Raw genomic sequence first — 115,343 nt, 5'->3', positions numbered from 1 at the left:
CATTTCCTTTTCCGGCTTCCGTTCCGATATTGAGAAGGGCGACTCGAGGTGTTTTGATGCCTCGGACGTGTTCGGCATATAGTGAGCCCATGATGGCATAATCCACAAGATGTTCGGCTTTCGCATCCGGATTCGCTCCGACATCCAGTACGACGACTCCACTCCCTGTATATGTAGGGAACGTCGGAGATAGTGCCGGACGCTCAATTCCCGGGATTCGTCCGATGATGAAAAGTGATGCCGCCATCAGTGCGCCGGTATTCCCAGCAGACACGAGGGCATCCGCTTTTCCTTCTTTAACGAGTTGGGCTGCTTTGACGAGTGAACTGTCTTTCTTACGGCGTACCGCACGAACCGGTTCATCCTCACCCGTGATGATTTCACTGGCTGGAATGACCGTCACACGAGGATCGTCAAGACCATACGAGGCAATCTTCACCTCGTCACCGACTAAAAAGAGTTCCATCGATTCATTCGGAAATTGCTCGATGAATCGCTTGACCCCTTCTACAATCGCCTTCGGTGCGTGGTCGCCACCCATTGCATCAATTGCTAACTTCATGCTTGTTCCTCCTCACTACGTCGGTAAATCGTGAAGTCGCCGTCAAAGACGCACTCCTCGCCGACGTAACTTTCGACTGTGACGTCTGTTCTCCCGTCCCCACGTAGTTTCAGCACACGAGCCTTGGCAACGACTCGCTCTCCAAGATGGACCTGGCGACTGAAGCGAATATCCGCTTTAGTGGTCAACGCCAATTCATCGTTGATGAGCGCCACCGCTAACGAGTTGGCTTGCGCGAACAATACATGTCCACGGGCGATCTCATTGCGGCTAAAGACGTGTTCTTTTTCTATGTCGAGTACAGAGATGGCAGAGTCATCTAGTTTCAAGTCAATCATATCACCGATGACCTCGCTCATTGAAAGCGATTTGACTTCATCGAGATGTTCGGAAGCCACATGTTTGATTCGTTCCCGCACTTCTGGAATTTTTAATTCCATTCGGTCAAGTCGAATCGTTTGGATGCTGACGGAAAACTGTTTTGACAGCTCTTCGTCTTTGATGAACGGGTTGTGTTCAATCGTTTCCTGTAACAAGCGTTGCCGCTCTTTCTTAGGTACCCGCATTCAGTTCCCTCCTAAACTAAGTTACTAAAGAACTTAATACCTGGTACTAATAGCAGTATATATTCTTTAGTCGTCATTTTCAAGTATTATTCTAACCTTTCCCCGACGAGAAGGTCGAGTTGTTTCAAATAGTTTCGTAAAACGTCATACTGGGCATCATGCCAAAAAGCCTCACTCCCGAGAAGCGCTACAGCATCTTGTCTCGCCACTTCCATCACTTTTAAATCGAGAACCGGATCAGCGACCCGAAAACTCGGCAAACCACTTTGCGCGGTACCGAAGAAATCTCCAGCACCACGTAACTCTAAATCTTTCTCGGCTAAAACAAAGCCATCGTTCGTTTCCGTCATCGTCTTCAAACGGACTTTCCCGACATCCGATTTCGGGTCTCCGACAAGGATACAAAATGATTGATGGGCACCACGACCGACCCGCCCGCGCAACTGGTGTAATTGAGCAAGTCCGAAGCGTTCGGCATCATGAATGATGATGAGCGAAGCGTTCGGGACGTTCACCCCGACTTCGACGACTGTCGTCGAAACAAGGATTTGCGTCGTGTTATCCGCAAATGACTTCATCACGTCGTCCTTTTCTGCGCTCGACAACTTCCCGTGCATCAGACCAACGCTATAATTCGAGAAGCGTTCTTTCAACAGTTCATACAGCGCCGTCGCACTCTCCACTTCAAGCGTATCCGATTCCTCGATGAGCGGTGCGATGACATACGCTTGTCGACCAAGCGTTAGTTCGCGATCGACCATCGAATGGACACGGTCGATTTGGTCATGCTTAGCCCAATACGTCTCAATCGGTTTTCGACCTTTTGGCATCTCATCGATGGTCGAAACATCCATCTCACCGAAGGCACTGATGGCGAGCGTTCTCGGAATCGGGGTCGCCGTCATATATAGGACGTCGGCAAACTCCGCCTTGTCTCGTAGCTTCTTCCGCTGTTCAACACCAAAACGGTGCTGTTCGTCTGTAATCGCTAAATGGAGATTGGAAAACTCGACCGGTCCTTGGATGAGCGCGTGCGTCCCGACGATGATGTCGACGTCACCTGATTGAATCGCTGAGAGTAACGCCTCCCGCACCTTTCCTTTCACCGAGCTCGTCAAAAGGGCGATCTTGATGCCAAATGGTTCAAATAATTCTTGTAATGAGGTGGCATGTTGTTCTGCAAGAATCTCTGTCGGAACCATCAGTGCACCCTGATACCCGGCCATGACGGTCGCATACAAGGCAATCGCGGCAACGACGGTCTTCCCGCTCCCGACATCCCCTTGTAACAATCGGTTCATCCGCTCCGGTTTTTCAAGATCCGACACGATTTCACGGATGACCCGTGTCTGCGCTCCAGTCAACGGAAATGCGAGTCGTTTCACAAATTCATTCAACTGTTGTTTATCGAGTTGAAGGGCCCGACCGTTTCCTGACCGCTCCATTTTTCGAAACGCTTGTAGTTTCAATTGATACAGTAAACATTCTTCATAGACGTAACTTCGTCTTGCCTGCTTATACGTCTCTACCGTATCCGGTAAATGCATCCCACGAAGCATCGCCATTCGGTCAACTAACCGATATCGGTCGCGAATGGCCTGCGGCACCTGTTCAGGGAGATCATTCACTTGTTCAAACGCTAGTTTTACGATTCGACTAAAGTTCTTTTGTGTCAGTCCTGCTCGTAGAGAGTAGATTGGTTGGAGACCACCAGAGGGGGCACCGAATTCGAGGTCGGTTGCGCTAATCGTCATCCGGTTCATGTCCCACTTCCCTTTGACCGTCACTGTCTCACCGATAACTAACTTTTCTTTATAGAACGCCCGATTGAACATCGTCACTTGTACGGCATACCGTTCTTCTAATAATAAACGGAACTGTAGTCGATTTTTCCCTTTACTGTAATAACGAACGAGTGGTTCAGCTTGAACCGTCCCACTCCATTTAACTAGGTCACCATGAACGGCTGTCGTTACCGTCCCACTATTATAATTCTCATAACGAAACGGGACGTGCTCCAGCACGTCCTCGATTCGAACAAGTCCCATCACTTCTAATTTTTTGGCCATCTCTGGCCCGACCCCTTTCAGCGTCGTCAATCGGTCATTGTTTTGCATCTTCTTTCGCTCCAAATATATTTCGTTCGAGGCGACGAGCCGTCGGCGTATTCGCAAGACCACCTTTGGCCGTCTCTTTCAACGCGGTCGGCATCATCTGACCGACTTCGTGCATCGCTGAGATGACCTCGTCACAAGGAATACGTGAGGTAATCCCCGCGAGCGCCATGTCAGCTGCGACAATGGCATTGGCACCACCCATGGCGTTCCGCTTAACGCACGGCACTTCGACGAGCCCCGCCACAGGATCGCAGACGAGACCAAGCATATTTTTAAGGGCAATCGCAAAGGCTGTCGCCGATTGGTCCGGTGTCCCACCGGCCGCTTCAACGATGGCCGCGGCTGCCATTCCAGTCGCCGAACCGACCTCGGCTTGGCATCCGCCGGCCGCTCCTGAAATCGAGGCGTTGTTCGCTACGACGAATCCGAATGCTCCTGACGTGAACAAATAACGAATCATCGCGTCGCGGTCCATTTCCAGACGATCTTTCACCGCAAACAACGTTCCTGGTACGACCCCGGCGCTCCCCGCAGTCGGTGTCGCACAAATTCGTCCCATCGCCGCGTTCACTTCGTTCGTCCCGATCGCTTTCGACACGGCATCTAAAATGAGATCCCCTGCGAGCGACTTGCCCGAACGAATGTAATCTTGCATGAGTACGGCATCGTTCCCCGTCAATCCCGTCACCGATGTCACCCCTTGAAGTGCCCGTTCGACCGCCTCTTCCATGACCTCGAGGTTACGGTCCATCATCCCGATGATGTCCTCTCGACTCGAACGTCTGACATGCATCTCTTGCTCAATCATGACTTCAGAAATCGGGATGTTTCGTTCTGTTGCAATCGTCACTAACTCTTCTACTGATTTAAACATCTCACATTCTCCTTATTCCCCAAAAATAGCAATCCGTTCGATTTGCGGCAATCGTTCCAACTCAGCGAGCACTTCCGCAGGAATGGTTTCATCAATCTCAATCGCCATCAACGCCTGCATCCCTTTTTCGTGACGACTCACTTCCATATGACCAATGTTTAATTGGTGATTCGCCAACACACCCGTTACTGCCGCGATCGCCCCGAATCGGTCATGGTGTAAGACGACGAGCGCAGGTCCCCCACCTGTCAGTTTCAACGGGAATCCGTTCAATTCCGTGATTTCAATCGTTCCCCCACCGATCGAGATTCCGACAATTTCAAATGTGCCCAATTCATCTTTTAGTAACACGCGGGCCGTATTCGGATGATCCGTCAACAGGTCACTCGTCTCAAAGATGACCTCGATCCCTTTTTCACGGGCGATGTCTAACGCCTGCGGGATTCTCAAATCGAACGTATCGAATCCCATGATTCCACCGACGATGGCCACATCCGTCCCGTGACCCCGATACGTGTCAGCAAACGACCCGTAAAATGTGATGTGCGCCGTACGCGGCGTTCTTCCGAATAACTTCCCAGCCATCAAGCCGATGCGAGCAGCACCTGCTGTATGCGAACTCGACGGTCCGACCATGACCGGACCAATGATGTCAAACACACTCCGATATTTCATCAAATTTTCCCCCTTTCAAAAATCCCTACCTTCATTATACAGAAGGTAGGGATTCGAAACAGCTTATTCCACACTAAAAATATAAGAGTAAAGCGGTTGTTTGCCGTCGTGAACTTCAATTTCAATCTCATCATTTACTGATTCGATATAAGACGTCAACGCCTCGACGTCTGATTCAGAAGAACCTTCTCCTGTTAGGATCGTGACGATCTCGTCGTCTGCGTCGATGAGCGCATCAACTAATCGTTTAGCCGCTTCAAGACTAGACGGAGAGGAAGAAACGATTTTCTTCTCTGCGATCGCCATATGTTCATCTTTTTTGATTTCAACACCATCGATGCTCGTATCACGAACAGCGTATGTGACTTGTCCAGACTTCACAGCTGACGCAGCCGCATTCATCGCTTGTTCGTTCATCTCGACATCCGCTTCAGGGTTGAATGCGATAGCTGCCGCGAGTCCTTGTGGGACCGTCTTCGTCGGAATGACCGAAACGCCGCACGGTGCGACAGATGCCGCTTGTTCAGCCGCCATGATGATGTTGGAGTTGTTCGGGAAGATGAAGACGTGTTCCGCATGTGCCGACTCAATCGCCTTGACGATATCTTCTGTCGATGGGTTCATCGTCTGTCCACCTTCGATGACGTGTGCCGCCCCAAGTGAACGGAACAATTCGCTGACACCTTCACCCATTGCGACCGTCACGATGGCAAATGGTGCTTTTGGCTTCTCTGCTTGTTGAACACCGTGTTGGTTGGCACCTTGTTCTTCTTCGAGAATCGTTGAATGTTGTTGACGCATGTTCTCGATCTTGACTGCAACGAGCTCACCGAAACGTTGACCTTTCGTGATGACTTCACCAGGTGTCTCGACGTGAACGTGAACTTTTAAGAGTTCTTCATCCGCAACGACAAGGAGAGAATCCCCGAGTTCAGATAACTCATTGCGGAATGCGTCTTCGTTGAACGGTGCATCTTTCAACTTGTCCTCTTGGAAACGGACCATGATCTCTGTACAGTAACCGAATTCGATGTCCTCTGTTGACATGAATCCTTGCGCCGCATGCGCGTGGTGTTCTGCTTCGATCAAGGCGTCCATGACCGGTGTATGTGGTTTTTCGAGTTCTTTTCCTTCAAGACTTGCGAGGAATCCTTCATAAATGACGAGAAGCCCTTGACCACCCGAGTCGACGACGCCGACTTCTTTTAATACCGGCAATAAGTCCGGTGTACGGTCTAACGATGCTTTCGCTTCGACGATGACACGTTCCATAAATTCAGTGAAATCACTTGTCGACTCTGACGCAAGAAGCGCTTCGTCGGCCGCTTCACGAGCAACCGTCAAAATCGTTCCTTCAACCGGTTTCATAACCGCCTTGTATGCCGTGTCGACACCGCGCTTGAGCGCTTCTGCAAAATCAACTGTTGTCAGTTCTGCTTTTCCTTCAACAGCTTTCCCGAACCCGCGGAACAACTGGCTTAAAATAACGCCCGAGTTTCCACGTGCTCCCATCAGGAGTCCACGAGCAAACTTTGATGATACCTCCGCGATATCTGATGAGTTCATGGCCGCTACTTCTTTCGCACCCGACGTCATCGTCAAGTTCATGTTCGTCCCCGTATCTCCGTCTGGAACCGGGAAGACGTTAAGCGAATCCACATAATCTGCGTTTTGGCTCAAGTTGGCCGCTCCGTTCGCGATCATGTTTGAGAGCGCCAATCCATCTAATCGTTTTAAACCCACACCAAATCCTCCTCCGTTTTCGTCAGTCATTCGTCAGACGAACGCCTTGAACGAATATATTTACCGACGAAACGTTTAATCCTAAAGTTTCTCCGAGCGTATACTTCACTCGACTTTGCACGTTGTATGCGACTTCAGATACTTTCGTCCCGTAGCTTACGATAATGTGCATGTCGATATGTACGTCTTCTTCATCCTGACGTACGACGACACCTCGTGCGTAATTTTCACGTTTTAACAATTCAGCAATGCCGTCTTTCAGTTGTGCTTGTGAAGCCATGCCGACCACACCGAAGCATTCCATCGCCGCACCACCTGCGAGTGTCGCGATAACGTCACTTGTGATGTCAATATTGCCATATGTTGTCTTCATTTCAATTGCCATATGGAGTAGCCTCCTTTATTCGGAATGATTCCTAATGTACATTCTACAATAAGTACCTAGTTATTAAAAGAACCTGCTCCAGAATCTCGGTCAATTAACGCGATAACCTCATTCATTATTCAAATCCTTGAGAGTAATGTCAAGTTTTTTTCTTGTCATGGTATGATTTTCTAGTTGCATCGGGAAAAAAGCCGTGCTAATATAAACGAGTGTCTATTAGGACGAACCCACATAAAAAAGGAGGGGAAACGCATGGCACGTAAATGCTACGTAACAGGTAAATCACCTAAATCAGGTAACAACCGTTCGCACGCACTCAACAAGACAAAACGTACTTGGGGTGTAAACGTACAAAAAGTTCGTATTCTCGTTGACGGTAAACCGAAACGCGTTTGGGTTTCAGCTCGCGCACTTAAATCAGGTCTCGTTGAACGCGTATAATACTTATACACGAACGAATAAATCCCAGCGGCATTCGCCGATGGGATTTTTTTTGTTTATTTTTTGACAATCATGACAAGTACCATTCCCTCATGAACCGTCAACCGGGCAGATGCTTCGACCCACTCATTCGAAACGGTCAATGCTTCTCCGCTCTTGACCTCATGATGATCGAGTGGATATTTGACACCTTTAATCGAAATCGTGGCCGTCTTCCAAGGCATGAAGGACAGATAATGTCCCTCTTGTTTCGGAATCCCAGAATCACCCGGTCGAGCGAGAAAAATCATGTTTCCCTTCCCATGGAGAATCATCCCTGGATACGATTCGAGTAGACCAACGTTTGCGAACGTCATGTCAATCCGTCCCCCGAGCGCACCGTACACATCCATCCGTGTCGCCCCCCGATCGATCGCCAACTGAAGCGCAATCTCAAGATCCGTCACATCTTTCTCCGACGGAAAACGTAGCGCCTCCTCGGGCAGTAGTCCTTTGTACGAGTCAAAATCGCCCACTACGACGTCCGCATCGATTTTTTCATCTAACAGCTTTTGATACCCACCATCCACTCCAATGACTAAATCGGCATCACGCGGTAAGTCCGGAATAGGTTCCGGACTCGCCGCGACAATCAAGACGTTCATTGACGAATGTCCCGTGTCGCCACACGCGTGAAGCGTGGAGCTGTCGTGAAGAGTAATACTAATACGATGGCTGAGATGACAAACGACGGAACCATATACGTCGCGTTATAGCCGAGTGAATACGCCACGACCGGCCCTTCCGCATACTCAGCGAAAAAGACGATTCCTGAGATGACATGAGCCGCATATCGCAATGCCGACCCAATCAATGCGCCAAGCACTAAATAGGTTGCGAGCGTCTTCGTCGCCCCTTGAGTAGCAGCCTGTTTCACACGTCCGGCAAAGACGCCGGCCACACCGACAAGTCCATACGCGACCGTATAATCAAGTAGGAACTGTACGGGTGTGAAAATATAGGCGCCAAACAAGAGTTGAAGCGTCCCGACGAGCGCTCCTGTCGCAAGTCCACCTTTCAGTCCGTGACGGAATGCCATCACAAAGATCGGGAGCATCGCTAAACTGATTGACCCTCCTTGTGGCAAACGGTATGGGATGAGTAAATCAAAGATTAGTCCAAGCGCCGCGAACAATGAAATTTCGATAAGTGCTTGTAATTTGAAACGTGATTTCATCTTTCTTCCTCCTTTATTGTGTGAACGACAAAAAGCAGCATGACGTAAACGCCATGCTGCTTCGATTCGCAACGTGCATTTTCGCCACATCCCTACGTCCGTGTGAACGGAACAGGTTCAAAGGGTTAGCGTAATGCCTCTCAGCCACATCATGTGACACCCCTTGCGACTCTATCTTGTTGTTCTATCGTTGATTATACACGAGATGCGCCACGAATGCTATCAATGGCTGCTTTATAATCCGGTTGATTGTAAATCGCAGATCCAGCAACGAGTACGTCAGCACCCGCATCGATACAAAGCTTCGCCGTCTCTTCGTTGACCCCACCATCGATTTCAATTTCAAAATCGAGCTGACGGTCTTGACGAATCTGGTTGAGCGCTGAAATTTTCGGCACGACGGATTCAATGAACGCTTGTCCCCCGAACCCTGGGTTGACGGTCATGAGCAACACCATATCGACGTCTTCGAGGACATGTTCAATCGTAGACAACGGAGTATGCGGATTCAAGACGACGCCACACTTCGCTCCCGCGGCTTTAATTTGTTGCAAAACGCGATGTAAATGGTTCGTCGCTTCCACGTGCACCGTGACGATATCCGCACCCGCCTTGACGAAATCTTCGACATAGCGCTCCGGTTGATCAATCATCAAATGCACATCGAGAACCATGTCTGATTTTTTACGTAAGCTTGCGAGGACCGGTAGCCCAATCGAGATGTTCGGCACGAACTGACCGTCCATCACGTCAAAATGAATGTAGTCCGCTCCTGCTTCTTGAACAGCTTTCACTTCCGCCTCTAAATTGGCAAAGTCTGCCGCTAAAATTGATGGTGCGATTTTAATCATCTGTCAATACCTCCGTTTTCGATCGTTTAACTCTTCCATAAAGGTAACATAATTCTCATAGCGTGTTGAAGCAATTTCGCCATCTTCCACGGCTTGCTTGATAGCACACCCCGGTTCATTGATGTGGACACATCCTCGGAACTTACAATCGTCATGTCGTTCCACAAACTCCGGGAAACACCATCTGAGCTCATCTGACTCGAGTTCTTGCGGGAACTCGAGACTCGAAAATCCCGGTGTATCTGCAACAAGCCCGTCGGCTAATTGAATCAACGTCACATGACGTGTCGTATGTTTCCCTCGCCCGAGCGACTTGGAGATGGCCCCTGTCGCCAACTCGAGCTCTGGAGCAACCGCATTGAGTAACGAACTTTTCCCGACGCCTGTCTGCCCGGCAAAAACGCTTGTGTTTCCTTTAAAGAGCTTCCTGACTTCTTCGACCCCATGCGCCTGCTCCGTCGATGTCTCAATCACGTCATACCCGATGGTGCGATAACGGGCAATCGCTTCTTGAATTCCTTCTGCTTCGCTATCCGTCAATAAGTCCATCTTGGTTAACACGATGATCGGATGAATTTGTTTCGACTCGATTAACACGAGGAACCGGTCAAGCAAATGGTAAGAGAAGGCCGGTTCTTTCACGGAAAAGAGTAGAAACGCCTGATCGATGTTCGCAATCGGCGGACGGACAAGGTGGTTTTGACGCTCTTCTACTTCTAAAATATAGCCCGTTCCATCCTCTTGATCTTGAATCACCACGTCATCCCCGACGACAGGTGAGATGTTACGTTTACGGAAGTTTCCTCTTGCCCGACACCGAATCTCTTGACCCGACTCGGTCATCACATCATAAAATCCGCCTTGTAAACGAATGATTGTTCCTTTCACTCTGAGTTCCTCCCTTAAAAAAGAGGTGACGGCACCGTCACCTCTTTATTGTGCCTCTTTGGCTTGCGCATATGTGACGGAATCCGTTCGGACAACATCACCATCCACTTCAATCGTTGCTGTCCCGACTTCGTCTGGAGCAATGACGAGCGTGTAAGAATACGTTGTCGTTTCCGTGATTTTATCACGTAACACTTCGATTTCTCCTCGTGCATCGACCGTACGAATCACAACTTCGACCGCTTTCGGCTTCTTGTTTTTTTCCGGCTGTTCGACCTCGACACTCACTTCTCGTTCAATCGAGACATCGGTCGGTTCGACCCCTTCCGATACGATGACCGTCAGTTCAGTACCCGGGTCGACTGCTGTACCGGCAGTCGGAAGTTGACGAATGATTTGACCTTTAGGAACACTCGTCGAAAATTCGTCACGTCTCACAATCTTCAATTTATTTTGCTCGGCATAGATGGACGCTTCATCGAACGTATACCCTGCCAGATTTGATAGTTCTACCTTGTTGCTTCCTGTCGAGACGACAAGCGTGACCGTCACTTCAGAAGGAACGACTTCCTCGCCCGGGTCGAGCGATTGCGAAATCACATCTCCGCTGTCGACCGTTTCCGAAGCTTCTGTTTTGATTTCAAGGTCACTGAACGCTAAATCTTTTAGCATACGTTCAGCTGCTGATTGGGACAGTCCCTCCACATTCGGCATTTCGACGGTTTCTTTCCCGGCCGAAACAACGATGGTCACCGTCGTGCCTCGTTTCGGTTTACGCCCTTCTTGCGGGTTTTGTGAAATGACTTCACCTTCTTCTACGTCATCACTCGCCCGTTCTGTCACTTCGACGACAAATCCTGAGTCTTCGAGTTCTGATGTGGCATCGCCGATACTCATTCCGACGACATCGGGTACAACGGCACGCGACATTTCATCCGCGACTACGTAAGCCGTAATACTCCCTCCAATTAGCAACATAACGAGTAAAATCCAAATCCACCATTTTCGTTTCTTCTTGACCGGTGGTTTTTCTTTTTCCTGCTCGTTCGAAGCAGAAGTCTGAGAAGTTTGCACAGGTGCTTCCGTTTTTTCATCAGGAATGACCGGTGCCATGACGAGTGTATGATCAAACTCTTCTTGGCTCGCCGGAAGACGTTTCGGCTCATTTGCCCGTTCACGGCTAAGTGAGGTCATACAATCTTTTTTAAAGGCAGCGACAGATACGTGACGGGCACCAGGTGATTTCGCTAACGCTTGCATGACACAGTTTTCGAGCGCTTGTGGAATATTTGGGTTCAAGTCAATTGGTCGAATCGGATCGTCCTGCAGATGTTGCAGTGCCACTGCAACAGGCGTCTCTCCAACAAAAGGAACGCGACCTGTCAACAATTCGTACAAAACGGCACCGAGCGAGTAGATATCTGACTTTTCATCGGCGAATTTCCCACGTGCCTGCTCGGGTGAGAAGTAGTGCACAGAACCGAGCACCGACATCGTATGCGTCAACGTCGCATTCGACATCGCCACAGCGATTCCAAAATCGGTCACTTTCACGTTACCTTGTTGATCGATCATCATGTTTTGTGGTTTGATATCACGATGAATGATCCGGTTTGCGTGGGCATGATCAATTGCATCACAAATCTGTCCCACAATGCGTAATGCCTCGTCGACAGATATGTATTCCTCTTGCAAATATTGTTTTAACGTTACACCATCGACATACTCCATGACGATGTAGTACAAATCCTCTTCATCACCGACGTCATAGATGGCGACGATATTGGGATGGTTCAGACTTGTAGCCGCATGGGCTTCACGCTCGAACCGGCGTATAAATTGTTCGTTATGTGAGAATTCAGATCGCAACACCTTGATGGCGACGGTTCGGTTTAAGATCTCGTCATGAGCCCGGTAGACATTAGCCATGCCTCCGCTGCCGATTTGTTGTTCGATCCGATAACGATCGTTGATTCGTTCTCCGCTTCGCATCGGATTCATCCTCTCTTTCTATCTGTGAATTGAACGAGGGCGACTGTAATATTGTCGCTCCCTCCCAATTGATTGGCTTCCGCAATGAGCTGTTCCGCTTTTTGTTCTGCAGATACAGCTTGTTGTAACACATGTTGAATTGCCCCATCGGTCATATGTGTCGTCAATCCATCTGTACAAATTAAAATCACATCAAACTCTGGGTCAGCGAGCACTTGTATGTCTGGTTCGACTTGTTCACTTGAACCGATTGCCCGGGTAATGACATTTCGTTTTGGATGAATCCGCATCTCTTCTTCTGTGAGTTCACCGAGCTGTTTGAGCACGTTCACATAAGAATGGTCTTCTGTAAGACGCTTTAATTCATTGGATTGAAGTGCATACACGCGACTATCTCCAATATGAACGATGATGACTGTTTCACCGTGCCAACAAATAGCGGCCACAGTCGTTCCCATCATGACAAGGTTTGACTGTTTCGCAAATTGCAACACTTGATTGTTCGCCAAATCAATGTGATGGCGGAACCATCGCTCAATCTCGACAGGAGTCGACGGGAGAGACGGGAAGGCCCGCCGAAACTCTTCAATCACGATTTGACTCGCGACCTCTCCCGCTGCATGTCCACCCATGCCGTCTGCAACGAGTGCGATTCCTGATAAGGCATCGCCTAAGATTAAAACTGCATCTTCATTTTGTGTGCGTACTTGTCCACGATCTGTTCGAAATGCTAATTCCATCTTTCTGATTACCTCGTTTCTTGTTCGCGCTCCTTCGCCCGAAGCTGTCCACAAGCGGCATCGATATCCGATCCTTGTTCGCGACGAATCGTCACGTTCACGTTGCGGTCTTTGAGCACTTTTTCGAAGGCAAAGATTTGAGCACGCGGTGTCCGTACATAGTCACGTTCGAGTACATGGTTGACGGGAATCAAGTTGACGTGACATTTGATTCCTTTTAAAAGATCTGCCAACAGATGAGCATATTCTTCCGTATCGTTGACACCACCGAAGAGTCCATATTCAAACGTAATCCGGCGACCGCTCTTCTCCGTGTAATAACGGACTGCGTCCATCAATTTGTCCAAGTCAAAGGCACGGTTGATCGGCATGAGCTTGGTGCGCAATTCAGTCGTTGGTGCGTGAAGTGAAATGGCGAAGTTGATTCGCATCCCTTCATCAGCAAACTTGTAAATCTTCGGAACAATCCCACTCGTTGATACCGTGATATGTCGTGCTCCGATGTTGAGTCCGTTGTCATGGTTGACGGTGCGCAAGAAACGCATCAACTCATCATAGTTGTCGAACGGCTCACCAATCCCCATGACGACAATTGAGTCGACACGTTCGCCTGTGGCATCTAATGCGCGTTGTACGTCAAGAACTTGAGCCGTGATTTCTCCAGCCTCTAAGTTCCGTTTCAAGCCACCGAGTGTTGAGGCGCAGAACGTACATCCGATCCGACACCCAACCTGTGTTGTGACACAAATCGAGTTCCCGTATTCATGACGCATGAGAACCGTCTCAATCGAATAGCCATCTTGAAGTTCGAACAAGAATTTGATGGTACCGTCTTGTGACTCTTGCTTGACCAATTCTTTTAGCGTCGTCAATTGGAACGATGCTTCTAATTTGTCACGGAGGGCTTTCGGAACGTTCGTCATGTCGTCAAATGATGTAACCCGTTTGACGTACATCCAATCATATAATTGTTTCGCACGGAATGCCTTTTCTCCTGCTTCCATCACCCATGCTTCGAGTTCTGGGAACGTCAACGAATAAAGTGACGGTTTTGCGCCTAAGAGCGGATTTTTTTCTACTGCTTTTGGATTCATGTTTTATACCTCTTTCTTAAATGCGGCGATATAGAAGCCGTCGGTTCCGAATGTCGTCGGTAATAGTTTTAATTCAGCACGGTCCGGTGTCATGTTCGGACGAACAGATTGTGGGAGACGCCCCGTGAGCGTGTTGTCCCAGACCAGTCCTTTCGACAAAATGTAGTCAGCCTGGGTCTCATTTTCAGACGGGTCGATCGTACATGTCGAGTAAACTAGCGTACCACCTGGCTTGAGCAGTGGCAATACGGCATCGATGATTTGTCTTTGGATGTTTGGTAGGTTTTCAAGCTGGGTTTTATCCTTCGTCCACTTAATATCTGGTTTTCGGCGAATGACGCCAAGGCCAGAACAAGGGACATCTAAAAGGATTCGGTCAAAGCTTTCTTTTTCAAACCGTTCACCTGCTAAACGAGCATCAAGGGCAAGTGCGGTCACTCCATTGATGTGTAGACGTTTGGCTTGTTGGTCGATTAATTTTGCCTTGTGAGGATGTAAGTCAAGAGCGGTGAGCGATCCACCTTCCATCCGTTCAGCCGTATGCATCGCCTTGCCACCTGGCGCAGCACATGCATCCAAAATAACATCGTCTTTTGACACGCCAAGCGCATCCGCGACGATCATGGAACTCTCATCCTGAATGGATAGGAGACCTTCCTCGATGAACGGGGTCGAATGGATGTTCCCTGATTCCACGACGAGTCCATCTGCCGACAGTTCCGAACGTGACGTCAACACACCAGCATCAGCCAATCGGTTCATCATCTCGTCCACTGAAATGCGCTTCCGGTTGACTCGAATCGTGACAGGGGCAGGCTCATTGTTCAATTGACAAATCGCTTCTGCCGTTTCAACGCCATATAACTCAATCCAATCTGATACGATCCATTCCGGATGACTGTGCTCAATGGCGATTCGTTCTGCATCAGTCAAGCTACTAAAGTCCGGAAACCCTTCCCGAAGCACATTGCGTAACACGCCGTTTACGAATTTGCTCGTCCCGAGGTGATGCCCTCGTTTCTTCGCGATTTCGACGGCTTCATGTAAGACGGCCCGGTCAGGTACTTTATCTAAATAGAAGAGTTGGTAAACGCTCATCCGAAGAAGTGGAAGGACAAATTTGTCGAGCTTCTTCGGAGAACGGATTCGGTCTTTCAATATATAATCGAGCGTTCCTTTTCGGCTAAGCGTCCCATATACGAGTTCGGTATAGAGACCGACATCTTTTGGGGCAACTTTTTTTTGTTTCAATGTGTCATTGACGGCAATCGTCGAATACGCGCCGCCTTGTTCAATTTTCATCAGCGTATCAAGCGCTGCTTCACGTACGTTCATGAGTTCCTCCTAATCGGTCGCCACTGCGTAGCTTTTGTCCTGCGCCACGCATAAAGGTTGCACCATCCATCCGTTTCTTGCCTGCGGGCTGTAAATCGGTGACCTTGATGGCAACATCGTTTCCTGTCGCCACGACAAATCCGTCATCTTCAAGGCGAATGACTTCTCCCGGCTGTCCCGTACCTGTCGTCTTCTCACCCATAAACAATTTCACACGTTCGCCCTCAAGCGTTGAATAGGCCGTCGGGAACGGATTCATTCCTCGAATATGGTTGTAGATAGACTCGCCATCCATTGTCCAATCAATCTGTTCACGCTCACGGCTGATATTCGGAGCAAACGTCACATCACGCTCGTCTTGAGGCACTGCCTCAATCCACCCTTCTAAAAACGCGGGAAGCGTTCGAATGAGCAAATCACTTCCAGCTACAGCCAGCTTATCAAACAATGACCCGACCGTATCCGTTTCTTCAATCGGAACGATCGTATTGGCAATCATGTCACCTGCATCTAATTTGTCGACCATATACATGATGGTTACCCCTGTCTCCGATTCTCCATCGATGATGGCTTGATGGATCGGGGCACCTCCACGATATTTCGGAAGAAGGGAAGCATGGACATTGATGGCTCCGTGAGGCGGTGCCTCAAGTAAAGCAGGCGGTACGATTTGACCGTACGCTGCTGTCACAATCAAATCGGGCTTCAACTCTAAAATGTCTGCATAGTCTGTTCGAACTTTTTCAGGCTGCAACACGGGAATACCGTGACGAAGCGCACACTCTTTCACCGGTGTCGGCTTGAGTTCACGTTTACGCCCGACCGGTTTATCCGGTTGTGATACGACACCTACGACATTGTATCCTTCTTCAAGCAGTCGCTCAAGTACCGATACGGCAAATGTCGGTGTTCCCATGAAAACAATCCGCTTGTCTTTTCCAGGGTTTGGAACAGCGATCTTGTCTGTGAACAAGACGCCATCCAAATGATCCATTTCATGTTGAATCGCACGGGCGAAAAAACCGCTCGCTTGAATCGTATGGGTGCGTCCTTTCAAGTCTTGGTTTTTCACAACGATTGACTCATGACGTTCGACAAATCCAAATTCACCTGGAATGCTTAAGCATCCCTCTAGTCCAACTTCTCGACCTGATGCTTCAATGATTTCCGGGTTAATCAAGACGAGTGGTCCCGTCTCGTCGTCGGTATGGACGACTGCGAGTCGTTGATTCAAATTGACTTGCGGTGCCGCGACGCCGACTCCGTCATACTCATACATCGTATCAAACAAACGGTCGACCGTTTGACGTAATTTTTTATCAAATTTCGTCACCGGTTCGCATGTTACGCGTAAAATGTCATTTGGTACTTCTACTACTTTATACATTTCTCTCCACCTCACATGAATACGTATGGGTTCACATCGATACTCATTTGATATTCTTTCTTACTGATTGCTTTCGCTCTCGCTTGTTGTAATCGTGCTAGCTCTGCATAAAGCGATTCAGGTTGTTTCGTTTTAATGAACACTTGATAACGATAAGCGTTCTTTAATTTTGATAACGGTGCCGGCATCGGTCCGTTCAAACGGCTATTTTCCACTTGTGCGTGTAAAAAGTCAGATGCGAACAGTTCTGCCTCAGCCTTGGCGACGAGCGGGTTTTCCGCAGAGAACGTGACCAGCGTCAAAAACCAATACGGTGGATGGTTTCCGACTTGTCTGAGTCCCATCTCTTTGGCAAAGAACGTCTCATAATCATGTTCACTCGCCGTCTCGATCACATAATGGTCCGGGTTATACGTTTGAACGAACGCCTCACCCGGAAGTTTTCCGCGCCCTGCTCTTCCTGCTACCTGGGTGACGAGTTGGAAGGTCCGTTCTGTCGCCCGAAAATCAGGCATGCCGAGCGTCGCATCGGCTGCGAGCACCCCGACAAGTGTGACGTTCGGGAAATCGAGTCCTTTGGCGATCATCTGCGTACCAAGTAAGATGTCGGCCTCCCCTTCTTCGAAACGGCGCAACAACTGTTCATGCGACCCTTTCCGTGACGTCGTGTCCTGATCCATTCGAATGATGCGAGCCTCCGGAATTCGGTTCAACAGTTCCGTTTCGATTTTCTGGGTACCTGATCCGAACTGTTTGATTTTCTTGCTATTACAGGATGGACACGTCGACGGCATACCGACCTCGTAACCACAATAGTGGCACTTCAACCGATCTCCATACTGATGATATGTCAAATTGACGGCACAATGCGGACATGTCATGCCTTCACCGCAGTCCCGGCACATGACGAACGTCGTGAACCCACGACGGTTCAATAAAATGACGCATTGCTCTTTTTTCTTGATCCGGTCGAGAATGCCTTGGAACAATTCCTCTGAGAACATCGTCGTATTGCCTTTGGCCAATTCACGGCGCATATCAATGATATGAACGGGTGGCATCTCGCCACCGTATCGTTCTTTCAAATGCAGATAGCGATAGACGCCTTTCTGTGCCCGGGCATACGATTCGAGCGACGGAGTGGCACTGCCCAATACAACAGGACATCCATGATAGCGAGCCCGCCAAATAGCGACATCGCGCGCATGATAGCGCGGGTTCTCCTCTTGCTTATACGTCGTCTCATGCTCTTCATCTAAGATGATCAGACCGAGTCGGTCGAGCGGGGCAAAGATAGCAGAACGGGCACCGACGACAACGTCGACTTCATTCCGTTTAATCTTACGCCACTCATCGTACTTTTCACCTTTAGACAAGGCGCTATGCAACACGGCGACCCGATCGCCGAAACGACGCTTGAAGCGCTTGACCATCATCGGCGTCAAACTGATCTCAGGGACAAGTAAGATGGCTTGTTTCCCTTCATCGATGACTTGTCCGATTGATTCTAAATAGACCTCGGTCTTCCCGCTCCCCGTCACGCCATGAACGAGCAACGTCTCACCGGCATCTGCCTCGTGAATGGCCAAGACTGCACTTGCCTGACTGTCGTTCAATTGAACGGATTCCTCGACCTGTTCGATTGTCGCGTACGGGTCACGATTCAATTCCACTTTGGTCAGTCGCACCGCTCCGATGTCTTCAAGCTTTTGAAGTTGAGGGCGAGTGAGACCAATTTGACGGAGTGCCGACCAATACATGCGTGGCGTCTCTTCTAGCTGTTGAATCGCTTCGAGTTGTTTTTTGGCACGCTTCGAAACGACGGTTGCATCAAGCAGTTCAACAACGATATCTGTTTTAAATGTCTTCTTTTCTTTCAGGACAGGTGCGAGGGTCAGTTCCCCTTTTTTAGCGAGTTCAAGAATGACCGATTGGACGTCTTTCGGATATTCCGATAAATGCGTCCCTAAACGAACCCCGTCAGGGACATGCCCCTCTTTAATTTCTTTATCGTAACTGACCTTGAGCGCTGCTGGTAGCATCGCAAGCAGGGCGGATGAACGAAAGCATAACGTCGTCTCTTTCACATGAATGGACAAGTCAAGTAACTCATCCGTAAGAGAAGATTCTTCATCTAATAAGGCTTCGAGCGGCTTCAATCCATCCCTCGTCCCGTCCGACGTGCCGACGACGATTCCGAGCAGACGTCGTGAACCGAACGGGACAGAGACGCGCATTCCGGGTTCAATCAACGACTCGAACTGTTCCGGCACTTCGTAATCAAATGGACGATCAATCGTAATTACCGGTGCATCAACGTGTACATGTGCAATCATCGGACCGCTTCCTTAAATTGTGTGAGCAGTTCGAACGCCAACGCCTTCTTCGATTGCTTTGGTAGACTAAGTGTCGTCCCGTCCGCACGGAACAAGACGACCTCATTGTCGTCTGCTCCAAATCCGACGTCACTTGATGACACATCGTTCGCGACGAGAAAATCGACGTTCTTTCGTTTCAACTTCGCAGCTGCATGCTCCTCGAGTCTCTCCGTTTCAGCTGCAAAACCGACCAACACTTGATGGGTCTTCTTCTCACCGAGTGATTTTAAAATGTCTGTCGTTTCTTCAAGTTCGATTGTGAGTGGACCATGCACTTTCTTATGCTTCTCTGCATGAACTGTTTTCGGACGATAATCCGCGACTGCCGCCGACTTCACGACGAGGTCTGAAGCCTCAAAGCGGCTCGTCACTTCGCGCAGCATCTCTTCACTTGACTTGACAGGAACCGCTGTCACGCCATCTGGGACCGGAACTTGGAGCGGGCCATGGACAAGCGTGACACGGGCACCCATGTCACGTGCCACTTCTGCTAGTGCGACGCCCATTTTTCCAGAAGAGTCATTTGATAAGTAACGGACGGGGTCAATACGTTCCACCGTCGGTCCAGCCGTAATCAACACGTCTTTTCCAAGATACAGTTTCGGGACGAACTGGCTTTCAATGATGCGTACTAAGTCTTCCGGTTCTGGTAGACGTCCCCCACCAATCCATCCACAAGCCAAGTTGCCGACACCCGGTTCAATCAACTGATAACCGTATGACTTTAATGTCTCAATATTCCGCTGCGTGGCAGGATGTTCGAGCATGTTCACGTTCATGGCCGGTGAGACGATGACTGGGCACTTTGCAGCAAGTATGGCCGTCGTGATGAAGTCGTCTGCAATCCCGTTCGCTAATTTTGCGATCGTGTTCGCAGTTGCAGGAGCGACGACAATCAAGTCACTCGAGTCGACGACATCAATATGTGCGATTTTTGTCGGGTCATGCTCTTCAAACACGTCCGTGTAGACCGGGTTTCGACTGAGCGCCTGGAAGGTCGCCTGACCCACGAATTGTTCTGCCGACTTCGTCATCGCGACGCGAACATTCGCTCCGGCTTGAACCAATTTCGATGTGAGGGCACACGCCTTGTAGGCGGCAATTCCACCACTCACGCATAACAAAATAGTACGATCCTTCACCATTCCCAAACTCCCCCTTATAGACAATGAGACCCAAGTCGCAAACGACTTGGGTCACACTTCATCCGTTGTTTTTTTCGTTCACGATGATTGTCGTATCACCCGAAAATAGTTCTTCTAACGCTTGACCGACCGGCTTATATGATTTTGGCTCGGCGACTTTCGGTGCTTTTCCATCTTGAATCTGACGCGCCCGTTTCGCAGCGACCGTTACGATCGTGTATTTTGACGGGATAGTACGTTGTAAGGCATCAATCGAAGGGTATAACATTAAATGACCTCCATCATGGCTTTTTTATAGAGTGACGCAACACGTTCACGTTTACAATGCTCAGCTGTCACGATCGCTTTAATCCGATCGATGGCTTTGTCAACCTCGTCGTTCGTGACGACATAGTCGTAAGCGTCCATCAATTCGATTTCTTCACGCGCGACGAGAAGGCGTTGTTTAATAACTTCTTCTGACTCCGTGCCTCGTCCGATCAGACGATTGCGAAGTTCTTGAAGGCTTGGTGGTGCCAAGAATAAAAAGACGGCTTCTGGAAGAAGTTCTTTTACTTGGAACGCTCCTTGCACCTCGATTTCAAGAATGACATCTTGACCGCTTTCGAGCGTTTCACGCACCCACTCTACAGGCGTCCCGTAATAGTTACCGACAAACTCGGCATGTTCAAGCAGTTCTTTTTGTTCGATCATCCGTTCGAACTCTTCTCTTGATTTGAAGAAGTAATGCACTCCTTCAACTTCCCCTTCACGTGGCTTTCGCGTCGTCGCCGACACCGAATATTGAAGGTTATTGTCCTCTTCTTCGCGAAGAGCACGGCAAACGGTTCCTTTTCCGACACCGCTCGGTCCAGACAAAACGATTAATAATCCTCGTTCTTTAAAATTCACTGCAAGCCCTCCATCTTCTAACATCACATTTAATTATAATAGCAGTCAATCAATTGTCCCGGCAAGAAGAAGTTCGGATTTCCTACTCCATCGTACCATATTTTCTGTTTTTCTGATAACGTAGAGACAGAAAATGAACAAAGGTGATGAGATCATTGGCTTATGATGGATTAATGACATATCGTGTCGTACAAGAATTACAATCGCTCGTCGGAGGGCGAATCAACAAGGTACATCAACCGTATTCGCTCGATTTGATGATTCAAGTTCGTTCGAATCGTCAAAACGCGCAACTCTTGATATCAGCAAACGCGATGTATGCCCGTCTTCAGTTGACGGATACACCGATTAAAAACCCGCAAGAACCACCGATGTTTTGCATGATGCTCCGTAAACATGTGGAAGGTGGCTTCATCACGGCAATCGAACAAATTGGCCGGGACCGTGTCATCGTCATTTCCGTTCGTTCTCGGAACGAGCTCGGCGATGAAGAGTCGAAGAAAGTATACATCGAATTGATGGGACGCCACTCGAACGTCGTCTTGACGACGGAGGAAGGCAAGATTTTAGATGCAATCAAGCATCTCCCACCTTCACAAAACACGTATCGAACCATCATGCCGGGGAGTGACTATCTCCTTCCGCCGGAACAACATAAATTCGATCCGTTATCTGATTTGACGGAAGGGTTGAAACGCATCGACTGGAATGCCGGCAAGCTCGATAAACAGATTGTCTCCACGTTCGCCGGCGTCAGTCCACAAATCGCACAGGAAGTCGTACATCTTGCAAAGATGCCTAACCGCGATTCCGTTCAACAGGCGTTCGAAAACGTCCTTCGTCAACTCGAAGGTCCTTATGTATTCCAACAACTTGCGAATGGTAAAGAACGGTTCGCTCCGATTGCGTTGACAGCCGGGGACATCGAAACTGAAGAAATGTATAAGTCGAGTCAAGAAGTCCTCGACCGTTTCTACTATGAAAAAGCGAACCGAGACCGTGTCAGACAACAAGCACACGATGTCGAACGACTATTAAAATCAGAGCTTGAAAAAAATCTGCTGAAGCGACGCCGTCTTTTAGATGACTTGAAAGCGACGGAACGGGCGGATGAGTTACAAAAATACGGAGAGTTGTTGACGACATATTTGTTCCAACTCGAAAAAGGGATGCGGGTCGCCGAAGTCGTCGATTATTATGACGAGAACGGTGCGACCATCTCCATTCCACTCGACCCGCTCAAAACACCGAATGAGAACGCTCAGCAATACTATAAAAAATACAACAAACTGAAAGTCGCGAAAGTCGAAGTAAAGAAACAGCTTGAACTGAACGATGCGGAGATTGCGTACCTAGAAACACTCATCGCGCAACTCGACGTCGCATCACCGTCGGATCTGCTCGAGATTCGGGAAGAACTCGCAGAAGAAGGATACATCCGTCAAAAGCGTCAAAAGAAAAAAGCGAACCCGAAGATTTCACTCGAAGCATACACCTCTTCAACGGGCACAGAATTCTTTGTCGGGAAGAATAATACACAAAACGACCACCTCACATTCAAATTTGCGCGTCGTGACGAGATTTGGTTACACGTCAAAGACATCCCAGGTTCTCACGTCATCATTCGTTCGACGGAACCGGATGAGACGACACTAGTCGAAGCCGCATCAGTCGCAGCCTACTACTCGAAAGCACGTGCGTCGAGTGGCGTCCCTGTTGATTACACGCGTGCTCGCTTCGTGAAAAAACCGAGCGGTGCGAAACCAGGGTTCGTCATCTATACGGATCAACAGACCGTCTACGTGACTCCAGATGAGCAATTGATGAAGTCTTTGAAACAGTGATAAATGAAAACCCGCCATGGTTCATGGCGGGTTTTCATGTTTATGATGTGGGATCATGTTTAAACGCTTCGAGCTGTTCATGATAGTCGAGCAAATGCCCGTGTAAAATTTCTGAAACGGATAAATCTTCGTGCGGTAGTTTGAAAAGTGAATAGGGTTTGTCACATGTATACAGAATATCGTGATGGTGCGCTAATAAATACAGAAACTCAGATTCGAACGCTTGACGCTCTTCCTCGCTCATCAATAGGAACGCTTCTTTATGTTCAGCCAAACTCTCTAACAAAAGGACAAGCTTGTCTTCTAAATGAATCAATAAGCGATACTGCTTGATTGTCATATACTTCAATTTGACGTTCGTCACTTTCATATCCTCTTGGAGCATCATATGAAGCTCTTGATGGCCGAGAATGCGAGCTCGCGTATCTAACAGTTCTGCCGGAGAACCGACGAGTTCTCGCCAATGATGAAACAGATAAGAAGAAGTCTTTCGTACCTCGTTCAACAACCGGTCCTCATAACGAGGAGGCATGAACGCGTAATTGACACCGAGTGAGACGAACACACCGACCGCCGTCAATAACGAACGGGTCCACGCATAATGGAAGAAATCCGAAGTGGGACTTTCGAGCATCATAACGATGGCAAACGCCGCATACGTCGACATGTGGGTCTTATCGAACGTCGTGTTAAGTGTAAGCGAGACGATGACGGCCAACCCAATCGAGAGCGGATTGACACCGAACAAATAGACGATGAAAAGTCCACACATGAGACCGACGACCGTTCCGAATATACGACTGAAGACGATTTTTGAAGAACGCTTAACAGTCGGTTGCATCGCCACGACAGCTGCAATAGCGCCCATTCCCGAGTAAATCCCAAAAATGTACCATGAAATCGCGACGGTAATCGTGACGGCAATCCCTGTTTTTAACGTACGTAACCCGACTTTCGGGATGTATCGTTTTTCATTCATTTCAGTTCGACCTTTCCTGTTTCAGAAATCAGTTCAACAATCGGTCGATTCGATGTCGACAACTGATACACCCCTGGTTCAACTTCTTCGTAGCGATCACTACTCGAAACTTTACCTGCGGTGGTCACGTTCACTTGACCGGTCGCATGTTTCGGCGTGTAGCTAAGCGTTCCGGCTTCTGTTTGAATTGTCATCGCTTGATTGACGACGACATCACTCACCGTCGCATGACGATAAGAACGAATATCCCCGGTCACGAGTCTCGCAGATTCAATCGTCGTGTCACTTTTTGACTCGATTCGCAGGCGGTCACTATCGATTTGCTTCAAGTTGACGGCATTGACGTTCATGACAATGGTCTTCGCGTTTAATCCTTGCCCGGTCACTTGTTCTGCATCGAGATGAATCGATGTCATCGAGCTAGGCAACGAGACACGGATTTTGTATCGCGATGGTTCGTCGCTTGCTCGGCTACCGAAATAGCTGAACCATCCATAACGCTCGACGATATAGATGGTATCTCCGACCGATTTGACTTTGATTCGACGTTCTTTCGAGTTCGTCTGCATCACTTCAATTTGAACTTTTTCATTTGGACTTCGCACAAATTCAACGTTCCCATGATGGGTTTCGAGTCGTAACTTTTTCATTTGATATCGGTCTTCATACTGGTCTCCTAGCGCTAACAAATGACTGAATACAAATAAATTCACGAAAAAGAGCGCTGGGATGATGGTCAAGACGAGACCGAAGGCGATTTTACGATGTTTGGGAATGGAACGGAATCGTGCCCCCCATGTTTTTTCTTTGCTTCTTGAATACGCCATATGCCTCTCCTTTTTAAATCACTTTCATTATTTTACCACGAAGTATGACATAAGCCGAATTGAAAAAGAATCCGCCCGAGGGTGGATTCTTAAGAGGTGACGAGATTGCTCCAAGCGCGAGGGTCTTGTTGCCACTCACGGAGTGACTCCAGTTCTGAACGTGTGAGAACGCCTGTCGTTTCTGCCACTTCAATTAATTCCGAGAACGTCGTCAACGATGTCGCCGTCAGGTCTGCATCGGCTAGATTCTTCTGGAGAACCGGCAATCCGTACGAGAAGATGGCTTGAATACCAGTGACTTCACCACCTGCCGCACGAATCGCTTGGGCTGCATCGATACTCGACATACCCGTCGATAACAAATCTTCGATCACGAGCACACGTGCCCCGTTGTCGAGTTTCCCTTCGATTTGATTTCCTTTCCCGTGCCCTTTCGCACTCGAACGGACATAAATGAACGGGAGACCGAGTCGGTCGGCGAGCAATGCCCCGTGAGGAATCCCTGCCGTTGCTGTCCCTGCGATCACATCGACTTCGGTCGGATTGACTGACTTCACCAATCCATCGACGATGACTTGACGTACTTCTGGATAACTGAGTGTGAGCCGATTATCGCAGTAGATGGGACTCTTCAAGCCGCTCGACCATGTATACGGCTCAGTCGGTGAAAGTGTGACGGCCTCAATCTGTAAAAGTGCCTCAGCGATTTGTTTCATATAGTTGTCCCCATTCCTTCATGAATTGGTTGTACATAGCCATCGGTTCAGCTGCACGTGTAATCGGTCGGCCGACGACGATCGAGTGAACGCCCGCCAGTTTCGCGTCTCGTGGCGTCGCGATGCGAACTTGATCATCATCTGTTTCACCGAGTCGGATACCTGGCGTGACTGTCATGAACGTATCCCCGAGTTTCTGATGAATCGCTTTCGCTTCTTGAACGGATGCGACCACTCCGTCAAGTCCCGCCTGCTTCGCAAGTGTCGCTTGTCTGAGAACAGCTTGATCGAGTCGTCCGGCAATACCGAGCTCTGTCTGCATCATTCGTTCATCTGTCGACGTCAACTGTGTGACCCCAATCAATTGAGTGGTATCAGTCGCTTGACGTAACCCGTCTAACGCATAGCGCATCATCTTTTCTCCACCTAACGTGTGGACATTCGTCACAGCCACACCGAGCTTTCCGATTTGTCGCATCGTTCGACGAGCCGTCTCCGGGATATCGTGTACTTTTACATCTAGAAAGACCGGGTAACCCTCGTCGACCAATTCTTCGACAAAGCGCGCACCTTCTCGATAAAAGAGTTCCATCCCGACTTTAACAGCCGGTCGGTTTGAAAAATGTTTTAACAATTGAAACGCTTCGTCCCGCGTTTCCACGTCAAGGGCGAGATACAAGTTGCGCATATGCCTTCCCCCTCACATCCAAAATATGTTCGATTCCGAGTGAATCGAGTCGTGCCGGTAATGCTTCGATGATTTCCTGACAGACGTATGGATTTTCAAAGTTTGCCGTCCCAACGGCAACGGCAGACGCTCCAGCATAAATAAACTCAAGCACATCGTCGACCGTTCGCACCCCGCCCATGGCGATAATCGGGATATCGACCGCTTGCGCGACTTCATACACCATTCGAATGGCCACCGGTTTGATGGCCGGACCGGATAACCCACCGATTCGGTTCGCCAAGATTGGTTGCCCGGTCTGAATATCGATCCGCATCCCGACGAGTGTGTTGATCATCGTCAATCCGTCCGCGCCGGCCGCTTCGACGGCTCGCGCCATGTCGGTGATCGACGTGACGTTCGGAGAAAGTTTGACATAGACCGGCTTACTCGAAGCCGCTTTGACGAGTCTCGTCAGTTCTGCCGCCATCACCGGATCCGTCCCGAACTGCATGCCCCCACATTTCACGTTCGGACATGAGATGTTCAATTCGATGGCTTTAATCGTCGGGTCGGCGCTGATTCGACGAGCGACTTCCACGTATTCATCTGGCGTCGAACCGGCAACATTAGCAATGATTTCCGTGTCGAACGTCGAGAGGAATGGTAATTTTTCTTCGATGATTGCATCGACGCCTGGATTTTGAAGCCCGATCGCGTTCAGCATGCCCTGTGCCGTTTCGGCGACACGTGGGGTCGGATTACCGAATCTCGACTCCTCCGTCGCCGCCTTGATCATGATACCTCCTAAAATGGAGAGGTCATATAGTTTCGCAAATTCCTCTCCAAATCCGAAACATCCGGAAGCCGGAATAATCGGATTTTTTAAATGAAGACCTGGTAAATCGACATTCAATCTCATAACAGCACCTCTTCCGCATTGAATACCGGTCCATCGCTACATACTTTCACATAGCCCTCCGGTGCTTGACAGACACAGGCAAAACAAGCGCCAATGCCACAACCCATCCGATTTTCAATTGAGATGTAACGCTCCGGAATCGGTGAAGCGGCGACCGCCTTCAACATCACTTCCGGACCGCAGCTGAATAAGACGTCCGCCTCGATGCGTGCGAGTGGACCCGTGACGAAGCCAGACTCCCCGTGACTGCCGTCTACTGTCGTGATGATGGTCTCACCAAGTTCACGAAAGGCTTCTTCATAAAAGACACTTTCTTTTGAATCAAACCCAAGAATCGCAATCGTTTCAATCCCCATCTCATGGAGTTTGCGTCTGACATAGTATAGAGGTGGGACCCCAATTCCTCCTCCGACCAGGACGACCCGCTTTCCTTGTTGGGCAAGTGGGAAACCGTTCCCGAGCGGACCAAGGACGTCTAGCGTGTCCCCAATACGTTTCCCCGCCAGCTCAGTTGTCCCTTCCCCAATCACTTTGTATAAGAAGGTAACTTCGTCCCCCTCGACGTTCGCCACCGATAACGGTCGACGTAACAGACCGGACGTCTTGATGTGAAAGAACGTCCCAGGGGCGATCTCCACCCCAGGGCAACGTACTTTCATCTCCATCGTCGCTTTTGCGATTTGCCGGTTACTGACAATCGTCACGTCATGTCTCATACCATCACCCCGAACGTTGTGAATGCCGGGATGCTGACCGTTTGGAACGATAAGCTTTCAATGACTTGTAGTAGCGCTTCGACCGTGTCGAGCGATGTGAGGCAGAGCGTACCTTGTTCGGCGGCTGTACGGCGAATCAAGAAGCCATCTTTCGTGACGAGTGCGTCGCGACTCGTCGTATTGATGATCAAGTCGACGTCTCCTCGCTCGATCACGCTGAGCATCGTCTCACCGTCTTCTTGAATCTTCCCGACTCGACGGACGCGCATCTGTTCCGCTTCGAGACGTTCAGCCGTCCCACTCGTTGCCATGAGTCGGAAACCGAGGCGGTCGAATCGTTTGGCTAAGGCAATCGCCTCATCCTTGTCGTGATCCGCAATCGTCATGAGCACGTTTCCTTTTAAGGCGATGTTCATCCCTGCTGCGACAAGACCTTTATAGAGCGCTTTTTCAAGTGTCCGATCTGTTGCCATGACTTCCCCTGTCGACTTCATCTCAGGTCCGAGCGATGGATCGACTTCTTTCAATTTCGCGAACGAGAAGACCGGGACTTTAACCGAAATGCTGTCCGACTCAGGATGGATGCCCGTCCCAAGACCGAGTTCTTTCAAGCTTGTTCCGAGAATCGTTTGTGTCGCAATCCGCGCGACCGGTAACCCTGTCACTTTCGAGATGAATGGAACCGTCCGGCTCGCACGCGGGTTCACCTCGATGACGTACAAATCATCTGCATAGACGAACTGGATATTGAGAAGCCCTTTAATGCGGAACGCCTTCGCCAACTTGATCGTATAATCGACGACTTTTTGCTTCAATTCATCACTGAGTCGTTGTGGCGGATATACGGCAATCGAATCACCTGAGTGTACGCCGGCCCGTTCGATATGCTCCATGATGCCTGGGATATAGACGTCTGTCCCGTCACAGATGGCATCGACTTCGATCTCAATCCCCGTTAAATAGCGATCGATTAGGACCGGGCGATCTTTCGAGGCGATGACGGCGTTTCGCATGTAACGCTCGAGCTCCGACTGTTCATACACGATCTCCATCGCCCGTCCGCCGAGCACGTATGATGGTCGGACGAGTACCGGATAGCCGAGTTCGTTCGCACATTCGACGGCCTCTTCCACGTTCGTCGCCGTCTTTCCTGGTGGTTGCGCCAATCGTTCAGCGGACAAGGTAGCCTCGAACGCCTTCCGGTCTTCGGCACGGTCGATATCTTCTAATGACGTTCCGAGAATTTTTACGCCGTTCGCTTCGAGCGATGCCGCTAAGTTGATGGCGGTCTGTCCACCGAATTGGACGATGACGCCGAGCGGGTTCTCGTTATCGATGACTTCTAACACATCTTCCGTCGTCAACGGCTCGAAGTATAAGCGATCGGAGATGGAGAAGTCCGTCGAGACCGTCTCTGGGTTATTGTTGATGATGATGGCTTCATATCCCGCATCTCGAATGGTTTGAATCGAGTGCACGGTCGCATAATCAAATTCGACACCTTGTCCGATTCGAATCGGACCCGACCCGAGGACGAGGATGGATTCACGGTCTGTCTTCACCGCTTCGTTCTCCACTTCATACGTCCCGTAGAAATACGGTGTCTCCGATGCGAATTCCGCCGCACACGTATCGACCATTTTATATACAGGTCGAATGTTCCATCCATGACGTTGCGAACGAATTGTCTCAACGTCTGTCTCTAGGATTCGGGCGATGGCGACGTCACTGAAACCAAGTCGCTTCACGTCGAGCAAACGTTCTGACGTCAATGGCTCCGATGCTAGTTGTTGCTCGGCTTTCCAGATCCGGTTTAATTTCTGTAAGTAGAATCGATCGATTTTTGTCAGTTGATGTAGCGTTTTTACCGTGTACCCGCGACGTAGTGCCTCATAGATGATGAACATACGCTCGTCTGTCGGATGAATGAGTCCATGCTCGAGCTGTTCTGTGTCCAGCGCTTGAAGTTGTGGGACATAAAGTTCTTCCATACCCAGTTCGAGCGAACGAACGGCTTTTAACAGAGCCTCTTCTAAATTCCGACCAATGGCCATGACCTCACCCGTCGCCTTCATTTGTGTGCCTAAGCGGCGATCCGCGGACTCAAACTTGTCGAAAGCGAAACGTGGGATTTTGGCGACGACGTAATCGAGCGCCGGTTCGAACGAGGCGTAGCTCGTCTCGGTGACCGGGTTTTTTAGTTCTGACAACTTGTAGCCGACAGCGACTTTCGCAGCAAGCTTGGCAATCGGATAGCCAGTCGCTTTTGATGCGAGCGCCGAACTTCGTGACACACGTGGATTCACTTCGATGACGTAATATGTGAAACTGTCCGGGTCGAGTGCGAATTGGATGTTACATCCTCCTTCAATCCCAAGTGCCCGAATGATATCGAGCGATACGCTCCGTAACATTTGATAATCCCGATCCGACAACGTCTGCGTCGGTGCGAATACGATCGAGTCACCAGTGTGGACTCCGACCGGGTCAAAGTTTTCCATCGCACAGACGATGATGGCTTGGTCACTCGAGTCACGCATGACCTCAAACTCGACTTCTTTCATCCCGGCAATCGATTTCTCGAGCAAGACTTGCGTCACAGGACTTGCCTTCAATCCGGATTCAACGATTTGCTCGAACGATTCCCGGTCATGGGCAATCCCTCCCCCGGTTCCCCCGAGCGTGTACGCAGGCCGGATGATAATCGGATACCCGATCTGTTCCGCAAATCCCCAAGCAGACTCGAGTGTATGAACAATCTCACTTTCAGGTACGCCGTGACCAAGTTCGAACATCAAGTTACGGAACTGTTCCCGGTCCTCTGCCTGAACGATCGCAGACAGTTTCGTCCCGAGTAGTTCCACGCCGCAATCTCGCAAGACGCCCCGTTTGTCGAGTTCAAATGCCAAGTTCAATCCCGTCTGACCGCCGAGCGTGGCAAGGAGGGCATCAGGACGTTCCTGACGAATGATTCGTTCGACGAATTCTGGTTCGAGCGGTTCGATATAGACACGATCCGCTGTCGTCGGATCCGTCATGATAGTGGCCGGATTCGAGTTGACGAGGATGACTTCGTAGCCTTCTTCTTTCAAGGCAAGACATGCCTGTGTACCAGCATAATCAAACTCCGCTGCTTGTCCGATTACAATCGGTCCTGATCCGATTACGAGGATTTTCTGAATATCTGGTCGTTTTGGCATGTCAAATTCCTACTTTCTGTTTGTTTTCTTGTACGAGTTGCATGAAACGGTCAAATAAGTCGTTGGCATCGAACGGTCCCGGTGCTGCCTCGGGATGATACTGTACCGAGAAGGTCGGATGATGGAGATGTCTTACCCCTTCAATCGTTCCGTCATTGACCGCACGATGTGTCACGATGAGCGGTGTATCGAGCAGTGACGTTTCCTCTACCGCATATCCATGGTTTTGAGAAGTGATGGTCACGGCACCTGTCTCAAGCTCGAGCACCGGATGATTCGCGCCACGATGTCCGAACGGAAGCTTGAATGTATTCGCACCGTTTGCGAGGGCAATCAGCTGATGACCGAGACAAATCCCGAACATTGGTGTCGTCGGCATGAGTTGCTCGATGAGCGGCAATGCAGTCGGAACGTCTTTAGGGTCTCCTGGTCCATTTGATAACATAATGCCGTCTGGCTCGTACCGTAATACCTCTTCTGCCGTCACATCATGCGGGAAGACGATGACTTCACAGTCGCGTTTCATCAACTCGCGCATGATTCCGAGTTTCGCGCCAAAGTCGATCAAGGCGATACGTGGTCCCGTTCCCGTACTCACATACGTCCGTTTCGTCGAAACACGTGCGACTTGGTCGTTCGGAGACAGTTCGTTAAAGCGAGACTGTACCTCGTCCCATGTCAATTCACCATCGACGAGGACACCTCGCATGACACCTTGCGCCCGTAAGTGACGTGTCAACATTCGTGTATCGATATCCGAGAGTCCTGGAATGCCGAAGCGAGTGAGTGTTGCATCGAGTGTCGTCGTTGAACGGAAGTTCGATGGCGTATCGCATACTTCTTTTACGATTAACCCTTTCGCCACCGGAACTGTCGTTTCAAAATCCTCGCGATTGACACCATAGTTTCCGATCAACGGGTTCGTCAGGACAATCATTTGGTCGCAGTACGACGGATCCGATAAGATTTCTTGATATCCTGTCATCCCTGTCTGAAAGACGACTTCACCCATCGTATCAGCGGGTGCCCCGAACCCTTTCCCGACAAATTTCATTCCATCCTCAAGCCATAATGTTCGTTTCATCAAATCGCCCCTTATATACAATTTCGCCACCGACCATCGTCATGACCGGCCATCCGACAAGTTGTTTCCCCGTAAAAGGTGTGTTCTTCCCTTTCGAATAGAACGTCGACGGATCCACCACCCGCGTCGTTTCTGTATCAATCAGTACCAAATCGGCATCCGCCCCAACTTTCAGTTCCCCTCTTGATAATCCGAACACGTCGCTCGGGCGTTTCGTCATCCAATCAATCAACTGATGTTCTTCCATGACGCCGGTTTCCACAAACGTCGTGTAGAGAAGCGGGAATGCCGTCTCGAAGCCGGTAATCCCGAATGGTGCACGTTCCATCCCCTGTGCCTTCTCTTCTGCTGTATGAGGAGCATGGTCCGTTGCAATCATGTCGATCGTTCCATCGAACAATCCTTCGAGAAGCGCCTGTCGATCGTCCTCGCTTCGGAGCGGCGGGTTCATCTTGAAGTTTGCATCGAGTCCTGGGATATCATCTTCACTCAAGACGAGGTGATGTGGCGTCACTTCAGCAGTCACACGAATGCCGGCACGCTTCGCATCCCGAATGACACGAACCGATTGGCGGGTTGAGACGTGACAGACGTGATAATGACAACCTGTCTCTTCGGCGATCAACACGTCGCGAGCGATATGAATGCTCTCCGCAAGACTCGGAATTCCTTGAATGCCATGCGCCTCACTGAATTTGCCCTCGTGGACCGATCCCGCCTTCAACGTATTGTCTTCACAGTGGGCGACGACCGCTTTGTTCAATCGTTTCGCTTCTCTCATCGCTTGTCGCATCATCGCCGCCGATTGGACACCGACCCCGTCATCTGTGAAGGCAAAGGCATCTGCGAGCGATTCCATGTCGACCTGTTCCTCACCGAGCTGTCGTTTCGTGATGGCCGCGTAAGGAAGGACTCGGACGACTGCATCTTGATCGATTTTTTGGAGGAGGACGTCCATCGTCTCGCGATTGTCCGGTACCGGTCTCGTGTTTGGCATCGAGCAGATGGTCGTGAATCCGCCTGCCGCAGCAGCCATCGTTCCCGTCTGAATCGTCTCTTTCACCTCGCCTCCCGGTTCACGCAAGTGGACATGGACATCGACGAGTCCTGGTGTGAGCAGATAGCCTGATGCATCGATGATTTCTTGCCCCGCGCCCTCCCCCATATAGTCGAGTGATTCGATCTTTCCGTCCTTCACTAGAATAGATGTCGTGCGTTTCGTTCCCTCGTCATACCATGTCGCGTTTTGAAGTATCATTGTTGTCCTCCTAATGCTCGATTTAAAATGCTCATGCGTGCATAGACGCCGTTCTTCATTTGCGGGAAGATGCGTGACCGCTCATGTTCAATCAGACTTCCGGCAATCTCTACATCCCGATTGACCGGAGCCGGGTGCATGATAATGGCGCCTTCTTTCATTCGCTCGACGCGTTCGACCGTCAAACCGAACTGTGTGTGATACTCCTCTTTTGAGAAGACGTCTCCCATGATGTGACGCTCATGCTGTACACGAAGTAACATGATGACGTCACATTCACCTAAAATGTCATCGAGTTCTTTTCGCTCTAGTCCCATTGAATCGTCCCACCAAGAGATGGGGCTACAACCGACCACGTTTGCCCCAAGTCGTTTCAAGACGCTCGCATTCGAGCGGGCGACCCGACTATGGACGAGGTCGCCACAGATGGCGACGTTCAACCCTTGAAACGTTCCGAACTCTTCAAAGATGGTAACGAGATCGAGCAACGATTGGGATGGATGTTCCCCGCTCCCGTCCCCTCCGTTCAACACCGGGATATTTAGTTTCTCGACGAGTTCGTGATAATAGCCTGCTTCCGGATGTCGAATGACGAGCGCGTCCACACCGATGGCTTCGAGCGTTTTGCACGTATCGTAGAGCGTTTCGCCTTTTGTGACCGATGACGTCGTCACATCGAATGGAATCTCTTGCATGTTCAAATGGCGCTCGGCCATTTGAAACGAGTTTTTCGTGCGCGTCGAATTTTCAAAGAACAGGTTCGCTACCGTCTTCCCGTCAAATAATGGAGGCAGATCTCCTTGTTTGTAGCGCAACGACTCTTCAATCATGCCCATGATCTCCTCAAGGGAAAGTGTGTCCAAACTGACGAAGTGTTTGACCGGTTTTACGTTTGTCTGCATCGTATTCATGTTCGTCTCCTCCTTTAGTTAGAGGCAAAGAGAAAAGGCGTCTCTTCACCGATGTGAAGGGACGCCTTTATCTGGGCAGGGTACACCCAAATAAACGAGCCTTCACTTTGCCGACCTCACGGGATCGAATTAAAAGTTACTTGCTTGTTTCGTTTCTTCAGTTGTGTTGATGTCGACCGCTGTTTCCTCTTCTTCTTTCGGCAAGATCGCGTTCAATAAAATACCGACGACTGTCGCGAGCGCCATCCCTTGTACCGGGAAGCTACCGATTTGAACCATCGCACCACCGAGCCCGATGACGAGGATGACCGACGAGATGATCAAGTTGCGTTTCTCTGCCAAGTCGACTTTGCTCTCTACCATCGTCCGTAACCCGTTTGACGCGATGACACCGAACAAGAGGATTGAGATTCCACCTTTGACCGGGTTCGGGATGGTCGAGATGAATGCTTCGATATGACCGAGGAATCCGAAGCTGATGGCCATGAGCGCCGCTCCAGCGATGACGTAGACACTATAAACTCGCGTGATGGCCATGACGCCGTTGTTCTCACCGTAAGTCGTACACGGTGGTCCACCGAGTGCGGAGGCGACCGCTTTTCCTACCCCGTCACCGAGTAGCGTGCGATGGAGACCCGGATCTTTCATCGTCTCTCGTCCGATGATTTTCGACGTGACCATCTGATCACCGATGTGCTCCGTCATTGTGACGAGGGCGACCGGTACGATTGCAAGGAGTGCACCGACTTGCCACATCGGCATGTAGTCGACGAACACCATCGTGAAGTCAGGGAGTTGGAACAAGCTCGCTTGTTGAATCGGTGAGTAATCGATGATTCCAAATGCTGCGGCAATCCCGTAGCCCCCGACGATTCCAAAAAGGATCGGAACCGCTCCCCAGACACCTTTTAGCTTTGTCATGGCGAGCATTGTGATTCCAAGCGTCAATAGAGCGATGACCATGAATGTTCCGTTGTACGCACCATTTTGATTCATCGACATGTCGATGGCGACCGGAGCGAGCGAGAGGCCGATGACCATGATGACCGGTCCAACGACGACTGGTGGAAGCAATCGGAGCAACCAATTGACGCCCGTCTTATAGATGATCAAGGAGACGACGCCGTATACCGAACCGGCGGCGATACCGCCAAAGAGCGCGGCTTCGACACCCCATTGCTGGCTGACCGCTATGATTGGGGCGATGTAGGCAAAACTTGAACCTAAGTATGTCGGGACTTTGAAGCGAGTAATCGCTAAGAATGAGAGCGTGGCCACTCCGGAAGCGACGAGGGCGACCGATGTATTTAATCCAGTCAAAATCGGGACTAAAATCGTCGCTCCGAACATGGCGAAGACGTGTTGAAGACTGAATAACAGCCATTGTGGAAAGTGAGCTGGACGCTCGTGGATGTGTAGAACAGGTTGTTTCATATTGAATTCTCCTTCCTGGCCTCTCAGGACCACCTTAAAGGTATGGGTTTAGTGCTGATGGATACTGACTTCATCCGCCGTATCGACTTCACTGAGTCGGACGACGACTTGCTCGGACTTGGACGTCGGAACGTTCTTTCCTATAAAATCTGGTCGAATCGGGAGTTCTCGATGGCCTCGATCAATCAAGACAGCGAGTTGGATATAGTCCGGACGACCATGGTCGACAAGCGCGTCCATTGCGGCACGAACCGTGCGACCTGTATACAGAACGTCGTCAACGAGGACGACCGTCTTTCCGTTGATGTCATGCGGTAATTCCGTCGCTTTCACTTCTGGGTCAAGCGACTTCTTCGATAAGTCATCTCGGTAAAGCGTGATATCGAGATTACCGAGTGCGACCGGCTTGCCTTCAATCTCTTCGATTCGGCGTGCGAGTCGGTCAGCGAGCGTTTCGCCTCTCGTTTTGATCCCGACGAGTACGACATCATCGATTCCTTTGTTTCGTTCAATGATTTCATGAGCGATTCGTGTCAAGGCTCGACGGATGGCTGACTCATCTAAAATGACTGATTGTTTCACGTGATTCCTCCTTCCAAACTTCATAAAAAAGAAGACTCCCTGATCCGACTGGAAAGGGAGTCTTCATCAAAAACGGCATACGAATGCCGGGGTTGAATTGACGTAAATGTGACCGCGGTCACAATCCTTTCACAGCCTCTCTGGACTGGGTTTAAAGGTGTTATGCTTCCTAGACTATAAATCGGAACGTGACAGAAGTCAACGTGTTTTCTCGATTTTATCTAATTTTGCGAGTTCCGCTTTGAAGTCTTCTGGGAGTGGCGCTTCGAACTCCATCCATTCTTTCGTACGTGGATGATGGAATCCGAGTGTTGCCGCATGGAGCGCTTGACCGCCTAAATCAATCGTGCGGCGTGGGCCATATTTCGGGTCACCGGCGAGCGGATGACCGATATAACGCATGTGTACGCGAATCTGGTGCGTGCGTCCCGTTTCTAATTTACACTCCACGAGCGTGAAGTCTTTATAACGTTCGAGTAAACGAAAATGTGTGACCGCTTCTTTGGCGTTCCGGTCCGTCACGGTCATGCGCTGACGATCATTTGTATCACGCCCGATTGGTGCCTCGATTGTTCCAAGTTCATGGACAAGTTCGCCGTGGACGAGCGCGATATATTCCCGTTTGATTGTCTTGTCTTTCAATTGGCTCGCAAGCGACTCGTGTGCCAAATCATTTTTGGCGACCATGAGAAGACCTGTCGTGTCCTTATCAATCCGATGGACGATTCCTGGACGTTTGACCCCATTGATGCCCGATAGGTCATCGCAATGGAAAAGTAGCGCATTGACGAGCGTTCCTGATGTATGACCGGCTGCAGGGTGAACAACCATCCCACGAGCCTTATTGACGACGATGACGTCCTCATCCTCAAAGACGATTTCGAGCGGGATGTCTTCAGGCAACACTTCGAGCTCGACCGCTTCCGGCACGTTCACTTCCACTTCATCCCCCACTTGAAGCTTGTAGTTCGCCTTCACGGCACTACCATTGACGAGGAGGGCTCCCGTCTTGATCCATTCCTGTACTTGTGAGCGTGACCATTCACCACGGTCACTGACCCACTTATCAATCCTTGCCTTTTCATCGGCGACAAAAGTATACGTTTCCATTACGATTGTCCCCTTTCTTTGTGTAATTTTTCTTCAAATAAAATCCCAACGACCATCAAGATGACCCCAAACGTGAGTGCCATATCGGCCACGTTAAAAATTGGGAAGTTGTACCCGAACGGATACGTATCGACAAAATCGACGACTTCGCCACGAAACAGGCGGTCGATAAAGTTCCCGATGGCACCGGCCAATAGTAGTCCGACACTGTATCCGAGAAGGTGATAACCTTTTACTTCTTTGTGCATGAAGTAGATCAGTCCTGCCACGACAAGCATTGTGATGACGAAGAAGAACACCATTTGTCCCTCTAACATTCCCCACGCTGCCCCTTTATTGCGATAAGACGTCCAATATAACAAATTCGGGATGACTTCAATCGTTTGCCCGATGGTCATCGTCTGTACGACCACCCATTTCGTCAATTGGTCGAGAAAAATCAAGAGTATGGCCAATCCATAATAGCGTTTCATACGCGTCTCCTTTCAAGCCGTTAAGAAACCGGAGTGGGGACGCCACTCCGGTTCGTCTTAACCGATTACTGATGCACAGCGTGGGCAAAGCTCAGGATGCTCTTCGTTTTGTCCAAGCTCTGTCGAGTATGTCCAACAGCGTGCACAAGCGGCTCCGTCGGCTTTCATGACTGTGATTTTCGTCGTCGCATAATCGACGTCTGCCGTCTCAGACCATTCCACTTGCGATACTTGAAGCAGTTGACTGACGTTGTCGATCGTCTTGAGCAACTCGGCAGTCTCTGCTTTCGGTGCGAGGATCAACTTCGCCTCAAGCGGTTTTCCGATCAATTTTTCTCCACGTGCAATCTCAATCGCTTTCAAGACATCGTCACGGAAGACGAGGAATTTCGACCACTTCTCAAGTAAAGCCGTTTCGTCTGTTGTGAGCGCGCTCACTTCTTCTAAATCCGTCAAGAAGATACTTGCTTCTGACTTCCCAGGAACCTCTTTCCACGCCTCATCGGCTGTGTGTGGAAGGATTGGTGCCAATAGTTTCGTCAAGAGTACGACCGCATCGTACATGACTGTCTGAACAGCACGACGACGGAGATCGTCTTCACGTTCGATATACAAAATATCTTTTGTGAAGTCGAGGTAGAACGATGACAACTCGTTGACACAGAAGTTATGAACGAGATGATACACGGCCATAAAGTCAAATTCATCGTATGCTTTGACAACTTTTGTCTGTAATTGCTTGAGTTTCGTCGCCATGAAACGGTCTGCTTCCGGCATGTCGTCGAATGCGACACGCATCGATGGTTCGAACCCGTTCAAGTTCCCGAGCAAGAAGCGGATCGTGTTACGCATCTTCCGGTAAACTTCTGATACTTGTTTGAAGTTGTCATGTGACGCACGTACGTCTGATTGGTAGTCAACCGATGCGACCCAAAGGCGTACGATTTCGGCACCGTATTGTTTTACGAGATCGTTCGGTGCGATTGTGTTACCGAGCGATTTCGACATCTTACGTCCATCGCCATCAAGGACAAAACCGTGGCTTAAGACGTTTCGGTATGGTGCTTTCCCAGTCGTCGCGACAGCTGTTGAGAGTGACGAGTTAAACCAGCCGCGATATTGGTCAGAACCTTCAAGGTAAAGGTCTGCCGGACGACGCAGGTTTTCGCGTTCCTCTAATACACCAGCGTGTGAAGAACCTGAATCGAACCAGACGTCCATGATGTCGAGTTCTTTACGGAACTCGCCATTCGGGCTGTTCGGATGTGTGAAGCCTTCAGGGAGAAGGTCTTTCGCTTCACGCTCATACCATACATTTGACCCGTGCTCGCGGAACAAGTTCGCAATGTGGTCAATCGTTTCGTTCGTGATGATTTCAGTACCATCTTCAGCGTAGAAGATTGGGATTGGAACACCCCAAGCACGTTGACGGCTGATGACCCAGTCTCCACGGTCACGGACCATGTTGTAAAGACGTGTCATCCCCCATTCAGGAACCCAGTTCACTTCTTCGATTTCACGAAGCATATCTTCACGGAAATCTTTGATCGATGCGAACCATTGTGGCGTCGCACGGAAGATGACCGGCTTTTTCGTACGCCAGTCGTGCGGGTACGAGTGCTTGATGAACTTCAAGTTGAGCAAGTAGCCGTTCTCTTCAAGCTTCATCCCGATTTGTTTATTCGCATCTTCGTAGAAGAGACCCTCGAAACCAGGGGCTTCGTCTGTCATATACCCACGGTCATCTACCGGGCAAAGTACGTCTAATCCGTAAGCCTGTCCGACACGATAGTCGTCTTCCCCGTGTCCAGGGGCCGTATGCACGAGTCCCGTCGCATCCGCAGTGACGTGGTCACCAAGGATGACGAGTGACGTCCGGTCATACAACGGATGCTGCGCCGTCATGTATTCAAAATCGCGACCGTTCCATGAACCGCTCACTGTATAGTCAGACCATCCAAGCGCTGTCGTCACTTCTTCAACGAGCGTTTCTGCGACGATATAGCCTTTCCCTTCATGATCGATACGCGTGTAAGTCAACTCATCACTCACCGCGATTCCAAGGTTGGCCGGGATTGTCCAAGGTGTCGTCGTCCAGATGACAAAATGATCATTTGACGTCAATGTATCTTTACCGTCTACAACGCGGAATGCCACGTAGATAGCCGGTGATTTTTTATCGTAATATTCAATTTCAGCTTCCGCGAGTGCTGACTCCGAAGATGGTGACCAGTAGACCGGTTTTTTCCCTTTGTAGATGTAACCTTTCTCAGCCATCGACCCGAACAAGCGAATTTGTGCCGCCTCGTATTCAGGAAGAAGCGTGATGTATGGATTCTCAAAGTCTGCGAGAAGACCGAGACGTTTAAATTGTTCGCGTTGCGAGTTCACTTGTTCCATCGCATATTCTGCACACTTTTCACGGAATTCAGCGACCGTCATCTCCTTACGGTTGACGCCAGCTTTTTGAAGGGCATTCTCGATTGGAAGACCATGTGTATCCCAACCTGGAATCATTGGAGACTGATAGCCATTCATCCCTTTGAAACGCACGATGATGTCTTTTAATACTTTGTTCATCGCGTGTCCCATGTGGATGTCGCCGTTCGCATATGGAGGTCCATCATGTAAGATATATTGCGGTTTCCCCGCATTTTTTTCTTGTACTTTGTTGTAAAGGTCCATGTCTTCCCATTCTGTTTGCATTGCCGGTTCGCGTTTTGGTAAATTCCCACGCATTGCGAATTCTGTGTTTGGCATTAATAGCGTGTCTTTGTAGTTCATCGAAACTCCTCCATCAACATTTTTTTAGAAAACAAAAAAAACCAACCCATCCCTGATAGGGACGAGTTGGTTGACTCGCGGTACCACCCTACTAGTCTCACTCTCATGAGACCGCTCTCGGTAACCGATAACGAGGTCAGGCGGTCACGCCTACTATAGTTCAGCGCGACGACTCATAGGGGATACCGATTCGAGTCTTTCTCTTAGGCTCTCACCGTCCCTAAGTCGCTTCGTAGGTATGACTCGATCGACGCGTCCTACTCAACGTGTTGATCATTTATCCATGTTGTTCTTCATTCTGTGTGACTTCGTGGTCATTATACGCAAGTTCTGATCTATCGTCAAGAACCGTCTGCACAGGCGGCTCCCCGACAATCGTCTCCCACTCTGTGCTGTTTAAGAGCTCCATTTGGGCGTCGACGAGGACACGGAAACGTGTTCGATACAACTCGACTTTCTTGAGCATTTGGACGACTTCACGTTCAGCAAGTTGCTCTTTGCGCGCCGCTTCTTCTTCACGAGCGAACGCTTCACGTTCCGCTTGCTTCAAAATGAGACTCGCTTCTTTTTGAGCATTGTTCTTCACTTCTTCCGCTGCTTCCTGCGCGACAATAATCGACTTGTTCAACGTATCTTCCATCGAGGAGAAGTAGTCAATGCGGGCTTGCATATCGTTGACAAGTTCTTCATACCGTCGATTCTCACGAATCAATAGTTCAAACTCTTTAATGATTTGATCTAAAAATTCATTGACCTCATCGATGTCGTACCCACGAAAACGGGAAGAAAATTCTTTATTATGAATATCAATCGGTGTCAACGCCATTCGACTTTCCTCCTAAATTCAACGTATGGTGCCATACTGGATTTTAATTTTTTCACGTTTGGTCGATCCGAGAATCTCCATCAATTTGATGCGACCATATCCACGAACGGAGAGCAGATCATCTGGCTCAAGGATGAAGCTCGCGTCTTCAATGACTTTATGGTTCACTTTACAGTCGCCATGTTTGACGAGTGCCTGGGCTTTTTGCCGAGAAATATTAAGCACCTCGCTTGCGACCGTATCAAATCGTAACGAGGACACGATGCCAAAGCCTTCCACCCACTCCGTTTTTGGAACGATGAGAATCTCTTCTTTCGCCACAGAGGAAATACGGACTTTTGCTTTTCCGACACGCTCGAGGTTCATTTCGATGAATCCGACCGCTTCTCGTGTCGTCGCAAATTGTACGATCTCCTCGTCAAGAACGACGTCACCGAACTTTTGGCGCTTCAGTCCAGCGTTCAGCAATGTCCCTGTCACTTGTCGATGCGTCAAGTCCACAAATTTTGTCGGATACTCGATTCGACGGACCTCAATCTCGAAATCATCGGCATTCAGTTCATAATAATCCGGGGCCAAAATCAGTCGACGTCGTTCTGCCCCTTCAAATCCGCCATCATCATGAATGACAAGTTGTTTGCCGACAAGCTGTTTGACGATTTGCTGTTCACGCGGATCTAAGAAATCCGTCAACTTCAGCACATAGCTATTCTCCACTTGCTGTACCCAGTCGAGCACTTGCTCCACGAACGCGCGTTCACTTGGTCGATAATGGTCATAGACGCTCATACGTCACCCAAAAATCGCAGCGATCCCAGATTGGGCCATACGTAACACGAACAACGCCACGATTGGGGAAATATCAAGCATGCCACCAATCGGTGGGATGATTCGACGAAACGGCGCCAAAAACGGTTCACAAAGGAAAGATAAAATCTGTCCAAATTTTGATTCACGTGCGTTCGGGAACCATGATAATAAAATATAACCGATAAGGACCCAACTATAGATACCAAGTAAGTCGCTCAACGTTTTGCCTAAGGCAGGGATTACGTTTTCCATTCAGTTACCACCCTTTACTGTGAAGTTCATCCTCCGAAATCAAGTTTGAAATTGAACCCGTCAATTCGACGTTATTCGGAGTACACAGAATCGTGTTATGTCCAATCGAAGTCATCGATCCCTCAAGGGCATATACGACACCTGAGAGGAAGTTAACGACTTGACGCGATTGCTCTTTTGACATGCGCTGAAGGTTGACAATGACAGCACGGTTTTCTTTCAGATGATCGCTGATGTCTTGCGCTTCAGCGAACACACGTGGCTCAGCCAATACGACTTTCGAACGGTCTTTCTTTTTCGTATTGAGCGCTACGAGATTATTTGCTGATTTTGGGCGATCATCCTGTCTGACGACCGATGTTTCAGTCGTAGAAGGAGCGGCTGCATTTGCAACTGCGTACTCTTCTTCCTCATATGTGCTGTTCGGATCTTCCTCGAGTCCAAAGAAATCTTTCATTTTGTTTTTGATTGACATAACGGATTCCTCCTTAAGATATATTATTGCACAAGTACGGTACCAATACGAACAAACGATGCGCCTTCTTCAATCGCGATTGGATAATCGTTTGACATCCCCATCGACAGTTCCGTGCAAGGTGCGTGTTCATACGCCTTTGCCTTCACTTCATCACGTAAATGACGGAGACGGCGGAACGTTTCACGAAGGATGGACTCATCTTCAGTGAATGGTGCCATCGTCATTAGTCCGATGATTCGAATATGAGGATACTGTTTACAGTTCTCTATGAAGGGCGCGACTTCCTCTATTTCAAGACCATGTTTTGAATCTTCTCCTGATGTGTTCACTTGAACGAAACAATCAATCATTCGGTCCGCACGCTTGTCAATCTCTGCTGCGAGAGACAAACGGTCGAGCGAATGGATTGCTGCGACGTGATCAATGATTTGTCTCACTTTTCGCGTCTGTAACGTACCGATAAAATGAAATCTCGCATCCTTCGGCATCCCTTCAACTTTCTCGAGTAAAGAATCCGGACGGTTTTCTCCAAAGTCACGAATCCCTTCTTCGTAGAGAGCATTGGCCACATCGACACCGACCGATTTCGTGACGGCAATCAAAGTAGGGTCCACATCTTGAACGTGTGATGAAATGATGGATTGAACTTCCTTTACATTATCTGAAATACTCACAATTTCCGCTCCTTGACGATGACTGCTGCAAACCGACGTTTCATTTCTCCATCTCGATAGGAGAAATACGGGGCATCTGCGCCAGTCGTTAAATTCGATTGCATGACTAGTGTGTCATGTTCTTTTGCCAATACTTCATTGACGGTTTGGAGGGACAAAAGGGCGTGGTCCCCTGACTCGTTTCGCACGGCCTGTTCATATGCAACGGGTGAGACTTCCCGAACGGCCTGTAGGACGCGACCATCGACCTCATAATCATCTCCCGAGATGGACGGACCGACGAGCATGTCCACATCGGTCGCCTCGATTCCCTGTTCAGCAAACGTTTCGAGCATGGACTGTACAATGTTTCCGACCGTACCTTTCCACCCGGCATGGGCAATCCCAATGACTCCGTGCTCTTTCGCACAGAAGAAGAGAGGCACGCAGTCGGCAAAGACGAGTGCTAATGGTAACGCGTCCTCCATCGTGAGCAATCCATCCGTTTGAGGAATCGCCTCATCATACTGGAACGCTCCTTTACCTTTATCAGACGAATCGACGACTTGAACCGTTGTTCCGTGCACTTGATCGGCCCACACGGAATCGCCTAGCGAGAGTCCTGATTGTTCAAAGAACTGTCGACGATTTTCGACGACTCGGTTGACTTCATCCCCCACGTGTAATCCGACGTTACCAGCGTTATGTCCGTTCGTTCGCGTCGTCACATAAGCATGATAGCGATTCGTTTCGGTTTCCCAAGTATGTAACAGTTGCATCGGTCTCTCCTTTTAGAAAAAGGGATGCCGAATACCGGCACCCCAAGTTGTTTAGTTACGGCGTTGTCTCACGAACGCAGGGATGTTGATCGTCTCATCTGGGACGTCTCCCCCATATACAGGACGATGGAAGTTCCCTTCGTCTTGTTGAGCCGTTTCATTTGCTTTTGGTTGGGGTTCCTTGTTCTCAACCTCAGGCTGTTTTTTCGGTTGCTGAAGGAACGGGTTCGCCCCTTGCGCTTCTTCAGCGAATTCAGTTGCAATCACGGTGACGATGATCTCGTCGTTCAAGTTTTCGTTGATGACCGAACCGAAGATTAAGTTCACTTCTTCATCAGCTGCACTTTGAACGATTTGAGCCGCCTCTGTTACTTCAAACAAGCTGAGGCTAAGTCCACCCGTGATGTTCATCAAGACACCTTTCGCTCCTTCGATTGATGATTCGAGAAGAGGTGACGAAATGGCTTTCTTCGCAGCTTCAACGGCACGGTTTTCACCTGTAGCGACACCGACACCCATGAGGGCAGAACCTTTCTCCGTCATGATTGTCTTCACATCTGCAAAGTCAAGGTTAATGAGACCTGGAATCGCAATCAAGTCTGTAATCCCTTGAACACCTTGGCGAAGTACGTTATCCGCTTCACGGAACGCCTCAATCATCGGTGTGTTGCGTTCCACGATTTCAAGAAGCTTATCGTTTGGAATCACGATGAGCGTATCTACTTTTTCCTTGAACGCTTGAATTCCGTGTTGTGCATGTTGCATACGCTTGCGTCCTTCGAACATGAACGGTTTTGTGACGACACCGACTGTGAGTGCGCCGATTTCTTTTGAAATTTCTGCAATCACCGGAGCAGCACCTGTCCCGGTTCCACCACCCATACCAGCAGTGACGAAGACCATGTCTGCTCCATCAAGTGCTTCAATCAACTGTTCGCGACTTTCTTCGGCTGCTTTTTTACCGATATCAGGGTTGGCCCCTGCACCGAGTCCACGTGTCAATTTTGCGCCAAGTTGAAGTTTCACGTCGGCTTTCGACATGTTCAACGCTTGTGCATCCGTGTTGACAGCGATGAACTCGACTCCTTGTACCCCATGTTCAATCATGCGGTTAACGGCGTTTGACCCGCCGCCACCGACTCCAATTACTTTAATTTTTGCTACGGCGTCAATCGCCTCATCAAAGTACATCATTCAGGTATCCCCCTACGTATTTTCCAAGTTGTATTCAACATCAGCTTAAACGCCAAATAATTTTTCCATCAAACGACTAAACCCTTTTTTCGATTCCTGATCGGTCTCGTATTCGTTCTCTCCTACATGAATATCGGTCGCTTCTTGCTTCGTGTGAAGTGTTTCTTGACGAACTTCCGGTTTTTCAAGTTGAGATTTCGAAACGTGATGATCGCTCATCAACACATATTTCAATACGCCGACGGCTGTCGCGTACTTCGGATGTCTGACACCAATCGACGAAGGTTGGTACAATCTCGTCTTTTGGCCCATAATCCGAGTCGCCAATTCCTGAATACCAGGCAGAGCGGCTGCTCCACCGCAAAGTAAGTATCCGCCATTTAGCATCGGAACACCTACTTTTTGAACCTTATTCAACATAAGTGTAAACATTTCCTCTATTCTTGCTTCTAAAACGTAGCTAATTTCTGATTGTGGTTCAAACGCCACTTCCCCATTGATGTTCGTATAGGAGAAACCTTCTGTCCCGTCGGCCATTTCTTCAAGAGCGAGACCGTATTCTTCTTTCGCAACTTTGGCGTCTTGATACTTACAATTGAGCTTATAAACCAAATCTCTCGTCATATGGTCCCCACCGACCGGGAGAATATATGAATAGACGAGGTCTCCCCGATAAAATACGGAAACCGTCGTTTTTTCATGTCCGACATCGACGAGGCCGATTCCTAAATCGATTTCATCTACAGAAGCCGCGCTCATGCCGAGTGCAAGATTTCCTAAAATAAATCCTTCGAGTTGTAATCCGGCCCGTTCGATCGAACGACGAATACTATGTAAAATGGTCTTCGATCCGGTTACCATTTTCCCGTGCATCTCAAGTCGATAGCCTAACATGCCACGCGGATCAACGACACCTGTTTGTTGATCGACCGTGAATGAGGATGGAATGACGTCGATGACACTCATCTCATCCGGTAAGCGCATCACTTGTGCCGAGTTGATGACTTCCATCACGTCTGCGTCCGTAATTTCCTGGTCTTCCCGCTTCACAGATGCGATTCCATGACATGGGGCAATTTGGATATGTTCCCCTTCGATGGCAACGTATACAGATCGAATTTGATCGCCTAGTGATGTTTCGGCATGTTCAACGGCCTGTTTGATCGCTTGAACTGTCTTATCGATATCTACGACTGCGCCACGTTTTACACCCGCAGACGGTGCACACCCTTCTGCCAAAATATTAAGCGTTCCGCCGAGCAATTCACCGACGACGAGCTTAATCTCTGACGTTCCAATATCTAATGCGGCTACATAACCATTCGCTTCCAAAAGGGAAACACCTCCGCTCTATAATTTTCCTGTTCCAATTGCCTGACACATATACAGATATCCAATAAAATTGTTGGTTTCGACAAGATATCTCACGTCTAAGTTTACAACAAATAAGATAGTGAGAAAAGGTAGAATCCTACAATTTAAGCGGTTTCGCGTTATCAATTCGTTTACAAACAACAAAAAAACAGCCCTTAACTGTCTAAGGACTGTAATATAACTGATTATTCATTCGTTTTCTTGTATGGAACGAAGTAAAACCCACCATCCATGACGACTGTCCCGCGCTCGCCTTTCGGGATATTTTCATAGATTTCTCCATATTTCGAGACGGTCTCACTTAACTTCAATGTCGGAGTTAGCAATGTATTTCCATCATTCATGAAAATCTCGTATCGCGTCGGTTCTCCTTTTTTCTTTGCCAACGTCACTTCTGACATACGAGCCCGAGTCGCATCATCCACACGCTCGAGTTCACTCGCAATCTTTTTAAGTTCTTCTTCAGAATTGAATTCCCTAAGAAGGGGACCGTCCTTTAACTTTTGAGGGTCAGTAATGGTACCGGTCGGATGAAGCGAGCCGTCTGCTAAGACGACCACATCTCCCTTGTCTGCCCTCGCGTAGGCGATCATCTTTTCTTCTGTCACGTTGATTTGAACATTGTTGTACCAAGAACGATCGATCTCTACCTGTTTGACACCAGGCAGCTGTTCCATCTGCTCACTCATCTTTTTTGGGGACAGACTAATAAACTTTGTCGTCGTGTCGAGTTCCACATCTTGAAACACGTACGACTTTTCTAACCAGAAAAGACCGGATACGTTCACTTCTTTGACGTTTGACATCGAGGTTTGCATATAAACTACGAGTAAGATTAGAATCCCAAATAAGGAGAGTACAGAAAACATCCGACGGTTCGCTTTTTTTCGCCGTTGTTTCTTCATATATGGAATACGGTCTTCGAGACTACGTACCGTTTGTTGGCTAGGTTCCATCGGATTCTACTCCTTTATCGAATGACTTCTTCTGCTAAATCAGCTAAAGCATCTGCCGCATGAGGGAATCCAAGTGCACGGGATGCTTTCGCCATCTCTTCTTGATGTTCAAGGACTTCACGAATCGCTTGTACAAGCGTCTCTCCTGTCAATTCATCTTCTTTCACAAGTAACGCTGCGCCGTTCTCGACAAGAGCAGATGCATTTTTCGTTTGATGATCCGCGGTCACGTAAGGACTCGGGATCAACACACTTGGAAGTCCGAGTGCCGTCAATTCTGAAATCGTTGATGCTCCGGCTCGTGAGATGACGAGTGACGTACAGGCGAGTAAAGACGGCATATCGTATACGTATGGATGAATATGAACGTTATCAGAAGATGGCGCCTGCTTCGACACCGCATCGTAATGCACTTTTCCGGTGACGTATAGTACATTGATCGGCAATTCCGAAAGTGTCGGGATTGCTTCCACAACCGCTCGGTTGATCGCCTCTGCGCCTCGGCTTCCTCCGTATATCAATACGATTGGACGCTCATCTAACTTGTATTGTGCTCTTACCGAAGCCTCATCGACTTCTGTTTGTAGCACTTCACTTCCACGCGGGTTCCCGATTAATCGAACGTTCGCACCTGGGAAATGGACATCTGAACCTTTAAACGAGAGGGCGACTCGATCAGCTTTCTTCGATAGGAATTTGTTTGTTAATCCCGGAATGCTGTTTTGTTCGTGAAGAATCGTTGGAATTCCGAGTTGTTGTGCTGTATAAACGACTGGTCCGGATACGAAACCACCTGTCCCGATGACGACATCCGGTTTAAAGGCAGCCATATCTTTTTTTAAAGAACGTACGGCTTTTAAGAACCAATAGGCCGTCTTCAGATTTTCGAGTGAAAGGGAACGTTTAAGACCGGCGATTTGAATCGACTTGAACGGAACCCCTGCTCGCGGAACGAGATCGGCTTCTAATCCATTCTCCGTCCCGATGTATTGTACCTGTAAATCCGGGTGACGTTTCTGTAGCGTTTCAATCAGTGCGAGTGCCGGATAAATATGACCACCGGTACCACCACCAGATATCATAATCTTCATCGGTTCGCCTCCTCATATGAACGGACGAGTTTTACGAACTGCTCGCCTCGTTCTTCAAACGTTTTAAATTGATCCCAGCTAGCACAAGCAGGGGAAAGTAAGATGACGTCTCCCTTATCTGATTGTTCAAATGCAAGAGGAAGAGCCTCTTCTAATGTACTGACCGTAAACGATGGAATCTGTTGGGACTCGCCGAGCGCTTTAAATCGTTCAGCCGTCTCACCGAAAGCGATGACCGTTTTCACGTTTGATAAGGCTGGAATGAGGGCAGATAAATCCGCACCACGTTCGAGACCACCGCAGAGCCATACGATCGGGGCATCAAACCCACGTAGAGCCGCTTCTGCTGCCACGTTGTTCGTTGCTTTCGAGTCGTTATAGACAGAGCGACCAAGCACAGTGCCAAGGCTTTCTGTCCGATGCGCGACTCCACCAAAATTTCGTAACACACGTTCGATATGGGCACGCGGAATGTGGAACGGTTCAATCAGAAGTAACGCGGCCAATACATTTTCCACGTTATGGGCTCCACCTAAAGCCAGTTCGTTTACCTGGATGATTTTTTCACCGCGAACCGTGACCCACCCATCAACGACCGAGGCGTCGCCATCGTCAAAACTGAATGTGCTCGGATGAATCTGCTCCGGTACACGTTTCATCACTTCTGAATCGGTACGTTTCACAACGAGTTGATCGTCATTCGTCATTTGACGGAACAAGTTTCCTTTTGCATCCGCATATGACTTAAAGTCCCCGTGATAATCCAGATGAGCTTCCGATAGATTGAGTAAAGCAGCGGAACGTGGATGGAACGATTCGATCCCCATCAATTGAAAGCTTGATAACTCGATGACAATCAAATCGCCTGCTTTGGCTTTTGTCGCGACCTCGATCGCAGGGAATCCAATGTTCCCTGCAAGATGCACCGGTCGTTCACCACCTTTGAGTAGCTCATGAACTAGTGTCGTTGTCGTCGTTTTTCCATTTGACCCTGTGATGGCGACAAAGTCTGCCTCTGTTGCTCGATAAGCGAGCTCCACTTCTGTATAGATCGGAATCTCTCGTGACATCGCTTCTTGGAGCAACGGAATATGATAAGGAATTCCTGGATTCTTGACAATCAAGTCCGCCTCATTCAACAAACCGATTGGATGTTCGTTAAAGACAGAACGAATCCCGAGTGCTTGAATTTTCTCTTGTTCCTCTTGAGGCGGAATGTTTCCCGTATTGATGGTTACATCCGCTCCTGCATGATGCAGATAAGTCGCTGCAGCAATACCGCTCTTCGCGGCGCCGAGGACGAGAATTTTTTTACCGTGCCATTGCTTTTCCATCTGTCTCACCCTTTTACATGAGTAGTAATGATAAACCTGCCGTAATTAAACTGATCCCACCGAACGTGAGCACGATGCGCCACTCTGACCAACCGACCATTTCAAAATGGTGATGGATCGGACTCATCTTAAAGAGACGCTTGCCTGTCGTTTTGAACGAGATGACTTGCAAGATAACGCTCAACGTCTCAATGACGAAGATGATGCCGACAAAGACGAGGAGTAACTCGAGCTTCAGCATGAGTGCGAGTCCGGCAACGGCCCCCCCTAATGCGAGTGACCCCGTGTCCCCCATAAAGATTTTTGCTGGGTATTTATTAAACACAAGGAATCCAATCAAAGCACCCACGACAGCAAAGGCGAACCAAGCGATTCCGAGTTCATCTTGTGCATGTGCATAAATTCCAAAGAACGTGAACGTCGGGATAGCTGAGAACGAAACAAGTCCGTCTAACCCATCAGTCAAGTTGACGGCGTTTGAGAACCCGACGAGCCAGAAGATGACGATGGCGATATAGAACCACCCTGTATCAAACGAAATCGATGTGAATGGGATGGAGATTGACGTATCGAGTTCTCCTCCGAGTGATAAAAACCATGCAAACAATACCGATACTACGATTTGACCGATCAACTTCTGAAGAGATGTCAATCCAAGGTTTCGCTTGTTGACGACTTTAATATAGTCATCTAAGAAACCGATGACACCGAATGCCATCGTAACGAATAGAAGAGTCCCAAAACCAGCGACCGCTTCTCCGAAGATGACGGATACGATGAAGCCGACGAGAATCGCAAGCAAGATCACGATCCCACCCATCGTCGGTGTGCCCGATTTCTTCTGGTGCCAACCTGGACCCTCGTCCCGAATCTCCTGTCCAAATTTCAACTGACGTAATGCCGGGATAGCTCGTGGCATGACGATTAAGACACTTAATAATGAACTGATTAATACGATTAAACTAATTAACATGATGCTACCTCACTACTCTATTTATTGAACGAGGCGCTCAAGCGCCAGTCCTCGAGATGCCTTTAACAATACCACAGTATCCGGTCGCTGATAACGATGAAGGAGTTCCTTCGCTTCCTCCACAGTAGCTACCGCTTTGACGTTGACACGTGAATCTTGAATCCCATCGGCAATCCATTTTGCTTTTTCCCCGACTAGGATGCAGTCCGTCACCGGGAACGTTACGACTTCACCTACTTGTTCGTGTTGTGCTTGTTCATCCATTCCTAACTCATACATATCGCCAAGAACGAGCACACGATGTGAGAATCCTTCGAGTGATTTGACCGTTTCAATTGCCGCAATCATCGACGTTGGACTTGCGTTGTAGGCATCGTTAATGAGATGGGCATCACCAAACATCTGTTTTTCCATCCGCATCGATGTCAACTTGATTCGGTCTAGTCCACGTTGAATCATCGCATGATCAAGACCGAGCGCTAATCCACATGCAATCGCATAGGCCGCATTTCGAATCTGATGGGCACCGAGTACTTTTAATTCATATAAATCACCGTTGTATTTAAAAATCGATGCGTCAAACGACGTCTCAATCACTTCGATTTTCCCGTCAGCCGTCTCATTATACCCGACACGATAGCCTTGCCCGGCTAAAAGTGGTTCATCCGCATCGACGATGAGTCGACCGTCCGCTTTGAGTCCAGCTTTGATTTCTAGTTTCGCTTTGGCAATTCCCGAACGCCCACCGACTTGTTCACCATGGGACTCCCCGATATTCGTCACAAATGCCACGTCCGGTTTGGCAAGTTTGGATAGCGCTTCGATTTGACCGAATCCATTCATCCCCATCTCGAGTACGGCCACTTCTGTATCCCGTGGCATTCGGAGGACGGTCAACGGTAAGCCGACGTCCGAGTTGAAATTCCCAGCCGTCTTATGTGTCTTAAATTTTTCTTCAAGCACGACTGCAATCATATCTTTCGTGGACGTTTTTCCATTCGATCCCGTAATGGCGACGACAAGTGGCTTGATTTCTTCTAAATAACGGGCCGCTGCCGTTTGCAGTGCCTCGACCGTCGATTTGACAGGAATGACAACAAGGTTGTCTGGTTGTGGACGCCCTTCTTCCCAGAACGTGACAATCGCACCTTTTTCGACTGCCGACTCGATGTAGTCATGACCGTCGACTCGCGCCCCAACGATTGGGACGAAGAGACCCGCTTCATTTTCATCTCTCGAATCTGTGGCGACGCGTTCGACGAGGCGTTCGTCACGTACATCCATCCCAAACCAAGACGCTAATTTCTGAACTGTCAATTGTTCCATACAAACTTCCTCCTCTTACATAGGAAAAGAGAGCCGCAGCCCTCTTCATCTCGTGCGTTAATTCGACGGTGTCTTCAATTTCACTTTTAATGAAGCACCTGTTTTGACCGGCTTTCCTTTGCCTATCGATTGTGATGTGACAAATCCGGTACCATCGATTTCTAAATTCAATTGATATAGCGTCGCCAAACGTTTCACGTCACGTAACGACCAGCCTTTTAATGTAGGCATCGTAAACGAATCACTCGTTTTTAGCAACAGTCGTTCACCGACGACATACGATTGACCTTTCACAGGACTTTGAGCCGTCACTTCGTCCCCATCGCCTAAGACAATCGGATTAAACGATTGATCCTTCGACTCTTTCACGACCTCTTCCCGGTTTTTACCAAGATACGATGCAGTCGTTTTCGTCGAAGCCTCGACTGCTTTTTCTTGTTTCTCCGGCTCGACACTACGGTAACGTAAGGCAACGTCCATCACGTCTTTAAAAAGAGGAGCCATGATACGTGGTCCTGTCGTCGACGAGTCACTGTTCGGTCTGTCGACTGCGATATACATGACAAGTTCCGGGTCGTCTTCCGGAGCCATCCCGACGAACGAGTGGATATACTGTCCACTCAAATATTTTCCGTTCTCGGCGATTTGCGCCGTACCAGTCTTCCCGACGACGCGGTAATTATCTAACGCATATAATTGACCGGTCCCGACGTCGCTATTGACGACACCGTCTAGTGCTTCACGCGTTTTTTTGGCAGTCTCTGCAGTGATCGGTTGACCCACTTCTTTCGGATTGGTCGTCCGAATCGTCTCACCCGTCTCACTATTGACGATTTTCTTGATGACGTGAGGTTGTTTCATCGTTCCATCTGTCGCGATGGCCGATGTCGCCTGTAAGATTTGCATCGGAGTCACCGCTGTCGATTGCCCCCATGCGGTAATCAAGACGTTCATCGGGCTCTCAAAGTCGAATTGACTATTGACCTCTCCAGGCAAATCGATTCCTGTCCGCTGATCAAACTTGAAGGCTTTGAAATAATCTTCATATCGACTGAGACCGAGACGTTCGTTCGCTAATATCGAGAATGCGACGTTTGACGAATGCCAAACGCCTTCTACCATAGGAATGGTACCCCATCCGGTAATGTTGTAATCATTGAATACCGTCTTGCCGTATTTATATGAACCCGATTCATACATCTCATTCGGATTGAATACGCCCTCGTTGATTGCTGCGGCGAGCGTAAAAATCTTCATCGTCGATCCTGGTTCAAATCGGGACGATACGGAGAAGTTACTATACGATGAAATCTCACGCGTATTCGGATCAAACGACGGACGGTCCGACAAAGCGATAATTTCACCCGTCTTTGGATCCATGATGATGGCCGTCGCGTGCTGTGGTTCATACTCCTCGTATAATTCACTCATCTTCGTCTCAAGCAATTGCTGAATCCGATGATCGATTGTCAATTGGACATCTGCCCCATCTTCCGGCTCGATTTTCAACTGCTCATCGCTTGACACGAGTTCGCGACCAGCCAAGTCTTTCTCGAACCGATACAGACCATACGATTCACTCAAAATATCGTTCAGTGACTTTTCAATCCCAAGTTCCCCGACAAGCTCGATGCGACCGTTCTGGTCAATCTTCTGAGCATACCCAATCACCGAGGAAGCAAATACTTTATTCGGGTAATAGCGCTTCGGCTCCTCGACAAATGTGATGCCGGGAAGGTCAAACGCCTCGATTTTTTCTTTTTGTTCCACGGTTAAGTCACGCCCGGGAACACCGAACTCGATTTGTCCGAGGTCGGCGTTTTGTTCGAGCCGTTTCAATAAATCTGCTTCTGTCATAGGAAGCACGGTCGACAATTGCTTCGCCGCTTCGGCGAATTCATCGGGCATGAGTGTCTTTTCTTTGACCCGCTCCCCACCGAGTTTCAACACGGCAACGAGCCGGTAGGACGGGATGTTGATGGCAATCGGTTGACCGAACCGATCATATACCTCGCCTCGTTCTGCCTCTAACGTACTGACCGCCTTCCAACGCTGTTCTTCCGCAAACGCCAACATGTTCTCGCCTTTGTACGTATGCGTCACGGATAAGTATAGAAACCATCCGACAAAAAATAAAAAGAGTGGGGTGAAGCAGACAATCGCTACCCACGCCACTCTTTTTTTACTCTGTTTTAAAGAATTCATCAATCAATCACCTTGACATTCTTCTCATTGAATTTCATTCCGAGTTTCTCGGCAATCGCATAAATTCTTTCGGGCGAGCTTAATTGGGCGATTTCATACTTCAGTTCTTCGTTTTCTTTGGCAACTCCATCGATTTGCTGATTGAGGGCCGCTGTGTCACGCATAATGTTATACGCTTCGTTATGCTTCGACACCGTGATGCCACCGAACATGACCACTGAACCAATCATGACTGGATACAGGATCGATTCGAACAAGGTCAACGTGCGTCGTTTTGGAGCTGGTATTGGTCGTTCTTGCGGAATCGGATTTCGATTCGGTGAAACTTGAGGCTGCAACGCCTTACGGGCAGCTTCTGGCATCAGGTATCCCTCCTACAATCCAAATTATTTTTGTTTTTCAGCCACTCTCAGTTTGGCTGAGCGTGAACGTCGATTATCCTCGAGTTCGCCTTCACTCGCTACAATCGGTTTGCGCGTGATCAGCTTGAGCTCAGGTTCAAATTCTTTTGGAATAACCGGCAATCCTGGTGGTAATGGTGGATGCTGGCTCCGTTCTTTAAACACTTGTTTACAAATCCGGTCTTCTAAAGAATGGAACGTGATAACACAGATGCGTCCGTTCAATGCGAGGAGATCGATCGCATCTTGAACAGCGCGGTCGAATACATTCAATTCATCATTGACAGCGATTCGAATCGCTTGGAACGTCCGCTTCGCCGGATGACCGCCTTTTCTTCGTGCTGGTGCAGGAATCGCTTCTTTAATCAAGTCGACTAGCTCGAACGTCGTCTCAATTGGTTTATCGGCACGGGCTTGCTCAATCTTTCGTGCGATTTGTTTCGAAAACTTTTCCTCCCCGTATGTAAAGAAAATACGAGCAAGTTCCCCAAACGACCATTCATTCACAACGTGATATGCTGAAAACTCCCGTGACCGGTCCATTCTCATATCGAGTGGTGCATCATAGTTGTAGCTGAATCCTCGTTCCGCCTCATCAAGTTGAGGTGAAGAAACGCCTAAGTCGAATAGGACGCCGTCCACTTTTGTCACACCGCGTTGAGTAAGTTCCTCTTTCAAGTGAACGAAGTTGCTCTTTATAAACGTCACACGGCCTTCATAAGGAGCCAATCGCTCTTTCGCATGCGCGAGTGCGACGTCATCTTGGTCGAACGCATATAGTTGACCCGTCGTTAGACGTTTCGCGATCTCTTCACTATGCCCCGCTCCACCTAACGTACAATCGACATATACCCCATCTGGTTTGATGTTCAATCCTTCGATGGACTCCATTTTTAAAACCGTTTCATGCTCAAACATTTAAAAAACCCTCTCAACCTACATATTTCAACTGTTTTATTACACTTACTTTATCATAAAAATGTCAAGGTCCGTATAGGTTTTTAGCGAAAAGAGGAAACAAAAAGGTAACAACAAAAAAAAGCTCTCGACAGATGTCAAGAGCTCTTCAATCATCGATTAGACTCGGAACAAACATCGTTCAGAATCAGACTGTTCATAGGCGAGTTTCAATCGACGAAAAACGTCTAATCCATGACGATTCAACATGGGAACCATCGATAATATGCGCTCTTGCGGTGCGTCCATCGGGAACAATCGAGTCGACAGGTGAATTCGGCGTGCGTTCAATCGGTATTGTTCTCGTTTTGACTCGGCACGCATCTCATCGGCCAACCGTTCGAGAACATGTCTCGACTTCAATTCGAAACGTCTTCCCTGCTTGCGTGCTTCCTGACCGATCGCCTCCGTGAGCGCCCGATACGCATACAACTTCTCCTCAAACGCTTCATCATCAAACGCATGGTCCGGGAGAGGCTGCGTCATATATTCTTCTAACGTCACACCTTCTTGACGAAGCTTCTTCTCATCGTTTCTTGACACGATTACAGCACCAAGTCGTGGCATCAGGAGCGGCATCTTCCATCCCAATGTGTGGAATAATGGTCGAAGTTGTAACCAATAGGCGATTTCACCAGGACCCGCAACGTATCCAAGCGTTGGGAACAAGTAGTCCTGCATGAGCGGCCTTGAGATCACGTTATTGGAAAAACGTTCTGGGTGCGCCTCAATCTCCGCAATCAGTTCCGTTTCTGTGAAGCGATGTCCACGCTTCGTCGTATAGACGCCATCACTTTTTGTGAGGAGTTCCCGCGTGCCGTCATGATAAAACAAATGAGCGGCCTCTTTGTTCAATTCAACCGACGGCATCCCTTCTTCATAAGCATGTGCGAGCGCTTCGTGGAGCGCATCATGACGTTCGATAAGGCGTCGGAACATCGGTCGCTCAAGGGCGCGTACATCTTGTGCATGGGGGTCAAACAACAAGAAGTCGGTTCCGACGAATCGACGCATCATCCCACCGAAAAATTGAGCGAACGAATGGCTCGATTGAATGAGATCAATCAATTCATGATACAACCGCGATGTGTGCGGCGTCTCTGTCTCATTTAATAGGAGGCGTTGCGCCATTTGAACAAGATCGAGCTTCACCCGTTCAAACTCCAAGTCCCCTACCGATGCTTTTCCTGCCAATGGCAATGATGACAACGCGTCTTTTTTCAAGTTTCGAGAAAACGGTTGTGTTGTGAAGACGTGGTTGATTTCCGCAAAGTCATGATCTTCCGTCGCCATCCAGAAAATCGGGAGAACCGGCTTCCCTAATGTGACTTCTGCCTGCTTCGCTCGCTTGATTACCGCCAACAATTTGTAAACGGCAAATAGTGGCCCCCCATATACACCAACCTGTTGTCCTGTCACCATGACATATGCTTCTCGCCGTTCGAGCAACTCAAGGTTCGCTGTTAGCTCGTCCGATAGTTCCCCGAACTGTCGTTGCTGTTCTTTTAAAATTCGGACAAGGTCATGCAGATGTTCATAGGAACGATTTGTAATTTCCTCAGCACGTTTTTCGACATCATCCATACCTTGATAATCAAGCCAGCGCTCATAGCCTCGATCAATTTGAATCATTGGAGATGAGGGGGCATATTGGGCGTCAAATGCTTCTACCTTCACGTATAACAACTTCCTTTCAATCAATCAACGGATCATTTCTCTGGCTACGCCAATTGCGAATAAAACCGCATGTGTTGGGACGAGTAACAAGAAGAGCAACCGCCATCCGTGGACGAACATCTTCCTGAATAGCACTTCCTCATAGCGAATCCGTTGCCAGATTGCATGAATCGGAAAGATGGCACAACAGGCAGCAAGGAGTAATAGAAACACTTCCGTCCCGACGATTGCCTCTAGTAACACCCCACATGCATAAAACCAAAGGACGACCCCGGTATCACATGCGAGTTTGAATGCGTTAATTGATTTCGGCATAATTTTTCTAAGTATCATATACACCATAAACCATAAGATGAGTGGAAATGAAACAATATACACTAGCACGATGCGCTCGCTCCTTGAATCAGTTTATGTAGAAGGGGAATTACGGTGATTGAAACTTGCATTTTTTCCGCTTTTTCAATCACTGGTTTCAAGATCGCGTCGACTTCCGTCGTTCTGCCTTCTTCGAGATCTCGCAGCATCGAGGAGCGATTGTTCGCCGTACGTTCGATAATCGAATCGATATAGGCGTAGGGAACATCTTGCTTGAACAATGGTAGCAATTCATCGTAAATGGACTGTGCGATTTCACGATACGGTGCAGTCGCAAGCGCTCCGTTAGGGACACGACATAAGGCTGTGATTGGATTAATAATGGCGTTCGCGAACAACTTTTCGACTATAACCTGTTCAATGTCTTCTTCCCACGAAATGTGTAGCGGACTGTCAGCAAATCGTATCGGATCAAGATTGGTCATACTCCCGATTCGAATTCGTCCGATCCCACGATGCTCAATCACATCACCGTGCTTCGTCACACCATGCTCAATTACGCCTACATGAAATCCACGACGCTTCGCATAATCGAGGTGTGCGATTCCATTCGAACAAATAAAAACAGGCACACTCCCCGAAAGCCGTGCCGTCGCCTCCTCGACTTGGTGAGCTTTCGTCGTCACAAAGAAAACGTCCTGTTCCGTTTCTTCTAGCACCTGACTAGACCGGAACGAAACGCGCGCTGTCCCGTCTGTCACTCCGGTCCTCGTAATCAAAATTTCACTAGCTGTCGCACTTCTTCCGTAGATCGTCACCTCATAATCATCCGCGAGCACGGAAGCCATCAGCAATCCAACCGCTCCGTTCCCGATGATGCCAATCCGTTTGATGGAGTTCATCGTCGACCTCCTCCTAAAAGAACTTTTTTCGCACAAAAAGTTTACCACAACTTTTCATCATGACCCAAAAATCGCAAACAAAAAAGGAGTGACCTGAAATCAGGTCACTCCTTCAAGCATTATTTGCTTGTTACTTCTTTACCGTTGTAATGTCCGCAAGATTTGCAAACACGGTGTGAAAGTTTCATTTCGCCACAGTTCGGGCACTCGTTCATACCAGGTACGTTGAGTTTGAAGTGAGTACGACGAAGACGTTTGCGAGTTTTCGACGTTCTACGGAATGGTACTGCCATCGTTGTCCACCTCCTTGAAAAGTTAACCTTCCTCGTTCTCTTTTTTCGAGAACAGGTCGGCCAGTCCCGCGAATCGCGGGTCAATTTTTGGTTGGGTATCCGGCTGTTCGTCAGTGAGCGTCCAGCCTTCTCCTTCAACCTGAGTTTTGTCTGTTTCGTTCCCGTAAACTTGCATCGGGACGTCTAACATGATGAGCTCTTTTACAATCGGCACAAGACTGATTGTATTTCCTTCTGGCAAATTCACGTCATCGAATTGCTCCGTATAACGCCCATTCTCCAAAAAGAAAGGCTCGAGCGATTCAATATCGAATTCATAAGTGACATCTTCTAACGTTCGCGCATCTGGCAACGTCAGGTCACCTTGAATCTTCAGATTGAATGTAACTTGATTAGATGTGAACGATGCATCCCCGTGCACATGCACCGGGCGAATCGAACGGATATCCGGATGGAGCTGAGTAAGCTCTGGTAGTTCTACCATCTCGTCGATCGTAAAACCGTCACCCTGGTTTCGGAGCTTAAGTAGCTGTGCAATAGACCATTTCATCCGAATCACCTCAATTGCAACAATATGAATTATAGATAGGCCAACTTGTTTTGTCAATGTTTTTTCTTTACACTAAAATCAGTTGACGACGGCGCTTTGCCAAAGCGTACTTACTCATCTTACACCAATCCATACGACAATGCAAAGGAGTAAATCATGCAAAAGACGGCCATTATTGCAGAGTACAATCCGTTTCATAACGGACACTTTTATCAAGCGCAAACTGCACGGCAAGAAACTGGGGCAGATGTCATGATTGCCATCATGAGTGCCCAGTTCACACAACGGGGTGAACCTGCTTCATTTGACAAGTGGAAACGGGCTAAGGCCGCCGTGGAGAGTGGGGCCATCGACCTGGTCATCGAGCTACCGACCCAATACGGGGTCCAGCGTGCCGATCGGTTTGCGAAAGCCTCCGTCTCGATTGCAGAACAGCTCCGTTGCCAGACGCTATCGTTCGGAAGCGAGAGTGGCGATGTAGATGCCATCCTCCATGCAGCCCAATCAAATGTAGAAGAGTCCCTTCTTTATAAAACAGCACTTCGCCAAGCGTTGCAGGAAGGACATTCTCCGGCACAAGCGTCTAGTCGTGCCTTTCAAGCGGTGTATCCGACATTCGATTTGACGCGTCCGAATAACATCTTGGCCTATCATTATGCTAAAGCAACCACATCACTTCAACTCCATACAGTCAAACGTCTCGGTGCGGACTATCACGATCCATCAGTGATGGATATCATGTCAGCGACAGGCATTCGGGCCCATTATTTAGAGACAGGTAACGTTCGTGCCGTACCAGCTTCAACGGAAGCGATGTTCCAAACGCAAGCGATGACTCACTGGGAACTGTATTGGCCCGTCCTTCAATATAAATTAAGGACCCTCCCCCTCACTACGCTGACCGAGTTCGTCGGGATTGATTCGTCTCTTGCCCCACGGCTTAAACAATCAGGTCTCGAACGATCGTTTGAACGCGCGCTTGCTGTCGTGTCGACACGCCGCTACACGCGCACCGCCATTCAGCGGGCGTTCGTCTCCATTCTCCTGCATTGGTTAAAGGAGGAGGCACCAACACGTTTTGATGATGTCCCTTACGTGAGACCGCTCGCTTTTAATGAAATCGGTCGACGCGCATTACGGGATGTGAAAGAAGACGTCCCACTCCTCAGTAAATTCGATGCACGGCTCGATTTCGAGGCCCGGGTCACCGAAGCGTATCGACTCCCGCTTCAGAACGAGGCATTGATCGAGCATCGGCAACGTCCTCAGTTCATCTCTTCTAAATAACGAATCGCATCTTCGACCGTCTTCACAGGGACAACTTGAATGTCACTGTCGAGACGGTCGCGTGATTCCATCGCTTCGTCATAATTTGAACCGGCTGGCACAAAAAAGACTTCCGCCTCTTCTTCGTCCACGGCGACAATTTTTTGCCAGGCGCCTCCAATCGGTCCAACATTTCCTTCTTCATCGACGGTACCTGTCCCAGCAATTTTTTTCCCTTTCGCCAAATCACCCGGTGTCAATTGATCATAGATTTCAAGAGTAAACATGAGACCGGCAGACGGTCCGCCGACATTCGTCAGTTCGACATTCACTTCAGGGTCCGCTGTGATCTTTTGAACGGGAAGCGGTTCATAAATCCCGATTCCGACCCGATTCCCACTTTGGTCAATCGGTTGAATGAGCGTCTTGACGATGCGCTCTTCCCCGTCCCGCTCAATCGTCAACTTCACTTCATCCCCTGCTTCAAATTCAGCCACGCGGTTCAAGAAGTCCCCTCGTGTCGCAAAAGACATCCCATCGATCGCCGTGATGACATCACCAGGCTTCAAGACGTTTGCCGCAAGCGTTCCGGGGATCGGAGCCGATACATAAATTCCTTCAAAATCGACGATGACGTCTCTACCGGCCAATTTGTAGGCATATTGAATCGCCGCTTGTTGAGAGGAGTCCATTAATAATTGTTGACGACGGTCGTAATCCGCCTCGCTCTCTCCATCGTATAAATAACGACTAGATAAATTGGCTTCCGTAAATGGTGTGACCCAACTTTCCACTAGCCAAAACGGAGTCGCTCTTCGTTGCGAGATGGTCACCATCATCAGTTCCCCTTCATCCTTCTCGCCCCCTTCGACAGTCAGGAATTCTTCAATCGAAGTCGCTGCACCAGGTGATGAGATGTAGTAAGGAAGTGGAACGAATAAGAAGAGGAGCACGGTTGCGAGCAACCCGAGTCCGATTTTTAATGATTTCATTGTTCAGAGCCCACTTGATATTTTTTACGTAGCGCCGCTTCAACCTGCATTGGGACGAGTTCACTGACCGATGCACCGTATTTCGCCACTTCTTTGACGATCGACGAGCTAAGGAACGAGTATTGACTGTTCGTCATCATGAACAAGGTTTCCACGTTCTCATTCAACTTCTTATTGATTGAAGCGATTTGAAGTTCGTACTCAAAATCAGAAACTGCACGGAGGCCGCGTACGATCGTCGCCGCCTCACGTTCTGCAGCATATTCGACAAGAAGTCCGCCAAACGCATCAGCTGTCACGTTCGGCAGATGCGTCGTCACATCACGGATCAACTCTAACCGTTCATCCACATCAAACAAAGGTGCCTTACTCGAGTTTTCCAACACGGCGACAATGACTTCGTCAAAGATGGCCGCCGCTCGCTCAATAATATCTAAGTGTCCATTCGTAATCGGGTCAAAGCTACCCGGGCAAATCGCAATGCGTTTCATCGTGTCACTCCTCCGACGCGTACTCATAAAAACTGATGGTGATGACATCTGAGTATCGCTGTTCTTTAATTCGTTCTAAACGTCCTACACGATCCGGTAACGTCACACCACTCCCGTGTTCGCAGACGATGACGCCAATGTCTAGTAACAAGTTCGCCTCATCAATCCTCTGTAGGAACATCACGTGTTCCTCTGCGTGATACGGAGGATCCATAAAAATGAGTTTAAATGCTTCTTCTTGTCCTGCAAGCTGTTCAAGTACCGCCTTCGCGTCTTGACGATATACTTTTCCCTTTGCTTCATAATGGGTCGCTCGCAAGTTTTCTTGAATCGTTTGTACGGCTTTCGGTTGACGATCGACAAAGATGGCTTCGTCACACCCTCTCGACAACGCTTCAATCCCTAGCCCCCCACTGCCCGCATAGAGGTCTAACGCTTTTCCTCCTGAAAAATAAGGTCCGATGATATTAAATAATGATTCTTTCACTTTATCTGTCGTCGGTCGCGTCGCCGACCCAGGGACCGCCTTTAATCGGGTCCCTTTTCGTTCTCCAGATATGACACGCATGTCTTTCCCTCCAGCAGAAAAGATGAAGGTGATTCCACCTTCATCTTTTGGTTTATTTCGATTTTGTCTCGTACGTCTCAGAAATGAATGGACGTTCGCTTCGAACGACCGCTTCCACGAACGGCAATGACTTTACTTGTTCGAGTACGGCTTCATGGCCGTCGAGGTCTGTATAAAGAAACGCATATTTCTCTCGTTTTGAGACAAAGTACAGATTCGCATAACGTCTGAGTGCTTTCACTTGTTTCAAGGAATTCACGTATACGACGAAACCAATCCGTTCATTCAACTTAGACGGCGCATCCACAACTTCCGCCTCCTCCACAACTGCCCCCACCAGAACATCCACCTTGGTCGAAGAATGGATTGCCGGTCGGAACTTTAATTTGAGGAGAGACTGAGTGAGCCAACAGTTCACTCACTTCCCCTAATAACTTGTCTAGATTCCGTTCCGCTTTTTTGAACGCAGCGATTTCCGGTTGAACGTCGAGACGACGTTTGATGAGATGCATCTCTTTTTTGATGCGATCGTGATCCGGATGGTGTTTTCCGAAACGTTGGACATATTCGTAGTCCTCTTTCATCTTCAAAAACTCACGCTCAATCTCCTTTGCTTCTTGTGAAGCGAGACGTGCCGCTTTCGTTTGAATATATGTTTGAAACGATTCGCTTGCTTCAATCAAATCGGTCAATTCTTCAGTTTGATCGAGCAGGGCAATCGTCTGTTCAGTGATTATCATACCCCTCACCCTTTCTGCCATGATTTTACCACAATTGTTTCCCTATGTAAGCAATCCACACTATAATTGAAGTTGACCGTAAGGCGTTCTATGTAGAAAGGAAGTGAATAGACGCAACCCATGCGTCTACTTATGAAAAAAGTTTCTTTTAATATGATTCGATCGGCCGGTATCAAAACGGACTATGCGAAACCTGAATACTATTTTGACCAGCTCGACAAGGTACGTGCTGCCGACCTTGTTTTGTTTCCCGAGTATTGGATGGTCAATTCCATCATCTATGGGATGAATAAAGCCATCTTCCCGTCACCTGCGACTTATCATCTCGGGCACGACAAGATTGAAATGACACGCGCCTTTAAAGCAACATATCCTCATCGCATTCCGAAGACGTTAATTTACGGGAAAAATCCATACACGATTGAACGCGTTTTGGAAGAGTTCCACTACCCGTTCGTTGCCAAAAAAGCTAAATCGTCAATGGGGCAAGGCGTATGGTTGATTAAAAATGATCAAGACTGGCTAGAGTACGTTGAAAAACACGATACGTTTTACGTCCAAGAGTTCATCCCGAACGATCGTGACTTACGTGTCATCGTCATCGGAGAAGAAGTCGTCGGTGCCTATTGGCGTGTCAGTGAAGCCTTTTTAAACAACGTTGCCCAAGGCGCCAACTTCTCTTATGAAGATATCCCGGAAGATGTCGTCAAAGAAGTTCAATCCATCGCGAACACCTTATCCATCAACCACGCAGCATTCGATGTCATTGTGACAGAAGATGGATTTTATATTTTGGAGTTCAACGTCTTTTTCGGCTCGGAAGGACTGCTTCCACTCGGCGTGAAACTTCCTCAAAAAATCGAGGAGTACTTAAATTCAATTCGCTAATCAATCGTTCATCTTTTTTTCACAATTTGAACACACGTTATTCCAAGAACGTTTTTGAATATGGTATGATGACATATGAGGTTTATTCGAAAAGGGGGATTATGATGAAATTTGAGCAGTTCCACATCGAGGGAAAAGAAATCCGTTTTGGTTTGCTCGAGACGATCATGGATCATCATCATTTCATCCGTGAAGGTGCTTGGGATTACGAGCGTGCCACGTATGATATGAAATATGAGAAACAATCGACTGGCGAAACATTCTATCTTCGCTTACCTGTATACGCAATCGAAGGTCAAATCGAGGATCGTCACGCTGTTGTCAAAATGCTCACTCCGATTTTAGGAAAGCATTATTACCCACACGGTGTTGAATACGATGAAGTCTTCCCAGATGAAATCGTCCGCGACTGTGAGCGCCGCTTAAAGGCACTCGCTGAAACACTAGAAGTCAAACCCCTTGCATAAGCGAAGGGGTTTTTGATTACAAATAAAGCCCACGAAAGCAGATTCGCTTCCGTGGGCTTTGTTCAGTTGGTTGCAATAATGTTCAACGTCACATCGACTTGACCGAGCAATAAATCAAATTGATCTCGGACATAGCGGTACAATCGCTCTGCTTCGGCGAGTGGTAATGATGCAATGATTTGATAATCGTAGTGGTCTTTTGAGCGAGAGACGACTTTTACTTCCTTTAAGCCGAACTCAATCGCGCTACAGGCGATCAAATCTTCAATCGCCCGTTCTGCAATCGTCACATCTCCGTATGAATAGTCATTCCCAATCACAGCCATCGTATCGTTCATGGTGATCACTCCTTTTCATTCGCGAGCACTTTCACGTCCTCCATGATAGATTCGATATCGACCGGCTCATCCCCTGCCGTTGCCATCTGCGCGACAGCACGTACATCGTGATGACGGTCGATGACGTACATCGTTGTCGCGTGAGTCACGAGACCGCTGTTCGCCTTCGAATAATAGAATTGAAGTTGACGTGTAATTCGATCAATATCCACTTGTTCACCCGTCAACATCTTCCACCCGGTCGGATCTGCTTGGAATGCTTCTCCGTAGTTTTGAAGAACTGGCACGGTATCGACCTCAGGATCAACCGTGATCGCCACGAGTTCTACATCTGTGCCGTATAATCCTTCGGCCTTTAATTCTTTTTCAAGCTTCATGAAATCACGTAGCGTCAATGGACAAATATCTGGACAATTCGTGTAAAAGAATGTCACAATCTTTACTTTTCCATCATCAGAATTGAATGTTTCTTCGTTTAACGCGTTCGTCAATGTGAACGGCGTCGGTTCTTGAATGACCGGTAAATCCTCTTGATCAAAGAATATAAAATATACTGCTACTCCGATGACGGCAAGCGTCAGGACGGTCAAACCAACCGTCATATAGCTATTCCGTTTCATATAGCTCTCCCTCTCTATGGATCATCCGATTATTGCGCGGAATACGTTCGTCGTCTCACCCGGGTCATATGCCACGTAGAGAAGGATATAGACGATGACACCTGTGATGGCTGTGAAGAACCAAATCACTGAGGCTTTCGGTCCGATTTTGCGATGTTTCTCGATTTTATTTTTGTAACCGAGATAAAGCGAAATCAATCCGAGGACACCGCCTGTTGTCGCCAATAAGATATGGAAGATCATAAAGCCGAGATAATACGGTTTAATCGAATCTGGTCCTCCGAACGCTGTGTTTCCGACAAAAACGGTTCGTGACACATAAAGGATGAAGAAAGTAGTCGCCGCAATCGCAGCAGCTGTCATCACTTTTTTATGTTTTTCAATGTTGCTGCGGTCTTTTGCGATAATCACCCATCCAATGGCGACAAGTATCGCACTGATGACGATGAATGACACACTAATTAAGGCAAGATAGTTCATCAATGTTTCCCCTTTTTGTTCTGTTTAGTTTTTCTCATTTGTCTCTTGTGGTGTGAAGGACATGCCTTCATCTACAGCAAGGGATTTCGTCCGTCGTACCCAACCGAAGAACGTCCATCCGAAAAAGAATCCATATACGAGCTCTTGACCAAGTTTCATCAAGACCCCACCGAAACGCTGGTCTTCGAGTGCACTGTTCGTCGCACCCATCAACGCCTCCAAATCGATTCCCGATACATCTCCGTTCGGCAAACAATAACCGAGCACCGAAGCGAACGTCTGGACGTCCGTATAGGCGTTATAAAGCGTTGTCTGGCTGAAGATGATCAGTGCACAAGCAGGTGTCAACAATACCCCGTTAGCGATAATGTACACCATTCGTTTCAAATCTGACATGCCTTCTTCCTCGTCTGAAACGAGTGGGACGATGACCGGATACCACATCGTCAAACTAAAGACGACTAACGAGCCGTGGAAAATTCGGTGCACCCCATAGTTCGTCAATACGTAATCGAACACGACGGGCATATGATAGATAGAGAACAATGCGTTAAATAATAGAAGTGCAATCAGTGGCTTTGTTAAAAATTGAAACGTTGGTCCAATGATTTTAAAGCTAAGTAATTTTTCAAACACCCAGTATGGGAGTCCGTATACAACGAGAGCCGGTGCCAAAATATAAACAAGCACCATTTGGAACATATGCACCGATAAGATGATATGAGCCAACACATCGATTGGACTTCCAAAACCGATATAATACAACAAAATCGCGAACAACATACTAAACTTTTGTAATAACGTGGTCGAGGCATATCCTCGCTTCGCCATTCTCTCTGTCACGACGGCGTATAGTACATAAATCCCGACCATGAGCAATCCGAACAGCGGACTCCATAACGTGAGCCAATCAAATTGATTGAGCAGCTCCGACGTATTCCAGAGCATCCGTTCACCCCTTTTCTTTCTCTCCCTGACCTTTGAAACCGTTCACTTCAAGATTACTATTCATTCATTTTTGAAGTAAAGGAAAAAGGACCGAATCATCCGTGTTTCCACAGATGTTCAATCCTTTGTCACAATTACCAAATGAGTAAGCGTAGTGCAGCGACCGTGATGATGGCGACAAAGATGCCTAACCACATCATACCAACGATCCACGTGTTCCCACGGTTATTCATATGCATGAAAATATACAACTGTAAGAATACTTGAATGATCGCCAAGATGATTAAGAAACCACCTGCTGCCCACACTGGCATCAATTCCGCATAAACGGCTCCGAATGCTACGAATGTGAGCAAGATCATCATCGCGAAACTGATCAACTGAAGTTGATACTCGCGTTTTGATTCTGCTTTCATTTCAAGTTCTAACTGTCTGTGCGTTTCGTTCATTGATCGTTTTTCCATATTAGCTCACCATCCCTAAGAGGTAGACGATTGAGAAGATGAAGACCCAAACAACGTCGATAAAGTGCCAGTATAGACTCGATACATAGAATTTTGGTGCATTGTATACATCGATCGGACGGTTCCAGTTACGAATCAAGAGTGTCGTGATCCAAAGAAGACCGAACGTCACGTGTCCACCGTGGAAACCGACTAACGTATAGAAGGCTGAACCGAACGCGCTTGACGTAAACGTGTGACCGATATGGTAGTAGTGAATGAACTCGTAAATCTCTGCAGTTAGGAATCCTGCTCCAAGAACGAGTGTCACAATCAACCAAAGTTTCATGCGGCCCGTATTATTTGCTTTCATATTCATCATCGCAAGAACACTAGTAAGTGAACTTGTGAGGAGGAGCATCGTCATAATAAAGACGAGCTCCATCTCAAAGATATTGTATGAACGTAACTCCTCTGGCGCGCCAGAGTTTAAAAGACCGACATACGTTCCAAAGAGCGAGGCGAAGAGGACTGTCTCTCCACCAAGGAAGAACCAGAAGGCCACATATTTATTTTTCCCTTCCAGCGTTGCTTTCTCTGGGTTGGCCGGAATTCCGGTCACTGGGTGTTTTTCAACTGCATGTGCCATTTATTGTTCTCCTTTCTCGCGAATCGCCTTCAAGTCTGCTTCGACTTTAGACTTCGGAATGTAGTAGCCATGATCGTCAATCCATGAACGTAGGAACATCGAAACGAACGTCATCGCTAATCCAACTCCAATGAGTGACCAACCGACCACAGAGTTATCCAAGTGGAAGATCGCACCAAGTCCAGCGATGAAGAGACCGAGTGATGTGAAGAACGGAATAATCGAGTTATTCGGCATGTGGATGTCTGTCACTTCTTCAGAAACAGATACACGCTTGTTCCCCGCCATCTTCTCGAGCCAAAGTGTGTCAAGACCTTTGACGAGTGGCGTTTGAGCAAAGTTGTACTCAGGAGTCGGTACAGGAAGTGACCACTCAAGCGTACGTCCGTCTCCCCAATGGTCTGGTTTGACGCGTTCTTTAGACATAAAGGCTTTCACAACGGCGATGAGCAAGACGATCGTGGATACACCCATGAAGAATGCCCCTGCTGTCGAGAGCAAGTTGAGGGTATCCCAACCTTGGCCACCAAGGTATGTGAAGACTCGACGTGGCATACCGAACAATCCGAGGAAGTGTTGCGGGAAGAACGTCAAGTGGAAACCGATAAAGAATAACCAGAACTGCCAGTAACCGAGTTTCTCAGATAGCGCTTTACCAAACATAAGTGGGAACCAGTAGTAAAGTCCTGCGAAAAGACCATATACAACCCCACCTACGATAACGTAGTGGAAGTGAGCGACGACGAAGTAACTATCATGGTACTGATAGTCAGCCGGAGCAACTGAGAGCATAACCCCTGTCATCCCACCAACGAGGAATGAAGGAATGAACGCGACTGAATAGAGCATGGCCACGTTGAATTTAATCTGACCGCCCCACAATGTGAAGAGCCAGTTAAAGATTTTAACACCGGTTGGTACAGCAATCGCCATTGTTGCGACTGCGAAGATTGAGTTCGCAACTGGACCAAGACCGACTGTGAACATGTGGTGAACCCAAACCATGAATCCAAGGAAACCGATCAACATTGTTGCGAAGACCATCGTCGTGTAACCGAAGAGACGTTTACGCGCGAATGTCGGAATGATTTCCGAGAAAATACCGAATGCCGGTAAGATCAAAATGTATACTTCCGGGTGACCGAAGATCCAGAAAAGGTGTTCCCAGATGACGATGTTCCCGCCCATTGCTGGGTCAAAATATGCAGCTCCGAAGAGTCGCTCAAACATCAACATGAACAATCCGACCGTGAGTGGTGGGAATGCGAAGACGATCAATGCAGATGCAACGAACGTCGTCCATGTGAAGAGTGGCATACGCATCAGTTTCATACCTGGCGCACGCATGTTCAAGATTGTGACGAGGAAGTTAATCCCGGCCATCAACGAACCGAAACCTGAAATTTGAAGTCCGAGTGCGTAGAAGTCTACACCGCTCGCTTCAGGCTGTGTTGAAAGTGGTGCATAAGCTGTCCATCCCGCGTTTGGTGCAGCTCCGAAGAACCAGCTTAAGTTCAGCATGACTCCCCCGAAGAAGAACAACCAAAAACCTAATGAGTTTACATAAGGGAACGCAACGTCGCGCGCTCCGATTTGAAGTGGGACAACAGCGTTCATGAAACCGAATAACATCGGCATCGCTGCTAGGAAAATCATCGTCGTCCCGTGCATCGTAATCAACTGGTTAAACGTCTCACCGCTGACGAAGTCGTTCATTGGTTTGACAAGTTGCCAACGAATCATTAATGCTTCAATTCCACCGAGAAGGAGGAAGAAGATTCCTGAGAACAAATACAAAATACCGATTTTTTTGTGGTCAACCGTCGTAATCCAATCCATAATGCCATTGTATTTACGCGATTGCTGCATTGCAGTGGTCTGTGCCACGTGAAATCCCCCTTTTCCCGTTAGTCAATTTTCTGCTCATACAAGAAGTCAACGAGTGCGTCTAACTCTTCGTTGCTGATTTGACCCTCATTGAAAGCTGGCATTTTAGCCCCTTGTTTTTTGTCTTGCGGGTTGCGAATCCACTCTTTCAAGTTATCCTCATTGTTTTCAAGGTAACCTGTGAGCCATTCACGATCTCCGAAGTTCGTTAAACTAGGTGCGACTTTACCGCCACCGTGACAGCTTAAGCAGCTTTGGACATACACTTCTTCACCTGTTGTCAAGTTTGCGTTGTCTGCCACAAGTTTTTCAGCGTTTTCGTCTTGTTTTGCTTTCATGTCTTCGAGCCATTTGTCGTAATCTTCTTGCTCGAGCGCGATGACTTTAAAGTCCATGAGGGCATGTGACGGACCGCAAAGCTCGGCACACTTCCCATAGTAAGTACCTGGTTCATTTGCATGTAACCACATTTCGTTATCAAGTCCTGGGTTCGTATCTGTTTTACCAGACAAAGCCGGTACCCAGAATGAGTGAATGACATCTTTAGACGTCAAGTTGATTCCTACTCGCTTCCCAACTGGGATGACGAGTTCTTGCCCTGTTACAACGCCTGCTTCTGGATATTCAAATTCCCACCAGTACAAGTTTGCTGTAACGTTGATTTCTTCTTCTTTTTTCGCTTCTTTCGCTTTCGCGAGTTCGACAGTCGTTGTGATTGTCGGTACAGCGAGAATGACGAGAAGGATAATCGGAACGACTGTCCAAATCATCTCAAGTGTACTGCTACCTTCAACTTGCTTCGGAATTGATTCATCTTTCCGACGGAACTTCATAAGCACGAACACGTAAATGACCGTGACGATGATGAGTACGAAGAGCATGATCGCCAAACTGATGAGAATGATGCGGAGCTGAAGCTCAGCCCCTTCTCCCATCGGCTTCAATGCAGACAATCCCTCTTGACCGCAACCTGATAACAGGACTGCGAACATCATCATCGGGACGATGCCAAACAGAAGCTTCTTAAATGATTTCACAACAATCCCCACTTTCTCCCAAAATGATGTGTAATGGTTTTCTATATAGTGAGTGCGATTATGCCAATGCTGCAGTCAAAATCAGCGCGATAATCCACACGACTAAATAAATTAATGAATAGAAGAACATTTTGTTTGCCCACTTGATTTCATCCTCGGCTTTGAATCCTTTCAATCCGAGATACAACCAGTAGCCCCCTAAACCGGCTGCGACTGTCAAGTAAACAAGACCGTAATGCATAAATAAGAGCGATGCTGGAATCAGCGTCACAATCCACCAGATGATCTGCCGTTTTGTGATGGCAAATCCGTTCACGACCGGAAGCATCGGAATGCCTGCCGCTCGATACTCTTCCGTCCGTCGCATGGCGAGCGCCAGGAAGTGTGGTGGTTGCCATAAGAACATGACAAGGAACATGAGCCACGCATCGATATGAAGTGTCGGGTCTAATGCTGCCCAACCAATCAGCGGTGGAACGGCTCCCGAAATACTACCGACGACTGTATTGAGCGTACTCGTACGCTTCAGCCACATCGTATAAATCACGACATAAAAAAATGCCCCGATTAAACCGAATACTGCGGCGACGTACGATACAAGGAGCAATAAAAGTGTTCCGATTGCAAGTTGTGTCAATCCGAGAAGTAAAATCTTCTCTCCTGAAATCTTGCCGGTTACACTCGGTCGATTGTCCGTACGATCCATTAAGTAATCGATGTCTCGGTCCACAAAGTTGTTTAGGTAACAACTCCCCGAAATCACGAGTGCGCTTCCTAACATTGTTAATAAGAGCTGTGGCCAAACTTCAAACAAGTAAAGGACTGGCGTATCGCTCTGGTACGTCGCTGCCACGAAGAATCCCGCAAACACCAACAACAGGTTGGCGCGAACGATTCCCATTTTCGCTAAGGCGACGTAATCTCGGAATGACGTTGATTCTGTATACTCTACATCTACCGTCATCCCTGGGTTGACTTTTGTCATACTGACCCCCCCACATAATCACGAAATCCTCGCATTCTCTTCACAGAAAAAACACAATATGAACAAAATACACTTAACTCTCTACAAAGATACCATATTTTTTTAAAAAATACGCCCTTTATGCTTGTAAAATAGCGAGTTTTTTGTGTCAATAGTGTGATATTTGTCACACCTTATGTGCTTTGCTAATATTAGAATAACGTTTTTGATAACGATTGCAAGCTTTTCCATTTCGTTTTTTGAACGGAAAGCCGTATAATAAGTATGGCGAAAAAAATATAAATAAACAAGGTACATTTTTATCGGATTTTGATTAGAAGCAGGTGGTAATGCATGCATAAAAAACTCGCGTTTTTCTCAGGGTTTGTCACCCTCGGGATGATGCTTGTCCTCATCATGGGTGGAACCGTGACGAAGACGGACTCTGGAGATGGCTGTGGAACAGACTGGCCACTCTGCCATGGGAAATTGATCCCGACCAACCCTAGTGTCGAGACGATGATCGAATACAGTCATCGTGTCGTATCAGGTGTTGAAGGACTCCTCATCATCGCACTCGCGATTTGGACGTTCATCGCGGTCAAACATCGGGTCGATGTGAAAATCTTTGCGTTTCTCGCATTCATCTTCATGCTCATCCAGTCAATCATCGGAGCAGGCGCTGTCATTTGGCAACAATCAGACGCCATTTTGGCACTGCACTTCGGAATTTCTCTCGTTTCATTCGCTTCTCTCTTGGTTTTGACCATTCTCTTATTCGAAGGTGACCGAGAACATAAGTTGGTATCGAACCGATTGCGGTCCCACTTATATGGTCTCTCCCTCTACACGATGGTCGTCGTATACACAGGAGCCTACGTCCGACATCTCGGTGCCACTTACGCTTGTGTCGGTTGGCCAATCTGTGAACAAAGTGTATGGACGTTTGAATCTTACGTGCAAATGGGGCATCGGATTATGGCGGGTATACTCGTTTTGTATACGCTATATGTTCTTTACTTGTCACGAAAAGAGGCGAACCGATTAATCGAACGAGGCATGACGGCTTCTCTCTTCTTCATTCTGCTTCAAGTCGGAACAGGTGCTTGGATCGTTCTCGGTGGACACGCCACATATGTGCCACTCCTTCACGCATTCTTAATCACTTGCTACTTCGGTATCCTCGCTTATCTTTCTTATCACGCATACCGATCGACAGCACGACAAGATGGGACACAACTCAACAACATGAACGGATGACCAAACAAAAAAGCGCCGCGGCGCTTTTTTGTTTACAATTCTTTAAATCGTTCGAGGGCTCGTTCTCTCGCTTCTTTATGATCGACAATCGGCATCGCATAATCTTCTCGCTCTGCCGGGTCCGGAAAGTGTATCGATTTGTCCGTCACATGTTTCAGCTCCGGCACATACTTCCGGATGAACGTTCCGTCAGGGTCAAATCGTTCGGATTGTGTCGTCGGATTGAAAATGCGGAAATATGGAACAGCATCCGTCCCGACCGAGGCTGCCCATTGCCACCCACCAATATTCGATGACGCCTCGTAATCAATCAATTTCCGTTCGAAATAGCGCTCTCCTTTTCGCCAGTCAAGAAGGAGATGTTTCGTCAAGAACGATGCAACAATCATCCGCAGGCGGTTGTGCATCCAACCCGTCTCATTCAACTGACGCATCGCCGCGTCAACGATCGGATAGCCGGTCTCTCCATTACACCATTTCTCAAACTGCGCCTCATCGTCTTCCCATTCAAGCGCTTTGTATTTTTCATTGAACGGATTGTCTTTCAATCCGTCGAACTTCGCCATCACCATATAGTAAAATTCACGCCACAACAATTCATCGTAATACGTGTCGCGTCCTTTTGATTGTCTCGCGGACAGTACCTGCTCGGTGATGGTACGAATCGATAACACCCCGGTTCGTAAGTATGGAGATAATCGACTCGTCCCAGCGATGCTCGGAATGTCACGCTTTTCGTCATAGTCGACCATGCGATCATTGACGAAACGGGTCAACCGTTTCTTCGCCTCGGTCTCCCCTAACCCTTTCCATTCTCGCTCACAGCGTTTGAACAAGTCTTTCAGCTCACTCGGTTGCTCATTTTCTGAGCTGATGAAATGCTTTAAACGGTCGACATCAACATCATACGGTTTTGGCGGTTGTTCGGCATAAGCTGCTTTTTTGAACGGGGTGAACACTTTATACGGATCCCCGCTCTTCGTTCGAAACGCATCGGGATGAAACAGATGTCGATCAAGGAGTCGTACGACTTTCACCTCTTCACTAAGAGCTTCGATGACACGATCGTCTCGTTGCTTGAACGGTTCCACATACTCCGCATTGAAGTAAAGCACATCCATCTCTCCGAGCTGTTTCACGAAATCGTTCTCTGTTTCCGCGACAAGCACTCGAAGCCCTAATCCTTTCGACTCTAAATCATCCATAAACGTCCGCATCGTCGAGAAGAAATAATCGTGACGCACTTCAAACGGATCGCAGTATTTCGGATTTAGCCAAAAGACGAAAGCGAGGTCATCCCCATCCTCCATATCGTTCAGCGCCCGGTGAAGCATATGATTATCGGTCAATCTGAAATCCGATCGAAACCAACATACTCGTTTCATCATTCCCACTCCCATCTACAAAAAAGAAGCATAGCGAACTATGCTTCTTTTGATTATACAAATTCAATCAACAAGTCGTCACTTTGTATTGTGTCGCCTTCTTTAATATGAATGGCTTTAATTTCACCATCTTGTGCCGCTTGAATCGTCGTCTCCATTTTCATGGCTTCCGTGACGAGCAACTGCTCTCCACGATGTACGCGACTACCTGGTTCGACCAATACCTTCAAAACAGACCCCGGCATTGAGGCGCCGACTTGTTTCACGTTCGAACGGTCCACTTTCGGACGGCTTGTCGTTGCCGATTTGACGTTCACGTCTTTAATCTCGATTTCACGCGGAACCCCGTTCATCTCATACGAGACAAGACGGATGCCATCCTCGTTTGGCGCACTCACTTGAACGAGTTTGATGATTAACGTTTTCCCTGTCTCGATTTCGACTTGGATGGTCTCTCCTACATTTAGTCCATAGAAGAACGTTAACGTGTCGAGTACGGATACGTCCCCATACGTCGTCGTATGTTTGACATAGTCCTCATATACCTTCGGATAAAGGGCATGGGCGAGAAGTTCAAAATCGGTGACCGGTCGTTCGAATTTCTTAAACAACTCTTCCCGAGACGATTCAAAGTCATATGGTTTGATCAGTTTACCAGGACGAACATTCAATGGTTCCTCGCCTTTTAAGATGACTTGTTGAACATCTTTCGGGAAGCCTCCAGGAGGTGTCCCAAGCTCCCCGCGCATCATTTCCACGACTGAGTCTGGGAAGTCCAGTTGATGACCACGCGTCATCACATCTTCTTCCGATAAGTTGTGTTGCACCATAAAGAGCGCCATGTCCCCTACAACTTTTGAAGAAGGAGTAACCTTGACGATATCTCCGAACAACATATTGACTCGGGCGTACATCGCTTTAACTTCTCCCCAACGATCACCGAGACCGACCGCTTTCGCTTGTTGTTGAAGGTTCGAGTATTGACCACCTGGCATCTCGTGCTCATAAACAGACGGATGCGGAGCACGCATATCGCTCTCGAACGGTTCATAGTTGTGACGAACGTCTTGCCAATAATCACTGATCACTTCATATTGCTTCGGATCGATCTTCGGTTGACGCTCGTGATGGTTGAGTGCATACACTAAGCTTCCGCCCGAAGGTTGCGAAGTCATTCCGGACATGGAACTTGCGGCAACGTCAACAATGTCGACACCGGCATCTGTTGCACGAGCATATGTGAAGATCCCGTTCCCAGAGGCATCATGCGTATGCAAATGAATTGGTAAATCGACGGCATCTTTCAATGCCGATACGAGTGCATAGGCCGATTCCGGCTTCAATAGACCTGCCATGTCCTTGATTGCCAAGATATGTGCACCACTCGCCTCAAGTTTCTTCGCGAGGTCGATGTAATACGGAAGGTGGTACTTCGGACGGTTGCCATCATACAAGTCTCCCGTATAACAGATGGCTGCCTCCGCCACTTTTCCAGTCGGAAGTGTCGCATCGATTGCCAATTGAATCGATTCTAGGTTGTTGAGACTGTCAAAGATTCGGAACACGTCGACTCCTGCATACGCTGCTTCATGGACAAACTTCTCAATGACGTTGTCCGCATAGTTTTTGTATCCGACCGCATTCGCACCGCGGAGCAGCATTTGAATCAAGACGTTCGGCATCTTCTCACGAAGCTTCATTAGACGTACCCATGGATCTTCTGACAAGAAACGATAAGCGACATCGAACGTCGCTCCGCCCCATGCCTCGACCGAGAACAATTCTGGCATGAGTTTACTTGTCGGTTCGGCGATGTTTAGGATGTCCTGCGTCCGCATACGCGTCGCGAGTAAGGACTGATGCGCATCTCGCATCGTCGTGTCCGTCAACAATAGTTCCGGTTGACGTTTGATCCAGTCGGCAAGGCCGTCCGGTCCGAGTTCCGTCAGGATTTGCTTCGTCCCTGGTTTTGCTTCAGACGGAAGATCATGTGGGATTCGCACCGAGCGGCTGATCGGCTTGTCTTTCAGACCGACACCCGGGAATCCGTTCACCGTCACATCACCGATATAGTTCAACAATTTCGTCCCACGGTCTTTTCGTTTCGGGAAGACGAACAGTTCTGGTGTCTCATCGATAAACGACGTGTTGTAGTCCCCATTGATGAAGTTCGGATGTTTCATTACGTTGATCAAGAACGGAATGTTCGTCTTGATTCCACGAATCCGGAACTCGTTCAAGTTTCGAACCATTTTCGAAGCGGCTTGCTCGAACGTCATGCCGTGTGTCGACAGTTTCACGAGAAGCGAATCGTAGTACGGTGAAATCTCTGCACCGACATATGCGTTTCCGCCGTCAAGACGAACACCAAAGCCACCTGGAGAACGGTAAGCCATGATTTTACCTGTATCCGGCATGAAGTTGTTTCCTGGGTCTTCAGACGTCACACGTGATTGAATGGCATAACCGAGAAGTTTGATCTCTTCTTGCTTTGGCATTTGAATCATATCGCCGTGGAGCGATTCACCTTGCGCGATCATCAATTGTGTTTGAACGATGTCAAACCCTGTCACCATCTCTGTGATCGTATGTTCGACTTGAATGCGCGGGTTGACCTCAATGAAGTAGAACGACTCGTCCTCGGTCACCAAGAATTCGACTGTACCGGCGTTAACGTATCCGACGTGTCGCATGAGTTGGACCGCCGCATCACAAATCTTTTGACGTGATGCATCAGATAAGGTCACACACGGTGCCACTTCGACAACTTTTTGGTGACGGCGCTGAACTGAACAGTCACGCTCGAACAAGTGAACGATGTGACCATGCTCATCCCCTAGGATTTGCACTTCAATGTGCTTTGGACGTTCGACGAGTTTTTCTATGTACACTTCGTCAGAACCAAACGCCTGTTTCGCTTCTGACTTCGCGCGTTCGATTAAGTCTTTCATTTCCGCTTCCGTCCGAATGACACGCATCCCGCGACCTCCGCCACCCATCGATGCTTTGACCATGAGCGGGAACCCGTGCTCTTTGGCAAATGCTTCAGCATCCTCATACGATGTGAGTGGTCCATCTGAACCTGGGATAACAGGAAGTCCAGCGGAAATGGCGCTTTGACGTGCACGGACTTTATCTCCAAACGCATGCAAATGGGATTCATGAGGACCAACAAAGATAATTCCTTCTTCACGGCAACGTTTTGCAAGCTCGATGTTTTCTGAAAGGAATCCGTATCCCGGGTGAATCGCATCACTGCCTGACTCCTTAGCGATTCGGATCACGTCTTCAATATCGAGGTATGCATCGATCGGTTTTTTATCTACACCGATCAAGTAGGCCTCATCCGCTTTAAAGCGATGTAATGAACCGCTATCTTCCTGTGAATAGACAGCTACCGTTCGAATGCCTAACTCTGTCGCCGCTCGAAATACGCGAATGGCAATTTCCCCACGGTTTGCAACAAGTAACTTTTTAATTGGTTTCAAATGAAATCCCCCCGTTAATAAAGTTTGGTTATTTTCTTACCTGACAACGTGAAGTGACGAACGTTGAACGTTTTCTTCCGACTTCACCCGAATTTCTTCTCGTCGTGTCGCTTCTCGATGACGGTTACGCATCGAGATGCTACTAAGCACACCGAGTACACCCATCATCATGATGAGCGATGTTCCCCCATAACTGACCAGTGGCAAGGTTACCCCTGTCCCTGGGAACCAACCGGACATCGCCCCGATATTGATGGCCGTTTGAATAATAATTTGTGATGCAATCCCAAACGACACGAACATCGCAAAATGACTATCCGCATGATTGGCGATATGAATCGCGCGAAACGCGATGAAGAAGAGCAGTACCAAAACCGTCAGCACACCGAAGAACCCTAACTCTTCAGCAATAATCGACATGATATAGTCGGTTTCAGGTTCTGGTAAATACCCATACTTTTGAAAACTGTTCCCGAGTCCGACACCAGTCAACCCACCATGTACGATGGAGATGATGGACATGAGCAATTGGTGCCCGTAACCTTCCGGGTCCATGAACGGATTAAATACGACCTCGATCCGGCTCCGTTGATTTTCTGAAAAGATAGTCGTAAACAACAAGAAGACAGCGCCGACCCCAGCTAATATTCCTGGTATCATGATGCGAAGTGGAGCCCCAACACCGAACCACATGAGAAGCATGATGGACCCGAGGACGAATAACCCTCCCATATCCGGCTGCCCATTGATGGCGATGGCATATAACGAAAAGTAAAAGAGAACCGGTACTAAGAAGAAGGCCCCGATTTGAGCACGCCATCCTTTTTTCGTGATGGCGGCCCGAGCGAGACGACCAGGAAGCCCTTTTAACTCGTTATTCCATAATTCATGATAGTAGTTCGCTAGCAAGATGATCAGAACGAACTTCGCAATCTCGACCGGCTGAATCGTGAATCCACCGACGATGAGCCAAGCGCGCGCCCCGTTTAACGGAGGCATGGCCCACGTGACGAACAGTAAAATGACGGATAACGCATAGAGACTGAGACGAAGTCCTTTTTTCCGAAACATCTCATAACGGAACAGCGAGGCAATCAAGTAAACAAAAATCCCAATTCCGACATAGACGAGCTGGCGATAAAACAAACTGTTATTCGCGTAATCCCCACGATTCCATACGCTCGCACTATAAATCATAATCGAGCTCAGTCCGACGAGCAAAAGCACTGACAAAAACAACGCAAAATCAAAATACCGAAACCGTGTTTTCATGTATTCACTTCCTTATGTAAAACAATCCGACAACCTTTATAAAAAAATACTCAAACAGCGCCACTTGCACAGTTTGAGTATAAGGTTCATAATTCTGAAGCTTCTGCCAAGGCAGATAACTTTTGTTCCAATGAATCGAGCAGTCCTTTACCTTCAATGTCTGAAATGAGTCCAAGACGAACCGCAAAATCAATTTGGCGCGATAGTCCAAACATATGTGTATCAAGCACCTCTTCATAAAGCGGGCACTTCGGCATTTTAAGGTTTTCTAACTGCACTTCAATCAGACAACGGATTTTTTCAGCATCCGCCTCGAGTAACTGAAGCGCTTGCTCCCGTTGGATTGCAGCCAAATTTGTCGCCACTACGACCCCTCCTCCGTACGATGACAGACTGTTTGTCATAACTCAACTGTACATTATCTTTCATCATAATTCAATGTACAGTATGGATGATTGCGACATTCTTCCTCTTTTCCATTTTAAGAGAAAGAGCGCTATAATGAAATGTGTAATGTGTATGAAGGGGGATATTAGCATGATTTTTCCGCTAGACGGATCGGTTCGACATCCTTTAACGATCGACCCGACCGTATGGATTTTTGATGATCGGAAACGAAAAATTGAAGAATTGGACGCGGTGGCAGAGAATGACCAAGAGGCCTACTATGCAAAAATGGGGAAAGCATGGGATGATGGGCTGACACAAGGGACTAGAATCGACCATAATAAACCGATGTCTCGACAAGACAAGGACGCGGCGCTACGTGATTCGTTCGCAATGCCGCTCGCACCATTTATAAATAATGCCGAACCAGTTGATTTGGCGACGCATATCCGCTTTTACGGGGAGACCGTGTTGACGATTCCACTCCATGATGCATCTCGCGTCTATTTACAATTCTCAAAAGACGGAAAGGTGCTCACGGATGGTCCTGTCTATGTCCTGTACGACAATCAGATTATCCGCCAAGTGAATCACATCACTGTGCTCAGCGGTCAATGAGAAGGGACTCCCCTTCTCTTTTTTTGGACTTTTTAGTTCACAAAGTGTAACATATAGTGTGTTGACTATAAATTGAATAAGAAAGGTCGTGACGCTTACGATGCCTCTTTGGAAACGAAATTTAATCGTTGTCTGGATCGGTAGTTTCTTGACCGCCGCTTCGATGAGTCTCGTCCTACCATTTCTCCCATTGTTCGTTGAACAACTCGGGGTAACAGACCCGGACCACGTCGTCACCTGGTCCGCCGTCGCATTTGGTGCGACATTCCTCGTGGCTGCCATCGTATCTCCGATGTGGGGGCGCTTGGCTGATCGCAAGGGAAGAAAGTTGATGCTCATTCGAGCCAGTCTCGGTATGGCCATCGTCATGTTTCTCATCAGCTTCGTTCAAGATGTCTATCAATTAGTCGGGTTGCGCTTACTTATGGGTGCCGTTTCTGGCTTTATCTCAGCCGGAATCACCTTGGTCGCTTCCCAAACCCCTAAAGAGAAAAGTGGCTGGGCGCTCGGTACCCTGTCAACCGGTGGCATCACCGGTGGTCTTCTCGGTCCGCTCATCGGTGGACTCCTCGCAGACTGGATTGGGCTTCGATCCGTTTTTCTCTTTACCGGAAGTGCACTCTTCCTCACGTTCTTAATCACATTTTGGTTCGTCAAAGAAGATTTTGTCCCCGTGAAACGCGAAGAACTGGCTTCAATGAAATCCATCTTTACTTCGTTACGTCATCCACAACTCGTTATCGGATTGTTCGTGACAACGTTCCTCACCCAGTTTTCGACACAATCGATTGGTCCTTTGTTGACGTTATACGTCCGCGAACTGAATCCGCATACGACCGCTCTCGCCTTTATGGCCGGGATCGTCGCATCTGCACCTGGACTGGCTGCGCTTTTTTCTGCTCAACGCTTGGGACGCTTGTCCGACCGATATGGCGCAGAACGGATTTTATTCTGGGCACTGCTTCTTTATAGCTTATTCCTGATTCCGCAAGCGTTCGTCACCTCGACAACCCAGCTGGTTCTATTACGGTTCGGAATCGGATTCGCGACAGCCGCCTTGATGCCGTCCGTTCAATCACTTCTTCGTCAGCACACACCCGTATCGGCGACTGGACGAATCTTTTCCTATAACCAATCGGCACAGTTTATGGGAAATTTACTTGGACCGCTCTTCGGGTCTCAAGTAGTGGCCCATTTCGGGTTCTCTTCCCTCTTCGTCATCACAGGATTGATTATGATCTCGAACGCATTTTTAGAACGAACAAACGTTCAAGCTCTACAGTTGGATACAAAATAACGCCGAGCATCGCTGCCCGGCGTTTTTGTGTTGGTTTATAGTAAGTCGGCCGCCAATCTTGCGAGCGACGAGCGCTCCCCTTTTACAAGCTGGACGTGACCGAAGACGTTCTGACCTTTGAATCGTTCTACCGCATACGTCAATCCATTCGAATATTCATCAAGATACGGATGGTCGATCTGGTACGGGTCACCGACGAGTACGATTTTTGAGTTTTCTCCGACACGTGTGAGAATCGTCTTAATCTCATGTTTCGTTAAGTTTTGTGCCTCATCGATGATGATAAACTGATCCGGCATGCTTCTTCCTCGAATGTAGGTAAGTGCTTCAAGTTGAATCGACTTCATGCCGGCTAGAATATTTCCGAGCTCATCTTTTGAATTAGCGCTAAATAAAAATTCTAAGTTATCGTAAATCGGTTGCATCCAAGGGCGAAGCTTTTCTTCCATCTCCCCTGGCAAGTAGCCAATATCGTTCCCCATCGGCACGACCGGGCGAGCGACGACGAGTTTATTGTACCGTTGCTCGTCCTCAACGAGTGAGAGTCCTGCCGCTAAGGCAAGAAGCGTCTTCCCGGTACCGGCTTTCCCAAGTAAGGTGACGAACGGAATGTCATCTCGAAGCAATAGATCGAGCGCCATCCGCTGCTGGACGTTTCGTGGATGAATTCCCCAAATGTGATCTGCATCAAGTGCCAGTGGTCGTAAAATCGGTTGAAGCGAATCGACCACAGCAAGCGCACTCGCTTTCGAGACGTTACTTTTCAAGACGACGAACGAGTTAGGGTACAATGTCTGTTTCGTCAATGCGGATGTCGGAAGTTGACGCACCTTATAAAATTCATCGATGAGTGTCTGATCGACTTCAATTTCTCGATAGCCGGCATACAAATCCGTCGTATCGACGATATGATCGGTCAAATAATCTTCTGCATCGATTCCAATGGCGTCCGCTTTGACGCGGACTAATATATCTTTCGAGACAACGACGACTCTATGGCTCGTGTCATGCTCGTATTGTTTCATTAATCCTAACGCTACCATTAAGATGCGATTATCATTCGTCATGACATCGAACGGAATATCGACCTGGTGTTGACCGATTTCGACAAACAGACGCCCCCCGTTTTCAAGCGGCACGCCGTCATGGAGTTTCCCTGTCGTCCGGAGTTGGTCGAGGACACGTGATGTTTCTCGGGCGTTACGCCCGACCTCGTCCATGTTTCGTTTTTTACCATCAAGTTCTTCTAAAACAATGGCCGGAATGACCACGTCATGTTCTTCGAATTGAAATAAGGATAGCGGATCATGGAGTAGTACGTTCGTATCAAGGACATACGTTTTTTTCATAGACTTTGCCGCCCCTCGAATATAGGATAGTATTCAAGAATGAAGACTTTCTTTCACTTCACGGTCAAGCTTTTCCGCCGCACGAATATCGTATGTTTTCGTGATTTCGGGCTGTGCGTATGTTGCACCGTAAAATGAGATGTTCCTCACTTCTTCGACATGTCCTTCAAAAAAACGAAGATGAAGGCTCGGTTTGATGGATGGCTCAAACTCTCGGATGGATGACAGTAGAACATGATAAGATTGGCCGTCTTCGATAAAGATGAGACCAGCCGTCTTTTCCGTTGTCAAGATGGTCACGATATGCGAGTTTTTTGTTAACGAAAATCGAATCGTAACGGCGTCGAGTGCTTGCACCCAACTGATCGCGTGACTGATTGGCCAACGTTTCGCTTCATCAAAACCGACGAGAAATGTTAACGGCATATCGTTTAATAATCGCTCTTGCGCGGACGTCAATTCAAACGTAGCCTTACTCGCCATTCAACTCCCCTCCTTTTACCGGGTATGGTTGTACCATTCTCCCTTACCGATTCAATTCCCTGCTTTTCACAGATGAAATCATGCTATACTCAACGTATAGAGGAAGGTGAAAAGATGCGTGTGAAATGTTCTCTTTGCGATAAAGTCGAAACGATCGACTCATGGTCGTTTGAAGCAAAACGCTTGCGTAACAAACCGGCTAAAACGTATATGTGTCAAGAGTGTCAGGAGCGAATCAGCGAACGAACGGCTGAACGCGCCGCATCTGGACAATTCAAGTTATATCCTACATTTCGACAAAAACGAAACTGGTAATGCAAACGGGCGCCTCCGAAGAGACGCCCGTATTTTTTATGATTCCATTGCACCTTGACGACGGTTCCACCAGAGACGACCACGATAGATAGCCAGTACGACGGCCATCACGAGAAGAACTTCTGGAATTGGCCATGTAAAGAAAACGAGTGCCATCGTTCCCGCTCCAAGTGAAAGGAGAATATAGACGATGAGCGATTTCCACCATGCCAATTGTTTTGCGAATCCCAGTTTGAATACGAGAATCGTCAGTAAGATGACCACGACGACGAGTGCATTGAACCCGACCGAGAAATCGTTCGGATTACTGCCGACACCGAGCATCGAGGCGATCCACGGAACGTCAATCTGTGTGATATCGATTGTTTGAGAAGCTTTCAAGACAAAGAGTCCCCCTTTATTTCATACACATCCATTCTACACTATTCCATGCAAAAGGGAACGCCGAAGCGTTCCCTTTCTGCTAACTTATTCTTTACCAAGTTTACGACGCTTGTCTGCTTTCTCGCGTTCGTTCTTGTTCAAGATTTTCTTACGGAGACGAATCGACTCCGGTGTGATTTCACAGTACTCGTCATCGTTCAAGAACGTGAGCGACTCTTCGAGTGAGAAGACGCGTGGACGTTTCAAGACTTGTGTTGAGTCTTTTGCAGATGCACGCATGTTTGTCAATTGCTTCCCTTTAACGGCGTTGATGGCAAGGTCGACGTCACGGTTACATTCACCGATAATCATTCCTTCATACACATCTGTACCTGGTTCGATGAAGATCGTTCCACGGTCTTCAAGGGCACCGATCGAGTAAGCCGTCGACTTCCCGTTTTCGATACAAACCATGACACCACTGCGACGTCCACCGATGTCAGCTGCGATATAAGGACGGTACTCTTCGAACGTATGGTTCAAGATTCCGTATCCACGTGTCGCCGATAAGAATTCGTTACGGTAACCAATCAAACCACGTGATGGAACGATGAATTCCATACGAGTCTGACCGTTGTCGTTCGTGTTCATGTTGGCGAGTTCACCTTTACGGAGACCGATTGACTCCATAACTGAACCTGTATATTCTTCTGGCACATCGATGATGACGCGTTCGAACGGCTCGACTTTCGTTCCATTCTCGTCTTCACGGATGATAACTTGTGGTTTCGATACTTGGAGTTCGTAACCTTCACGACGCATGTTCTCGATCAAGATCCCGAGGTGAAGCTCACCGCGTCCTGATACGATCCATTGGTCTGGTGAATCTGTGTTTTCGACACGGAGTGAAACGTCCGTCTCGAGTTGTTTCATCAAACGCTCTTCGATTTTACGTGCTGTCACGAAATCGCCTTCGCGTCCTGCAAACGGAGAGTTGTTCGTCATGAAGCGCATTTGAAGTGTTGGCTCATCGATGCGAAGGAGCGGGAGCGACTCTTCTTTACCGACTGGTGTGACAGTTTCACCGACGTTGATGTCTTCCATACCAGCGATGGCGATCAAGTCACCAGCTTTTGCTTCTTCGATTTCGATACGTTTAAGTCCGAAGTAACCAAATAGTTTCGTGACACGAAGTTGTTTCACTGAACCATCTGTCTTACAGAGCGATACTTGCTCACCGACTTTAATTTTCCCACGGAAGACGCGACCTACACCGATTCGGCCGAGGTAGTTGTCATAGTCGAGCATTGTTACTTGGAACTGAAGCGGCTCATCAGAGTTATCGATTGGAGCCGGTGTGTTTTCAAGAATCGTATCGAGTACGTGTGTGATTGTTTCTTCTTGGTTTGCTGGATCAGGATCGAACGAACTTGAACCGCTGACTGCTGACGTATAGACGACAGGGAATTCAAGTTGATCTTCATCTGCGCCAAGGTCAATCAATAGGTCGACAACTTCGTCGACAACGTCAAGTGGACGAACCATCGGTTTGTCGATTTTGTTGACAACGACGATTGGACGAAGTCCTTGATCGAGAGCTTTCTTCAATACGAAACGAGTTTGTGGCATACAGCCTTCACGTGCGTCGACAACGAGAATAACGCCGTCTACCATACGCATGATTCGTTCTACTTCCCCACCAAAGTCTGCGTGTCCTGGCGTATCAACGATGTTGATGCGTGTATCTTTGTAATCGATTGCCGTGTTTTTCGCGAGAATTGTGATTCCGCGCTCACGCTCGATATCGTTTGAGTCCATCGCACGTTCTGCGACTGCCTCGTTCGTCCGGAATGTACCAGACTGTTTTAATAATTCATCAACTAACGTTGTTTTACCGTGGTCAACGTGAGCGATGATGGCTACGTTACGAAGGTTTGTTCTTACGTTCATGTAGTTATTCCTCTCTTATTTAAAAAGTTTCAGCTTTTCTTCAACTTTAAGAGTATAGCACACGTCACAGTACCTTTGTCGAGTGGAATCGACTGTGAACGTTTTCATCGGCCGTTTTTTATCATACAATAGGATAGAGAAGAGAAAATAAGGAGGAGTCTCCATGCAAGCTATGTTTCTATTCGTCGCGTTGGCTGTCGTCGCCGGCTTTGTCGGTATCGGAATCGGTGTGGCCGAAGGAAGTGCTGCGATTATCTTAGGCAGTCTCGCATTAAGTGGCGTCGCGACATACTTCGGTATCCAATTGCGTCGTCGCATTCTTTCAGACCGTCAATCATAACGAACAAGGGTTACTCTGACATGATGTCGGAGTAACCCTTTTACGTGAAGTTATAACGGACGAGTCAAGCAGATCCGGTCTCGTAAAAGGAGCCCATCTTCTTCGATGACATCATATCCATGATTAGGGAAATAATCTCGCTCTACCGAGTCAAATCGGAATCCAGCTTGTTGATAAAAACGTAATTGCATGATACTTGAGTTCCCGGTACAGACGAGTAGTTCGTTTCCTCCGATGGAAGCGGCTCGTTTTACCGCGTCTTGAAGCATTCGCTGACCGATTGTCTGGTTTTGACGTTCCGGTTTCACTGCGATATTAACGAGCTCGATTCGTCCCGATTCATGTGTGGCCAACATATACGCACCCACGATGTCCCCACCGAGTAGCGCTTTAAACGTCCGTCCTGTTTGAAATTGATCTCGGACCATCGCTTCATTCGGATTTGCTAAGATGAGAAGGTCACGGACCTCTTCATACGACTCATGTTCGACAATCCGAAGATCCGGTTTCGCTTCTACGGTCACGCCTTTTGCGATGACATAATGTTTGATGACATCGTTCACGAATGATTCGCTCCCCGCCAATACTGACGTCTTTCCTTCGTATCGGATAGGTTCGCCATATAAAGAAACGACGCGCCCCCCTACTTCTTCCACGAGTAATTTACCAGCAGCATAATCCCACGGCATATTACGCATCGTGATATACCCATCGACGCGACCTGCTGCGAGCCAGGCAAGTTCGAGCGAAGCGGCACCATGAGCCCGTGTCCCAATGGAATCTCGCACAATCGGAGCAAGGATTTCCGGAGCAATTTGATGATTCGGCGTGACCCATGTGGCGTTCATGCTTAAAAAGGCATCCCGCACGTGATGTTCATGAATGGTCGTCAATGTTCGGCCATTGAGCGTCGCGCCATACCCTCTCCGAGCCATAAACATCTCATCTGCCATGACGTCATAGACGAATCCATACTCCACGACCCCATCAATCATGATGGCAACCGAAATGGCAAACATGCGTTTTTGATGGATGAAATTCAATGTCCCGTCGATCGGGTCAACGAACCAGACCGTCCCCGTTAATCGTTCTGGTGAGTCTGTCGTGCCTTCCTCTCCCATAATTTGATGGTTCGGAAAATTTTCTTGGATGCGACGAACGATGAGTTGTTCTACCGCCCGGTCGATTTCAGTGACCAAGTCCCCTTTTCCCGTTTTTCGTTCCACTTCATAACTTTGATCAATCTCGCGACGAATCAACTCTCCCGCCTGCTTGATCAAGTCGACTGCAAACCATTCTATCATCTATGATCACCTCAACTGTATTGTACCAAACAAAAACCAGTATCCGCTCGGAATACTGGTTGAATGTGTGTGTAATGGTTAGGCTTCGAGACGCAATAATTCTTGGCGGTACTTCTCTAACCGATGCTTGCTAGCCTGAACTGTAGCATCATCTTGTGACGCCATCGCATCGAAGAGAGTTGCCAATTCATAATCAATCTCCAAGCGCAGCACCGGGATCCGTTTTTCTGCGTCTTTTCTTTTGAATGCCTCAATCACTTGTTTCATAAGATGCCACACTCCTTTTGTTGGGCTACAAGTTACGGTTTAATGAGTTGAATTGAGTATATCAGATAAAATTCGAAAAAGAAAGAGAATTGTCTGACTATTTTGAATTTTTTATCTTAATGGATATATTCCCAATTCCGAGGCCTCTAAACCTCAATTCGTGTTAAAGAACTGTACCCGATTTATAGGAGAAATAACAAAAAAGCATGCCGGAATTTGCTCGGGCATGCTCGGTCTTACAATTTGATCATTTTACTTGTAGATTTCATAGCCGCTTGAACCGTACGATACGTGGAATAACCAGTCTGTTCGTCGTGAACCGCGTTCAGTTGTTTCTCCTCCGACTTAGATGTTACGATTTGCTTGAAGGCACGGTACGAATCGAGAAAGACTTCCCGTTCGACACCACCTTCATTCGCTTGAGCGACGACGTTATAAAACTCGACGACATCAATTAGTTCATCTGTCGTCCAATCAGGGTTGATCGGATAATTGATTTGCATATTGTTCACCTCGTCACTCATTGTATCAACAAAAAAAACTATTGCAAGTTACGCTAGAAATCTCTATAGTTTTTTTGTTGCTTGTTTTTTCAAAATCAACATATATCAGAACATGATTATTCATCCTATAAATAAACTGATTCCAAGGGGGATTTACGATTGAAATTAAAAGGTGCTACTCAGCTCGAAACGCCACTATTTGACACGTTGCTTGAACATGTCGACTCGAACCCAATTGCCTTCCACATTCCTGGTCATAAAAGCGGGAAAGGAATGGACCCGGAATTTCGTGACTTTATTGGCGAAAACGCCTTAAAAATTGACTTGATTAATATTGCCCCACTCGATGACCTTCATCATCCGAAAGCGGCAATCGCTGAAGCGGAACGCTTAGCGGCAGAGGCGTTCCGTGCTGATGAGACCTTCTTCTCTGTTCAGGGAACGTCGAGTGCGATCATGGCGATGATTATGGGGGTCGTTGGTCCGAATGAAAAAATCATCGTACCACGTAACGTCCATAAATCTGTCATGTCTGCGCTTGTCCTAACAGGAGCTCACCCGGTCTTCATCCACCCAGAGTTCGACGAGACGTACGGAATTGCACACGGAATCACAGCAAGTGCCGTAGAACGTGCGCTTGAACTTCACCCAGACACGAAAGCCGTACTCGTCATTAACCCGACCTACTTCGGTGTCGCCGGAGACTTAGAGCGCATCGTGTCCGTCGCGCACGCGCAAGACGTTCCTGTTCTCGTCGACGAGGCACACGGTGTTCATCTCCCGTTCCACGATGAACTCCCACTCTCTGCGATGCAAGCCGGAGCAGATGTGGCCGCGACGAGCGTGCACAAACTTGGTGGTTCGATGACGGGTAGTTCGATTTTAAATGTTCGACGTGGACTTGTTTCTCCAGAACGAATCCATGCGATGCTATCTATGATCACAACGACATCTACATCCTACTTGCTCCTTGCTTCACTTGATGCGGCGCGGCGACAGCTTGCGACGAAAGGTCATACGATGAACGAACGGGCACTCGACCTTGCTCGTATGGCTCGTACGGCCATCAATCATATGCCGAACTTGTCTGTGTATGGACATGCCGAACTACATTCTGAGTCGACGTATGCCCTCGATGAGACAAAAGTTCTCGTATCCGTTCGTGAGCTCGGTGTGACAGGATTTGAAGTCGAGAAATATCTTCGTGAGAAACATCGCATCGAAGTCGAGATGTCCGATTTATTGAACGTACTCTTCATCGTTACGTCAGCAGATGATGAGTCAACGATTCAGGCATTGATTGACGCGATGCGTGACGTCGTATCTGTTTATCAAACGTCAGGAAATGATTCATTATCGATCATGCTTCCTGAAATTCCACCACTAGCACTCAGCCCACGCGATGCATTCTATGAAGAGACGGAAACGATTCCACTCGAGAATGCAGTTGGACGTATATCAGCGGAATTCATCATGGTGTACCCACCAGGGATTCCAATCATCATTCCAGGTGAGCTGATTACGACGTCGACACTTGAGTACATCATGGCCAACATTGAAGCTGGACTCCCAGTTCAAGGCCTTGAAGATGAGTCGCTTCAGATGATTAAAGTCATCCAACAAACAAAAGCGATTCGCTAACCAAAAAAACGAGCCGGTCATCGTGACCGGCTCGTTTTTTATGTCATCACAGAAAAGGTGGCTGTAGATGATCGAATTGCTTCCCCTACTGACTATTATAAGAAAACGCTTACATTTTTTCAAGCATCAATTTCTTCAGATGCTTCTGTTTTTTCGATCAAACAAATTCGTAAAAATTCCGCGACATGTTCCGTGTCATTCAAATTGATGCCAAGCATCGGATACAATTGACGGGGTTCTTCAAGGGCATGCACATCAAGAAGGGCCGATTGACCCGTTTGCATACAGACGACTAACACCTTGCCCATGAATTGGTGTGTATAAACGAAACCAAAATCATAACGGGCGGCTTCCGTTTCAATCCCAGTAAATCGTACGCGACTCGTCTCAGATACGGTATATAATAATTCCTCATCGAACGCCATCAGGATTCCCTCCCTTCTCTCTTCACAAGTATTTTCCTTTATACTACAAGTACGAAACCTAAGGAGAGATGAGAATGAAAATTGAGTATGCCACATTATCAAATCAAGAAGCACTCGTGCAGTTGATGCACGAACTATGGCCCGACGCTCCCATTGAAGAATTACGGATGGAAGTCAAACTCGGCCTCGTTTCAAAGAACATGCACTATTTCATCGCCTCCTCCGACACAAAAGCGATCGGATTTTGTCAGCTTAGCTTCCGCCATGACTATGTGCCAGGCTCAACCACTGCCCCGACAGCGTATGTGGAAGGAATCTATGTCGCCGAGTCAGAGCGCCATCAAGGTGTCGCCTCTCACCTGATCGACGCTGCGTCAACCTTCGCAGTACATCACGGGTGCAAAGAGCTGGCATCGGATACCGAGCTTGAAAACAAAGATAGTCAACGCTTTCACGAGAAAATTGGATTCAAGGAAGTCGAGCGTGTCGTTACCTACATTAAAAACCTCTCCCACGAGTCGTGAGAGAGGTTTTATTGACGTTCTTATTTTACAACGTGGATTGGCATACCCATTGCGATTTCAGCAGCTTCCATTGCCATCTCACCGAGTGATGGGTGAGCGTGGATTGTAAGTGCGATATCTTCAGCAGTCATACCAGCCTCGATTGCAAGGCCAAGCTCAGCGATCATATCTGATGCGCCAGTACCCGCGATTTGAGCACCGATCAAGAGACCGTCCTCTTTGCGTGTGATGAGCTTCATGAAGCCGTCTGGCTCGTCAAGTGCGAGTGCACGACCGTTCGCTGCGAATGGGAATTTCGAAACCGTGATTTCGAGTCCTTCTTCTTTTGCGAGTGGCTCTGTGTAACCAACAGTTGCGAGTTCTGGATCAGTGAAGACAACTGCTGGGATTGCAGAGTAGTCGAGGTAAGCTGGCTTACCTGCTGCTGCTTCCGCTGCGATTTTCGCTTCGTAAGATGCTTTGTGTGCAAGTGGTGGTCCAGGAACGATATCACCGATTGCATAGATGTTTTCGTTCGATGTTTTACACTGGTCATCGATTTCGATGATTCCACGGTCGCTGATTTTAACGTCCGCGTTCTCAAGACCGATGTCGCCTGTGTTTGGACGACGCCCAACTGTGACGAGGACGTAGTCCGCTTCAACAGATTGCTCTTCACCGTTTACTTCAAACTTAACGGTTACGCCGTCTTCCGTTTCTTCGACACCTTTAGCAAGTGCGTTCGTGTGGATTGTGACGTTCCCTTTTTGTTTGAGTTTCTTCTTAACGATTTGCGTCATTTGTGGTTCGAAACCAGACAAGATGTCGCTAGCGCCCTCTACAACGACAACTTCTGTATCGAAGTTAGCGTATGCAGTACCGAGCTCCATACCGATGTATCCGCCGCCGATGACGACGAGTTTCTTCGGTACTTCAGGAAGTGCCAATGCGCCAGTTGAAGAAAGGACGCGTTTTGACCATTTGAACGATGGAATCTCGATTGGTGTAGAACCAGTCGCGACGATCGCTTTTTTGAATTTGTAAGGAGTTGAGCTGTCTTCTGTGATGACACGAACTGTGTCTTCAGAAGCGAAGAAAGCTTCACCTTGAACGATCTCAATTTTGTTTCCTTTGAGGAGACCTTTGACACCGCCAGTCAATTTGTTAACGACTGACTGTTTCCAGTCTTGAACTTTTGAGAAGTCTACTGACACGTTATCAGACGAGATACCCATTGAGTCATGTCCTTTAGCGTGTTGGAAGTTGTGTCCTGCTGTGATCAACGCTTTCGATGGGATACATCCGACGTTCAAGCAGACACCACCGAAATTGCCTTTCTCAACGATTGTAACTTTCATTCCGAGCTGTGCGCCACGGATTGCGGCAACGTATCCACCAGGACCGGCACCGATGACAAGCAAATCAGTTTCTTGTGCGAATTCTCCTACTACCATGTTCTTATCCCTCCATCATTAGAAGTGCTGGGTCTTCGAGCAAGCGTTTCACCATGTTAAGAGCGTTTTGTGCAGTCGCACCGTCGATAAGGCGGTGGTCAAAGCTGAATGAAAGTGCAAGTACTGGCGCTGCAACGATTTCACCGTTTTTCACGACAGCTTTCTCAGCGATACGGCCGATACCGAGAATCGCAACTTCTGGGTGGTTGATGACAGGTGTGAACCATTGTCCACCAGCAGAACCGATGTTTGTGATTGTGATCGATCCGCCTTTCATGTCTTCCCCAGCGAGCTTACCTTCACGAGCTTTGCCTGCAAGTTCGTTAATGTTTGTAGCAAGTGCATAGATTGATTTACGGTCTGCATCTTTTACGACTGGTACAACGAGTCCGTTGTCCGTGTCAGCTGCGATACCGATGTTGTAGTAGTTTTTGTAAACGATTTCTTCGTTCACGTCATCGATTGAAGCGTTGATTGTTGGGAAAGCTTTCGCTGCAGCAGTCAATGCTTTCACGACGAATGGCAAGTACGTAAGTTTTACGCCTTGGTCAGCCGCGACTTGTTTGAAGTCTTTACGGAGTGCAACGAGTTTTGTAACGTCGACTTCGTCCATGAGTGTAACGTGTGGTGCAGTGTGTTTCGAGTTAACCATCGCTTTCGAGATGGCTTTACGGATTCCACGGATTTTCTCACGTGTTTCAAGTTCAGGAGTCGCTGACTCGTAAGGCTTGATTTCCGTTTTAGCAGCTGCTGGTGCTACAGAATCTGTTTTCTCTGTTGTAGCTTCTGCAGACGGTGCTTCGCCGTTCGCGAATGCATCGATGTCTTCTTTCAAGACACGACCGTTGTCGCCAGAACCGTTTACTTCACGGATGTCGACACCTTTTTCACGTGCATATTTACGGACAGATGGCATTGCGATGACGCGTTCAGATTTGTGAAGTTGAACGTCGCGTGGCGCGTCTTCTTTCACATCTTCTTTTACGTCTTCTGTCTTCTCTTCTGCTTTTGGTTGTTCAGGAGTTTCTTCTTCTCCTGCTGGTGCATCGCCTTCGATGTCAAATGTAATGAGGATGTCGCCGACTACAGCAACTGTACCTTCAGAAACTTTGACTTCTTTGACTGTACCGTCGACTGGAGCTGGGATTTCAACGACTGCTTTGTCGTTTTGTACTTCTAAAAGAACATCGTCCTCTTTGACCGTATCCCCTGCTTTTACGAACCACTTGACGATTTCACCTTCGTGAATACCTTCACCGATATCTGGTAATTTAAATTCAAATACTGCCACTGGTTTTTCCTCCCATCAATTCATCATGTAAACACGACAAGGGAGACAATTCTCCCTTATCGTTTATTCGACACGATCTTAGAAGTTCACAACTTCCTTAACTTTTGCAACGACATCTTTATGGTCAGGTAACCACATGTCTTCACCTTGTGCGAATGCGAAGACTGTGTCTGGTGCAGTTACTCGAAGAACTGGTGCTTCGAGGTGAAGAATTGCGCGTTCTTGAATTTCAGTTACAACGTTCGCCGCGATACCTGCTTGACGTTGTGCTTCTTGAACGACGATTGCACGACCTGTTTTTTTAACAGATTCTACAATTGTGTCGATATCAAGCGGGCTCACTGTCATGAGGTCGATGACTTCTACGTTGATGTTTTCTTTTTCAAGCTCTTCCGCTGCTTTAAGTGAAGTGTGCACCATCGCACCGTAAGTGATGATTGAAACGTCTGTACCTTCACGTTTCACATCTGCTTTACCGAGTTCGATTGTGTAATCACCTTCAGGTACTTCGCCACGGAATGAACGATACAATTTCATGTGCTCAAGGAACACGACTGGGTCGTTGTCACGGATTGACGCGATCAACAAACCTTTTGCATCGTATGGAGTCGATGGAATAACGACTTTAAGACCAGGTGTCTGAGCCATCAAGCCTTCGAGGCTATCTGCGTGAAGCTCAGGTGTCTTAACGCCACCACCGAATGGTGAACGAATCGTGATTGGTTGGCTGTAAGCGCCGCCTGAACGGTAACGCATACGTGCCATTTGAGCTGCGATTGAGTCAAATACTTCGAATACGAATCCGAAGAACTGGACTTCCATGATTGGACGGAATCCAGTAAGACCGAGACCGATTGCAAGACCACCAATCCCTGATTCAGCGAGTGGTGTGTCGAAGACACGGTCTTCGCCGAGTTCGTCTTGGAGACCTTCCGTCGCACGGAATACCCCACCGTTTTTACCAACGTCTTCTCCGAAGAGAAGTACTTTCTCGTCGCGTTTCATTTCAACGCGCATCGCATCAGTAATCGCTTGGATCATTGTCATTTGAGCCATAACTTACTTCGACTCCTTTGCAGTATATTCTTCAAGCTGTTCTTTCAAGTTTGAAGGAAGTTCTTCGAACATGTTGTTGATGAAGTCCGAAACTTTTTGTTTTGGTTCTTTGTCAGCTTGGCTGATCGCTTCTTTTACATCAGCTTTCGCTTGCTCGATCACTTCGTTTTCCATGTCTTCGTTCCAGAGTTTTTTGTTCTCGAGGAAGAGACGGAAGCGTACGAGTGGATCTTTTTCTTGATACTCTGTGTCGAGTTCTTTTGTACGGTAGCGTGTTGGGTCATCCCCAGCAAGCGTATGTGGTCCGTAACGGTAAGTGAGTGACTCGATAAGTGTTGGTGTTCCTTCGAGTGCGTCAACGCGAGCTTGTTGTGTCGCTGCGAGCACTGCGAGAACGTCCATTCCATCTACCTGAATTCCGTTGATTCCAGCTGCAACAGCTTTTTGCGCGATCGTTTTAGCTGCAGTTTGCTTTTCAACAGGAGTTGAGATAGCGAAACGGTTGTTTTGAACGACGAAGATTGCTGGCGATTTGAATGCACCTGCAAAGTTCAATCCTTCGTAGAAATCACCTTGTGATGAACCACCGTCACCTGTGTAAGTAATGGCGACATTTTTGTTGCCGTTGCGTTTGAGGCCCATTGCCACACCCGCAGTTTGAATGATTTGTGCACCGATGATGATTTGCGGCATCAATACGTTGACACCTTCAGGGATACGGTTTCCTGCCACGTGACCACGTGAGAACAAGAACGCTTGATAAAGCGGAAGTCCGTGGAATACGAGTTGTGGAATATCACGGTATCCTGGAAGAATCCAGTCCTCTTTGTCGAGCGCGTATTGCGTCCCGATCATTGTCGCTTCTTGACCAGCCACTGGCGCGTAGAATCCTAAGCGACCTTGACGGTTAAGTGAGATTGCGCGTTGGTCCCAAATGCGAGTATAGACCATGCGGCGCATGAGTTCCTGAAGTTGCTCGTCCGTTAGGTCAGGCATTGCGTCTTGGTTGACGACCTCACCCTTCTCGTCGAGAATACGGAACGTTTGGAAGTTTTCTTCCACGTTTTGAAGTACCTGAACGTTGTTCATTCGTTTCACCTCATCCTTTCAACTATGAGACAATTGTCTTTTTTGTGATCAAACACTATCTCAAATCTTACGTGTATCTGTCCAAAAAAGCAATCTGTATTAACGTGATTCAGAAAAGTTATACTTTCCTGCCGTTTCCTTGTTAGTATAAAACGGGTTGTTACAATAACGCAAAAAATATGCTCGTCAAAATAAAACGCTTACATTCAAGGGTTATTACACCTATTTTATCTCTGTATTATTTTCATTTCACCTTCTGTACCATCCACATTCCATCCTCATTAAATATGATATAATCAATCATATACGTTAGATAGAAAGGAAGTTGTGTATGTTAACCATGAAAGATGTCATTCGAGAAGGTGACGAGCGACTTCGCGCTCGTTCAATCGAGGTACCGATTCCGCCAACAACAGAAGATTTGGCGTTACTCGACGAGATGGAGACATTCCTCGTTAATAGTCAAGACCCTGAGATGAGCGAAAAATATGAGTTAAGAGGCGGTGTCGGCATCGCCGCGCCACAACTCGGAGTGAATCGTCGATTCTTCACGGTCCTTCTACAAGAAGAGGAAGAGACATTCCAACTCTCCATCTTCAACCCTAAAATCACAAGCCATTCCGTCGAACAGACATTTTTAAACGGTGGCGAAGGCTGTCTCTCGGTCGATCGCGTGGTCAAAGGAAATGTACCTCGTTTTCGTCGAATCACGTTAGAAGGGTTCGATCGTGACGGGAAGCCAATCAAGCTTCGCTTGCGTGGCATGCGCGCCATCGTATGTCAGCACGAACTCGATCATTTAGATGGGATCATGTTCTATGATCGCATCAATACGTCGAATCCGTTAGAAACATACGGCGAACCGATTTAACATGGTTAGCTCGAGAAAAAGGGCACTGTTGTTACTATTCCCATTTTTATTTCTTTTAATCGGTGGATGTGTGCGAATCAATTATGATGCGACCGTCCACTACGACCAATCCGTTTCGCTCGAAACGACTTACGCGTTCCGTGATCATCCTGTCATGAAATTACTCAATCTCAGGCTCGACTGGGATACTTGGAAAGAGCAGGCTGAGGAGAATGGATATGAGACGGAAGATTATTCGAGTCCTGATGACTACGAAGGGATGGTCTTAAAGAAAACATTTAAAAGTGTGGACGAGTTGCAACAGATTAAAGAAGAATGGAAAACGGGACCAGCCGGTATTCTGGTCCCCCCAGATATCAAGTTTGATATTGAGCAACGTGAAGGTATTTGGTTTGATTCTTATACTTTACAGACCAACCTTGATCTTCGACTCGATCAAGTCGACTTACCAGGTGTCGAACTGTCGGGCTCACCCAAAAAATTAGCTGAACGGTACATCCGACAAGCTGATATTCGTTTTAACCTGAATGTACCGACCGGTGTTTTTGTTGAGGACGGGACGGGCCTTGACATCCGATCGATGAAACACGTGGAGTGGCAAGTATACGGTGGTCGACAAAACAACTTGAAGCTCGTCGCACACGTGCCAAATGTTAAAGCGTGGATTGTGACGATTATCGTCCTCGTTGTCGCAGTCGTACTCGCCTACTTTATTTGGCGCAAATATCGACGAAACATCGGCAACCCCCGGAAGACATCGATCCGTTCACGATTACTCGGCTTGTTGATCGTTTCGCTCTCCCTTGCGTTGATTGTCGTAACGTTCCGACAAGAGTTGGCAAATGAACGGCAATCGGAAGCGATTCGCCAAGCGGCTCAAACGAACGAATTCATTCCTACGTTCGCCGTACATGGATTACTCGGAACAGACCGAACATTCCTTCGTTTCTCACAATCGATGGAGCAGAGTGGACTGGCAACAGACGGTGCCCTTTGTACCGTGACTGTCAAAGGGAAGACGGATTGTGAAATTTATGATTATAGTTCAACACGCCCTATCGTCCGAATTGAGTTCGAGGATGCGGAAGCTTCACTAAACAATCAGACGAAATGGTTAAATGCAGCCATTGAAACGTATAAAAAATCGAGAAATCGCTCGTTCGACCGAATGTATATCATTGGTCATAGCATGGGTGGTGTGGCAGCCGCCAACTATATCTTGAACCAAGAAACTTATATCGTTGATAAGTTTGTGACGTTCGATAGTCCGTTTGGAGGTACACGCCTTGCGAACTTTGGTCTATCCGCCAGTAATTTCGGCATCAATACGGGTAGTCCAGCCATCCGTGACTTATCGCCAAATTCGGATGGATTAAAAGCGTTCCAGTCTAAACTTGAGACATGGCCCCGTTCGGTACAAGTCCTCTCCTTCTCCGGACGAGGCGGTGAATTTAACCTCATCGAGCCATCGAGTTCTCTCTTGCTTGAAGAGTACACAAACAATATTCAAACCGAGACCGTCCCTTACGACCATTTCTCGCTTCACCGTAAGAGTGACGTCTTGAAAGAGACCGGAAAATTCTTATATGAATATACGAATGAGTTCAATCCAATCGAGACGAATTAACGTCGAAACAGCTATCCCCAATTCGAGGATAGCTGTTTTTTAGTACGTCATCGTCCATGTCACTTTTTGAAGCCAGTACATGATGTATTTCCCAAGAGGCACATCGGTTTGAATCTCGTCATATGCCACTGTGTACGTTCCATTTTCGTTATTCCATAAACGATTGAAATACTCATCTACTTCATCAAAGAAAGCTGTATTCTCTTCTCCTTTTACCTCGACGTCTGCCTCGAGGTTGTAATCGTTCATATTTCGTGTCGTATAGTTCCCAGAACCTAATACAACGGTCTTCTCTTCTCCATCCACGTATAACATTTTCGGATGATATTGCTCTTTACCGACGTCATACCAACGGATTTCGATATGTTCTGGGTTCACTGTATTTAGCTCTGCCGTTACCGGCAAGTTCGGTAAACCCGATTTCGATCGACCGAACGCATTCGTGTTCGGATCGAGAATCAAATTCACTTTCACCCCTCTAGCGGCAGCATCCTCGATGGCTTGGATGATATTCCGGTCTGCCAAGTAGAACATTCCGATCCAAATAGTGTCCCCATCGTCCGCCCCATTCATCGCATCAAGTACGGACTCCTGGATTTTCCCTTCTGTGACGTACCGGATCTCCATCGGCGCTTCAGACGGCTCTTCTTCAGTCTTTGCTAACGCCTCTTCATCCGGGAATCGACGAGCATCCCCTTTGGAGAACGTCGCAACAGCCTGCTCTCCCTCCGCGATTTCTTTTAAAATCGGCCCTTTCAGATGAACTCCGACATTCGAATGGTATCCACTGGCATCATGGGGATTGGCAGACAACACGAACCCTTCATTTTCTGTGACCATCACCTTACGATGGTTCGCTTTAATATTTAGAAGTCTTAAATAGGCACGAACCGTAATGTCTGGTGCCGATGAGGCCATCGGATTAGGTAGCCAACCTTCCTCGCTGTCTCCGAACCATTGAATGGCCATCCGATAAAATGTCGAATATAAAATATTCGGGTCGCGCATGGCGTCAAGATTCGTATAGACGATTTCTGCTCCCGCTTCCTCGAGCACATCAAAGTGTTCGGAAACATGTCCACCGTATGTTGTATTGATTTCGTCTGTGATAAAGACGACTTTCATATCTGGATACCGTTCCATTTGTTCCAATAAGGCCGATGATAATCGCGCCGTGATATCCGGGTATTGTCGATCTTCGTTCGAATACGGATTGAACAAGAAAAAGTCCATGACGATGTATTCCTTCGCTTCATGAATCGCTCGTTCCACTTCTTTGAAAATCTCTTGCTCAACGATTTCAGTATCCTCTCCTTGGTACGTCAAATCATGGAGAAAATCAATCTGGTCATCCGTAATGAGATACGAATCAGATTGTCGTGATACGCCTTCTGGTAATGGTTTCACTTGATGATACACAAGTGTGATGAGAAAAATGACCGCAATGATTGCGGCTCCCCACTTCAACCAACCTTTCTTCCCCTTTTTCTTAGCCATAAGCTTCCCCTCCTACGTTGCGGTGAAAAAAACGGGCTGTAGTTTCCTACAGCCCGTTCGATCATACTTCCATAATAATCGGCAGGACCATCGGGTGTCTCCGCGTCTTTTGAGCCAAATAAGGCGTGAGCGTGTCCGAAACGAGTTGTTTCATTTCCGACCACTTCATCTGCTTATTGGACAATCCTTGTTCGACGGTTTTCTTCAATAGACGTTCGCCATCACGAATCAGACTACCTGACTCACGCATGTAGACAAATCCACGTGAGATGATATCTGGTCCCGAGACGAGTTTGCGTGTCTTGCCATCGATACTGATGACAACGACAACGAGTCCATCTTCAGAGAGAATGCGACGATCCCTTAATACTATATTCCCAATATCGCCAATTCCATTCCCATCAATGTAAACTGCGTTCGCAGAAATTTTACCCGTGACCGCTGCTGATTCAGAGTCAACGGCGAGCACTTCTCCGTTATCCATGACAAAACTGTTCTCTTTCGGAATACCAACCGACTCAGCTAATTCAGCATGTTTTTTCAACATGCGGTACTCTCCGTGAATCGGCATGAAGAATTTCGGATTCAAGAGGCGAATCATCAACAACTGTTCTTGTTGTGAACCGTGTCCCGACGTATGAATGTTCGTCAACTTCCCGTATACGACGTCAGCTCCCGCTTTATATAACTGGTCAATCGTTTTCCCGACCGAGATGGCATTTCCCGGGATTGGAGAAGAAGAGAAGATGACCGTATCTCCAGGAATGATCGACACTTGACGGTGCGTCCCGTTCGCGATACGACTAAGCGCTGCCATCGGTTCCCCTTGTGAGCCGGTACAAAGAATCGCGATTTCATTCGGATCGTAGTGACGCATTTGGTTCGCCTCGATAATCATACCTTTCGGAACGTTGATGAAACCGAGTTCTTGTCCGATCGTCATGACTTTCTCCATCGAACGACCGAAAATCATGAGATGACGACCTGTCTCGGCACACGCATCGACCACTTGTTGCAAGCGATAGATGTTCGATGCGAATGTCGCAAAGATGATTCGACCGTCCGCTTTCCGGAACGTTTCACTAATCGTCCCACCGACAACGCTCTCACTCATCGTGAAGCCTTCTACTTCCGCATTCGTTGAGTCAGACAAGAGACAAAGCACGCCTTCTTTTCCGATTTCCGCCATCTTGGCGAGATCGGCCGGTTCGCCTACCGGAGTGAAGTCGAACTTGAAGTCACCCGTATGGACGATGTTTCCTTGTGGCGTCTTGACAACGACACCGAGTGAGTTTGGAATCGAGTGAGTCGTACGGAAGAACGAGATGCTCGTTTTACGGAATTTAATAAGTGAATCTTCATCAATTTCATGGAGTTCCGCTTCCCGTAACAACCCATGCTCTTCCAGTTTTACTTTAATTAATCCAAGCGCAAGTTTTGTCGCGTAGATCGGTAACTGGACCTGCTTCAGTAAGAATGGAATTCCCCCGATATGGTCTTCGTGACCGTGTGTGATGAATACCCCTTTTACTTTGTCCTTGTTTTTAATCAAATAAGAGTAATCTGGAATCACATAGTCAATTCCAAGCAAGTCATCCTCTGGAAACATGATTCCCGCATCGATGACGATGATTTCATCTTGGAATTGAACAACGTATGTGTTCTTCCCGATTTCTCCCAGTCCGCCTAACGCGAACACGGCTGTTTGGTGGTTCTTAACAAACTTCATTTAATCTCTCCTTACTTCAATTATTAATACATCTATGTGAAACATAAGTGATTCTCGAATATGCCCGTAAGATTCTTTTTTCATTATAGCTCATATCATGACAATATTTCACTAACGATGTGATATTCGTGGTAGTTTCCCTATTTCGTGTTATCCTTTTAGTGGGTTCAGAAAACATATTTTTTAGACAAAGAGAAAGAATGGTGACTTAAATGGAAGATCAAAAAGTTGTTTTTTTCGACATTGACGGCACACTTTTACATGAAGGTAGCTATATTCCACCTTCAACGATTTCAGCAATCCAAGCACTTCAGGCAAACGGTGTCGAGACGTTCATCGCGACAGGACGGGGACCGGCCATGCTATCGGATATCCCAGAACGCGTCGGAATCGATAGTCTCGTTTGCTATAACGGCCAAATCGTCGTTCATAAAGGCGAAATCGTGTATCGTAACACGCTCTCGAAAGATGCATTAAATCGCTTGACGACGCACGCCGCTTCACATGATCATACCCTCGTCTATTTGGGGCAGGACCGTGGCGGTGCTTCAAAGCCGAATGATGCCATCGTCGAACAATCGCTCGGCGAACTCGATATGCCAATCCCTTCATTCGAACCAAACTTCCACGCAGAAGAAGATGTATACCAGACGTTACTCTATTGCACGCCAGAGGACGAACATCATTATATCGATGCTTATCGTGAATTTGATTTTATCCGTTGGCATCCTCATGCGATGGACGTCATCAATAAAGGGGCCAGTAAAGCGGATGGAATCCGTCACTTCATCGAGACAAACGGCTATCGTCTCGAGAACACGTATGCATTCGGGGATGCCTTGAATGATTTAGCCATGCTTCAGTATGTAGGGACAGGGATCGCCATGGGTAACGGTCGCTCGGAAACAAAAGACGTGGCGGACTTCGTCACAAAATCCATTCTCGAAGACGGGATTGAATATGGATTGAAAGCGATGAAGCTTATTTAAAAGACCTCTTGGAGTCACACCGTGGCGTTGGATCAATCGATTCAACGATCACGGTATCGCTCAAGAGGTCTTTTCTTTTATTTCGAACGTAACGTCCGCTCGAGTCTGTCTAAATCGGTATCTTTCCCGATGATGATCAGAATATCTTCCGATAAAATCATTTCATCAGCCTGAGGAGAAATCAAGACATCATCATCACGACGAATGGCAACAATGTTCACCCCATATTTCGCTCGCAAATCCAAATCAATGAGCGATTTGTTCGATAATTTGTCAGATGCTTTAATCTCGACAATCGAATGCTCATTCGATAGTTCAAGGTAATCGAGAATACTTTGGCTCATCAATCCATTGGCGATTCGAACACCCATATCCCGTTCCGGATGCACGATATTGTCCGCACCGATCCGACGAAGTACCTTTTCATGATAGTCGTTCGTCGCTTTCACAGTGATGATTTGAACACCAAGTTCCTTTAAAATGAGCGTCGTCAAAATCGAAGCTTGAATGTTCTCTCCGATTGCCACGATGACGTGTTCGAAGTTACGAATCCCTAAACTCTTAAGAACGTTCTCATCTGTCGTATCGGCAATGACTGCATGCGTAGCCAATCCCATAAACTCATTGACGCGTTCTTCATCGGAGTCGATTGCGAGGACATCATACCCGTTCGATGACAACTCACGGACGATCGACCCACCAAACCGTCCTAATCCGATGACTGCAAATTCACCTGTCATGATGCTACATCCCTTTCCTACACCTGTTCTCTTCTTGATTCTTCGTTCAGTGTAACTGATTCCTGTTAAAAACTCTATAAAAAAACAAAATGGAATCTCCTTTATATAAAGGAAATCCCATCGTTCACATTATGCTTTTCCGCTCGAGCGTTTTCCGCGTACGTAGTCATTGTCAAACAAGAACAAACGAAGCAAGAGATAGAGCGCCGGTACGAGCAAGAGTAATCCTAAGATGAATACAATGACGAGCGCCACTGCCATCGACTCGTTGACGACACTTCCATTAATGTCGATGTACGGATATAGGATATATGGTAAATGCGAATACCCGTATCCGAACCAAGCCATGAAGAATTGCCCCATGACCATCAGGAACGCAATTCCGTAATTCCGCTTCATGTATACGAAGGAAACGGCAACCACGAAGAAGAGGAAACTCATCGCGAACCACCACCAATTGCCTCCTAAGATGCTCTCATAGTGCCAAGCTGCGTGTGACTTCAAACCGAAGAAGACAAGTCCCGATGCGATGATTGTCGGTACACTCCAGAAGAGCGCCCACTTTCTCACGAGTTCGACCGCGTTTTGGTCACGAGCCTTATCTGCGTAAAACAACAGGAACATCGCACTAATGTAGAGAACGGACACGATCGCCAAACTGACCACTGTCCAAGAGTAGAAGTTCGTAAATAACTTCGCCCCGTCGAAGATGACTCCATTCTCTGTTTCAGTAATGAACCCACCTTGACTGACTGTCAGTACTGTTGACATTGATGCCGGAATCAAGAGACCCGTTGCCCCGTATAAAAACATATACAATGTGCTTTCTTTTGAACCATAGTTCGCAAACGCATAGAAGCTTCCGCGAATCGCAAGCAAGATGAGCACGACAGAGGCTGGAACGAGTAATGCCGTCCCATAATAATACGCAGTGTCCGGAAAGAATCCGACAATCCCGACAAAGAAGAAGACGAAGAAGACGTTCGTCACTTCCCATGTCGGTGACAAGTAGCGTTTAACGAGTCGATTCACTAAGTGATCCCGTTTCGTGTAGCGGCTGTAAAAAGCGAAGAATCCTGCACCGAAGTCAATCGATGCGACGATGAGATAGCCGTACAAGAACGTCCACAAGACGGCAATCCCTAATTCTTGAATTTGCATGTCATACCCTCCGATCAGACTTCATCCGCAAACATCGCTTCACCACGATGTTCGGATTGTTTTAGTTCTTTCCCTACTGGATTCTCTTTGAACAGGCGTGACAGTACAGCCACAGTAACCGTTCCGAGTATCACGTAGAGGATCGCGAAAGCGACAAGCATCCATCCGACATTTGCCGATGTTGTAGCGGCCTCACTTGTACGCATCAACTGATAGAGTGCCCAAGGCTGACGTCCAAATTCAGCGAAGAACCATCCAAATTCGATTGCTCCCATGGCAAGCGGTCCACCCGCTGCAATCGCAAAGAGCATCGGTTTACTGAACTGGTTCAATCGTTTGATGTAACGCCCTAATACGAACAAGAACGAGATGAGCGCGAGAAGCATCCCAATCCCGACCATCGCATCAAACAGATAGTGGACAAAGAGTGGCGGTTGATCTTCTTTCGCAAATTCATCTAAGCCGGTGACCTCATAGTTCGGAACACCACCTGCAAGAATGGAGAGCGCATATGGAATCTTCAGGGCGCCTCGAACTTCATAACCACCCTCGCCATCATCTTCTAACCATCCACCGAGAATCAGTTCCGCCTCAGAGGATGTATCAAAATGCCATTCTGCTGCCGCTAATTTGTCTGGTTGATAATGAGCCAAGTATTTACCAGAGAAGTCACCAACGAGCGCTGTCGCAATCGCAAAGATTAATGCGACGGTCATCGTCAAACGGAGACCTTTCTTGTGATACTCAATCGACATCTGATCCAGTTGATTACGCCGTTGACGTAATAACTGAACGGCAGCGATAGCCGCCAAAATGAACGCTGATGTCAAAATAGCGGACGTCAGCACGTGTGCCATTTTCGTCGGCATGGCCGGACTGAACATCGCCTCAAGCGGGCTGACGTTTGCTAGACGACCATCGACGATATCAAACCCTACCGGTTGGTTCATAAAACTGTTTACTGTGGTGATAAAGAATCCAGAGAATAACGCACCGACCGCTACCGGAATACCGAGAAGCATGTGTCGCCACGGATTTTTAAATCGATCCCACGTGTACAAGTAAATCCCGAGGAAAATCGCTTCAAAGAAGAAGGCGAACGTCTCCATAAACAATGGGAGCGCAATCGTTTGACCCGCGACACGCATCAGGTTTGGCCAAAGTAACGATAATTGAAGTCCAATCGCCGTACCTGTCACAACACCGACGGCAACCGTCACGACATAGCCGCGTGACCACCGTCTAGCCATGAGTGTATATTTCGGATCATTTTTACGAATCCCTAAAAATTCTGCCAATAAGATTAAAAGTGGAACCCCGACGCCGAGTGTGGCAAAAATCACATGAAACCCTAATGTGAGTGCCGTCAATGCCCGGCTCATCAGGACAGGATCTTGAAACATCTATTGATTACCTCCTATCTCTCTCTATCGCTTCGAACCCATGTATGAAACGACAATCACAGATGAATACCCTTCGATACTTACATCATAATGATTTTATATTGCGCTGTAATGTCTCAATGCTCAAGTTCGCAAAATGTTCACATTTGAGCAATCGCCACAAAATCGTCGCTTTACATGAATAAATGTTTCCCTTTTTCTACGCCACTCACTCCTTTTTAAGCACACTAAAAGCGGTCTACGATGTGACCGCTTCGTGTTATTGAATCATGACTGTTCGGAAGTAATGGTCGAATAAATCGATGGCTACTTCAATCGCACGCTCATCTGGATTAAGTGTGGATTGATGAAGCCCTGACCCCATATCGTTTACCCCTAACCAAACCATAAATCCTGGGACTTGCTTGAGCATATATCCAAAATCCTCACCCGTCATGGCCGGGACACACGTTTTATACGAGTAACCCACTTCTTCGACCGCTTCTTCGAATTGATAGAGATAGCGCTCATCGTTGACAACCTCATGATAGCGATTGCCAAACTCCAGGTCGATTTGAACGTTATACGTCATTTCAACCCCAGCGATGATTTGACGAATTCGGCTCTCAAGTACGACCATCTCTTTGTCCGATAACGCGCGAACCGTTCCATCTAACTTAGCCGTATCGGCGATGATATTTTCTTTCGTTCCGGCAGTCACTTTCCCGATACTGACAACCGCACTTCCCATCGGATCAATATTTCGTGACACAATCGTTTGGAGTTGCATAATCAATGCAGCCTGAACGATGATCGCATCGATTCCTGCGTGTGGGAAAGCGCCATGTCCACCTTTCCCATGAATGGTAATGTGAAGTTCACGTGCGCTCGCAAATAAGACACCCGGTCTTGAAGCGACCATCCCGACCGGATACTCTGGTGCGACATGTAGACCGAACAATGCATCTGGACGGAAATGATAAAACAACTCGGACTTCGCCATCGGTTCCGCCCCACCAGGGCCCTCCTCTGCAGGTTGGAAAAAGACAACGAGATGATGGTTAAATGGCACTTCCACTGCACGCTTGATTAAGCCGAGCGCAATGGACATATGCACATCATGTCCGCATGCATGCATCATCCCTTCATGAATCGATGCGAACTCTAAACCCGTCTCTTCCGTGATCGGTAGTCCATCCATGTCCGCACGATATCCAATCGTTTTTTCTCCAACAAGACCGTCTACGCGGACGAAAAGACCCGTCCGCCAATGAGTGATATGAACTCGTGGTGAGTCGAGCGAGCGAATCAATTGCTCGAGGGTCGCTTGTGTTTTGAATTCTTCATACCCAGCCTCTGGGATTAAATGTAGCTGTCTTCTTGCTTCGATTGCCCAATTCATCATTCCGTCTCCTTTGTAACTTCTTCAACAATGTCCCAAAATGCTTGAACCTGAGCCAATTCCAACATCGATTCCGTCGAAAGCATCCACGTATCCCGTACGAGCGGGACACCGTCAGAAGATGTCAGTGGAATCTTGTTCATTTCATTCACATCTTTGATGGTCGACTCCGGCAAAATTGCGAATCCGATTCCGTGCAACGCCATTTGTTTACATGTTTCAATTTGGTCGACAACGAGTGTCGTAAGCGGTGGACTCGAAAACCGTTCCTGCCACCATTCTAATATTTCCTGGTAATACGTCGAGTCACTCTTGAATTGGATGAACGATCGCTCGTTGTTCTTCAACTGTGCCAGGTCGGTCATCTTTAAATCGACCAAATGAAGAGAATCCGAAAACAACTTCATGCGCTCTCCTCGCCAATCGGGGTTTCCACGGATGATGCCGATATGGAAATTTTCTTCAAGCATGTAACGCATCATTTCGCTTGACCATCCCGTGACCAATTTGACCCGTACGGATGGATAACGTTCCACGAACGTTTTCAATACTTTCGGGAGCCAATATTGTCCCATGATGGAGGCGACGGCAATTTTCAAGGTCCCATATACCTCGCCCTGATTCGCCGTCAGTTCTCCTCTCAATTCCTGTTCTTCACTGTACATTTTTTTTGCGAACTCAATGATTTTCTCGCCATCCGGTGTCAAAGCGAGCCCGCGTGTGGAGCGTACGAAGATCTTCTTCCCCCATTGATGTTCAATGGTCACCAGTCGCTGACTGAGCGCTGGTTGCGAAACGAACAATCGCTCCGCCGCTTTCCGCATATTCAATTCTTCCGCAAGAATGATTAATACTTCCACTTCCGAAACTTGCATCACGTCACCTGTTTCTCTATCGTTTGAAAGATTGTATACTGAATAAGTATTTGTTTCAATGTATCATATCATGTTTATTCAACAATTTGACTGTTAGGAGGAAATCTGATGAAACGTCATCATTTCGCCTTTATCGTTGCGACCATCGCGACGCTCGGTAGTTTATATTTTTCTGAAATCATGCTCTTTGTGCCTTGTAAATTGTGTTGGTTCCAACGCATTTTTATGTATCCACTAGCTATCTACTACTTGACCATCATGTTGACCGCTCGAGACGTCAATCGCTTGTTCGTAGGGATCATGGCCGGTGCCGGATGGAGTATCAGTCTCTATCACGTCATCTTAGAACGTATTCCGAATGGCGAAGCCTTCTGCACGAACGACTGCCTCATTCGCTGGGTGAATTACTTCGGTTTCGTCACCATCCCTCTTCTCAGTTTTATCGCTTTTACATGTATTTTGCTCATTCAGTTCGTCCCACTCAAGAAAGCGTAAGACAACAAAGGAGGAGCTGTCATCGAGACAGCTCCTCCTTTGTTTATTGCCACCACTCGTCGTAAAGTGAGGCAGGCATATGGTGTTTGTGGCGTGACCGTTTGAAAATCGTTTCGATTCGCTCTGCAATTTTCGAATCGATTGTTTTTCCTTCTAAGTAGTCATCGAGTTGGTCATACGTCATTCCGAGCGCCACTTCATCAGGAAGTCCAGGACGACCATCTTCGAGGTCCGCTGTAGGTATTTTATAAATCACTCGCTCGTGTGCTTCGAGTTCATGGAGTAAAGCCTTCCCTTGACGTTTGTTCAGTCCAGTCAACGGCGTAAGGTCACAGGCTCCGTCGCCATGTTTCGTGTAGAATCCCGTCACATATTCCGCTGCATGGTCCGTCCCGACGACGAGGGCACCGAATGTTGCCGCGATGTCGTATTGCACTTTCATCCGTTCACGTGCTTTAGTGTTCCCTTTATGGAAATCACTCAACTCAAGACCTGTTGCTGCACGAAATGCCTCGACCGATGCATCGACAGCAGACTTGATATTGACAGTGAACGATTTGTCCGGACGGATGAACTCGAGGGCGAGTTGCGCATCGTCTTCATCATGTTGATCGCCATAAGGGAGTCTTACCGCATAAAACGTATAATCGCCACCTTCTTCCGATCTCAGTTCCTCCATCGCAAGCTGACATAACTTGCCTGCTAAACTTGAATCTTGGCCACCTGAAATTCCTAAAACAAGACCTTTGGCACCTGCTCGTTTCACATAAGTTTTCAAGAAATCGATACGGCGACGAATTTCTTCTTTTGGATTGATCGTAGGTTTGACGTGTGTTGATTCGATAATGTGTTGTTGCATGGATGACCCTCCCACTATTCTCTCATTTTGCTTTATTGTCTGATAATCCGAATAACCCGTCAACTACCGGTAAAAAAAGAAAGACGGAAACGACTGTTTCCGTCAAAGAATTATTGAATTTTAAATGATGTGACTTCTCCACCGATCGGCGTCATCTCTAAGAATAATTGTTGATCTTTTGCTGGTGTTTCATCGAGTAAAATCCCAAAGGAGAATCCGCCGCCCGTCACCTCTGCAGCACCCTGGGCGTAGAGGTTGTGACCGTCAGATACAGCCCACTCAAACTCAACCTCATCCGTGAATCCACTGACTTGAATCATCGTATCATTCAAATCGATCGTTACATCACGGAATGCCCCATCTGTTTGAGGTTCTGACGCAGGTGTCTCTTCCGGCGTTTCTGAAGTGCTATCATCCGGCGTCTCTGTAGCAGGTCGTTCCACCGTGAATGTCGCCTCATCTGTCACAGCCATTTCCGGTGCCCCGTCGACTTGACCGAGTCCGACCACCTCGACTGTATATTCGCCAGCCTCTAATTCTAACGGGAAGACTTCATCGAACATTTTTTGTTCATCCGCTTCCCACTTCTCTTCAATCACAGATTCTGTAAACATATAATCACTGCCGTAATCAAATACCGTCTGGTCCCCTTGTTTGACAACCAATTGAAAACGTTGTGACGAGTTGAACGTCACATCGACTGCATTCTTGTTCGGGTTTGTCATCGTGACCGTCGCAGACAGTGTATTCGCAGACGAGTCATAAGCGACTTCCGTATCGAGCGTCAATGGAGCAGGGGGTTCGGACGAATCACTGTTCACTTGACTCGGTTTCGCCTCTTCTTTCCCACATCCCGCTACAACTAGTAAGATTGCCGTCACTACGGCGAGCAACCAGGTTTTCTTCATCGGTCCCACTCTCCTCAACAAAATAAAAAACGTCTATAGCACTAGTGTATACAAAGTGCAGACGTTTGTAATGATTTTCCTTATATTATTTACCTTTTTTACGAAACTTCGATTTTTTGCATATATTGTTGCCATCCGGTCATGAACAATGAATCTGCGATATCGAGATCGGACCGGACTTGAGCCGTGATAGAGAACGTTTCACTGTGCATCGATTCGAACGTGACGACCATCGTTTCTCCTACTACTTCTTTATAAGCTACAAGTTCAGGCGTTTCTGCAAACAATATCATAAGTATGGCTCCTTTGTTCATCTGTGATAAGCCTAGTGTACCAAGTTGAAACCAAGATATTTGTCCTATCGTTCGACAGTGAACCAGTGACGTTATACCTATTGTCGAAACGTTTACATCAAATGTTAGTCAATTGGGCAAATGTGCATATGAATTCATGAAAAAGAGGGGCAATCCGCATGGCAGATGCCCCCCTTTACCTTTAATTGTAAATCAAATCGATTCAGTATATGTCGAACGATACTTCATTTTGAGCGGTTCGAAATTTGTTGCCACACCGTCCCGAGTGCTGTTTCTCCGCTCGTAATCCGCTCTTTCGCGAGTCGGGCTTGCAAGGAGACTTCAAATTCTTTGTCTTGCTCTGCGATTGATAAAGCAGGAACAGCGTCTTCGTCTCCACAATCGAATAAGAATCGAGCTGCACGCCAACGAACGAGTTTATTCTTATCTTTCAACGCCTCGATCATCGATGGCTGAGATTGTGGCAACGCCCAATCTGAGACGGTATCCCCAGCGGTTCGTCTTACAATAGGCGAAGCGTCCACTAATGCCTGTTCGATATACGTGACATATTCCTCACGTCGGTCTTCAAACATCCCAATCATGACAACCGCTTGTCGACGAATCGCCATGATCGAATCCTCTAACGCACGTCGGAAATATGGCATATTCTCATGACGAATCTCGAGCTCATCCAAGAACGCCATCCGATCTTTCCAATTTTCCGATTGTAAATGGTTTGCATTCGCCTCAAAATCGGCTTCCCGTCCGAATGCACGGGCTACAATTCGTTCAATCCGTTCCTGTGGATATGCAGCCTCTAGTTCTTCTTGCGCAATGACACTGACTTCATCCAATTCACCATATCGCGGGGCTTGCTCGACCCAACGACGATCTTGAATCACATTTTTCACCTGTGCCTGAACTTCCATTGCCGCATCTACAAATCGTTTAGATAGACCGATCCGTTTTTCTTCGTCCCCTTTGACGAGTTTCAGTTGCATCGGTACGTCAAGTACAAATTGGACAGACACATGAACCGGTTCATAATCCGTATCCATCTGAACGGAATCCATTTCTTCGACCTGTTCCCCGAACGCTCGTCGAATCTCATTCATGACATCATGCCAATCATGTTTCGGATGACGTTCTACAGCAAGAAAATCAGATACCGCATAGACCGACTTTACTCCTTGTAGTGAAATGATCTCCTGAATGATTTCAGGAGCATTTGTACTTGATTTGTCATATGTGACACCTCTCCCCTCAAACGGAGGCTCCACGATAATCTTCAAGTTATTTGGACTTGGCGTCGGTTCAATTGCTACTAGTTTCATTCTCATCACCTCACTCTTCATCGTGACGAAAATGACAAAAAAACGCAAGCGAGTCGCTTGCGTCAATGATTCATCTATTTTATTAGAACAACGCGATAAATTGTTGAAGTGAATACGTTTCTCCATCCACAGTGAACGTGTCATCTTCTGCAATGGGTTCAAGGAAGAACCGTTTTTCACCATTTTCTTTCACGTAACCAAAAATATGATTGGATTGATAGAACAATTCAACAATCGTCATCCGTCCAAATGTCATGCCATCGTTCATTACCGCCCGATCCCCTAATTCGCCGCCATTGTACAGTTCGATGTAAGTTTCCATTTTGGTGTCGCTCCTCTTGTGTTTGTTTTCACAATTTCTTTCTATCAAACAACATGAGCGACTTCAAGTTATTTTTTTGCGTTACGCTTCCAAAATTCAATCCATTTACGATATTCCAATAATGTTTTATTGATTTGATTAATCGACCTCTCATCATGCAACCCGCTATCATCAATCTTTTCTTTACAATGCGTGATGAAAATTTCATTTCCCGGTAAAACATTTGCCCGATTTGTGGCAAATACTTGTCGGAGATGGATTTGGCATCTCGCGGTTCCAAGTATGCCCGGAGAGGCCCCGGCAATCATGACTGGTTTATCCCGTAGTGGCGTTCCTGGCTCGAGCGAAAGCCAGTCGATTGCATTCTTCAGGACGCCCGGGATGCTATGGTTATATTCAGGAGTGACAATCAATAACCCATCGGCTTCCCGAACAGCTTGCTTCAAAGCGGCCACAACTTCCGGTTCATCCGGATCAATCAAATCGTCATTGAACAGTGGAAGTTCGATGGAGACGACTTCAATGTCGAAATCATCTTGAGCCAGTTCAATGATTGAATGCAAAAGAGCGGTATTAAAAGATTTCTTTCGAAGACTTCCTGACATAGCGATTAATTTATACTTTTCCATGTTCCACCTCCTGCATCCATTCGTTCACGATTTTTGCTTCTTCTTCAGGGGCTTCCATCATCCCCATATGACTGAACGGAACGATTGCTTTCGTATGTCGTGACGCACCTAAAAACGCACGCTCCTCATTCATATTCGGGTCTTTTGAGCCGTAAATGAATAAGCCAGGGAGGTCAGTCGTCTCGACGGTGTCCACTTCGTCTTCACGATCCCGGATTGCCTGTTGCGCGTTCACGATTCCCTCGACCGTCATCTCATATCCGATTGCGATCGCTCGTTGAATGAGCGCTGGGTCAGAGTCGTTTGAGAAGATATTTGGAATCATTCCGTCAATAAACGGCTTGACCCCTTCTTCGATGACTTGATGGATGGCACCGTTTCGTTTTTCCCGCGCCGCTTCTGTATCAGCGGCCGCCGTTGAGTGAATCAATCCAAATCCTGAAAGTTCTCCCGTATAACGACGCACAAGATTGGTCGCTACATAGCCTCCAAATGAATGCCCGAGCACGAACGGTCGATCTAAATCACGAAGTCGGATTTCCTCAATGACCCAGTCAGCGAATTGATCCATCGTGTCCGGTCCTACTTCCGTACCTGCATGACCGGGAAGCGTAAACGCGTGCACCTCCGCATCGAGCAATGGTTCTAACTGTGCGAAATATTGTGGCGAACCACACAGTCCATGTAATAAAACGAGTGATTTCATACGAATCGATGCTCCTTTTCTTCCCATTCTGATTTGAGCAACCGATACATGGTCAAATCCATGAAGCGGCCATGGCTGTAAGCATAATCATGTAACAGCCCTTCCTCGATAAAACCGAGTTTTTGGACGAGGCGATTCGAACCTTCGTTCCCTGGTGCGACTAATGCAGAAATGCGGTGAAATTTAAACTCCTCGAATCCATGTTGAATAACGGCGGCCGCTGCTTCAAAAGCCACCCCTTGCCTCCAATAGTGAGGAGACACTTCAAATCCGATTTCGGCACGATAATATTGCGGAGTCCAATTATGGAATCCGATTGTTCCGATTAATTCATTCGTCGTCCGATCACAAATGGCCCATCGAATGGCTTTTCCTTGTTGAAATTGGTCTTTAAAATACGCAATGACGTTCTTGGCTTCATAGACGGCAAGCAACGGGTCTGATCCATAATAACGCATCACTTCTTCAGTGGATAAAATGGTATAAAGTGCTCTAGCATCACGCGGTTCTAGCTCTCGCAATATAAACCGGGGCGTAGCAAGCTCGGGAAAACTACGTTTTAATCCCCAC

The 115,343-nt window shown here is 47.8% G+C and carries 117 protein-coding genes and 1 riboswitch (2 of these 118 cut by a window edge); of the genes, 16 read left to right on the top strand and 101 right to left on the bottom strand.

Annotated elements, in window-relative coordinates:
- From plsX to KNO66_RS02310, 7 genes are all read right to left on the bottom strand, one after another.
- Positions 1-562: the 5' portion of a phosphate acyltransferase PlsX gene (gene plsX, locus KNO66_RS02340; RefSeq protein WP_214740056.1), read on the bottom strand. 428 nt of this gene lie to the left of the window's left edge; only the first 562 of its 990 coding nucleotides appear in the window; its start codon is at positions 560-562; its stop codon lies beyond the left edge, outside the window.
- Entirely contained in the window at positions 559-1,128 is a 570-nt protein-coding gene (fapR, locus tag KNO66_RS02335; protein ID WP_214740055.1) for a transcription factor FapR, read from the bottom strand. Before fapR ends, plsX begins: the two co-directional genes overlap by 4 nt.
- 86 nt (positions 1,129-1,214) lie before the next feature.
- Positions 1,215-3,245, bottom strand: a complete 2,031-nt coding sequence (recG, locus tag KNO66_RS02330; protein ID WP_214740054.1) for an ATP-dependent DNA helicase RecG — start codon at positions 3,243-3,245, stop codon at positions 1,215-1,217.
- Positions 3,232-4,119 carry an L-serine ammonia-lyase, iron-sulfur-dependent, subunit alpha gene (gene sdaAA / locus KNO66_RS02325; protein WP_214740053.1) on the bottom strand — a complete coding sequence of 296 codons (888 nt, stop codon included), beginning with the start codon at positions 4,117-4,119 and terminating at the stop codon, positions 3,232-3,234. The genes recG and sdaAA overlap by 14 nt, the downstream gene beginning before the upstream one ends.
- Positions 4,120-4,131: 12 nt before the next feature.
- Positions 4,132-4,794, bottom strand: coding sequence for an L-serine ammonia-lyase, iron-sulfur-dependent subunit beta (gene sdaAB / locus KNO66_RS02320; RefSeq protein WP_214740051.1), 663 nt, complete (start codon positions 4,792-4,794; stop codon positions 4,132-4,134).
- Between the two features lie 63 nt (positions 4,795-4,857).
- Entirely contained in the window at positions 4,858-6,537 is a 1,680-nt protein-coding gene (locus KNO66_RS02315) for a DAK2 domain-containing protein (protein WP_214740049.1), read from the bottom strand.
- Positions 6,538-6,559: 22 nt separating this feature from the next.
- Positions 6,560-6,922: an Asp23/Gls24 family envelope stress response protein gene (locus KNO66_RS02310; protein ID WP_214740047.1), complete on the bottom strand. Its 363-nt coding sequence runs from the start codon at positions 6,920-6,922 to the stop codon at positions 6,560-6,562.
- A gap of 252 nt (positions 6,923-7,174) precedes the next feature.
- Here KNO66_RS02310 and rpmB point away from each other — a divergent pair, with 252 nt between their 5' ends.
- Complete coding sequence (gene rpmB / locus KNO66_RS02305) at positions 7,175-7,363, top strand: 50S ribosomal protein L28 (protein ID WP_015881349.1); 189 nt, start codon at positions 7,175-7,177, stop codon at positions 7,361-7,363.
- A 56-nt stretch (positions 7,364-7,419) separates the two neighbouring features.
- On the opposite strand, the gene KNO66_RS02300 is transcribed toward rpmB, so the two are convergent.
- The 13 genes from KNO66_RS02300 to gmk form a co-directional block, all read right to left on the bottom strand.
- On the bottom strand, positions 7,420-8,007 hold the full coding sequence (locus tag KNO66_RS02300; protein ID WP_214740045.1) for a thiamine diphosphokinase: 588 nt from the start codon (positions 8,005-8,007) through the stop codon (positions 7,420-7,422).
- The gene (gene thiT / locus KNO66_RS02295; RefSeq protein WP_214740043.1) at positions 8,004-8,579 is read right to left on the bottom strand and encodes an energy-coupled thiamine transporter ThiT; all 576 of its coding nucleotides are present in this window, start codon (positions 8,577-8,579) and stop codon (positions 8,004-8,006) included. The genes KNO66_RS02300 and thiT overlap by 4 nt, the downstream gene beginning before the upstream one ends.
- Before the next feature lie 72 nt (positions 8,580-8,651).
- A riboswitch (TPP riboswitch) is annotated at positions 8,652-8,753 on the bottom strand.
- Between the two features lie 20 nt (positions 8,754-8,773).
- Positions 8,774-9,430: a ribulose-phosphate 3-epimerase gene (rpe, locus tag KNO66_RS02290; RefSeq protein ID WP_214740041.1), complete on the bottom strand. Its 657-nt coding sequence runs from the start codon at positions 9,428-9,430 to the stop codon at positions 8,774-8,776.
- A 3-nt stretch (positions 9,431-9,433) separates the two neighbouring features.
- Complete coding sequence (gene rsgA, locus KNO66_RS02285; protein ID WP_214740039.1) at positions 9,434-10,318, bottom strand: ribosome small subunit-dependent GTPase A; 885 nt, start codon at positions 10,316-10,318, stop codon at positions 9,434-9,436.
- Positions 10,319-10,363: 45 nt separating this feature from the next.
- Positions 10,364-12,310 (bottom strand): Stk1 family PASTA domain-containing Ser/Thr kinase, encoded by a 1,947-nt coding sequence (gene pknB / locus KNO66_RS02280; RefSeq protein WP_214742360.1) that lies wholly within the window; start codon positions 12,308-12,310, stop codon positions 10,364-10,366.
- Positions 12,311-12,315: 5 nt separating this feature from the next.
- A complete protein-coding gene (locus tag KNO66_RS02275; RefSeq protein ID WP_214740037.1) occupies positions 12,316-13,050 on the bottom strand; it encodes a Stp1/IreP family PP2C-type Ser/Thr phosphatase in 735 nt (244 codons plus the stop codon).
- Between the two features lie 8 nt (positions 13,051-13,058).
- Entirely contained in the window at positions 13,059-14,144 is a 1,086-nt protein-coding gene (gene rlmN / locus KNO66_RS02270; protein WP_214740035.1) for a dual-specificity RNA methyltransferase RlmN, read from the bottom strand.
- A 3-nt stretch (positions 14,145-14,147) separates the two neighbouring features.
- Entirely contained in the window at positions 14,148-15,479 is a 1,332-nt protein-coding gene (gene rsmB, locus KNO66_RS02265) for a 16S rRNA (cytosine(967)-C(5))-methyltransferase RsmB (RefSeq protein WP_214740033.1), read from the bottom strand.
- Entirely contained in the window at positions 15,466-16,866 is a 1,401-nt protein-coding gene (gene fmt, locus KNO66_RS02260; protein WP_214740031.1) for a methionyl-tRNA formyltransferase, read from the bottom strand. Before fmt ends, rsmB begins: the two co-directional genes overlap by 14 nt.
- A gap of 11 nt (positions 16,867-16,877) precedes the next feature.
- Entirely contained in the window at positions 16,878-19,202 is a 2,325-nt protein-coding gene (gene priA / locus KNO66_RS02255) for a primosomal protein N' (protein WP_214740030.1), read from the bottom strand.
- Positions 19,199-20,389, bottom strand: a complete 1,191-nt coding sequence (coaBC, locus tag KNO66_RS02250; protein ID WP_214740028.1) for a bifunctional phosphopantothenoylcysteine decarboxylase/phosphopantothenate--cysteine ligase CoaBC — start codon at positions 20,387-20,389, stop codon at positions 19,199-19,201. Before coaBC ends, priA begins: the two co-directional genes overlap by 4 nt.
- 58 nt (positions 20,390-20,447) lie before the next feature.
- Complete coding sequence (rpoZ, locus tag KNO66_RS02245) at positions 20,448-20,657, bottom strand: DNA-directed RNA polymerase subunit omega (protein WP_015881337.1); 210 nt, start codon at positions 20,655-20,657, stop codon at positions 20,448-20,450.
- Positions 20,657-21,304: a guanylate kinase gene (gene gmk, locus KNO66_RS02240; RefSeq protein WP_031421596.1), complete on the bottom strand. Its 648-nt coding sequence runs from the start codon at positions 21,302-21,304 to the stop codon at positions 20,657-20,659. Before gmk ends, rpoZ begins: the two co-directional genes overlap by 1 nt.
- A gap of 131 nt (positions 21,305-21,435) precedes the next feature.
- On the opposite strand from gmk, the gene KNO66_RS02235 reads away from it, so the two are divergent.
- The gene (locus KNO66_RS02235; protein ID WP_214740026.1) at positions 21,436-23,124 is read left to right on the top strand and encodes an Rqc2 family fibronectin-binding protein; all 1,689 of its coding nucleotides are present in this window, start codon (positions 21,436-21,438) and stop codon (positions 23,122-23,124) included.
- Positions 23,125-23,164: 40 nt separating this feature from the next.
- Here KNO66_RS02235 and KNO66_RS02230 read toward each other — a convergent pair whose 3' ends face one another.
- The 36 genes from KNO66_RS02230 to KNO66_RS02055 all read right to left on the bottom strand — a co-directional run bounded on the left by KNO66_RS02230 (position 23,165) and on the right by KNO66_RS02055 (position 60,133).
- Positions 23,165-24,103 carry an FUSC family protein gene (locus KNO66_RS02230; RefSeq protein WP_214740024.1) on the bottom strand — a complete coding sequence of 313 codons (939 nt, stop codon included), beginning with the start codon at positions 24,101-24,103 and terminating at the stop codon, positions 23,165-23,167.
- A complete protein-coding gene (locus tag KNO66_RS02225) occupies positions 24,100-24,930 on the bottom strand; it encodes a DUF4097 family beta strand repeat-containing protein (protein WP_214740022.1) in 831 nt (276 codons plus the stop codon). The genes KNO66_RS02230 and KNO66_RS02225 overlap by 4 nt, the downstream gene beginning before the upstream one ends.
- 89 nt (positions 24,931-25,019) lie before the next feature.
- Complete coding sequence (pyrE, locus tag KNO66_RS02220; protein ID WP_214740020.1) at positions 25,020-25,646, bottom strand: orotate phosphoribosyltransferase; 627 nt, start codon at positions 25,644-25,646, stop codon at positions 25,020-25,022.
- Positions 25,630-26,334, bottom strand: a complete 705-nt coding sequence (gene pyrF, locus KNO66_RS02215) for an orotidine-5'-phosphate decarboxylase (RefSeq protein ID WP_214740018.1) — start codon at positions 26,332-26,334, stop codon at positions 25,630-25,632. The genes pyrE and pyrF overlap by 17 nt, the downstream gene beginning before the upstream one ends.
- A complete protein-coding gene (locus KNO66_RS02210) occupies positions 26,309-27,235 on the bottom strand; it encodes a dihydroorotate dehydrogenase (protein ID WP_214740016.1) in 927 nt (308 codons plus the stop codon). Before KNO66_RS02210 ends, pyrF begins: the two co-directional genes overlap by 26 nt.
- Positions 27,232-27,951: a dihydroorotate dehydrogenase electron transfer subunit gene (locus KNO66_RS02205; RefSeq protein ID WP_214740014.1), complete on the bottom strand. Its 720-nt coding sequence runs from the start codon at positions 27,949-27,951 to the stop codon at positions 27,232-27,234. Before KNO66_RS02205 ends, KNO66_RS02210 begins: the two co-directional genes overlap by 4 nt.
- A complete protein-coding gene (gene carB, locus KNO66_RS02200) occupies positions 27,948-31,151 on the bottom strand; it encodes a carbamoyl-phosphate synthase large subunit (RefSeq protein WP_214740012.1) in 3,204 nt (1,067 codons plus the stop codon). Before carB ends, KNO66_RS02205 begins: the two co-directional genes overlap by 4 nt.
- A 1-nt stretch (position 31,152) precedes the next feature.
- Positions 31,153-32,235 carry a carbamoyl phosphate synthase small subunit gene (locus KNO66_RS02195; protein WP_214740005.1) on the bottom strand — a complete coding sequence of 361 codons (1,083 nt, stop codon included), beginning with the start codon at positions 32,233-32,235 and terminating at the stop codon, positions 31,153-31,155.
- Complete coding sequence (locus KNO66_RS02190; protein WP_214740003.1) at positions 32,213-33,493, bottom strand: dihydroorotase; 1,281 nt, start codon at positions 33,491-33,493, stop codon at positions 32,213-32,215. Before KNO66_RS02190 ends, KNO66_RS02195 begins: the two co-directional genes overlap by 23 nt.
- Complete coding sequence (locus tag KNO66_RS02185) at positions 33,490-34,404, bottom strand: aspartate carbamoyltransferase catalytic subunit (protein WP_214740001.1); 915 nt, start codon at positions 34,402-34,404, stop codon at positions 33,490-33,492. The genes KNO66_RS02190 and KNO66_RS02185 overlap by 4 nt, the downstream gene beginning before the upstream one ends.
- A gap of 129 nt (positions 34,405-34,533) precedes the next feature.
- Entirely contained in the window at positions 34,534-35,838 is a 1,305-nt protein-coding gene (locus KNO66_RS02180; RefSeq protein WP_214739999.1) for a uracil-xanthine permease family protein, read from the bottom strand.
- Between the two features lie 48 nt (positions 35,839-35,886).
- Positions 35,887-36,444, bottom strand: a complete 558-nt coding sequence (pyrR, locus tag KNO66_RS02175) for a bifunctional pyr operon transcriptional regulator/uracil phosphoribosyltransferase PyrR (protein ID WP_251125751.1) — start codon at positions 36,442-36,444, stop codon at positions 35,887-35,889.
- A 174-nt stretch (positions 36,445-36,618) separates the two neighbouring features.
- Positions 36,619-37,530, bottom strand: coding sequence for an RluA family pseudouridine synthase (locus KNO66_RS02170; RefSeq protein ID WP_214739995.1), 912 nt, complete (start codon positions 37,528-37,530; stop codon positions 36,619-36,621).
- The gene (gene lspA / locus KNO66_RS02165; protein WP_214739992.1) at positions 37,530-38,003 is read right to left on the bottom strand and encodes a signal peptidase II; all 474 of its coding nucleotides are present in this window, start codon (positions 38,001-38,003) and stop codon (positions 37,530-37,532) included. The genes KNO66_RS02170 and lspA overlap by 1 nt, the downstream gene beginning before the upstream one ends.
- 57 nt (positions 38,004-38,060) lie before the next feature.
- Positions 38,061-40,787, bottom strand: a complete 2,727-nt coding sequence (gene ileS / locus KNO66_RS02160) for an isoleucine--tRNA ligase (protein WP_214739990.1) — start codon at positions 40,785-40,787, stop codon at positions 38,061-38,063.
- Between the two features lie 277 nt (positions 40,788-41,064).
- Positions 41,065-41,613, bottom strand: coding sequence for a DivIVA domain-containing protein (locus tag KNO66_RS02155; protein ID WP_214739988.1), 549 nt, complete (start codon positions 41,611-41,613; stop codon positions 41,065-41,067).
- Positions 41,614-41,631: 18 nt separating this feature from the next.
- Positions 41,632-42,402, bottom strand: a complete 771-nt coding sequence (locus tag KNO66_RS02150) for a YlmH family RNA-binding protein (RefSeq protein WP_214739986.1) — start codon at positions 42,400-42,402, stop codon at positions 41,632-41,634.
- Between the two features lie 3 nt (positions 42,403-42,405).
- Positions 42,406-42,675 carry a YggT family protein gene (locus tag KNO66_RS02145; RefSeq protein WP_214739984.1) on the bottom strand — a complete coding sequence of 90 codons (270 nt, stop codon included), beginning with the start codon at positions 42,673-42,675 and terminating at the stop codon, positions 42,406-42,408.
- Positions 42,676-42,679: 4 nt separating this feature from the next.
- Positions 42,680-43,150: a cell division protein SepF gene (locus KNO66_RS02140; protein WP_015881316.1), complete on the bottom strand. Its 471-nt coding sequence runs from the start codon at positions 43,148-43,150 to the stop codon at positions 42,680-42,682.
- A gap of 23 nt (positions 43,151-43,173) precedes the next feature.
- Complete coding sequence (locus KNO66_RS02135) at positions 43,174-43,827, bottom strand: YggS family pyridoxal phosphate-dependent enzyme (RefSeq protein WP_214739982.1); 654 nt, start codon at positions 43,825-43,827, stop codon at positions 43,174-43,176.
- Positions 43,824-44,585: a peptidoglycan editing factor PgeF gene (gene pgeF / locus KNO66_RS02130; RefSeq protein ID WP_214739980.1), complete on the bottom strand. Its 762-nt coding sequence runs from the start codon at positions 44,583-44,585 to the stop codon at positions 43,824-43,826. The genes KNO66_RS02135 and pgeF overlap by 4 nt, the downstream gene beginning before the upstream one ends.
- Before the next feature lie 51 nt (positions 44,586-44,636).
- Positions 44,637-45,779 (bottom strand): cell division protein FtsZ, encoded by a 1,143-nt coding sequence (gene ftsZ / locus KNO66_RS02125; protein WP_214739978.1) that lies wholly within the window; start codon positions 45,777-45,779, stop codon positions 44,637-44,639.
- Positions 45,780-45,824: 45 nt separating this feature from the next.
- Positions 45,825-47,111, bottom strand: a complete 1,287-nt coding sequence (gene ftsA / locus KNO66_RS02120; protein WP_214739976.1) for a cell division protein FtsA — start codon at positions 47,109-47,111, stop codon at positions 45,825-45,827.
- A gap of 227 nt (positions 47,112-47,338) precedes the next feature.
- Positions 47,339-48,109 (bottom strand): cell division protein FtsQ/DivIB, encoded by a 771-nt coding sequence (locus tag KNO66_RS02115; RefSeq protein ID WP_214739974.1) that lies wholly within the window; start codon positions 48,107-48,109, stop codon positions 47,339-47,341.
- 14 nt (positions 48,110-48,123) lie between these two features.
- The gene (gene murG / locus KNO66_RS02110) at positions 48,124-49,200 is read right to left on the bottom strand and encodes an undecaprenyldiphospho-muramoylpentapeptide beta-N-acetylglucosaminyltransferase (protein WP_214739972.1); all 1,077 of its coding nucleotides are present in this window, start codon (positions 49,198-49,200) and stop codon (positions 48,124-48,126) included.
- Positions 49,197-50,534 carry a UDP-N-acetylmuramoyl-L-alanine--D-glutamate ligase gene (gene murD, locus KNO66_RS02105; RefSeq protein ID WP_214739970.1) on the bottom strand — a complete coding sequence of 446 codons (1,338 nt, stop codon included), beginning with the start codon at positions 50,532-50,534 and terminating at the stop codon, positions 49,197-49,199. The genes murG and murD overlap by 4 nt, the downstream gene beginning before the upstream one ends.
- Positions 50,535-50,547: 13 nt before the next feature.
- Positions 50,548-51,507 (bottom strand): phospho-N-acetylmuramoyl-pentapeptide-transferase, encoded by a 960-nt coding sequence (mraY, locus tag KNO66_RS02100; RefSeq protein WP_214739969.1) that lies wholly within the window; start codon positions 51,505-51,507, stop codon positions 50,548-50,550.
- 21 nt (positions 51,508-51,528) lie between these two features.
- Entirely contained in the window at positions 51,529-52,833 is a 1,305-nt protein-coding gene (locus KNO66_RS02095) for a UDP-N-acetylmuramoyl-tripeptide--D-alanyl-D-alanine ligase (RefSeq protein ID WP_214739967.1), read from the bottom strand.
- 57 nt (positions 52,834-52,890) lie between these two features.
- Positions 52,891-55,038, bottom strand: a complete 2,148-nt coding sequence (locus KNO66_RS02090) for a penicillin-binding protein (RefSeq protein ID WP_214739965.1) — start codon at positions 55,036-55,038, stop codon at positions 52,891-52,893.
- A complete protein-coding gene (gene ftsL, locus KNO66_RS02085) occupies positions 55,038-55,400 on the bottom strand; it encodes a cell division protein FtsL (RefSeq protein ID WP_214739963.1) in 363 nt (120 codons plus the stop codon). Before ftsL ends, KNO66_RS02090 begins: the two co-directional genes overlap by 1 nt.
- 24 nt (positions 55,401-55,424) lie before the next feature.
- Positions 55,425-56,357, bottom strand: coding sequence for a 16S rRNA (cytosine(1402)-N(4))-methyltransferase RsmH (gene rsmH, locus KNO66_RS02080; protein ID WP_214739961.1), 933 nt, complete (start codon positions 56,355-56,357; stop codon positions 55,425-55,427).
- A 159-nt stretch (positions 56,358-56,516) separates the two neighbouring features.
- Complete coding sequence (gene bshC, locus KNO66_RS02075) at positions 56,517-58,028, bottom strand: bacillithiol biosynthesis cysteine-adding enzyme BshC (RefSeq protein WP_251128045.1); 1,512 nt, start codon at positions 58,026-58,028, stop codon at positions 56,517-56,519.
- Positions 58,029-58,097: 69 nt separating this feature from the next.
- Entirely contained in the window at positions 58,098-58,451 is a 354-nt protein-coding gene (locus KNO66_RS02070) for a DUF3397 domain-containing protein (RefSeq protein WP_353048560.1), read from the bottom strand.
- The gene (locus KNO66_RS02065; RefSeq protein ID WP_214739955.1) at positions 58,451-59,290 is read right to left on the bottom strand and encodes a ketopantoate reductase family protein; all 840 of its coding nucleotides are present in this window, start codon (positions 59,288-59,290) and stop codon (positions 58,451-58,453) included. The genes KNO66_RS02070 and KNO66_RS02065 overlap by 1 nt, the downstream gene beginning before the upstream one ends.
- A 119-nt stretch (positions 59,291-59,409) precedes the next feature.
- A complete protein-coding gene (gene rpmF / locus KNO66_RS02060) occupies positions 59,410-59,583 on the bottom strand; it encodes a 50S ribosomal protein L32 (RefSeq protein ID WP_015881300.1) in 174 nt (57 codons plus the stop codon).
- A 22-nt stretch (positions 59,584-59,605) separates the two neighbouring features.
- On the bottom strand, positions 59,606-60,133 hold the full coding sequence (locus KNO66_RS02055; RefSeq protein ID WP_214739953.1) for a YceD family protein: 528 nt from the start codon (positions 60,131-60,133) through the stop codon (positions 59,606-59,608).
- Positions 60,134-60,289: 156 nt separating this feature from the next.
- Between KNO66_RS02055 and KNO66_RS02050 the strand changes: the two genes are divergently transcribed.
- Entirely contained in the window at positions 60,290-61,420 is a 1,131-nt protein-coding gene (locus KNO66_RS02050; RefSeq protein ID WP_214739952.1) for a tRNA(Met) cytidine acetate ligase, read from the top strand.
- Here KNO66_RS02050 and KNO66_RS02045 read toward each other — a convergent pair.
- The 5 genes from KNO66_RS02045 to KNO66_RS02025 are packed head-to-tail and all read right to left on the bottom strand — an operon-like array spanning position 61,399 to position 64,190.
- Positions 61,399-62,391 carry a SepM family pheromone-processing serine protease gene (locus tag KNO66_RS02045; RefSeq protein ID WP_214739950.1) on the bottom strand — a complete coding sequence of 331 codons (993 nt, stop codon included), beginning with the start codon at positions 62,389-62,391 and terminating at the stop codon, positions 61,399-61,401. The genes KNO66_RS02050 and KNO66_RS02045 overlap by 22 nt on opposite strands.
- The gene (coaD, locus tag KNO66_RS02040; RefSeq protein ID WP_214739948.1) at positions 62,388-62,882 is read right to left on the bottom strand and encodes a pantetheine-phosphate adenylyltransferase; all 495 of its coding nucleotides are present in this window, start codon (positions 62,880-62,882) and stop codon (positions 62,388-62,390) included. Before coaD ends, KNO66_RS02045 begins: the two co-directional genes overlap by 4 nt.
- A gap of 4 nt (positions 62,883-62,886) precedes the next feature.
- On the bottom strand, positions 62,887-63,450 hold the full coding sequence (gene rsmD, locus KNO66_RS02035) for a 16S rRNA (guanine(966)-N(2))-methyltransferase RsmD (protein ID WP_214739946.1): 564 nt from the start codon (positions 63,448-63,450) through the stop codon (positions 62,887-62,889).
- A gap of 52 nt (positions 63,451-63,502) precedes the next feature.
- A complete protein-coding gene (locus tag KNO66_RS02030; RefSeq protein ID WP_353047809.1) occupies positions 63,503-63,757 on the bottom strand; it encodes a YlbG family protein in 255 nt (84 codons plus the stop codon).
- The gene (locus KNO66_RS02025; RefSeq protein WP_214739944.1) at positions 63,741-64,190 is read right to left on the bottom strand and encodes a YlbF/YmcA family competence regulator; all 450 of its coding nucleotides are present in this window, start codon (positions 64,188-64,190) and stop codon (positions 63,741-63,743) included. Before KNO66_RS02025 ends, KNO66_RS02030 begins: the two co-directional genes overlap by 17 nt.
- A gap of 132 nt (positions 64,191-64,322) precedes the next feature.
- Here KNO66_RS02025 and KNO66_RS02020 point away from each other — a divergent pair, with 132 nt between their 5' ends.
- Both KNO66_RS02020 and KNO66_RS02015 read left to right on the top strand, forming a co-directional pair.
- Entirely contained in the window at positions 64,323-65,078 is a 756-nt protein-coding gene (locus KNO66_RS02020; RefSeq protein WP_251128044.1) for an ATP-grasp domain-containing protein, read from the top strand.
- A 104-nt stretch (positions 65,079-65,182) separates the two neighbouring features.
- A complete protein-coding gene (locus tag KNO66_RS02015) occupies positions 65,183-65,545 on the top strand; it encodes a YugN family protein (protein WP_214739940.1) in 363 nt (120 codons plus the stop codon).
- A 62-nt stretch (positions 65,546-65,607) separates the two neighbouring features.
- Here KNO66_RS02015 and KNO66_RS02010 read toward each other — a convergent pair whose 3' ends face one another.
- The 9 genes from KNO66_RS02010 to cyoE all read right to left on the bottom strand — a co-directional run bounded on the left by KNO66_RS02010 (position 65,608) and on the right by cyoE (position 72,932).
- Complete coding sequence (locus KNO66_RS02010) at positions 65,608-65,883, bottom strand: hypothetical protein (RefSeq protein WP_214739938.1); 276 nt, start codon at positions 65,881-65,883, stop codon at positions 65,608-65,610.
- 5 nt (positions 65,884-65,888) lie between these two features.
- Positions 65,889-66,503 carry an SCO family protein gene (locus KNO66_RS02005; RefSeq protein ID WP_214739936.1) on the bottom strand — a complete coding sequence of 205 codons (615 nt, stop codon included), beginning with the start codon at positions 66,501-66,503 and terminating at the stop codon, positions 65,889-65,891.
- Positions 66,504-66,524: 21 nt separating this feature from the next.
- Complete coding sequence (locus tag KNO66_RS02000; RefSeq protein WP_214739934.1) at positions 66,525-66,983, bottom strand: DUF420 domain-containing protein; 459 nt, start codon at positions 66,981-66,983, stop codon at positions 66,525-66,527.
- Between the two features lie 24 nt (positions 66,984-67,007).
- Positions 67,008-67,931: a cytochrome c oxidase assembly protein gene (locus KNO66_RS01995; protein WP_214739932.1), complete on the bottom strand. Its 924-nt coding sequence runs from the start codon at positions 67,929-67,931 to the stop codon at positions 67,008-67,010.
- 134 nt (positions 67,932-68,065) lie between these two features.
- Entirely contained in the window at positions 68,066-68,395 is a 330-nt protein-coding gene (locus KNO66_RS01990) for a cytochrome C oxidase subunit IV family protein (RefSeq protein WP_214739930.1), read from the bottom strand.
- A 1-nt stretch (position 68,396) separates the two neighbouring features.
- Positions 68,397-69,023: a cytochrome (ubi)quinol oxidase subunit III gene (locus tag KNO66_RS01985; RefSeq protein ID WP_214739928.1), complete on the bottom strand. Its 627-nt coding sequence runs from the start codon at positions 69,021-69,023 to the stop codon at positions 68,397-68,399.
- Positions 69,024-70,892, bottom strand: coding sequence for a cytochrome c oxidase subunit I (gene ctaD / locus KNO66_RS01980; RefSeq protein WP_214742358.1), 1,869 nt, complete (start codon positions 70,890-70,892; stop codon positions 69,024-69,026).
- A 38-nt stretch (positions 70,893-70,930) separates the two neighbouring features.
- Positions 70,931-71,947, bottom strand: a complete 1,017-nt coding sequence (gene coxB, locus KNO66_RS01975) for a cytochrome c oxidase subunit II (RefSeq protein ID WP_353047808.1) — start codon at positions 71,945-71,947, stop codon at positions 70,931-70,933.
- Positions 71,948-72,005: 58 nt separating this feature from the next.
- On the bottom strand, positions 72,006-72,932 hold the full coding sequence (gene cyoE, locus KNO66_RS01970) for a heme o synthase (protein ID WP_214739926.1): 927 nt from the start codon (positions 72,930-72,932) through the stop codon (positions 72,006-72,008).
- Positions 72,933-73,265: 333 nt separating this feature from the next.
- Between cyoE and KNO66_RS01965 the strand changes: the two genes are divergently transcribed.
- Positions 73,266-74,171 (top strand): COX15/CtaA family protein, encoded by a 906-nt coding sequence (locus KNO66_RS01965; RefSeq protein WP_214739924.1) that lies wholly within the window; start codon positions 73,266-73,268, stop codon positions 74,169-74,171.
- A 32-nt stretch (positions 74,172-74,203) separates the two neighbouring features.
- Here the strand turns inward: KNO66_RS01965 and KNO66_RS01960 are convergent, their stop codons facing one another.
- The 4 genes from KNO66_RS01960 to KNO66_RS01945 all read right to left on the bottom strand — a co-directional run bounded on the left by KNO66_RS01960 (position 74,204) and on the right by KNO66_RS01945 (position 80,681).
- The gene (locus KNO66_RS01960) at positions 74,204-75,556 is read right to left on the bottom strand and encodes a cryptochrome/photolyase family protein (protein ID WP_214739922.1); all 1,353 of its coding nucleotides are present in this window, start codon (positions 75,554-75,556) and stop codon (positions 74,204-74,206) included.
- 53 nt (positions 75,557-75,609) lie between these two features.
- A complete protein-coding gene (locus tag KNO66_RS01955; protein ID WP_214739920.1) occupies positions 75,610-79,044 on the bottom strand; it encodes a pyruvate carboxylase in 3,435 nt (1,144 codons plus the stop codon).
- 36 nt (positions 79,045-79,080) lie between these two features.
- Positions 79,081-80,316: an FtsW/RodA/SpoVE family cell cycle protein gene (locus KNO66_RS01950; protein ID WP_214739919.1), complete on the bottom strand. Its 1,236-nt coding sequence runs from the start codon at positions 80,314-80,316 to the stop codon at positions 79,081-79,083.
- Between the two features lie 86 nt (positions 80,317-80,402).
- Positions 80,403-80,681, bottom strand: a complete 279-nt coding sequence (locus tag KNO66_RS01945; RefSeq protein ID WP_015881276.1) for an Fpa/YlaN family protein — start codon at positions 80,679-80,681, stop codon at positions 80,403-80,405.
- A 172-nt stretch (positions 80,682-80,853) separates the two neighbouring features.
- On the opposite strand from KNO66_RS01945, the gene KNO66_RS01940 reads away from it, so the two are divergent.
- Together KNO66_RS01940 and KNO66_RS01935 are read left to right on the top strand one after the other, a co-directional pair.
- Positions 80,854-81,321 (top strand): hypothetical protein, encoded by a 468-nt coding sequence (locus KNO66_RS01940; RefSeq protein ID WP_214739917.1) that lies wholly within the window; start codon positions 80,854-80,856, stop codon positions 81,319-81,321.
- 100 nt (positions 81,322-81,421) lie between these two features.
- Complete coding sequence (locus KNO66_RS01935; RefSeq protein ID WP_214739915.1) at positions 81,422-82,618, top strand: multidrug efflux MFS transporter; 1,197 nt, start codon at positions 81,422-81,424, stop codon at positions 82,616-82,618.
- Positions 82,619-82,653: 35 nt separating this feature from the next.
- Here KNO66_RS01935 and KNO66_RS01930 read toward each other — a convergent pair whose 3' ends face one another.
- Both KNO66_RS01930 and KNO66_RS01925 read right to left on the bottom strand, forming a co-directional pair.
- Positions 82,654-83,967 (bottom strand): PhoH family protein, encoded by a 1,314-nt coding sequence (locus tag KNO66_RS01930; protein ID WP_214739913.1) that lies wholly within the window; start codon positions 83,965-83,967, stop codon positions 82,654-82,656.
- A gap of 33 nt (positions 83,968-84,000) precedes the next feature.
- On the bottom strand, positions 84,001-84,450 hold the full coding sequence (locus KNO66_RS01925; RefSeq protein ID WP_214739911.1) for a PNPOx family protein: 450 nt from the start codon (positions 84,448-84,450) through the stop codon (positions 84,001-84,003).
- 114 nt (positions 84,451-84,564) lie between these two features.
- On the opposite strand from KNO66_RS01925, the gene KNO66_RS01920 reads away from it, so the two are divergent.
- Positions 84,565-84,765, top strand: coding sequence for a YlaI family protein (locus tag KNO66_RS01920; protein ID WP_015881271.1), 201 nt, complete (start codon positions 84,565-84,567; stop codon positions 84,763-84,765).
- Between the two features lie 36 nt (positions 84,766-84,801).
- On the opposite strand, the gene KNO66_RS01915 is transcribed toward KNO66_RS01920, so the two are convergent.
- Positions 84,802-85,146, bottom strand: a complete 345-nt coding sequence (locus KNO66_RS01915; protein WP_214739910.1) for a YlaH-like family protein — start codon at positions 85,144-85,146, stop codon at positions 84,802-84,804.
- 87 nt (positions 85,147-85,233) lie between these two features.
- Positions 85,234-87,078, bottom strand: coding sequence for a translational GTPase TypA (typA, locus tag KNO66_RS01910; RefSeq protein WP_214739908.1), 1,845 nt, complete (start codon positions 87,076-87,078; stop codon positions 85,234-85,236).
- Positions 87,079-87,241: 163 nt separating this feature from the next.
- Between typA and KNO66_RS01905 the strand changes: the two genes are divergently transcribed.
- Positions 87,242-87,418, top strand: coding sequence for a DUF5325 family protein (locus KNO66_RS01905; RefSeq protein ID WP_214739906.1), 177 nt, complete (start codon positions 87,242-87,244; stop codon positions 87,416-87,418).
- A gap of 50 nt (positions 87,419-87,468) precedes the next feature.
- On the opposite strand, the gene KNO66_RS01900 is transcribed toward KNO66_RS01905, so the two are convergent.
- From KNO66_RS01900 to KNO66_RS01890, 3 genes are all read right to left on the bottom strand, one after another.
- A complete protein-coding gene (locus KNO66_RS01900; protein WP_214739904.1) occupies positions 87,469-88,722 on the bottom strand; it encodes an inositol monophosphatase family protein in 1,254 nt (417 codons plus the stop codon).
- A 78-nt stretch (positions 88,723-88,800) separates the two neighbouring features.
- Positions 88,801-88,989, bottom strand: a complete 189-nt coding sequence (locus tag KNO66_RS01895) for a hypothetical protein (RefSeq protein WP_015881266.1) — start codon at positions 88,987-88,989, stop codon at positions 88,801-88,803.
- A 236-nt stretch (positions 88,990-89,225) separates the two neighbouring features.
- Positions 89,226-89,492 carry a UPF0223 family protein gene (locus KNO66_RS01890; protein ID WP_214739902.1) on the bottom strand — a complete coding sequence of 89 codons (267 nt, stop codon included), beginning with the start codon at positions 89,490-89,492 and terminating at the stop codon, positions 89,226-89,228.
- Positions 89,493-89,651: 159 nt separating this feature from the next.
- Here KNO66_RS01890 and KNO66_RS01885 point away from each other — a divergent pair, with 159 nt between their 5' ends.
- Positions 89,652-91,133, top strand: a complete 1,482-nt coding sequence (locus tag KNO66_RS01885; protein WP_214739900.1) for an aminotransferase class I/II-fold pyridoxal phosphate-dependent enzyme — start codon at positions 89,652-89,654, stop codon at positions 91,131-91,133.
- Between the two features lie 119 nt (positions 91,134-91,252).
- Here KNO66_RS01885 and KNO66_RS01880 read toward each other — a convergent pair whose 3' ends face one another.
- Positions 91,253-91,558 carry a DUF3055 domain-containing protein gene (locus KNO66_RS01880; RefSeq protein WP_214739898.1) on the bottom strand — a complete coding sequence of 102 codons (306 nt, stop codon included), beginning with the start codon at positions 91,556-91,558 and terminating at the stop codon, positions 91,253-91,255.
- A 68-nt stretch (positions 91,559-91,626) separates the two neighbouring features.
- On the opposite strand from KNO66_RS01880, the gene aac(6') reads away from it, so the two are divergent.
- A complete protein-coding gene (gene aac(6') / locus KNO66_RS01875) occupies positions 91,627-92,082 on the top strand; it encodes an aminoglycoside 6'-N-acetyltransferase (RefSeq protein WP_251128043.1) in 456 nt (151 codons plus the stop codon).
- A 20-nt stretch (positions 92,083-92,102) separates the two neighbouring features.
- On the opposite strand, the gene lpdA is transcribed toward aac(6'), so the two are convergent.
- The 4 genes from lpdA to pdhA form a co-directional block, all read right to left on the bottom strand.
- Positions 92,103-93,515 carry a dihydrolipoyl dehydrogenase gene (gene lpdA, locus KNO66_RS01870; protein WP_214739896.1) on the bottom strand — a complete coding sequence of 471 codons (1,413 nt, stop codon included), beginning with the start codon at positions 93,513-93,515 and terminating at the stop codon, positions 92,103-92,105.
- Between the two features lie 4 nt (positions 93,516-93,519).
- Positions 93,520-94,806 carry a dihydrolipoamide acetyltransferase family protein gene (locus tag KNO66_RS01865; protein WP_214739894.1) on the bottom strand — a complete coding sequence of 429 codons (1,287 nt, stop codon included), beginning with the start codon at positions 94,804-94,806 and terminating at the stop codon, positions 93,520-93,522.
- A 78-nt stretch (positions 94,807-94,884) separates the two neighbouring features.
- The gene (locus KNO66_RS01860; protein ID WP_074034993.1) at positions 94,885-95,862 is read right to left on the bottom strand and encodes an alpha-ketoacid dehydrogenase subunit beta; all 978 of its coding nucleotides are present in this window, start codon (positions 95,860-95,862) and stop codon (positions 94,885-94,887) included.
- Positions 95,863-95,865: 3 nt separating this feature from the next.
- A complete protein-coding gene (pdhA, locus tag KNO66_RS01855) occupies positions 95,866-96,951 on the bottom strand; it encodes a pyruvate dehydrogenase (acetyl-transferring) E1 component subunit alpha (protein WP_015881258.1) in 1,086 nt (361 codons plus the stop codon).
- A gap of 331 nt (positions 96,952-97,282) precedes the next feature.
- Here pdhA and def point away from each other — a divergent pair, with 331 nt between their 5' ends.
- Both def and KNO66_RS01845 read left to right on the top strand, forming a co-directional pair.
- The gene (def, locus tag KNO66_RS01850) at positions 97,283-97,822 is read left to right on the top strand and encodes a peptide deformylase (protein ID WP_214739892.1); all 540 of its coding nucleotides are present in this window, start codon (positions 97,283-97,285) and stop codon (positions 97,820-97,822) included.
- A gap of 1 nt (position 97,823) precedes the next feature.
- Positions 97,824-99,449 carry an alpha/beta hydrolase gene (locus KNO66_RS01845; protein WP_214739890.1) on the top strand — a complete coding sequence of 542 codons (1,626 nt, stop codon included), beginning with the start codon at positions 97,824-97,826 and terminating at the stop codon, positions 99,447-99,449.
- Between the two features lie 39 nt (positions 99,450-99,488).
- Here the strand turns inward: KNO66_RS01845 and KNO66_RS01840 are convergent, their stop codons facing one another.
- Positions 99,489-100,946, bottom strand: coding sequence for a phospholipase D family protein (locus KNO66_RS01840; RefSeq protein ID WP_214739888.1), 1,458 nt, complete (start codon positions 100,944-100,946; stop codon positions 99,489-99,491).
- A gap of 61 nt (positions 100,947-101,007) precedes the next feature.
- Positions 101,008-102,675, bottom strand: a complete 1,668-nt coding sequence (rnjA, locus tag KNO66_RS01835; protein WP_015881254.1) for a ribonuclease J1 — start codon at positions 102,673-102,675, stop codon at positions 101,008-101,010.
- Between the two features lie 212 nt (positions 102,676-102,887).
- Here rnjA and KNO66_RS01830 point away from each other — a divergent pair, with 212 nt between their 5' ends.
- Entirely contained in the window at positions 102,888-103,664 is a 777-nt protein-coding gene (locus KNO66_RS01830; protein WP_214739886.1) for a Cof-type HAD-IIB family hydrolase, read from the top strand.
- Between the two features lie 77 nt (positions 103,665-103,741).
- Here the strand turns inward: KNO66_RS01830 and KNO66_RS01825 are convergent, their stop codons facing one another.
- The 5 genes from KNO66_RS01825 to KNO66_RS01805 form a co-directional block, all read right to left on the bottom strand.
- Positions 103,742-104,404 (bottom strand): potassium channel family protein, encoded by a 663-nt coding sequence (locus KNO66_RS01825; RefSeq protein ID WP_214695570.1) that lies wholly within the window; start codon positions 104,402-104,404, stop codon positions 103,742-103,744.
- 129 nt (positions 104,405-104,533) lie between these two features.
- The gene (locus KNO66_RS01820) at positions 104,534-105,565 is read right to left on the bottom strand and encodes a cytochrome d ubiquinol oxidase subunit II (RefSeq protein ID WP_214739885.1); all 1,032 of its coding nucleotides are present in this window, start codon (positions 105,563-105,565) and stop codon (positions 104,534-104,536) included.
- A gap of 14 nt (positions 105,566-105,579) precedes the next feature.
- Entirely contained in the window at positions 105,580-106,968 is a 1,389-nt protein-coding gene (locus KNO66_RS01815; RefSeq protein WP_214739883.1) for a cytochrome ubiquinol oxidase subunit I, read from the bottom strand.
- A gap of 259 nt (positions 106,969-107,227) precedes the next feature.
- On the bottom strand, positions 107,228-108,349 hold the full coding sequence (locus tag KNO66_RS01810; protein ID WP_214739881.1) for an N-acetyldiaminopimelate deacetylase: 1,122 nt from the start codon (positions 108,347-108,349) through the stop codon (positions 107,228-107,230).
- Complete coding sequence (locus KNO66_RS01805) at positions 108,349-109,224, bottom strand: transcriptional regulator CcpC (protein WP_214742355.1); 876 nt, start codon at positions 109,222-109,224, stop codon at positions 108,349-108,351. Before KNO66_RS01805 ends, KNO66_RS01810 begins: the two co-directional genes overlap by 1 nt.
- Positions 109,225-109,332: 108 nt before the next feature.
- Between KNO66_RS01805 and KNO66_RS01800 the strand changes: the two genes are divergently transcribed.
- A complete protein-coding gene (locus tag KNO66_RS01800) occupies positions 109,333-109,719 on the top strand; it encodes a disulfide bond formation protein B (RefSeq protein ID WP_214739879.1) in 387 nt (128 codons plus the stop codon).
- A gap of 43 nt (positions 109,720-109,762) precedes the next feature.
- Here KNO66_RS01800 and nadE read toward each other — a convergent pair whose 3' ends face one another.
- The 8 genes from nadE to KNO66_RS01760 form a co-directional block, all read right to left on the bottom strand.
- Entirely contained in the window at positions 109,763-110,578 is an 816-nt protein-coding gene (gene nadE / locus KNO66_RS01795) for an ammonia-dependent NAD(+) synthetase (RefSeq protein ID WP_214739877.1), read from the bottom strand.
- A gap of 110 nt (positions 110,579-110,688) precedes the next feature.
- Complete coding sequence (locus KNO66_RS01790; protein WP_214739870.1) at positions 110,689-111,486, bottom strand: BsuPI-related putative proteinase inhibitor; 798 nt, start codon at positions 111,484-111,486, stop codon at positions 110,689-110,691.
- A gap of 98 nt (positions 111,487-111,584) precedes the next feature.
- On the bottom strand, positions 111,585-111,779 hold the full coding sequence (locus KNO66_RS01785) for a hypothetical protein (RefSeq protein WP_214739869.1): 195 nt from the start codon (positions 111,777-111,779) through the stop codon (positions 111,585-111,587).
- A gap of 245 nt (positions 111,780-112,024) precedes the next feature.
- Positions 112,025-113,116, bottom strand: a complete 1,092-nt coding sequence (locus tag KNO66_RS01780; protein WP_214739867.1) for a virulence factor — start codon at positions 113,114-113,116, stop codon at positions 112,025-112,027.
- 82 nt (positions 113,117-113,198) lie between these two features.
- Positions 113,199-113,438: a hypothetical protein gene (locus KNO66_RS01775; RefSeq protein WP_214739866.1), complete on the bottom strand. Its 240-nt coding sequence runs from the start codon at positions 113,436-113,438 to the stop codon at positions 113,199-113,201.
- Positions 113,439-113,506: 68 nt separating this feature from the next.
- Positions 113,507-114,067: an NADPH-dependent FMN reductase gene (locus KNO66_RS01770; protein WP_214739864.1), complete on the bottom strand. Its 561-nt coding sequence runs from the start codon at positions 114,065-114,067 to the stop codon at positions 113,507-113,509.
- Entirely contained in the window at positions 114,054-114,800 is a 747-nt protein-coding gene (locus KNO66_RS01765) for an alpha/beta fold hydrolase (protein ID WP_214739862.1), read from the bottom strand. Before KNO66_RS01765 ends, KNO66_RS01770 begins: the two co-directional genes overlap by 14 nt.
- Positions 114,770-115,343, bottom strand: the 3' portion of a protein-coding gene (locus KNO66_RS01760; protein ID WP_214739860.1) for a GNAT family N-acetyltransferase. Its footprint extends 2 nt past the window's final position; 574 of the gene's 576 nt are visible here — the last part of the coding sequence; only part of the start codon is in view: it crosses the right edge, with 1 base visible at position 115,343; its stop codon occupies positions 114,770-114,772. Before KNO66_RS01760 ends, KNO66_RS01765 begins: the two co-directional genes overlap by 31 nt.

Source organism: Exiguobacterium sp. s48, from assembly GCF_018617395.1.
Lineage (GTDB): Bacteria > Bacillota > Bacilli > Exiguobacteriales > Exiguobacteriaceae > Exiguobacterium.
This window is presented reverse-complemented; position numbering and strand designations above follow the sequence as displayed.

Coding starts and splice junctions, on each gene's coding strand:
- fapR (WP_214740055.1), bottom strand. CDS start 1,128: ATGCGGGTACCTAAGAAAGAGCGGCAACGCTTGTTACAGGAAACGATT.
- recG (WP_214740054.1), bottom strand. CDS start 3,245: ATGCAAAACAATGACCGATTGACGACGCTGAAAGGGGTCGGGCCAGAG.
- sdaAA (WP_214740053.1), bottom strand. CDS start 4,119: ATGTTTAAATCAGTAGAAGAGTTAGTGACGATTGCAACAGAACGAAAC.
- sdaAB (WP_214740051.1), bottom strand. CDS start 4,794: ATGAAATATCGGAGTGTGTTTGACATCATTGGTCCGGTCATGGTCGGA.
- KNO66_RS02310 (WP_214740047.1), bottom strand. CDS start 6,922: ATGGCAATTGAAATGAAGACAACATATGGCAATATTGACATCACAAGT.
- rpmB (WP_015881349.1), top strand. CDS start 7,175: ATGGCACGTAAATGCTACGTAACAGGTAAATCACCTAAATCAGGTAAC.
- KNO66_RS02300 (WP_214740045.1), bottom strand. CDS start 8,007: ATGAACGTCTTGATTGTCGCGGCGAGTCCGGAACCTATTCCGGACTTA.
- thiT (WP_214740043.1), bottom strand. CDS start 8,579: ATGAAATCACGTTTCAAATTACAAGCACTTATCGAAATTTCATTGTTC.
- rpe (WP_214740041.1), bottom strand. CDS start 9,430: ATGATTAAAATCGCACCATCAATTTTAGCGGCAGACTTTGCCAATTTA.
- pknB (WP_214742360.1), bottom strand. CDS start 12,310: ATGCGAAGCGGAGAACGAATCAACGATCGTTATCGGATCGAACAACAA.
- KNO66_RS02275 (WP_214740037.1), bottom strand. CDS start 13,050: ATGGAATTAGCATTTCGAACAGATCGTGGACAAGTACGCACACAAAAT.
- rlmN (WP_214740035.1), bottom strand. CDS start 14,144: ATGAATCCAAAAGCAGTAGAAAAAAATCCGCTCTTAGGCGCAAAACCG.
- rsmB (WP_214740033.1), bottom strand. CDS start 15,479: ATGAACGTACGTGAAGCAGCGCTTGATACGCTGATGAAAATTGAACAA.
- fmt (WP_214740031.1), bottom strand. CDS start 16,866: ATGTATAAAGTAGTAGAAGTACCAAATGACATTTTACGCGTAACATGC.
- priA (WP_214740030.1), bottom strand. CDS start 19,202: ATGATTGCACATGTACACGTTGATGCACCGGTAATTACGATTGATCGT.
- coaBC (WP_214740028.1), bottom strand. CDS start 20,389: ATGGTGAAGGATCGTACTATTTTGTTATGCGTGAGTGGTGGAATTGCC.
- rpoZ (WP_015881337.1), bottom strand. CDS start 20,657: ATGTTATACCCTTCGATTGATGCCTTACAACGTACTATCCCGTCAAAA.
- gmk (WP_031421596.1), bottom strand. CDS start 21,304: ATGTTAGAAGATGGAGGGCTTGCAGTGAATTTTAAAGAACGAGGATTA.
- KNO66_RS02230 (WP_214740024.1), bottom strand. CDS start 24,103: ATGAATGAAAAACGATACATCCCGAAAGTCGGGTTACGTACGTTAAAA.
- KNO66_RS02225 (WP_214740022.1), bottom strand. CDS start 24,930: ATGGCGTATTCAAGAAGCAAAGAAAAAACATGGGGGGCACGATTCCGT.
- pyrE (WP_214740020.1), bottom strand. CDS start 25,646: ATGAAACAAATCGCTGAGGCACTTTTACAGATTGAGGCCGTCACACTT.
- pyrF (WP_214740018.1), bottom strand. CDS start 26,334: ATGCGCAACTTGTATCTCGCCCTTGACGTGGAAACGCGGGACGAAGCG.
- KNO66_RS02210 (WP_214740016.1), bottom strand. CDS start 27,235: ATGAGATTGAATGTCGATTTACCAGGTCTTCATTTAAAAAATCCGATT.
- KNO66_RS02205 (WP_214740014.1), bottom strand. CDS start 27,951: ATGAGACATGACGTGACGATTGTCAGTAACCGGCAAATCGCAAAAGCG.
- carB (WP_214740012.1), bottom strand. CDS start 31,151: ATGCCAAAACGACCAGATATTCAGAAAATCCTCGTAATCGGATCAGGA.
- KNO66_RS02195 (WP_214740005.1), bottom strand. CDS start 32,235: ATGAAACGAACATTATGGCTTGAGGATGGAATGAAATTTGTCGGGAAA.
- KNO66_RS02190 (WP_214740003.1), bottom strand. CDS start 33,493: ATGATACTTCAAAACGCGACATGGTATGACGAGGGAACGAAACGCACG.
- KNO66_RS02185 (WP_214740001.1), bottom strand. CDS start 34,404: ATGAATACGATGCAGACAAACGTAAAACCGGTCAAACACTTCGTCAGT.
- KNO66_RS02180 (WP_214739999.1), bottom strand. CDS start 35,838: ATGAAACAACCTGTTCTACACATCCACGAGCGTCCAGCTCACTTTCCA.
- pyrR (WP_251125751.1), bottom strand. CDS start 36,444: ATGAAGTTTGGAAGGAGGAATCACGTGAAACAATCAGTCATTTTAGAT.
- KNO66_RS02170 (WP_214739995.1), bottom strand. CDS start 37,530: ATGGAAACGTATACTTTTGTCGCCGATGAAAAGGCAAGGATTGATAAG.
- lspA (WP_214739992.1), bottom strand. CDS start 38,003: ATGAAACGCTATTATGGATTGGCCATACTCTTGATTTTTCTCGACCAA.
- ileS (WP_214739990.1), bottom strand. CDS start 40,787: ATGAACTACAAAGACACGCTATTAATGCCAAACACAGAATTCGCAATG.
- KNO66_RS02155 (WP_214739988.1), bottom strand. CDS start 41,613: ATGGCGTTGACACCGATTGATATTCATAATAAAGAATTTTCTTCCCGT.
- KNO66_RS02150 (WP_214739986.1), bottom strand. CDS start 42,402: ATGAGCGTCTATGACCATTATCGACCAAGTGAACGCGCGTTCGTGGAG.
- KNO66_RS02145 (WP_214739984.1), bottom strand. CDS start 42,675: ATGGAAAACGTAATCCCTGCCTTAGGCAAAACGTTGAGCGACTTACTT.
- KNO66_RS02140 (WP_015881316.1), bottom strand. CDS start 43,150: ATGTCAATCAAAAACAAAATGAAAGATTTCTTTGGACTCGAGGAAGAT.
- pgeF (WP_214739980.1), bottom strand. CDS start 44,585: ATGCAACTGTTACATACTTGGGAAACCGAAACGAATCGCTATCATGCT.
- ftsZ (WP_214739978.1), bottom strand. CDS start 45,779: ATGATGTACTTTGATGAGGCGATTGACGCCGTAGCAAAAATTAAAGTA.
- KNO66_RS02115 (WP_214739974.1), bottom strand. CDS start 48,109: ATGGAACCTAGCCAACAAACGGTACGTAGTCTCGAAGACCGTATTCCA.
- murG (WP_214739972.1), bottom strand. CDS start 49,200: ATGAAGATTATGATATCTGGTGGTGGTACCGGTGGTCATATTTATCCG.
- murD (WP_214739970.1), bottom strand. CDS start 50,534: ATGGAAAAGCAATGGCACGGTAAAAAAATTCTCGTCCTCGGCGCCGCG.
- mraY (WP_214739969.1), bottom strand. CDS start 51,507: ATGTTAATTAGTTTAATCGTATTAATCAGTTCATTATTAAGTGTCTTA.
- KNO66_RS02095 (WP_214739967.1), bottom strand. CDS start 52,833: ATGGAACAATTGACAGTTCAGAAATTAGCGTCTTGGTTTGGGATGGAT.
- KNO66_RS02090 (WP_214739965.1), bottom strand. CDS start 55,038: ATGAATTCTTTAAAACAGAGTAAAAAAAGAGTGGCGTGGGTAGCGATT.
- ftsL (WP_214739963.1), bottom strand. CDS start 55,400: ATGCCAGAAGCTGCCCGTAAGGCGTTGCAGCCTCAAGTTTCACCGAAT.
- rsmH (WP_214739961.1), bottom strand. CDS start 56,357: ATGTTTGAGCATGAAACGGTTTTAAAAATGGAGTCCATCGAAGGATTG.
- bshC (WP_251128045.1), bottom strand. CDS start 58,028: ATGATTCAAATTGATCGAGGCTATGAGCGCTGGCTTGATTATCAAGGT.
- KNO66_RS02065 (WP_214739955.1), bottom strand. CDS start 59,290: ATGAACTCCATCAAACGGATTGGCATCATCGGGAACGGAGCGGTTGGA.
- rpmF (WP_015881300.1), bottom strand. CDS start 59,583: ATGGCAGTACCATTCCGTAGAACGTCGAAAACTCGCAAACGTCTTCGT.
- KNO66_RS02055 (WP_214739953.1), bottom strand. CDS start 60,133: ATGAAATGGTCTATTGCACAGCTACTTAAGCTCCGAAACCAGGGTGAC.
- KNO66_RS02050 (WP_214739952.1), top strand. CDS start 60,290: ATGCAAAAGACGGCCATTATTGCAGAGTACAATCCGTTTCATAACGGA.
- KNO66_RS02045 (WP_214739950.1), bottom strand. CDS start 62,391: ATGAAATCATTAAAAATCGGACTCGGGTTGCTCGCAACCGTGCTCCTC.
- coaD (WP_214739948.1), bottom strand. CDS start 62,882: ATGAAACGCATTGCGATTTGCCCGGGTAGCTTTGACCCGATTACGAAT.
- rsmD (WP_214739946.1), bottom strand. CDS start 63,450: ATGCGTGTCATATCTGGAGAACGAAAAGGGACCCGATTAAAGGCGGTC.
- KNO66_RS02025 (WP_214739944.1), bottom strand. CDS start 64,190: ATGATAATCACTGAACAGACGATTGCCCTGCTCGATCAAACTGAAGAA.
- KNO66_RS02020 (WP_251128044.1), top strand. CDS start 64,323: ATGAAAAAAGTTTCTTTTAATATGATTCGATCGGCCGGTATCAAAACG.
- KNO66_RS02015 (WP_214739940.1), top strand. CDS start 65,183: ATGAAATTTGAGCAGTTCCACATCGAGGGAAAAGAAATCCGTTTTGGT.
- KNO66_RS02010 (WP_214739938.1), bottom strand. CDS start 65,883: ATGAACGATACGATGGCTGTGATTGGGAATGACTATTCATACGGAGAT.
- KNO66_RS02005 (WP_214739936.1), bottom strand. CDS start 66,503: ATGAAACGGAATAGCTATATGACGGTTGGTTTGACCGTCCTGACGCTT.
- KNO66_RS02000 (WP_214739934.1), bottom strand. CDS start 66,983: ATGAACTATCTTGCCTTAATTAGTGTGTCATTCATCGTCATCAGTGCG.
- KNO66_RS01995 (WP_214739932.1), bottom strand. CDS start 67,931: ATGCTCTGGAATACGTCGGAGCTGCTCAATCAATTTGATTGGCTCACG.
- KNO66_RS01990 (WP_214739930.1), bottom strand. CDS start 68,395: ATGGAAAAACGATCAATGAACGAAACGCACAGACAGTTAGAACTTGAA.
- KNO66_RS01985 (WP_214739928.1), bottom strand. CDS start 69,023: ATGGCACATGCAGTTGAAAAACACCCAGTGACCGGAATTCCGGCCAAC.
- ctaD (WP_214742358.1), bottom strand. CDS start 70,892: ATGCAGCAATCGCGTAAATACAATGGCATTATGGATTGGATTACGACG.
- cyoE (WP_214739926.1), bottom strand. CDS start 72,932: ATGACAAAAGTCAACCCAGGGATGACGGTAGATGTAGAGTATACAGAA.
- KNO66_RS01965 (WP_214739924.1), top strand. CDS start 73,266: ATGCATAAAAAACTCGCGTTTTTCTCAGGGTTTGTCACCCTCGGGATG.
- KNO66_RS01960 (WP_214739922.1), bottom strand. CDS start 75,556: ATGAAACGAGTATGTTGGTTTCGATCGGATTTCAGATTGACCGATAAT.
- KNO66_RS01950 (WP_214739919.1), bottom strand. CDS start 80,316: ATGAAAACACGGTTTCGGTATTTTGATTTTGCGTTGTTTTTGTCAGTG.
- KNO66_RS01940 (WP_214739917.1), top strand. CDS start 80,854: ATGATTTTTCCGCTAGACGGATCGGTTCGACATCCTTTAACGATCGAC.
- KNO66_RS01935 (WP_214739915.1), top strand. CDS start 81,422: ATGCCTCTTTGGAAACGAAATTTAATCGTTGTCTGGATCGGTAGTTTC.
- KNO66_RS01930 (WP_214739913.1), bottom strand. CDS start 83,967: ATGAAAAAAACGTATGTCCTTGATACGAACGTACTACTCCATGATCCG.
- KNO66_RS01925 (WP_214739911.1), bottom strand. CDS start 84,450: ATGGCGAGTAAGGCTACGTTTGAATTGACGTCCGCGCAAGAGCGATTA.
- KNO66_RS01920 (WP_015881271.1), top strand. CDS start 84,565: ATGCGTGTGAAATGTTCTCTTTGCGATAAAGTCGAAACGATCGACTCA.
- typA (WP_214739908.1), bottom strand. CDS start 87,078: ATGAACGTAAGAACAAACCTTCGTAACGTAGCCATCATCGCTCACGTT.
- KNO66_RS01905 (WP_214739906.1), top strand. CDS start 87,242: ATGCAAGCTATGTTTCTATTCGTCGCGTTGGCTGTCGTCGCCGGCTTT.
- KNO66_RS01900 (WP_214739904.1), bottom strand. CDS start 88,722: ATGATAGAATGGTTTGCAGTCGACTTGATCAAGCAGGCGGGAGAGTTG.
- KNO66_RS01895 (WP_015881266.1), bottom strand. CDS start 88,989: ATGAAACAAGTGATTGAGGCATTCAAAAGAAAAGACGCAGAAAAACGG.
- KNO66_RS01890 (WP_214739902.1), bottom strand. CDS start 89,492: ATGCAAATCAATTATCCGATCAACCCTGATTGGACGACAGATGAACTA.
- KNO66_RS01880 (WP_214739898.1), bottom strand. CDS start 91,558: ATGGCGTTCGATGAGGAATTATTATATACCGTATCTGAGACGAGTCGC.
- lpdA (WP_214739896.1), bottom strand. CDS start 93,515: ATGGTAGTAGGAGAATTCGCACAAGAAACTGATTTGCTTGTCATCGGT.
- KNO66_RS01860 (WP_074034993.1), bottom strand. CDS start 95,862: ATGGCTCAAATGACAATGATCCAAGCGATTACTGATGCGATGCGCGTT.
- pdhA (WP_015881258.1), bottom strand. CDS start 96,951: ATGAACAACGTTCAGGTACTTCAAAACGTGGAAGAAAACTTCCAAACG.
- def (WP_214739892.1), top strand. CDS start 97,283: ATGTTAACCATGAAAGATGTCATTCGAGAAGGTGACGAGCGACTTCGC.
- KNO66_RS01845 (WP_214739890.1), top strand. CDS start 97,824: ATGGTTAGCTCGAGAAAAAGGGCACTGTTGTTACTATTCCCATTTTTA.
- KNO66_RS01840 (WP_214739888.1), bottom strand. CDS start 100,946: ATGGCTAAGAAAAAGGGGAAGAAAGGTTGGTTGAAGTGGGGAGCCGCA.
- rnjA (WP_015881254.1), bottom strand. CDS start 102,675: ATGAAGTTTGTTAAGAACCACCAAACAGCCGTGTTCGCGTTAGGCGGA.
- KNO66_RS01830 (WP_214739886.1), top strand. CDS start 102,888: ATGGAAGATCAAAAAGTTGTTTTTTTCGACATTGACGGCACACTTTTA.
- KNO66_RS01825 (WP_214695570.1), bottom strand. CDS start 104,404: ATGACAGGTGAATTTGCAGTCATCGGATTAGGACGGTTTGGTGGGTCG.
- KNO66_RS01820 (WP_214739885.1), bottom strand. CDS start 105,565: ATGCAAATTCAAGAATTAGGGATTGCCGTCTTGTGGACGTTCTTGTAC.
- KNO66_RS01815 (WP_214739883.1), bottom strand. CDS start 106,968: ATGTTTCAAGATCCTGTCCTGATGAGCCGGGCATTGACGGCACTCACA.
- KNO66_RS01810 (WP_214739881.1), bottom strand. CDS start 108,349: ATGAATTGGGCAATCGAAGCAAGAAGACAGCTACATTTAATCCCAGAG.
- KNO66_RS01805 (WP_214742355.1), bottom strand. CDS start 109,224: ATGCAAGTTTCGGAAGTGGAAGTATTAATCATTCTTGCGGAAGAATTG.
- KNO66_RS01800 (WP_214739879.1), top strand. CDS start 109,333: ATGAAACGTCATCATTTCGCCTTTATCGTTGCGACCATCGCGACGCTC.
- nadE (WP_214739877.1), bottom strand. CDS start 110,578: ATGCAACAACACATTATCGAATCAACACACGTCAAACCTACGATCAAT.
- KNO66_RS01790 (WP_214739870.1), bottom strand. CDS start 111,486: ATGAAGAAAACCTGGTTGCTCGCCGTAGTGACGGCAATCTTACTAGTT.
- KNO66_RS01785 (WP_214739869.1), bottom strand. CDS start 111,779: ATGATATTGTTTGCAGAAACGCCTGAACTTGTAGCTTATAAAGAAGTA.
- KNO66_RS01780 (WP_214739867.1), bottom strand. CDS start 113,116: ATGAAACTAGTAGCAATTGAACCGACGCCAAGTCCAAATAACTTGAAG.
- KNO66_RS01775 (WP_214739866.1), bottom strand. CDS start 113,438: ATGGAAACTTACATCGAACTGTACAATGGCGGCGAATTAGGGGATCGG.
- KNO66_RS01770 (WP_214739864.1), bottom strand. CDS start 114,067: ATGGAAAAGTATAAATTAATCGCTATGTCAGGAAGTCTTCGAAAGAAA.
- KNO66_RS01765 (WP_214739862.1), bottom strand. CDS start 114,800: ATGGGAAGAAAAGGAGCATCGATTCGTATGAAATCACTCGTTTTATTA.